The sequence below is a fragment of the Pseudoalteromonas sp. PS1M3 genome, from assembly GCF_016865405.1.
Taxonomy (GTDB): domain Bacteria; phylum Pseudomonadota; class Gammaproteobacteria; order Enterobacterales; family Alteromonadaceae; genus Pseudoalteromonas; species Pseudoalteromonas marina.
The window spans coordinates 1-115,343 of sequence record NZ_AP022625.1 but is presented as its reverse complement, the minus strand read 5'-3'; the positions used below and the strand labels follow the sequence as shown (position 1 = coordinate 115,343).

At 40.3% G+C, this 115,343-nt stretch carries 101 protein-coding genes, 1 pseudogene and 1 other annotated feature (1 of these 103 running past the window's edge); of the genes and pseudogenes, 46 read left to right on the top strand and 56 right to left on the bottom strand.

Annotated features, from left to right (window positions below; genetic code table 11):
* A protein-coding gene (locus PS1M3_RS17310) for a DUF3427 domain-containing protein (protein ID WP_203987781.1) crosses the window boundary here: on the top strand, positions 1-2,947 show its 3' portion. It extends 206 nt beyond the left edge of the window; 2,947 of the gene's 3,153 nt are visible here — the last part of the coding sequence; its start codon lies off the left edge, out of view; the stop codon is at positions 2,945-2,947.
* A gap of 57 nt (positions 2,948-3,004) precedes the next feature.
* Here the strand turns inward: PS1M3_RS17310 and PS1M3_RS17305 are convergent, their stop codons facing one another.
* From PS1M3_RS17305 to PS1M3_RS17270, 8 genes are all read right to left on the bottom strand, one after another.
* Positions 3,005-4,165 (bottom strand): RelA/SpoT domain-containing protein, encoded by a 1,161-nt coding sequence (locus PS1M3_RS17305; protein WP_203987778.1) that lies wholly within the window; start codon positions 4,163-4,165, stop codon positions 3,005-3,007.
* A 135-nt stretch (positions 4,166-4,300) separates the two neighbouring features.
* Entirely contained in the window at positions 4,301-5,050 is a 750-nt protein-coding gene (locus tag PS1M3_RS17300; RefSeq protein WP_239104512.1) for a hypothetical protein, read from the bottom strand.
* 215 nt (positions 5,051-5,265) lie between these two features.
* Positions 5,266-6,021 carry an IS21-like element helper ATPase IstB gene (gene istB, locus PS1M3_RS17295; protein ID WP_203984839.1) on the bottom strand — a complete coding sequence of 252 codons (756 nt, stop codon included), beginning with the start codon at positions 6,019-6,021 and terminating at the stop codon, positions 5,266-5,268.
* Between the two features lie 11 nt (positions 6,022-6,032).
* Entirely contained in the window at positions 6,033-7,583 is a 1,551-nt protein-coding gene (gene istA / locus PS1M3_RS17290; RefSeq protein WP_008466912.1) for an IS21 family transposase, read from the bottom strand.
* 195 nt (positions 7,584-7,778) lie between these two features.
* Positions 7,779-8,765 carry a hypothetical protein gene (locus tag PS1M3_RS17285; protein ID WP_239104511.1) on the bottom strand — a complete coding sequence of 329 codons (987 nt, stop codon included), beginning with the start codon at positions 8,763-8,765 and terminating at the stop codon, positions 7,779-7,781.
* 170 nt (positions 8,766-8,935) lie between these two features.
* Positions 8,936-9,253 (bottom strand): hypothetical protein, encoded by a 318-nt coding sequence (locus tag PS1M3_RS17280; RefSeq protein ID WP_203987775.1) that lies wholly within the window; start codon positions 9,251-9,253, stop codon positions 8,936-8,938.
* Between the two features lie 40 nt (positions 9,254-9,293).
* Entirely contained in the window at positions 9,294-12,443 is a 3,150-nt protein-coding gene (locus PS1M3_RS17275; protein WP_203987772.1) for a DEAD/DEAH box helicase, read from the bottom strand.
* Positions 12,444-12,457: 14 nt separating this feature from the next.
* The gene (locus PS1M3_RS17270; RefSeq protein ID WP_203987770.1) at positions 12,458-13,060 is read right to left on the bottom strand and encodes a bifunctional 2-polyprenyl-6-hydroxyphenol methylase/3-demethylubiquinol 3-O-methyltransferase UbiG; all 603 of its coding nucleotides are present in this window, start codon (positions 13,058-13,060) and stop codon (positions 12,458-12,460) included.
* Between the two features lie 332 nt (positions 13,061-13,392).
* On the opposite strand from PS1M3_RS17270, the gene PS1M3_RS17265 reads away from it, so the two are divergent.
* From PS1M3_RS17265 to PS1M3_RS17250, 4 genes are all read left to right on the top strand, one after another.
* Complete coding sequence (locus PS1M3_RS17265) at positions 13,393-14,136, top strand: transporter substrate-binding domain-containing protein (RefSeq protein WP_203987768.1); 744 nt, start codon at positions 13,393-13,395, stop codon at positions 14,134-14,136.
* Positions 14,137-14,175: 39 nt separating this feature from the next.
* Positions 14,176-14,913: an ABC transporter substrate-binding protein gene (locus PS1M3_RS17260; RefSeq protein WP_203987766.1), complete on the top strand. Its 738-nt coding sequence runs from the start codon at positions 14,176-14,178 to the stop codon at positions 14,911-14,913.
* Between the two features lie 219 nt (positions 14,914-15,132).
* Positions 15,133-16,731: an ABC-F family ATPase gene (locus PS1M3_RS17255; RefSeq protein ID WP_203987764.1), complete on the top strand. Its 1,599-nt coding sequence runs from the start codon at positions 15,133-15,135 to the stop codon at positions 16,729-16,731.
* Positions 16,732-17,029: 298 nt separating this feature from the next.
* Positions 17,030-17,476: a transposase gene (locus PS1M3_RS17250; RefSeq protein ID WP_203987761.1), complete on the top strand. Its 447-nt coding sequence runs from the start codon at positions 17,030-17,032 to the stop codon at positions 17,474-17,476.
* A gap of 750 nt (positions 17,477-18,226) precedes the next feature.
* Here PS1M3_RS17250 and katG read toward each other — a convergent pair.
* Positions 18,227-20,404: a catalase/peroxidase HPI gene (gene katG / locus PS1M3_RS17245; RefSeq protein ID WP_203987758.1), complete on the bottom strand. Its 2,178-nt coding sequence runs from the start codon at positions 20,402-20,404 to the stop codon at positions 18,227-18,229.
* 675 nt (positions 20,405-21,079) lie between these two features.
* Here katG and PS1M3_RS17240 point away from each other — a divergent pair.
* Both PS1M3_RS17240 and PS1M3_RS17235 read left to right on the top strand, forming a co-directional pair.
* Positions 21,080-21,964 (top strand): tetratricopeptide repeat protein, encoded by an 885-nt coding sequence (locus PS1M3_RS17240; protein WP_138741116.1) that lies wholly within the window; start codon positions 21,080-21,082, stop codon positions 21,962-21,964.
* A 186-nt stretch (positions 21,965-22,150) separates the two neighbouring features.
* Positions 22,151-23,697 (top strand): IS3 family transposase gene (locus tag PS1M3_RS17235; protein WP_086007399.1). Its coding sequence is split into 2 segments (ribosomal slippage): positions 22,151-22,631 and positions 22,631-23,697, totalling 1,548 coding nucleotides; the frame shifts between segments, so codons are not numbered across the junction.
* A gap of 332 nt (positions 23,698-24,029) precedes the next feature.
* Here PS1M3_RS17235 and deoD read toward each other — a convergent pair.
* Entirely contained in the window at positions 24,030-24,731 is a 702-nt protein-coding gene (gene deoD, locus PS1M3_RS17230; protein ID WP_006794609.1) for a purine-nucleoside phosphorylase, read from the bottom strand.
* Positions 24,732-24,745: 14 nt separating this feature from the next.
* Complete coding sequence (locus PS1M3_RS17225) at positions 24,746-25,963, bottom strand: phosphopentomutase (protein ID WP_203987755.1); 1,218 nt, start codon at positions 25,961-25,963, stop codon at positions 24,746-24,748.
* 192 nt (positions 25,964-26,155) lie between these two features.
* Here PS1M3_RS17225 and udk point away from each other — a divergent pair, with 192 nt between their 5' ends.
* The 4 genes from udk (at position 26,156) to PS1M3_RS17205 (ending at position 30,322) form a co-directional block, all read left to right on the top strand.
* Positions 26,156-26,788 (top strand): uridine kinase, encoded by a 633-nt coding sequence (gene udk / locus PS1M3_RS17220; protein WP_203987752.1) that lies wholly within the window; start codon positions 26,156-26,158, stop codon positions 26,786-26,788.
* A 17-nt stretch (positions 26,789-26,805) separates the two neighbouring features.
* Positions 26,806-28,032 carry a NupC/NupG family nucleoside CNT transporter gene (locus tag PS1M3_RS17215; protein ID WP_008132935.1) on the top strand — a complete coding sequence of 409 codons (1,227 nt, stop codon included), beginning with the start codon at positions 26,806-26,808 and terminating at the stop codon, positions 28,030-28,032.
* 349 nt (positions 28,033-28,381) lie between these two features.
* Positions 28,382-29,601, top strand: a protein-coding gene (locus PS1M3_RS17210; RefSeq protein WP_223230517.1) for an IS3 family transposase whose coding sequence is annotated in 2 segments (ribosomal slippage) — positions 28,382-28,670 and positions 28,670-29,601 — 1,221 coding nt in all. Because the reading frame shifts where the segments join, the coding sequence is not laid out codon by codon here.
* Positions 28,660-28,776 (top strand) — a sequence feature (AL1L pseudoknot). (Overlaps the previous gene by 117 nt.)
* A gap of 73 nt (positions 29,602-29,674) precedes the next feature.
* Positions 29,675-30,322: an ABC transporter substrate-binding protein gene (locus PS1M3_RS17205; protein WP_239104510.1), complete on the top strand. Its 648-nt coding sequence runs from the start codon at positions 29,675-29,677 to the stop codon at positions 30,320-30,322.
* A 306-nt stretch (positions 30,323-30,628) separates the two neighbouring features.
* Here the strand turns inward: PS1M3_RS17205 and PS1M3_RS17200 are convergent, their stop codons facing one another.
* The 12 genes from PS1M3_RS17200 to PS1M3_RS17145 all read right to left on the bottom strand — a co-directional run bounded on the left by PS1M3_RS17200 (position 30,629) and on the right by PS1M3_RS17145 (position 40,854).
* Entirely contained in the window at positions 30,629-30,838 is a 210-nt protein-coding gene (locus tag PS1M3_RS17200) for a cold-shock protein (RefSeq protein ID WP_002959120.1), read from the bottom strand.
* 239 nt (positions 30,839-31,077) lie between these two features.
* Positions 31,078-31,791, bottom strand: coding sequence for a hypothetical protein (locus PS1M3_RS17195; RefSeq protein WP_008132926.1), 714 nt, complete (start codon positions 31,789-31,791; stop codon positions 31,078-31,080).
* Positions 31,788-32,528 (bottom strand): iron transporter, encoded by a 741-nt coding sequence (locus PS1M3_RS17190; protein WP_203987749.1) that lies wholly within the window; start codon positions 32,526-32,528, stop codon positions 31,788-31,790. Before PS1M3_RS17190 ends, PS1M3_RS17195 begins: the two co-directional genes overlap by 4 nt.
* Complete coding sequence (locus PS1M3_RS17185; RefSeq protein ID WP_006793322.1) at positions 32,515-32,868, bottom strand: cupredoxin domain-containing protein; 354 nt, start codon at positions 32,866-32,868, stop codon at positions 32,515-32,517. The genes PS1M3_RS17190 and PS1M3_RS17185 overlap by 14 nt, the downstream gene beginning before the upstream one ends.
* Positions 32,861-34,162, bottom strand: a complete 1,302-nt coding sequence (locus PS1M3_RS17180) for an ATP-binding protein (RefSeq protein WP_203987746.1) — start codon at positions 34,160-34,162, stop codon at positions 32,861-32,863. Before PS1M3_RS17180 ends, PS1M3_RS17185 begins: the two co-directional genes overlap by 8 nt.
* Before the next feature lie 62 nt (positions 34,163-34,224).
* Positions 34,225-34,884, bottom strand: a complete 660-nt coding sequence (locus PS1M3_RS17175; protein ID WP_010556093.1) for a response regulator transcription factor — start codon at positions 34,882-34,884, stop codon at positions 34,225-34,227.
* Positions 34,885-34,895: 11 nt separating this feature from the next.
* A complete protein-coding gene (locus PS1M3_RS17170; protein WP_203987743.1) occupies positions 34,896-35,543 on the bottom strand; it encodes a hypothetical protein in 648 nt (215 codons plus the stop codon).
* A 13-nt stretch (positions 35,544-35,556) separates the two neighbouring features.
* Complete coding sequence (locus tag PS1M3_RS17165) at positions 35,557-36,327, bottom strand: SDR family oxidoreductase (protein ID WP_203987741.1); 771 nt, start codon at positions 36,325-36,327, stop codon at positions 35,557-35,559.
* The gene (locus PS1M3_RS17160) at positions 36,324-37,013 is read right to left on the bottom strand and encodes a TenA family transcriptional regulator (protein WP_203987739.1); all 690 of its coding nucleotides are present in this window, start codon (positions 37,011-37,013) and stop codon (positions 36,324-36,326) included. The genes PS1M3_RS17165 and PS1M3_RS17160 overlap by 4 nt, the downstream gene beginning before the upstream one ends.
* Entirely contained in the window at positions 37,006-38,484 is a 1,479-nt protein-coding gene (locus PS1M3_RS17155) for an AMP-binding protein (RefSeq protein ID WP_203987736.1), read from the bottom strand. The genes PS1M3_RS17160 and PS1M3_RS17155 overlap by 8 nt, the downstream gene beginning before the upstream one ends.
* The gene (locus PS1M3_RS17150) at positions 38,481-39,134 is read right to left on the bottom strand and encodes a thermostable hemolysin (protein WP_203987734.1); all 654 of its coding nucleotides are present in this window, start codon (positions 39,132-39,134) and stop codon (positions 38,481-38,483) included. The genes PS1M3_RS17155 and PS1M3_RS17150 overlap by 4 nt, the downstream gene beginning before the upstream one ends.
* Positions 39,135-39,285: 151 nt before the next feature.
* Entirely contained in the window at positions 39,286-40,854 is a 1,569-nt protein-coding gene (locus tag PS1M3_RS17145; RefSeq protein ID WP_239104509.1) for a sensor domain-containing diguanylate cyclase, read from the bottom strand.
* 304 nt (positions 40,855-41,158) lie between these two features.
* Here PS1M3_RS17145 and PS1M3_RS17140 point away from each other — a divergent pair, with 304 nt between their 5' ends.
* From PS1M3_RS17140 to PS1M3_RS17130, 3 genes are all read left to right on the top strand, one after another.
* Complete coding sequence (locus PS1M3_RS17140) at positions 41,159-42,970, top strand: glycoside hydrolase family 3 protein (RefSeq protein WP_203987728.1); 1,812 nt, start codon at positions 41,159-41,161, stop codon at positions 42,968-42,970.
* Between the two features lies 1 nt (position 42,971).
* On the top strand, positions 42,972-43,697 hold the full coding sequence (locus PS1M3_RS17135) for a 5-oxoprolinase subunit PxpA (protein ID WP_006793312.1): 726 nt from the start codon (positions 42,972-42,974) through the stop codon (positions 43,695-43,697).
* Between the two features lie 158 nt (positions 43,698-43,855).
* A complete protein-coding gene (locus PS1M3_RS17130; RefSeq protein ID WP_203987725.1) occupies positions 43,856-45,880 on the top strand; it encodes a S9 family peptidase in 2,025 nt (674 codons plus the stop codon).
* Between the two features lie 602 nt (positions 45,881-46,482).
* Here the strand turns inward: PS1M3_RS17130 and PS1M3_RS17125 are convergent.
* Positions 46,483-48,084 (bottom strand): isocitrate lyase, encoded by a 1,602-nt coding sequence (locus PS1M3_RS17125; protein ID WP_203987723.1) that lies wholly within the window; start codon positions 48,082-48,084, stop codon positions 46,483-46,485.
* 234 nt (positions 48,085-48,318) lie between these two features.
* Here PS1M3_RS17125 and PS1M3_RS17120 point away from each other — a divergent pair, with 234 nt between their 5' ends.
* Positions 48,319-50,499, top strand: coding sequence for a malate synthase G (locus PS1M3_RS17120; RefSeq protein WP_010556103.1), 2,181 nt, complete (start codon positions 48,319-48,321; stop codon positions 50,497-50,499).
* 274 nt (positions 50,500-50,773) lie between these two features.
* Here PS1M3_RS17120 and PS1M3_RS17115 read toward each other — a convergent pair whose 3' ends face one another.
* The 4 genes from PS1M3_RS17115 to PS1M3_RS17100 form a co-directional block, all read right to left on the bottom strand.
* Positions 50,774-51,499, bottom strand: coding sequence for a YebC/PmpR family DNA-binding transcriptional regulator (locus PS1M3_RS17115; protein ID WP_008132889.1), 726 nt, complete (start codon positions 51,497-51,499; stop codon positions 50,774-50,776).
* Positions 51,500-51,630: 131 nt separating this feature from the next.
* Positions 51,631-52,248 carry an HAD family hydrolase gene (locus tag PS1M3_RS17110; RefSeq protein WP_203987720.1) on the bottom strand — a complete coding sequence of 206 codons (618 nt, stop codon included), beginning with the start codon at positions 52,246-52,248 and terminating at the stop codon, positions 51,631-51,633.
* Positions 52,249-52,560: 312 nt separating this feature from the next.
* Complete coding sequence (locus PS1M3_RS17105) at positions 52,561-53,055, bottom strand: DUF6702 family protein (protein ID WP_006793306.1); 495 nt, start codon at positions 53,053-53,055, stop codon at positions 52,561-52,563.
* On the bottom strand, positions 53,055-55,502 hold the full coding sequence (locus PS1M3_RS17100) for a M1 family metallopeptidase (protein WP_039037298.1): 2,448 nt from the start codon (positions 55,500-55,502) through the stop codon (positions 53,055-53,057). Before PS1M3_RS17100 ends, PS1M3_RS17105 begins: the two co-directional genes overlap by 1 nt.
* A gap of 284 nt (positions 55,503-55,786) precedes the next feature.
* On the opposite strand from PS1M3_RS17100, the gene PS1M3_RS17095 reads away from it, so the two are divergent.
* The 7 genes from PS1M3_RS17095 to PS1M3_RS17065 all read left to right on the top strand — a co-directional run bounded on the left by PS1M3_RS17095 (position 55,787) and on the right by PS1M3_RS17065 (position 63,159).
* Positions 55,787-56,023 (top strand): hypothetical protein, encoded by a 237-nt coding sequence (locus PS1M3_RS17095; RefSeq protein ID WP_203987717.1) that lies wholly within the window; start codon positions 55,787-55,789, stop codon positions 56,021-56,023.
* A gap of 133 nt (positions 56,024-56,156) precedes the next feature.
* Positions 56,157-56,393 (top strand): hypothetical protein, encoded by a 237-nt coding sequence (locus PS1M3_RS17090; RefSeq protein WP_006793303.1) that lies wholly within the window; start codon positions 56,157-56,159, stop codon positions 56,391-56,393.
* A gap of 78 nt (positions 56,394-56,471) precedes the next feature.
* Positions 56,472-57,719, top strand: a complete 1,248-nt coding sequence (locus tag PS1M3_RS17085; RefSeq protein WP_203987714.1) for an exonuclease SbcCD subunit D C-terminal domain-containing protein — start codon at positions 56,472-56,474, stop codon at positions 57,717-57,719.
* Entirely contained in the window at positions 57,716-61,366 is a 3,651-nt protein-coding gene (locus PS1M3_RS17080; RefSeq protein ID WP_203987710.1) for an AAA family ATPase, read from the top strand. The genes PS1M3_RS17085 and PS1M3_RS17080 overlap by 4 nt, the downstream gene beginning before the upstream one ends.
* Before the next feature lie 20 nt (positions 61,367-61,386).
* The gene (locus PS1M3_RS17075; protein WP_203987707.1) at positions 61,387-62,046 is read left to right on the top strand and encodes a class I SAM-dependent methyltransferase; all 660 of its coding nucleotides are present in this window, start codon (positions 61,387-61,389) and stop codon (positions 62,044-62,046) included.
* A gap of 145 nt (positions 62,047-62,191) precedes the next feature.
* Positions 62,192-62,638, top strand: coding sequence for a hypothetical protein (locus tag PS1M3_RS17070; protein ID WP_138740692.1), 447 nt, complete (start codon positions 62,192-62,194; stop codon positions 62,636-62,638).
* Positions 62,639-62,766: 128 nt separating this feature from the next.
* Positions 62,767-63,159, top strand: coding sequence for a hypothetical protein (locus PS1M3_RS17065; RefSeq protein WP_203987704.1), 393 nt, complete (start codon positions 62,767-62,769; stop codon positions 63,157-63,159).
* Between the two features lie 71 nt (positions 63,160-63,230).
* Here PS1M3_RS17065 and PS1M3_RS17060 read toward each other — a convergent pair whose 3' ends face one another.
* From PS1M3_RS17060 to PS1M3_RS17050, 3 genes are read right to left on the bottom strand one after another with little or no spacing between them, the layout of a single operon-like run.
* Entirely contained in the window at positions 63,231-63,623 is a 393-nt protein-coding gene (locus PS1M3_RS17060) for an ACT domain-containing protein (RefSeq protein WP_203987702.1), read from the bottom strand.
* A gap of 17 nt (positions 63,624-63,640) precedes the next feature.
* Complete coding sequence (locus PS1M3_RS17055) at positions 63,641-64,183, bottom strand: hypothetical protein (RefSeq protein WP_203987699.1); 543 nt, start codon at positions 64,181-64,183, stop codon at positions 63,641-63,643.
* 1 nt (position 64,184) lies between these two features.
* Positions 64,185-64,640, bottom strand: coding sequence for a YaiI/YqxD family protein (locus PS1M3_RS17050; RefSeq protein ID WP_004588273.1), 456 nt, complete (start codon positions 64,638-64,640; stop codon positions 64,185-64,187).
* A gap of 120 nt (positions 64,641-64,760) precedes the next feature.
* Between PS1M3_RS17050 and PS1M3_RS17045 the strand changes: the two genes are divergently transcribed.
* Positions 64,761-65,282 (top strand): lipocalin family protein, encoded by a 522-nt coding sequence (locus PS1M3_RS17045; RefSeq protein WP_004588274.1) that lies wholly within the window; start codon positions 64,761-64,763, stop codon positions 65,280-65,282.
* 239 nt (positions 65,283-65,521) lie between these two features.
* Here the strand turns inward: PS1M3_RS17045 and PS1M3_RS17040 are convergent, their stop codons facing one another.
* From PS1M3_RS17040 to PS1M3_RS17030, 3 genes are read right to left on the bottom strand one after another with little or no spacing between them, the layout of a single operon-like run.
* Complete coding sequence (locus PS1M3_RS17040) at positions 65,522-65,863, bottom strand: DUF3325 domain-containing protein (protein WP_203987696.1); 342 nt, start codon at positions 65,861-65,863, stop codon at positions 65,522-65,524.
* Complete coding sequence (locus PS1M3_RS17035; protein ID WP_203987693.1) at positions 65,860-67,455, bottom strand: PepSY domain-containing protein; 1,596 nt, start codon at positions 67,453-67,455, stop codon at positions 65,860-65,862. The genes PS1M3_RS17040 and PS1M3_RS17035 overlap by 4 nt, the downstream gene beginning before the upstream one ends.
* Complete coding sequence (locus PS1M3_RS17030) at positions 67,452-67,790, bottom strand: hypothetical protein (RefSeq protein WP_203987690.1); 339 nt, start codon at positions 67,788-67,790, stop codon at positions 67,452-67,454. The genes PS1M3_RS17035 and PS1M3_RS17030 overlap by 4 nt, the downstream gene beginning before the upstream one ends.
* Before the next feature lie 222 nt (positions 67,791-68,012).
* Between PS1M3_RS17030 and PS1M3_RS17025 the strand changes: the two genes are divergently transcribed.
* From PS1M3_RS17025 to PS1M3_RS17010, 4 genes are all read left to right on the top strand, one after another.
* Positions 68,013-68,369 (top strand): VOC family protein, encoded by a 357-nt coding sequence (locus PS1M3_RS17025; RefSeq protein ID WP_203987687.1) that lies wholly within the window; start codon positions 68,013-68,015, stop codon positions 68,367-68,369.
* 150 nt (positions 68,370-68,519) lie between these two features.
* Positions 68,520-69,110, top strand: coding sequence for a uracil-DNA glycosylase family protein (locus PS1M3_RS17020; protein ID WP_203987684.1), 591 nt, complete (start codon positions 68,520-68,522; stop codon positions 69,108-69,110).
* A 284-nt stretch (positions 69,111-69,394) separates the two neighbouring features.
* The gene (locus PS1M3_RS17015) at positions 69,395-70,108 is read left to right on the top strand and encodes a phytanoyl-CoA dioxygenase family protein (RefSeq protein ID WP_203988047.1); all 714 of its coding nucleotides are present in this window, start codon (positions 69,395-69,397) and stop codon (positions 70,106-70,108) included.
* Between the two features lie 163 nt (positions 70,109-70,271).
* Entirely contained in the window at positions 70,272-72,656 is a 2,385-nt protein-coding gene (locus tag PS1M3_RS17010) for a TonB-dependent receptor (RefSeq protein WP_203987681.1), read from the top strand.
* Here PS1M3_RS17010 and PS1M3_RS17005 read toward each other — a convergent pair.
* Positions 72,640-73,569, bottom strand: a complete 930-nt coding sequence (locus PS1M3_RS17005; RefSeq protein ID WP_008132859.1) for a LysR family transcriptional regulator — start codon at positions 73,567-73,569, stop codon at positions 72,640-72,642. The two genes, PS1M3_RS17010 and PS1M3_RS17005, sit on opposite strands and share 17 nt — an antisense overlap.
* A gap of 90 nt (positions 73,570-73,659) precedes the next feature.
* Between PS1M3_RS17005 and PS1M3_RS17000 the strand changes: the two genes are divergently transcribed.
* The 3 genes from PS1M3_RS17000 (at position 73,660) to PS1M3_RS16990 (ending at position 77,458) form a co-directional block, all read left to right on the top strand.
* On the top strand, positions 73,660-74,466 hold the full coding sequence (locus PS1M3_RS17000; RefSeq protein WP_008132858.1) for a class II aldolase/adducin family protein: 807 nt from the start codon (positions 73,660-73,662) through the stop codon (positions 74,464-74,466).
* 126 nt (positions 74,467-74,592) lie between these two features.
* A complete protein-coding gene (locus PS1M3_RS16995) occupies positions 74,593-76,584 on the top strand; it encodes an AMP-binding protein (RefSeq protein ID WP_008132856.1) in 1,992 nt (663 codons plus the stop codon).
* A 1-nt stretch (position 76,585) separates the two neighbouring features.
* Positions 76,586-77,458 (top strand): bile acid:sodium symporter family protein, encoded by an 873-nt coding sequence (locus tag PS1M3_RS16990; RefSeq protein WP_033025890.1) that lies wholly within the window; start codon positions 76,586-76,588, stop codon positions 77,456-77,458.
* A gap of 57 nt (positions 77,459-77,515) precedes the next feature.
* On the opposite strand, the gene PS1M3_RS16985 is transcribed toward PS1M3_RS16990, so the two are convergent.
* Complete coding sequence (locus PS1M3_RS16985; protein WP_203987678.1) at positions 77,516-78,424, bottom strand: LysR family transcriptional regulator; 909 nt, start codon at positions 78,422-78,424, stop codon at positions 77,516-77,518.
* 115 nt (positions 78,425-78,539) lie between these two features.
* Between PS1M3_RS16985 and PS1M3_RS16980 the strand changes: the two genes are divergently transcribed.
* The 5 genes from PS1M3_RS16980 to PS1M3_RS16960 are packed head-to-tail and all read left to right on the top strand — an operon-like array spanning position 78,540 to position 83,132.
* Positions 78,540-79,760, top strand: coding sequence for an acyl-CoA dehydrogenase family protein (locus PS1M3_RS16980; protein WP_008132850.1), 1,221 nt, complete (start codon positions 78,540-78,542; stop codon positions 79,758-79,760).
* Between the two features lie 9 nt (positions 79,761-79,769).
* Entirely contained in the window at positions 79,770-80,591 is an 822-nt protein-coding gene (locus tag PS1M3_RS16975; protein ID WP_008132848.1) for an SDR family oxidoreductase, read from the top strand.
* A gap of 12 nt (positions 80,592-80,603) precedes the next feature.
* On the top strand, positions 80,604-81,671 hold the full coding sequence (locus PS1M3_RS16970; RefSeq protein ID WP_008132846.1) for a phosphotransferase family protein: 1,068 nt from the start codon (positions 80,604-80,606) through the stop codon (positions 81,669-81,671).
* On the top strand, positions 81,671-82,375 hold the full coding sequence (locus PS1M3_RS16965; protein ID WP_008132844.1) for a histidine phosphatase family protein: 705 nt from the start codon (positions 81,671-81,673) through the stop codon (positions 82,373-82,375). Before PS1M3_RS16970 ends, PS1M3_RS16965 begins: the two co-directional genes overlap by 1 nt.
* 10 nt (positions 82,376-82,385) lie before the next feature.
* A complete protein-coding gene (locus PS1M3_RS16960; protein WP_170865589.1) occupies positions 82,386-83,132 on the top strand; it encodes an SDR family oxidoreductase in 747 nt (248 codons plus the stop codon).
* Between the two features lie 62 nt (positions 83,133-83,194).
* On the opposite strand, the gene PS1M3_RS16955 is transcribed toward PS1M3_RS16960, so the two are convergent.
* The gene (locus tag PS1M3_RS16955; RefSeq protein ID WP_006793277.1) at positions 83,195-83,764 is read right to left on the bottom strand and encodes a hypothetical protein; all 570 of its coding nucleotides are present in this window, start codon (positions 83,762-83,764) and stop codon (positions 83,195-83,197) included.
* A gap of 211 nt (positions 83,765-83,975) precedes the next feature.
* On the opposite strand from PS1M3_RS16955, the gene arfB reads away from it, so the two are divergent.
* Positions 83,976-84,389, top strand: a complete 414-nt coding sequence (gene arfB / locus PS1M3_RS16950; RefSeq protein WP_006793276.1) for an alternative ribosome rescue aminoacyl-tRNA hydrolase ArfB — start codon at positions 83,976-83,978, stop codon at positions 84,387-84,389.
* A 53-nt stretch (positions 84,390-84,442) separates the two neighbouring features.
* Here arfB and PS1M3_RS16945 read toward each other — a convergent pair whose 3' ends face one another.
* From PS1M3_RS16945 to PS1M3_RS16935, 3 genes are all read right to left on the bottom strand, one after another.
* Positions 84,443-85,327 (bottom strand): spermidine synthase, encoded by an 885-nt coding sequence (locus PS1M3_RS16945; protein WP_006793275.1) that lies wholly within the window; start codon positions 85,325-85,327, stop codon positions 84,443-84,445.
* Complete coding sequence (locus tag PS1M3_RS16940; protein ID WP_008130517.1) at positions 85,320-85,943, bottom strand: fused MFS/spermidine synthase; 624 nt, start codon at positions 85,941-85,943, stop codon at positions 85,320-85,322. The genes PS1M3_RS16945 and PS1M3_RS16940 overlap by 8 nt, the downstream gene beginning before the upstream one ends.
* 461 nt (positions 85,944-86,404) lie before the next feature.
* On the bottom strand, positions 86,405-87,280 hold the full coding sequence (locus PS1M3_RS16935; protein ID WP_008130519.1) for a LysR family transcriptional regulator: 876 nt from the start codon (positions 87,278-87,280) through the stop codon (positions 86,405-86,407).
* Between the two features lie 107 nt (positions 87,281-87,387).
* On the opposite strand from PS1M3_RS16935, the gene PS1M3_RS16930 reads away from it, so the two are divergent.
* Complete coding sequence (locus PS1M3_RS16930; RefSeq protein ID WP_203987676.1) at positions 87,388-88,068, top strand: hypothetical protein; 681 nt, start codon at positions 87,388-87,390, stop codon at positions 88,066-88,068.
* 132 nt (positions 88,069-88,200) lie between these two features.
* Here the strand turns inward: PS1M3_RS16930 and PS1M3_RS16925 are convergent, their stop codons facing one another.
* Positions 88,201-89,361, bottom strand: coding sequence for an IS30 family transposase (locus PS1M3_RS16925; protein WP_203987674.1), 1,161 nt, complete (start codon positions 89,359-89,361; stop codon positions 88,201-88,203).
* Positions 89,362-89,680: 319 nt separating this feature from the next.
* On the opposite strand from PS1M3_RS16925, the gene PS1M3_RS16920 reads away from it, so the two are divergent.
* From PS1M3_RS16920 to PS1M3_RS16905, 4 genes are all read left to right on the top strand, one after another.
* The gene (locus PS1M3_RS16920) at positions 89,681-90,562 is read left to right on the top strand and encodes an NAD(P)-dependent oxidoreductase (protein WP_010555545.1); all 882 of its coding nucleotides are present in this window, start codon (positions 89,681-89,683) and stop codon (positions 90,560-90,562) included.
* Between the two features lie 306 nt (positions 90,563-90,868).
* Positions 90,869-92,311, top strand: coding sequence for an IS1182 family transposase (locus PS1M3_RS16915; protein ID WP_202819450.1), 1,443 nt, complete (start codon positions 90,869-90,871; stop codon positions 92,309-92,311).
* Positions 92,312-92,618: 307 nt separating this feature from the next.
* Complete coding sequence (locus PS1M3_RS16910) at positions 92,619-92,861, top strand: hypothetical protein (protein WP_203987672.1); 243 nt, start codon at positions 92,619-92,621, stop codon at positions 92,859-92,861.
* Positions 92,862-92,984: 123 nt separating this feature from the next.
* The gene (locus PS1M3_RS16905; RefSeq protein WP_203987669.1) at positions 92,985-93,332 is read left to right on the top strand and encodes a hypothetical protein; all 348 of its coding nucleotides are present in this window, start codon (positions 92,985-92,987) and stop codon (positions 93,330-93,332) included.
* A 325-nt stretch (positions 93,333-93,657) separates the two neighbouring features.
* On the opposite strand, the gene PS1M3_RS16900 is transcribed toward PS1M3_RS16905, so the two are convergent.
* The 3 genes from PS1M3_RS16900 to PS1M3_RS16890 form a co-directional block, all read right to left on the bottom strand.
* Positions 93,658-94,146 (bottom strand): GNAT family N-acetyltransferase, encoded by a 489-nt coding sequence (locus PS1M3_RS16900; RefSeq protein ID WP_203987667.1) that lies wholly within the window; start codon positions 94,144-94,146, stop codon positions 93,658-93,660.
* A gap of 57 nt (positions 94,147-94,203) precedes the next feature.
* The gene (locus PS1M3_RS16895; RefSeq protein WP_203987665.1) at positions 94,204-94,650 is read right to left on the bottom strand and encodes a GNAT family N-acetyltransferase; all 447 of its coding nucleotides are present in this window, start codon (positions 94,648-94,650) and stop codon (positions 94,204-94,206) included.
* A gap of 197 nt (positions 94,651-94,847) precedes the next feature.
* Positions 94,848-95,348, bottom strand: a complete 501-nt coding sequence (locus tag PS1M3_RS16890; protein WP_008130525.1) for a lactoylglutathione lyase family protein — start codon at positions 95,346-95,348, stop codon at positions 94,848-94,850.
* Between the two features lie 114 nt (positions 95,349-95,462).
* Here PS1M3_RS16890 and PS1M3_RS16885 point away from each other — a divergent pair, with 114 nt between their 5' ends.
* The gene (locus PS1M3_RS16885; RefSeq protein WP_203987662.1) at positions 95,463-96,329 is read left to right on the top strand and encodes a LysR family transcriptional regulator; all 867 of its coding nucleotides are present in this window, start codon (positions 95,463-95,465) and stop codon (positions 96,327-96,329) included.
* A gap of 75 nt (positions 96,330-96,404) precedes the next feature.
* Here PS1M3_RS16885 and PS1M3_RS16880 read toward each other — a convergent pair whose 3' ends face one another.
* Entirely contained in the window at positions 96,405-97,076 is a 672-nt protein-coding gene (locus tag PS1M3_RS16880) for a haloacid dehalogenase type II (RefSeq protein WP_203987659.1), read from the bottom strand.
* 471 nt (positions 97,077-97,547) lie between these two features.
* On the opposite strand from PS1M3_RS16880, the gene PS1M3_RS20135 reads away from it, so the two are divergent.
* A complete protein-coding gene (locus PS1M3_RS20135; RefSeq protein ID WP_256438051.1) occupies positions 97,548-97,670 on the top strand; it encodes a hypothetical protein in 123 nt (40 codons plus the stop codon).
* A gap of 68 nt (positions 97,671-97,738) precedes the next feature.
* Here the strand turns inward: PS1M3_RS20135 and ltrA are convergent, their stop codons facing one another.
* The 4 genes from ltrA to nhaR all read right to left on the bottom strand — a co-directional run bounded on the left by ltrA (position 97,739) and on the right by nhaR (position 103,387).
* Positions 97,739-99,094, bottom strand: a complete 1,356-nt coding sequence (gene ltrA, locus PS1M3_RS16875) for a group II intron reverse transcriptase/maturase (RefSeq protein WP_239104505.1) — start codon at positions 99,092-99,094, stop codon at positions 97,739-97,741.
* Between the two features lie 846 nt (positions 99,095-99,940).
* A complete protein-coding gene (locus PS1M3_RS16870; protein WP_203987656.1) occupies positions 99,941-100,981 on the bottom strand; it encodes a methionine synthase in 1,041 nt (346 codons plus the stop codon).
* Positions 100,982-101,012: 31 nt separating this feature from the next.
* The gene (locus PS1M3_RS16865) at positions 101,013-101,987 is read right to left on the bottom strand and encodes a DUF1852 domain-containing protein (RefSeq protein ID WP_203987655.1); all 975 of its coding nucleotides are present in this window, start codon (positions 101,985-101,987) and stop codon (positions 101,013-101,015) included.
* Positions 101,988-102,493: 506 nt separating this feature from the next.
* Complete coding sequence (gene nhaR, locus PS1M3_RS16860) at positions 102,494-103,387, bottom strand: transcriptional activator NhaR (protein ID WP_203987654.1); 894 nt, start codon at positions 103,385-103,387, stop codon at positions 102,494-102,496.
* A gap of 109 nt (positions 103,388-103,496) precedes the next feature.
* On the opposite strand from nhaR, the gene PS1M3_RS16855 reads away from it, so the two are divergent.
* Complete coding sequence (locus tag PS1M3_RS16855) at positions 103,497-103,808, top strand: hypothetical protein (RefSeq protein WP_006793253.1); 312 nt, start codon at positions 103,497-103,499, stop codon at positions 103,806-103,808.
* Positions 103,809-104,033: 225 nt separating this feature from the next.
* Here PS1M3_RS16855 and PS1M3_RS16850 read toward each other — a convergent pair whose 3' ends face one another.
* Entirely contained in the window at positions 104,034-106,370 is a 2,337-nt protein-coding gene (locus PS1M3_RS16850; protein ID WP_203987653.1) for a S9 family peptidase, read from the bottom strand.
* 134 nt (positions 106,371-106,504) lie between these two features.
* On the bottom strand, positions 106,505-107,392 hold the full coding sequence (locus tag PS1M3_RS16845) for a LysR family transcriptional regulator (RefSeq protein ID WP_203987652.1): 888 nt from the start codon (positions 107,390-107,392) through the stop codon (positions 106,505-106,507).
* A gap of 104 nt (positions 107,393-107,496) precedes the next feature.
* Between PS1M3_RS16845 and PS1M3_RS16840 the strand changes: the two genes are divergently transcribed.
* Positions 107,497-108,360, top strand: coding sequence for an MBL fold metallo-hydrolase (locus PS1M3_RS16840; protein ID WP_239104508.1), 864 nt, complete (start codon positions 107,497-107,499; stop codon positions 108,358-108,360).
* 72 nt (positions 108,361-108,432) lie between these two features.
* Here the strand turns inward: PS1M3_RS16840 and PS1M3_RS16835 are convergent, their stop codons facing one another.
* The 3 genes from PS1M3_RS16835 to PS1M3_RS16825 form a co-directional block, all read right to left on the bottom strand.
* Entirely contained in the window at positions 108,433-109,233 is an 801-nt protein-coding gene (locus PS1M3_RS16835) for a class III extradiol ring-cleavage dioxygenase (protein ID WP_203987650.1), read from the bottom strand.
* Positions 109,234-109,324: 91 nt separating this feature from the next.
* Entirely contained in the window at positions 109,325-109,969 is a 645-nt protein-coding gene (gene tmpT, locus PS1M3_RS16830; protein ID WP_203987649.1) for a thiopurine S-methyltransferase, read from the bottom strand.
* A 9-nt stretch (positions 109,970-109,978) separates the two neighbouring features.
* Entirely contained in the window at positions 109,979-110,467 is a 489-nt protein-coding gene (locus tag PS1M3_RS16825; RefSeq protein WP_138740720.1) for a DUF2938 domain-containing protein, read from the bottom strand.
* A gap of 98 nt (positions 110,468-110,565) precedes the next feature.
* On the opposite strand from PS1M3_RS16825, the gene PS1M3_RS16820 reads away from it, so the two are divergent.
* Positions 110,566-111,456, top strand: a complete 891-nt coding sequence (locus PS1M3_RS16820) for a LysR family transcriptional regulator (RefSeq protein ID WP_178957080.1) — start codon at positions 110,566-110,568, stop codon at positions 111,454-111,456.
* Here PS1M3_RS16820 and PS1M3_RS16815 read toward each other — a convergent pair.
* Both PS1M3_RS16815 and PS1M3_RS16810 read right to left on the bottom strand, forming a co-directional pair.
* Positions 111,453-112,030, bottom strand: a pseudogene (locus tag PS1M3_RS16815) (DJ-1/PfpI family protein). The gene PS1M3_RS16820 and the pseudogene PS1M3_RS16815 sit on opposite strands and share 4 nt — an antisense overlap.
* Positions 112,031-112,142: 112 nt before the next feature.
* Positions 112,143-115,343: a glycoside hydrolase family 2 TIM barrel-domain containing protein gene (locus PS1M3_RS16810; protein ID WP_203987646.1), complete on the bottom strand. Its 3,201-nt coding sequence runs from the start codon at positions 115,341-115,343 to the stop codon at positions 112,143-112,145.

Sequence of the window (115,343 nt, the reverse complement as noted above, 5' to 3'; positions counted from 1 at the left end):
TAATAGCCTTGTACTTTGGCTTAAAGATCATATTCGTGATGACGAGCTAATTAACGAAAACCTTATCGACAGCCAAGGCCGAATACTTACCGCGCTGTTTAATACCCAAAACCCGATTGCGGCCAACCTTAAAGATTACTCAAGCGATATATTTCCACTTACAGGGCTTACACAAAGTGAATTATTTAGCGGTGCTAATGCAGGTATATCGCTCGAAACCGAGCTAAAGCGCGAGATTAAATCGTCCGATACAATTTACTGGCTGGTCTCATTTATAAAATGGACGGGGCTGCGCATATTTAAAAATGAGCTTGAAGCCTTTACTAAAAGCGGCAATAAACTCAAAGTAATTACTACTTCATACATGGGCGCAACGGATGCTAAAGCGGTTGAGTTTTTGGCAAACCTACCAAATACCGAAGTAAAGCTAAGTTACAATAACCAGCAAGAGCGCCTACACGCAAAGTCATACTTATTTATGCGCAATACGGGTTTTCATACTGGTTATATTGGCTCGTCTAATTTATCGCATTCGGCTCTTACCAGCGGCCTAGAGTGGAACTTAAAAATTACCGCGCAAGAAATTCCACACATAATAGCTAAAACCAAAAGTACCTTTGAAACCTACTGGCAATCGCCAGATTTCGAGCTATTTACAGGCAAAGCTGAATGTAAAGAAAAGCTAATAAATTCTCTTAATGAGCAACGCGGTGTTGGGCAATCAAGCAGCCAGTTTTATTTTGATATAACACCAAAAACGCACCAGCTCGCTATTTTAGAAAAACTAAGCGTTGAACGTAGCGTGCATAATCGTTTTAAAAACCTAGTGGTAGCTGCAACAGGCACGGGTAAAACCATTATATCGGCGTTCGACTTTAAAACCGTTTACGATAAAAACCCAAACGCACATTTTTTGTTTGTAGCCCACCGAGAAGAAATACTAAAGCAAGCGCAAAGCGCTTACCGTGGCGTGCTTAAAAATAACGACTTTGGCGAGCTGTGGGTAGGTAACTACAAGCCACAACGCTACAACCAATTATTTGCGTCAATACAAACATTAAACAGCCAAATTGAATCGCTCAATTTAACCCACGATTACTATGACTACATAGTAATAGACGAAGTACATCACGTAAGCGCTGCCAGTTATCGCACTATTTTAAGTTACTTTACACCCACAATATTACTTGGCTTAACCGCTACACCAGAGCGACAAGATGGCGCAAATATACTCGATGACTTTTGTGGGGTAATAGCCGCTGAAATTCGCTTGCCAGAGGCAATAAACCAACGCCACTTATGCCCATTTCAATATTTTGGACTAGATGACGATACCGACCTAAGCCAAATAACATGGCGCGGTGGCCGTTACGATATAAGCGAGCTAAGTAACCTTTATACAGGGGAAAACAGCCGCGCTAACAAAATTATATCCAGCCTTGCTGATATAGTGACTAATCTTCACCGCATTAAAGCGTTGGCATTTTGCGTAAGCCAAAAACACGCAGAGTTTATGGCGTCTAAATTTAACTTAGCTGGGATAAACGCCGATGTACTGACCAGTAAAAACACCAATGAGCGCGCGGCCAAACAACAAGCTCTGCGCCAAGGCGAAATACAAATACTGTGCGTGGTTGATATTTTTAACGAAGGTGTGGATATTCCAGAGGTCGATACTCTGTTATTTTTACGCCCAACGGAAAGCCTAACCCTGTTTTTACAGCAATTAGGCCGTGGCCTGCGCCTGCCCGACAACAGCCAAAAGCAATGCTGTACGGTACTCGACTTTGTAGGCAATGCTCGCCCAGAATACGACTTTGCCAGTAAATTCCGCGCACTGATTGGTAAAAGCAACCAACCAATAAAAACCGAGATTGAAAACAACTTCCCGCATTTACCGCTGGGTTGCCGTATTGAGCTGCAAAAACGTACACAACAAACAATTCTAAAAAACATTCAGCAAGCTATAAATACAAAGCGCCGTTTACAGCAGCTGATAAATAGCTATTCGCAACATACCAATGACACGCTAACGCTAAGTAACTTTTTACGTATAAACCCGCAAGTCACGCTGGAAGATATATACAAACCAAAAGATAAAAAGCTCGGCGGCTGGCACTGGTTAAAAGGCGATGAAATATCCGCAGAGCAAGCCGACATTTACGCCGCCTATTACCGCGCAATCAACACCCAATTACTCGGCTGCGACTCTCTCAGCTACTTATGCTTTTTACGTGATTTATGTAACAACGACTTTAGCTTTACGCCAACGCCACAAAACCAACAGTACGCGCTAATGGCGCATTACAACTTTTGGGATACCACAGGCACAGGTTTAGGTTTTAAAACGCTTGAGCAAAGCTTACAAGCTCTTAAACACAAAGCGCTACAGCATGAACTTGCCCAAGTAATTACGCTATTAATAAACCGTATTCACCAACAAGAAAGCGATTTAACGTGTTTACCTAATCACGCAATAAAATTACACAGCCGCTACACACGCCAACAAATACTCGCAGCGTTTGGCGCTCACTCGTTTGATAAAAAATCGACTGCCCGCGAAGGTATACTAGAATTTAAAAACCAAAACCTAGAGCTATTATTTGTAACACTCAACAAGTGCGAAAAAACCTACTCGCCCACAACGCTGTACCACGATTACGCAATCAGCCCTACCCTGTTTCATTGGCAGACGCAAAACAGCGCACGCCCAGAACACGGCCGCGGCCTAAGTTATATTCAGCACCAGCAAACAGGCAAAACCATCCTGTTATTTGTTCGCGAACAAGGCAAAGATGAAAACGGCCGAACCATGGGATTTGTAAACTACGGTGAGGTTAAATACCAAAATCACAACGGTAGTCAACCAATGAATATTACGTGGGAATTAACCAACCCCATGCCAAGTGAAATGTGGCATGAGGCAGGGAAATTGGCGGTTGGGTGAGTTAACGGCTAGCACACACACAATATTTATTTTATTTCAGTTTACTTGATTTCAGCTCTACGAAATATAATTTTGAAAATTGGCAGGGACTAATATTTTCTCAAGGAATAATTTACTTTGTGCCCTACTTTTGAACAGCTCTTCGGCATCATGAATAATGTTTAGTAATTCAATAAATTGGCTGGAATCAGCAAAGAAATTGGGATATGCCTGTTTGATTTCATTAACATGGTCAGTATAAACCAAGGCAACCATTATACTTTTTTTCTTATCGGCTGATTCTTTTTCGGCTTGTGTGTATTTAAACTCAGCTTCCTTTGAATCGCTTTCTTCGTAAATTTCATAGTTTAATAGGTGCTCATCTAGATCTATTTTAATCAAAATATATCCACTGACCTTAATATCTTTTAGGGCTTGATCCACTATTTGTAAAGAGTTTGCAAAAGCATTCAACTTTTCAATAACTTTTAATTTCCTAGACATTTTTACCACATCTAAACAACCAGAAGCTAAGCCTTTATTTTCAACCAACCTACTTAAGTAAAGTTTTAATTTTTTAGTATTATCCAAATTAGAAAAAAGATGTATATCATCCATAGCTGCATACTGAGTACTTATTTCAACAAAAAAATCTGACCATGCTTTTTTCCCTTGGTTTGTTTTTAAGGATTGGTTTGTAAAAAGATCAATAATTTCTAATGCCGTCGCCCAGTAATGTTGAATCTTTGTTCTTATTTGCACTTCAATTCTGAAAGTCCTATTTGCATTATCTGGAAAATTACCAATTATATGGTAGCTCCTATAGCCATCTAGTTTGGGAGTTTTAATATAATCCTTATGTCGCACGCTAGTACCCATAGACTTAAATTCGGGTTTAGTTCTAAGTGAACGTACTACTTGCTCTACTTTTTTTGAATTCGCAACAATCACTCTGCAGCCGCCGACATCTTGCATGTTTTTAAGACTCATTTCAGGGAATCTTCTTAACTTTAGCTGAATTGAAGGGTATCTTTTTAACCGTTTGGCATATAGAGCATTTTTGTCAATGCCTTTAACGGTTTGTCGCAGCCTTTTTAATGCATTCTCCAATGGTTCTGTATGACATGAGCGCCAATAAGACAAAACATCTAATGTTTTAGAAAACAATTCAGGATCAGACATAATTTCATCACTCAAAAAATTTCTACCCGCTTTCGTTATCTGCTTGCCCGAATACATATTTGTCGTTCCTGTTTTTCTAAAAAAGGTTTTCTCTGTCCATAAATAATTTTGCACCTACAAACAAAGTCATACTTACCGTTATCATACTTCAATAGCACTATAAGAAATCACATCGAAAATTTAATTAACCCTTTAAAGATTCTTCGCTATCAACTCAGCTTTTAATAAACCACCCTTAGTCAATAACTTAGGCGCAAAGCTTGGGTTTCGCTTTGACTTATAAGCATCAAGTATTAATTTAAGCCCATGCGCTTCTAACAATGAAATATTAACTTCAGTATCCATCTCGGCTGATTCGATAAAATCATCTGAAAAGCTAGGGGCTATTATTAATACTTGTGCTACGCGTTTACCCTGATTTTCAGCGCGGGTTACATAGGCTTTTACTTGGCGAGAAGTTGTTGAGTATTTAGCAAAATCACCATTTTTACAGGTTTTTGCCTCACCAATAATTATGTCGTTATCACTGAGTGAAATTACAATATCGGCTTTATCTTTAGTGGTGTTTAAATCTTTACGGAGATCTTCATCAATATTAAGTTCTAGTAGTTCAAAAATAGCTTTTGTGACTTCTTCAAACTTAACGCCAATATCAGCTTCAATTACATCAGCGCCCGCCTCTCTTAGCGCATTAATATCACGACGAGCTAGTGCATCATAATTTTCAATCAACTTATCTGTCGCATTAGCAAAGCTCTCTAAAATAGCAAAGCGTGGGTTTCCACGCTTAGATAAGCCCATACTGTCGCGAACTTCTTTTACTTCGTCGTTTGAGAGTAAATATAAAATGTCATGAGGTGTGATACTCAAAGCTCGTAGCTTTTCAGTATCTATCACTTCGTTAGCTTCGAGTTCAAACGCTTCCTTTAACACAGCCTGCATTGTTGGGAAGTGTTCTTCTAATGTTTTTAGTAGCTGTTTAAATCCACTAGCGCTAAGTGAATCAAACTCTTTTTCTGTTGCACCTGATAGTGATGATAATATCAGACCAATGCGCTCATCTAAGGTTGTGCCTAGTGCGTATTCTCATGACTTTGATCACCGATTCTCATCAGCTTTGATCGCTTGATTTATCATTTTGTAGAGCCATTTTTAAATTAACTTAACTGATCATCATCAGTCAATTCATTTAACTGTTTTCGTATCGATTCTCCTTTTAAATTCAACTTAATTGCACCATGAATCAGCCTATCTAAAATAGCATCAGCGTGCGTTGATTCGCCGATCATTTGGTGCCAGTTTTCCTGTGGTAACTGACTAATGATGATGTGTGATTTATAACCATATCTAGCATCGATTAATTCAAGTAAGTCGCTTCGTTGCTGAGCACTGAGTGGCTCTAGCCCCCAATCGTCTAAAATAAGTAAGTCGTATTTAATGAGTTTACCCAATAATTTTCGATAACTGCCATCGGCCTGTGCTAGAAATAGACTTTCAAGTAATTCTTTTAATCGAATATAGAAGACACTTTTTCCTTGTAAACAGTGCTCGTGACCCAATGCACACGCGAGGTAGGTTTTGCCACAGCCTGTGGCGCCTGTAATTAATATATTCTGATGTAAACTCAGCCAGGTGCTTTGGCTGAGGCCGCGTATTTGTGCTTTATCTAGATTACGCTTCGGCGAGTAAATGAGTTGATTTAACTGACCCGGTACGCGGAATTTTGCTTGTCGCACCAGTCGCTCTATTTTTCTTTGGTTACGCGTATCAATTTCATGCGTTAGCAATAAACTGACGCGCTCTATAAAGCTTTGTTCTTGATATAGGTTTGGCTGTTCAAGCTGCTGCTTGAGTGCTTGCTTTATACCCGATAACTTGAGCAATTGAAGTTGCTGATTAATTGTTTCTATCATGTTTACATTCCTTAATGGTAGTAATCTGTGCCACGTATGTTGCTGTGTGTAATTGGCTTTTCTGGCTCTGTTTGGAGTGTGGGTAATGGTTGTTGGTCTAACCCTTTTTGCAGCATTTGCTTAATAGATCTGTGTGTGGTCGTATTCATGCAAATTGCTCGGTAACATGCTCGCTCGAGGCGTTCTTTTGAATACGTTTTAGCTAAACTTAATACCCCTAAACAGGTGCGATAAGCTTGCTCTGGATGACGTTTGCTATTAAGCAATAATTCAACGACTTGATGAGTATAATCACCGATACTCAATGCCCATGAGCGTAAATTTATCGGTGACTGCTCATGCTGTTTTTGATGCGCCTTTGGCATATGATGTGTCTGTGTCGTATGTCCGCCTAAACGGTTTGAGCGAGGATGCTGTGCTATTAAAGTGCCGTCATAATAAAGCTGCACGAGTTGATTGGATATGTGTGCGCGTAATTGTTTTTTAACCCACAGATAAGGCACGCTGTAGTAATGTTTTTCTATTTCAACATGGTAATCAATATGCACACGTACTGTTTTGATTTGTGTATATTGATAGGGCTTTTCAGGCAATGGCTTTAATGCGTTTTTATCCACCATATCAAATAGCTGTTTGCGTGATTGTTGATATTGCTTCATCACCTTATTGTTCATCATATCCAGTAGCTTTGCTATTTCATGATTGAGTTGCGCTAAGCTGTGGAAGGTTTGGTTACGTAAGCGTGCCATGATCCAACGCTCAACAATTTGTACGCCGACTTCAGCCTTCGATTTATCTTTGGGTTTATAAGGTCTAGCCGGAATGACAGCAACGTTAAAGTACTCGGCTAACTGGTGGTACGTCGGATTTAAATCAGGCTCGTAGCGACAGGTTTTACTGACAGCACTTCTGAGATTATCGGGAATAACAACGTCAGGAACGCCGCCTAAAAATTCAAAGCAACGCGCATGACTCATTACCCAATCTTCAAGTTGCTGACTATACGTTGCTTCAGCATAGGTATAATTTGATGCACCTAGTACAGCAACGAATATCTGAGCAGTGCGCTTTTCTTGTGTCGTCGGACAAGTAATGGTAATTGTGGGGCCACAATAATCCACAAACAGCTTTTCACCCCCTTTATGCTGCTGACGCATTGAGAGTCGCTGGGTACCTAACCATTGTTTATAAGCTCGGCAGAAGTGACTGTAGCTGTAATAAGGCTCACCCACTTTTTCAAGTAACTCATCAAATACGAGCTGTAATGTTAGGTGTTTATGTTGTTTTAAGTCTTTATTGATATTTAACCAGTCAGGCGTTGGGTGTCTTTTTTTACGCGTTGAGAAGCGCTTGAGTTTGGTGTTGAAAAATGTATTTTGCTGTTTATCCTCTGGTATTGGCCATTGATTTAAGCCTAACTCATTGGCCTTTTTAAGGTAATTAGCCACAGTACCAGGTGAAATATTTAAACTTCTGGCAATCTCTCGATGGGATAATTGTGCTGAGTACTTCAGCCGTAAAATGGAATGTAATTTACTCATAGATATAGGTCTTGTTGTCATTGTTGTTATCCTCATCAAACGATTCAGATAACGGTTTAACACACCTACAAAAATGATAAAACGTGAACTCGGTTACGAGTGGTATTAAGCTTTGATCGGCAAAATCATTAAGAGCATAAATGTGATCATTTACAAGTGATTTTAGTGATCAAAGCTTAATGAGAATAAGCGATCAAAGTTAATGCAATTGGGTGATCAAAGCTGGAGAGAATATGCACCTAGTTTGTCGGTATCAATTTCTAAATCTTGGATCAGTTGTTTTAATCGCTCTTTACGCTGATTTTGATTATCTTCAACGTTATGAAGATCGTCTGATAATAATTTAGCAGCGCTGATACCTGAATGAATAATTGTTTGAATTTTTTCAGTTCTGCTTACGCCTCTAATTTTACGACCGTGGGCTTTTAAAGTATTGGAAAGTTCGGCATCTGTTAGCGTTCTAAGTATTCTTAGCACGTATTTATCAGCTAAATCTTTCCCTTGGATCTCATTCAACAGCGTAACTATTTCATCAGGGATGAATACTTCTTGTCGCTTTTTGCTGATAAATAATAACCCCATATCTCTGAGGCTATTTAAGGCATCTAGCACTCCATTTTTAGGAATAACATCAACTAAATGCTCTACAGCAGCGCATTCATCAGTAGTTAAATTAAGTTCATTAGCCAGAACGTTGAGAACACTGCGCTCATCATCTGTAACTTTAGCTTCTCGATTATTTTTTTCATCATTAAAGTATGCTTCTTTCATACAAGCATGGTAAATTTTTAATGCTCGATTTCGCTCTAAAACACTTTCGGCTGCGCCTTGCTGGATACACTCTTTGAGCTCTTTTGATAGCTTAGATAACTCAACCCATTCTTTTTCATAAAGTGACTCTATCCAACTAATTCTTGCTACACCATTCCCGTCTCGACTTAAAATATTCACCAATAAGTTAAGCTGAGCGCTACTCATTAATATTTGTTCTTGGACAGAGATTTTGAAGAAGTCACGAACAGTATTGAACAGTTGAGTAATTTCACTACCTGAGGCATTTTTAATTTGACCGTCGATATTATCAATTGTTTTCGCAAGTTTTTTATTGTTTTTAGCGGCATCAGAACAAAGACGATCGAGGCATGAAATAAATTTTGATTTTTCTACTTGGTTAACAACTGATAAAACTTGGTTGAGTTTCATTTTATAGAGTCCTTTCTAATTATGTTTCAAATAAGGTAACAGTAAATTACTACTAGGGCAATAATCGTTCAGTTAGTGTTAATTATTGACACCCAATAAAAATAGAAAACCCACATTCATAAACGCCAACCTACCAACACACTCCAATTCCCCGTGATCACACCTGAAACTTAGTTAATGATGAGTAATTTACAGCATGGATGCTGTACAAAGCGTAGCTTGGCCATGGATGGCCTATCTACGCTGGTTACGTTTACATCATTAACGTAAGTTGAAGATAAAGTGTGATCCTCGGGTGCGCCGTGGGATTCCAAAGGGCGTTCGGCGGCAGCCGCCCTTTGGTTGCCGCCAGCAATCTGGCAAAAACCTCTAATAGAGGTTTTAAATCCATTAACCCACACATCATCAACCCATGCGCGATATAAAGTCGTAGCTACATTTTCAAAGCTACGCTTTGCACGCCAGCAAGCTGCGCGTCTACAAAACATGAGCAAGCTCTGCGCCTACAAGTTAAAGCGCGACTGCAAACTACTCTGCAACCACTTGTTTAAACCGTGCGAACGTTCGCATGCTTTCATCAGCAATCATTACCTCATAATCGGGGTTTTGAGCGATTAGCTCATATTGCCCGTTTGGTAATTTATTAACTTTGCGCAGTAAATACTGCCCATCTCCGCTTATATCGTCTCGCTCTATCGCGACAATTTGACCGCGAAGCGATCCGGCTCTATCGGAAGTTATAAGCTCAAGTAACAATAAGTCGCCATCAAGTATTGGGTGTTTACCGCCGTTCATTGAGTTGCCCGATGCACGTGCTAAAAAATGCACGTTTGGATCAAGCTTGCCTGCGCCAAGTGGCGCGTCCATCAATTCCATATCGCTGCTATCGCCAGTTTTAAAATGCCCACAGGCAATTTTAATATTAGGGAAGTACGGTAGCTTGATTACTTCATTTAGAGTTTTTAATTGGTTCGTAAATAGTTTCTCATCATTACTAATTTGTGTAGGAACGATATCCACGGGAGTGTTATCAACTGGTTCTTCAAATTGCAGTAATGCTTTAAAGTGGTGGTTTTGAAGCTTAAAACCTATTTTTTGGTAATAATCTTTACCGTCTTGAATATATTGCTGCTTGATTTCGGCAAGTGCGTTTTCATCTAGCTTTTCCCAGAGTACTGAGTCAAACGAAATAATATTGAGATCTTTTGAATGATAAATAAAACGTTTACGCTCGAACTTTTCAAACGGGTTTGCTAATAAACTACGAGTTAAATAAGCAGTATCGTTCAAGCGTTCTTTATCATTAAGTGGGTTTTTGTCTTTTTCTGCTTGGCCGAACTCTTGTTGTAACTGCTTGTAAAAATTTGCATATCGCAACACAAGTTTTGAAAGCTCGGCTTCGCCTTGTGCATTACATTCACTTATAAAGGCAAGTAAAAAAGCGATTTTATATGAGAATGAGTAATCCCTACTCTGTAAAAACTCAAAAAAATCATCTCGCCTTGAATCTTCTGTACGCTCTTTAATATTTTTATCTATTTTGATTTGCTTTAATTGTGATTCACTAAAATAGTTTAATGTGTGTTTACCAAATGGGTGTGTTTTTGCTGGGGTAATATCTCCTTTTTTAACCCAACTTTTTACCGTGCCAGTTGAAATAAACAACTCGCGAGCAAGTTGCTCTTCATTTAATAAACCGCCGAACTCATGTTCAAAAGTAAATATGTCTATCTTTTCAATACGGCGTTCACCTTCGTATAAACGATCTAATTCAATCGCTTCGTTTTCAGGTGTTGGTACTTCTGTTTTGATTATATTTTCAAATGGCTTGTAAGTAGAAAAGTTAAATAAGCCGTGTACCGACATTGGCTGTAATGCTGCGCCATAGCTGTCTACAACATCGATTACAATAAGCGCTTCTTTGTCTTTATAATTTCGCGTCCCACGCCCTAACTGCTGGGTATAAAGCACTTTAGACATTGTGGGTCTCGCCATAACTAAAATTTCAGTTTGTGGAGCATCCCATCCTTCGTTTAGTAGGTCGCAAGCACATAAAAAGCGTATGTTTCCTTTCTGATATTCTTCAAGCCCTTTGCGGTCTGAACCATGTACTGCTTGCGCACTAATTCCGTGTTTATTAAATAACTGCGCCATTCTTTGGGCATGTTTAATATCAGTACAAAACACAACACCTTGCTTTAACAATTGCCCCTCAATTAAAGGTTCTGCAAAATATTTGTTGATCAAATCTACAATTAATTGATCGCGCGAGGGTATAAGTACGGTTTTATTTAAATCAGCCTTTACATAATCTTTACCGTTAAAGCGCACTTGCGATAAGTCTATATTTGATTCAAGTCGGTATGCTCTTATTTGCGGAGCAAGTCCTTTTTTAATTGCTTGTTCTAAAGTTAAATCAACTTTATAGCGACCAAATATGTCTTGCAGCTTTTGGGCATCGGGCCTTTCGTCTGTAGCAGTGAGCCCTAATAACGTTTTAGGTTTAAAGTATTCAATTACTTTTCTTAACCCTGTTGCAACTGCATGGTGAGCTTCATCTATCAGAATATAATCAAAAGATTGTGATTGTATAGTGCTGTAATGGCGCATCATATAAGCGCTGGTTTGCACTACAACATCAAGCGTTGAGTCTGTTAATAACTCACCCGCTTTTAATAAGGGATGTCTTAAATTTAATCGCTCTTTTAATTGCTTTTTTAAAGCAGTGCTAGGTACTACTGCCAATGCTTTTTTGCATATACCCGCATCTATTTGATTTTTTAAATCTTCTATAAATACTTCTGTTTTACCTGTACCAGTGGGTAGGACAACTAAAAAGGTGCTTTTACCTTTTATTCGTTGATTTGAAATACTATTTACGGCTTGGTCTTGATGTTCTAAAAGCTGAAATGATAAATCACGCTGTGCTAAGTATTTAGGTGCGGCAATAAAGCTTTTAGGATCACCAAAATAATCACGCATTTGATCACTAAACTTGTAATGGTCGCTCATACCTCTGCTTGACCATCGAAAAACTAAATAGCCATCATAGACTAATGAGTTTTGCTTAAATAATTGCGAACGATATTTTTTTAAGCCAATTATAAGCGGGTGATGATAACGCTCTCCGTTAAGCTCTATAGCTATATTACTTTGGTTTTTAACATCGTTACCTCTTGTTAAAACGAAATCTATATAGCGAATGTGCCCTGCACTATCAATATATTTACTTTCAGCTTCAAGCGCATGTAAATATTGAGCGCCGAAGACGTCTTCAAATAAGCAGGTAAAGTTATACTCCGGTGGTGTTGGATCAGTGTGGCTTGCGCTTCGGTCAGAGCCAAATTTTTTTATTTTATTTGGTTGTTGTTCTTCTGAGCCTAAAAATATATCAAGGTCGGTTTGAAATTTAGTTTGTGATTCAATAGACAAAGAGGTGTTTAAATCATAAACGAAACGATACAAACCTTGGTATTTGTGCATCAGTTGGTTTTGGTAACTTGTGTAATCAACGTATTGGTAGTTAGATTTATCTAGTTCAAAAAGAGTTGTATCAATAAATACAGCAGGACTATCGTTTTTTGTATAAAGCCTTCCAACGGTATTTTTTTCTAGTAGCGTATAACCAAACTCTGAAAGAACTTGGTCACAATACTCAAACTGGTTTCTAAGTGTCATATTCACTGCAGCTATTAGCCTTTACCTATAGCGTATTTAATTAACGCATTTAGCCACACTTCGCTTTCGCGCCCTGGGCGCTGATCAACACTTTGCCAGTGCTTAACTATGCTTAATTGCGTGTGTTGATTTAGCAAACTACTCAATAACTGCTCGTTTAAATCGGTAAATTCACGGCCATTATGTACACGCTCTTGCGTGCCATATTTAAACGATACATACAAAACCCCGTTTACTTTTAGGGCATTTTGCAGCTTTAAAAACACTTGCGGTAACTCAGCTTTTGGCACATGTAACAAACTCGCGCAGCACCAAATGCCGTCGTATTTATTAACACACTCTAGCTCTTGAAATGTTTTAATCTCTACCGGTTGTTGTAAGTAATTACTGGCTAACTTTGCAAGTACTGGGCTTGCGTCAAACGCGCTGACAGTAAACCCTTGGTTTTTAAAGTAAGCGGCATCGCGAGCTGAGCCACAGCCAGCGTCAAGAACATGGCCGTGCTGTTTTACATGCGGTAAAAACTCAGCATATAACGCCGACATATCAACATTAAGCGTTGAGTCGCTAAAGGTTTGTGCGTTGTTATTGTAGTAAGTGAGTGTGGTACTTGGCACGATACACCCGCTCCTTGGCTAATCGTTTAACAGCTAAGCCGCTGTTAATATTAAATTCATTGGTGTTTAATCTACAGGAACAAATAAATAAAATATAGACTTAGTAGTAGAATATTTTAAATTAATACGCTCTTTTTATTAAACACATATACGCACTGCAAATTTAACGATTACAAAAATGAACATGTTAGCTTAGCCCTCCCAACGCATTGATTATAAATACATAACTTTTTACAGCCCGTAATGTTATTTACATGCTTATACAAAATTTGCTACCAAATTTTTAGGCTGGTTTATACTGTACATATTGCGTCGCTAGCATGAGGGATATAATGCATAGATTAAAAAAATACGGTGTGTATTTGTTAGTAGCCCTCTCTTTTGGGAGTACGGCTTGCGAAAAAAGGTTTTTTGTCGCGTCGCACGATACCTATTGGCCGCCTTACGTAGTTAATGTAGACGGCCACGCACAAGGTAAAGAGGTAACGGCGCTTTGGCTTATTTTTGCGGGGTCGCCTTACTGTGTTCAGGTTGAGTTTTTACCCAATACAGAGCGTGCATTTGTTGAACAAACTAAAGGCCGAATGGATTTAGGCTGGGCTGCCAGCTTTACTGAAAAACGTGCAGAGCATGTTTATTTTTCGGATAGTTACCGCAACGAGGTGATGTGGCTGTATCAGCATAAAAATAAACAATATAATGTTAAAAATCTGCAAGATGCGCTTGAACAGGGCTACACCGTGGCCGCCCATGTAGGGAGTTATTACGGCGAGCAATTTGAGCACTTAAAAAGTATTTATCCAAAACAAATTATTTTTACCGGTGCGGCAAAAACGCGTTTTGCTTTATTAGCTAAACAACGGGTCGATTTTATAATTGAAGACCAGTTAGTGGGTGAGTACTTTATTAGCCAGTCAAACACTATTAAGCGAGTTAATACCACAACCTATGTTAATAAGGGCTCTATTCATTTAATGCTGAGTAAAAATACGTCTACTATGCAAGATGTTATTGAGGTTAATAAATTAATACAAAGCCGTAAGGCACAATTAGCAGAACTGTTTGAAAAATTATAACTAAATACACACTAAAAACCGTTTACAAAAGGCTGTAGTTTGAAAATATTATTGTTTATAACCCTTTTTACTTTTAGTGCATTTAATGCCTGGGGATGCACTAAAACGTTAACAGCAGCTACTAACGAAAGTTACTGGCCACCTTATGTAATTTTAAAAAACAATACGCTGGGCGGGGTTGAAATAGACGTACTAAAGGCTATTTTTAAAAGCTCACCTTATTGCTTAAATTTTAGTGTGTTACCTAGCTCGTTACGTGCATTTGAAGAGCTGAAACAGGGCCGTGTTGATTTAATTTTTGCCGCCAGCAAAACGGCAGAGCGCGCTGAGTATGCCCACTTTACGTTACCCTACCGTGTTGAAAAAATGCTGCTATATAAGCACGCCAGTTCGCCTAATGTGAATAGCATTAACGCGTTATTTAAAAAATCGCTTACGGTGGGTGTAAACAGAGGAAGTGTTTTTGGCGATGCGTTTGAACAACTACGCACGCAGTATACAAACCAAGTGGTGCTTACGGAGGAGTCTAAAAAGCGTTTTACTTTGCTTAATAAGCAGCGCATTAATTTTTTAATTGATGATTCGTTAGTGGCGCAATATTTTACAAAACAGTATTCAAACATTATGCCTGCGCCATTGGTTGAGCCTATAAACGTTAATAATGTGCATTTTATGCTGAGTAAAAAAACGGTTACTGCCGACGATATTGCGGCTATTAATTCGTACATTACTAACAATAAAGCGGTTATTGAGCGTATTTACCAAACCCATCAATAGTTTTATTTATTTAACCTTTATTACTTGCTAGGCAAATTTTAAGGGCTTTTGCACCGTTTAAGTGCGTTTAAGGTTGGTTATAAATTAGCTGCCTTTTACCTTTCAATAGTTGTGGCTGATCTGTATAATTCGCCAGCTAATTTACCCTATTGCTTGATGTTGTTTGTGGCCTTTTGCTACAGCAAGCTCCTGTCAGTACTCATTCTAGGATTACCCTTTTTGATCTCCACCGCAAATATTACGATGCAGTTTGGCGCAGAGCCGTTGTTTGAAAACATTTCAGCTAAATTTGGTAACGGTAACCGTTACGGTTTAATTGGCGCTAACGGCTGCGGCAAGTCGACCTTCATGAAAATTTTAAGCGGTGCGCTTGTGCCTAGCGCGGGTAATGTGTCGATTACCCCGGGGCTAAAAGTAGGTAACCTTAGCCAAGACCAGTTTGCATTTGAGCAATACACGGTGGTAGATGCGGTAATTATGGGCGACGTTGAGCTTTGGAAAGTGAAGCAAGAGCGCGAACGTATTTATTCGTTACCAGAAATGAGCGAAGAAGACGGCATGAAAGTGGCCGACCTTGAAAGCGTTTTTGCCGAAATGGACGGTTACACCGCCGAAAGCCGCGCTGAAGAAATACTAATAGAAGCGGGTATAGATAAAGAGTTTCATTATGGGTTAATGGCAAACGTTGCCCCAGGTTGGAAACTACGTGTGCTTTTAGCGCAGGCCTTGTTTGCAAACCCAGATATACTGCTACTCGATGAGCCTACCAATAACTTGGATATTCATACCATTACGTGGCTTGCTGATGAGCTTAATAAACGTAAATGCACCATGATTATTATTTCGCATGACCGCCACTTTTTAAATTCGGTATGTACACACATGGCCGACATTGATTACGGCGAGCTGCGTATTTACCCAGGTAACTACGAGAAGTTTTTAGAAGCGTCAGGCTTGCAGCGCGAGCAGCTGTTAGCCGAAAACGCTAAAAAGAGCGCAGAGATTGACGAGCTACAAGACTTTGTTAACCGCTTTGGTGCTAACGCGTCTAAAGCTAAGCAAGCAAGTTCGCGCGCTAAAAAAATGGATAAAATTAAGCTTGATGAAGTTAAAACGTCAAGCCGTATGAGCCCATCGTTAAGTTTTGACGAAGGCAAAAAAATGTACCGCCAAGCGCTTGAAGTTAACAAGCTTGGCCATGGTTTTGATGGTGAAACATTATTTAGTGGCGGTGAGTTTTTACTAGAAGCCGGTGCAAAGCTTGCGGTAATTGGCGAAAACGGTGTGGGTAAAACTACCTTTTTGCGCTGTTTAGTTAACGAGCTTAAAAGTAACGAAGGCGAAATTAAGTGGTCTGAAAATGCGAGCTTTGGTTACTGCCCGCAAGACAGCACTAAAGATTTTGATAACGATTTAACGTTGTTTGATTGGATGTCGCAGTGGCGTACGGCCAAGCATAACGATTTAATGGTTCGTGGCATGTTAGGCCGTTTGTTGTTTACCGCAGACGATTCAAACAAAAAAGCGCGTAACTGTTCAGGTGGTGAAAAAAACCGTTTGTTATTTGGTAAGCTAATGATGCAAGACGTGAACGTGCTTGTAATGGACGAGCCAACAAACCACATGGATATGGAAGCCATTGAGGCGTTAAATAATGCGCTTAAAGACTTTGCAGGTACGCTTATTTTTGTAAGCCACGACCGTGAGTTTGTGTCGTCGTTAGCTACGCGTATTATTGATATTAAAGATAAGCAGGTTATTGATTTTCAGGGTACGTTTGACGAGTACCTTGCAAGCTGCGAAGAGAAAAAAGCATAAACCCTTTGCTGTTTAGTGAAAAAGGCGCTTAGTTAGCGCCTTTTTTGTACTTGGTTAAATGCATTAGTAAACAAGTAATTAAATCATCACCAAGAGGTGATTAACTATTGCTCGTGTTTTTTGTGTAGCGCTGAGAAGCTGTCGCTTCTAACGTGAGCAAGCTCTACATCTACAAAATAGTGTTTAAAGTAACTTGTAGACGCGCAGCTTGCTGGCGTGAAAAAGCAAGGCTTTTTAAAACTTGTTTTAGATTAATTCTTATCTATGTTTATACAAAGCCAAAATATATTCCTTTCCTATGCATGACTCCTCAAAATTATTAGCACATCGTTTTTCAAATAATAATCAGTTCTACTCTGTGACTATATGCTGCATAAATAGAGCACCTCTATTTAAAGAATTTGGCAATGCATGTATTGCAGCAAAGGCTATTGTGGATATGAAAAATAAAGTAAATACAATTTGTTATGTATTAATGCCTGATCATCTCCATTGGTTATTTCAGCTTAAAGACTGCTCACTAGCTAACGTAATAAAAATCTTTAAAAGTGTATCGACTGTAAAAATAAATAAGCTAAATGAAACAACAGGCAAGATTTGGCAGCAAAATTATTTTGAGCATCAGCTTCGTTCTGAAAAAGATTTAATTAATCAAGCTCGTTATATTGTTGCTAACCCACTAAGAACTGGCATAGTAATAAGTGTCGGGCAATATCCATTTTGGGATTGTATTTATTTAAATTAAATAGCATGTAAAACAAGAAGCTATCGCTTCTAACGTGAGCAAGCTCTACGTCTACAAAATAAGTTAACCCTACTTACTTTGGCTACTCATTTACTCCTCATTCACTTCTCTTTGTGCATTACGGTCTTAAAAGCCCATTATTCACAAAAAGGTTAAATTAACCTGCTGACGTGCTTTGCTTTCGTTTAATACCAACGTCTTACATTTAGTTGATTTATTCGTAAAAGTGATTGTTTTACCACCGAGAAGTTAAGGAGAAGAGCAGAAGCAGTGACTAACCAATATTTTTAACTCTGTGCAGCGCAAAGCGCCTCGGTGTGCTCTGTGGTGATAAAAGATCACTTAACCTGTCATTTTGGTTGCTCATTTACTACTCATTCACTTCTCTTTGTGCATTACGGTCTTAAAAGCCCATTATTCACAAAAAGGTTAAATTAACCTGCTGACGTGCTTTGCTTTCGTTTAATACCAACGTTTTACATTTAGTTGATTTATTCGTAAAAGTGATTGTTTTACCACCGAGAAGTTAAGGAGAAGAGCAGGAGCAGTGACTAACCAATATTTTTAACTCTGTGTAGCGCAAAGCGCCTCGGTGTGCTCTGTGGTGATAAAAAATCACTTAACACTATTCAATTTGGCTACTCATTTACTCCACATTTTGTTCTCTTTGTGCAATACAATTTTAAAAGCTCAGTTTTTAAAAACAAAAAAGGAGCATTGCTGCTCCTTTTTAACTGTTAATTAGGTTTATTAAATATCAAACCTGTCGGCGTTCATTACTTTTACCCATGCATTTACAAAGTCGTGAACAAAACGGGTTTTATTATCGTCTTGTGCATAAAACTCTGCCAATGCGCGTAAAATTGAGTTTGACCCAAATACTAAATCTACGCGTGTTGCGGTCCATTTAGTTGCACCGCTTGCGCGGTCAACAATGTTGTAAAGGCCATTACCTGTTGGCTCCCAACGGTTTGCCATGTCGGTTAGGTTTACAAAAAAGTCGTTACTTAACGTTCCTACATTATTTGTAAATACGCCATGTTGTGTGCCGCTATGGTTTGTGCCAAGCATACGCATACCACCCATTAGTACCGACATTTCTGGTGCTGTTAAACCCATTAGCTGGCTGCGCTCAAGTAGTAACTCTTCTGCAGACACAACGTAGTCTTTTTTCAGCCAGTTTCTAAAACCGTCGTGAATAGGTTCAAGTACGTCGAACGATTCGGCGTCGGTCATGTCGTCGGTTGCGTCTCCGCGCCCTGGCGCAAACGGTACGTTAACCTCTACCCCTGCGTTTTTAGCAGCTTGTTCAACCGCTGCTGTGCCGCCAAGTACAATTAAATCGGCCATGCTAATAGGTTTACTTAACCCTGCTTGTACTTTTTCAAGAGCCGTTAACACACTTGCTAAGCGTTCTGGTTCATTGCCTTGCCACTCTTTTTGCGGTGCTAAACGAATACGTGCACCGTTTGCACCGCCTCGGTGATCAGAGCCTCGGTACGTACGCGCACTGTCCCATGCGGTGTTAATTAAATCGCTGGCGCTTACGCCGCAATTAAGTAGTGTTACTTTTAAATCGGCGATTTCAGTATCTGTTAGAGTGTAATCAACACTTGGAATTGGGTCTTGCCAAATTAAGTCTTCGCTTGGTACATCGGCACCTAGGTAGCGCGCTTTTGGCCCTAAGTCGCGGTGCGTAAGTTTAAACCATGCGCGAGCAAACACGTCTGAAAAGTATTCAAAATCGTTATGAAAACGCTCAATTATTTTGCGGTACGCTGGGTCCATTTTCATGGCCATATCGGCATCGGTCATAATTGGGTTTAAGCGAATTGATGGGTCTTCTACATCGACCGGTTTGTCTTCTTCTTTAATATTTACAGGTTCCCATTGGTGAGCGCCTGCTGGGCTTTTTGTCAGTTCCCATTCGTAATTTAAAAGAAGGTCACAGTAGCCGTTATCCCATTTTGTTGGGTGTGTGGTCCACGCACCTTCAATGCCCGATGTCATTGTATCGCGGCCAATGCCCCGTGTTTTGTGGTTGTTCCACCCCATGCCTTGCTCTGAAATATCAGCCGCTTCTGGCTCTGGGCCAAGGTTTGACTCTTTTCCGTTACCGTGTGTTTTACCAACTGTGTGGCCACCTACGGTAAGCGCTGCCGTTTCTTCGTCGTTCATTGCCATGCGGGCAAACGTTTCGCGAACTTGTGCTGCGGTTTTAAGCGGATCGGGTTTACCGTTTACCCCTTCTGGGTTTACGTAAATTAGGCCCATTTGAACAGACGCTAACGGGTTTTCCATTGTGTCGGGTTTATCAACATTTTGGTAGCGTTCGTCGCTTGGTGCTAACCATTCTTTTTCGGCGCCCCAGTATACGTCTTTTTCTGGGTGCCAAATGTCTTCACGGCCACCGGCAAACCCAAAGGTTTTTAAGCCCATTGATTCGTATGCCATGTTACCCGCTAAAATAATGAGATCGGCCCACGAGAGTTTGTTACCGTATTTCTTTTTAATTGGCCAAAGTAAGCGGCGCGCTTTGTCGAGGTTGGCGTTATCGGGCCATGAGTTTAAAGGGGCAAAGCGTTGATTAGCCGTGCCACCGCCGCCACGTCCGTCAGATAAACGGTACGAACCTGCCGAGTGCCATGCCATGCGGATCATTAAACCGCCATAGTGGCCCCAATCGGCTGGCCACCAATCTTGGCTTTGTGTCATTAAGTTTTTTAAGTCGGTTTTTACGGCTTCTAGGTCTAGGGATTTGAATGCTTCAGCGTAGTTAAAGTCGCTACCGTATGGAGAGCTTTTTGTATCGTGTTGATGAAGGATGTCGAAATTAAGTGCATTTGGCCACCAATCTGTGTTTTGGCCTGCTGTTTGTGTATTGCTGCCATGCATTACCGGGCATTTGCCAGCGCTAGAGTTACTCATTATTTAATCCTCTTGGTCTAAAATAAAATACGTAAGCAATGGTCAATTTGTTTAGGTATTACTATTTTTAATTCATGCAAATGTTGCTTAATCAATTGTTTATATACTTGTACTTATTTTGAATTACCAATATAGGCTTATTTTTTGAGCTATACCAACAAATGCACCGTATTTAAAACGATTGGACCGATTTGTATTTTTGATTGGTATTTAAAAACGAGCCTTTAAAAATTTTTGATCTTTTTTTAAATAACGATGATCGAATTAAAAAGTAGCGGCGTAATGGTATTTGAAGGGTTTGAAAGTGGCTTTGGTTTACCACAGCGCACATAGGAATACCCCCCTTCACCATGAAATTGTAGTTATAACGTTAAAGGTGTATTACTAAGCCCAATACACCTTTACTTTATAACTCTAATTTATCTGTTTTTTGTTAGTTGATTATTATTAGCTAACGGTAATTAAGCTTTCCCTAACCTTTGATGTTTTAGCAGTTTCAGCCAGCTCACCCAGAGCTGGTTTTTTTTGCCTAAAATTTATTACTGCACACTGCTTTAGTGATAATAATTTATAATGTGCTGTAAACTCGCCTTCAAAACAAAACCCGCCCTAGTGAGTTTAGGTTGTGCGTGTTAATATTATTTTTGCAATTTATTATTTTATTTGGGCATGTTGATGCGTTATTACTTTTATTTACTATGTATTTGTTTTACTTTATTTTTAACGTCGGCTAATGCGGCTGAGCAACAAACAGAAGCCCCCTCAAAGCTACAAGAACAGCAAGCGCTTGAACAACTTAAAGAGCCTATGTATAAACCGCTTATGGAACGCTACATTTTAGATGAGCTAAAAGCGGTTCGCCAAGATCAGCAAAAGTTACGTGAAGACGTTACTAAACAAGTAACGCATGCGCAGTTAGACACGGCCGACAGAGCCCTTACTTACACTACCGATACGATAAATAATGTGTTTTTTATTATTACCGCGACGGCATCTATTTTGGTACTTGTTGGCTGGAACTCGCTGCGCGATGTTAAAAATAAAGTAGAAGATATTGTAAATACCCGTGTGAGTGTTATTACCGATGAGTACGAAGACCGATTAAAAATTCTAGAAGAAAAACTGCGTGTACGTTCTGAAGAAATACTCAGTAACCAAGAACGTATATCGATTACAAATGAGGTTCACTCGTTGTGGATGCGCGCAAATTTAGAAAGTGATTATGCTAACAAAATCGAGATTTTTGATGAAATTTTAAAACGTAAACCTGAAGACGTTGAGGCTATTGCTTACAAAGCTGATGCCCTGCTTGAAATTAATCAAACAGCCAAAGCGATTGATTTATGTAACCAGGCAATTGATATAGATAGCGATTATGGTTATGCGTATTGGCAACGTGCCTGTGCGTTTGCGCTAATACACGAGCACGCCGATGCGCTGGCCGATATAAAAATGGCACTTGAGTATTCACCTAACTTACGTAATGAGTTACTCCACGAAAGTGCATTTGCAAGCCTTCACGATAATAATAGCTTTAATACTATTGTGGCGGGCGAGTAAGTTTAGCTTGCTTATATAGTTTGTAAAAAAGAGCGAAAGCTCTTTTTTTATGGCTGTAATAAAGTCCTATGCTTTGTGTATTAAGGTTTTAAAAGATTATTATTCACAAAGAGGTTAAGAGACGCTGGGCTTTTCCCCCTGTGTCAGGATAGTTGTCGCCTCTAACATTTAGCAGAGGCAAATAAAATGAAACGTCAATTTACACAAGAGTTTAAAGTTCAAGCTGTTGAAAAAGCATTATCTCAATGTGATGATGTTCGCTTAGAAGATATTGCAGATGACTTAGGTGTCGGTTATTCAACGTTACAACGTTGGATAGCACTGGCAAAAAAGCATCAACTTGAAATACACCAGACGGGTAGCCAAATGACAGCAGAAAAACGACCACAAGACTGGAGTTTAGAAGAAAGACTCAACGCAGTAATTGAGTGTGGAAGTTTAGATGAAGCCGCCATAAATGAATACTGCCGTAATATAGGGCTTTATCCGCATCATATTCAGCAATGGAAGAAAGACTTAGTAACACCACCTTCAAATAAAACAGTAAAGTCAGACAGTAAACAGCTTAAGCAAGAAATAAAGCAACTGCAAAAAGAACTGAATCGCAAAGATAAGGCCTTAGCTGAAACTGCCGCTCTACTTGTACTCAAAAAAAAAGCGGATGCACTTTGGGGTTTCAACGAGGACGATTAACAACAGCGACTGAGCGACATGAATTAATAACGCTTATCACAAACGCACAGGCTTCAGGGGCAAGGAAAGAAAAGGCATGTGAGTTACTTGGACTGACACTAAGAACCGTTCAGCGGTGGATTGAAGCAGACGATATGACTGACAAACGGACGAGTACGAAAAAACAGCCGCCTAACCGTCTCACAGAGTTAGAGCGGCAGCGCATTATTAATACGGCTAATTCAGCCGAATATGGGCATTTACCGGCCAGTAAAATAGTCCCTAAGCTGCTTGATAAGGGCATATGGATAGCGTCTGAAAGTTCGTTTTATCGTGTCATGAAGGCACATAACTTATTAACGCATAGAGAAAAAGTAAAGCCAGCTAAGCCGATAAAAAAGCCAAGAGTATTGAAAGCAGTGCGTGCAAATGAAGTCTACACTTGGGATATCACCTATTTACCAACGAGCGTAAAAGGGCAATTTTTATACTTATATTTAGTGATGGACATTTTTAGTCGAAAGGTTGTTGGCTGGCAAGTTTACGACTCACAGTTAAGTGAATTAGCCGCAGATTTAATGAAGGATATTTGCAGTCGGGAGCAAATAAAGCGCGAGCAAGTTACGTTACACTCAGATAATGGCAGCCCAATGAAAGGCGCGACATTACTGGCAACATTACAGGAGTTAGGGATTGTGCCATCATTTAGTCGACCGTCAGTAAGTAATGACAATCCATACTCTGAGTCGTTATTTAAAACGTTAAAGTATCGCCCAGAATACCCAGAAAAGCCATTTGAAGATATAAGCGCAGCAAGAGAATGGGTAAGTGGGTTCGTTGATTGGTACAATAATGAGCACCTACACAGTGGTATAAAATTTGTGACGCCAAACCAACGTCATTCAGGTTTAGATAAAGAAATATTAGCTAAGCGTCAGCAGGTAAACGACGCAGCTAAATTGAATAACCCAAGCCGTTGGTCAGGGAAGTCACGAGACTGGTCAATGATAAATGAAGTAAATTTAAACCCTGAGAAAAAAGAAGAAATGCGGGCGGCATAAAATTTAACTTGAGGCGACAACTAACTTGAAAAACTCCGCTAACAAATGTTTTTAACTCTGTGTAGCGCGAAGCGCCTCGGTGCGCTCTGTGGTCATATCTATTTTTAAGTAATAAGAAGCTGTCGCTTCTCCTTGTGCAATACGGTTTTAGAGCCAATGATTCACAAAGAGGTTAAGAGTCGCTTCGCTTTTAGAGTCTGGTACTCATGATTTTATAATTATTAAGGCATAAAAAAAGCCGCATAAAATGCGGCTTTGGAGGTTAGTCTCACTTCACTTTGGGCGTGTCTCCAAAACTTAGTGAATACGTTACCAAGGAACTGTTTTATTGATTAGATAGACTCTAATGCAATTTTAACCATTTCGTTAAACGTGCTTTGACGTTCGTCAGCAGGTGTTGCTTCGCCAGTGATCACGTGGTCGCTTACGGTAAATAATGCCATTGCGTTTGCGCCGTACTCAGCTGCAACGCCATATAAACCGGCTGTTTCCATATCTACTGCAAGAACGCCTAACTTATCTAAATCTTTATAGAAAGTGTCGTCTGCTTGGTAGAAAGTGTCGGTTGTGAATACGTTACCTACTTTTGCTTTAATACCTAGCTCTTTTGCTGCATTAACGCCGTTTAAAAGTAGGTCGAAGTCTGCAATTGCAGAAAAATCGTAACCACGAACACGTGCACGGTTTACGTTTGAGTCTGTGCTTGCACCTTGTGCAAAAATCACGTCACGGATTTTAATGTCGGTACCAATACCGCCACATGTACCAATGCGTATAATGTTTTTTACGCCAAAGCTAACAATTAGCTCACGTGCATAAATAGACATTGATGGAATACCCATGCCTGAACCCATAATGCTTACTGGCTTACCTTTGTAAGTACCTGTAAAGCCAAACATGTTGCGTACACCAGTTACTTGTACCGCATCATCTAAAAAGTTTTCAGCAATATATTGCGCACGTAGCGGATCGCCTGGCATTAAAACTGTTTCGGCGAAATCACCAACATTTGCATTTATATGAGGAGTACTCATTCGTTGTTTCCTTTTTATTTTGGCGCGTTTAATTGAGTTAAAAAGCTGTCGCCATATTCAAGCTCAGACAAGTTAAACCACTGTGCTAGTGTTTGACCAATATCTGCAAAACTGTTTCGTTCACCTAGCGGTGTATTATCCATACCAGGCTTGTACGCTATCACAGGTACGTATTCACGCGTGTGCTCAGAACCTGGAAAGGTTGGGTCACACCCGTGGTCGGCAGTGATCATTAATACATCATCTGCATTTAACTGGTTTAGTATAGTTGGTAAATAGTCATCAAATTCTTTTAATGCTTTAGCGTAACCTACCGGGTTACGGCGATGACCAAATTTTTCATCAAAATCAACCAAGTTGGTAAAAATTAAGCTGCGATCAGGTGCTGTTGAAATAACCTCGCTGGTTTTTTCAAGCAAGTTCATAAGCCCAGGTGCTTTGTGCTTTTGAGTTATGCCTTGATGCGCGTATATGTCTGAAATTTTACCAATACTAATTACTTCGCCGCCGTCTTTTGCTAAAACATCTAACAATGTTGGTGCTGGCGGAAGTACTGAATAGTCACGACGGTTGCCTGTTCGTGCAAAGTCTTGACTATTTGAACCCAAAAATGGCCGCGCAATCACTCGCCCTATATTCATTTCATCAAGCAGCGCCCGTGCGATTTCGCAAACTTGATAAAGCTTCTCTAGGCCAAATGACTCTTCATGCGCGGCTATTTGAAACACGCTATCAGCTGAGGTGTAACAGATTGGTTTACCTGTTTTTACGTGCTCTTCACCTAGCTGTTCTAATATGGTTGTTCCTGATGCATGGCAATTGCCTAAAATGCCAGGAATACCTGTACGAGCTATAAACTCGTCTACAAATTCTTGTGGGAAACTGGGCTGTGTTTTTGGGAAATATCCCCAGTCAAATAACACAGGCACGCCAGCCATTTCCCAATGGCCTGATGGAGTGTCTTTTCCGCTAGAAAGTTCTTTAGCGTAACCCCATGCACCTTTTGGTGCTTGGCGGTCTGAAACTAAACACGTTTCTCCACCTGCGGCTTCACAGGCGTCTACTAAACCTAATTTAGATAAATTAGGAAGCGAAAGTGCGCTGCCTGTTTCGTCGTAATATGCTTTTAGTAAGTGAGCGAATGTATTGGCGCCAAGATCACCAAATTTATCTGCATCTGGTGCTGCACCGATTCCTAGGCTATCTGCCATTAAGATAATTGCTCTTGCCATTTTGACCTCACTTTGTTTCTAGGTGGTTACTTTATCTGCTGAACGATTTTTCCGTACAGGACAAAAGTCCTGTTTCATAAAACCTAAACATTATAAATTTGCGTTCTTAAGCGAAGCAAAAGAGATTAATCGTGTCTTTTTTGCTATTGTGATCTACCAACAATATATCCTTCTGTGTGGGTGAGAACTTTAGTGACACGAACAACTATTATAGCTATTGCTGGCGCGTCTGCGTCGGGCAAATCTCTGTTTAGCCAAACTATATACAACGAGTTGGTTAATGAGCTTGAACCGGGCGCAATTGCCATTATTGAAGAAGATGCTTATTACAAGGATCAGTCGCATTTGCCGATGGCTCATCGTACGCAAACGAACTACGACCACCCTGATGCATTTGAACATGAGTTAATGCTTGAACATTTAACTCAACTTCGTAGGGGAAATTCAGTAGAAGTACCAACATATGATTATGCACAGCATACCCGCAGCGATAAAACGCGACGTGTAGCCGCTGCAAAAATTTTAATTGTTGAAGGTATTTTATTACTGAGCGACAAAGCGCTAAATAAAGAATTTGATATCAAGGTATTTATAGATACTCCTTTAGATATCTGCTTAATGCGTCGTATGCAACGTGATATGGAGCAGCGAGGCAGAACGTTACAATCTGTTGTTGAACAGTATCAAGCAACTGTAAGACCGATGTTTTATCAATTTATTGAGCCTTCTAAGCATAATGCAGATTTAGTAGTGACTCGAGGCGGCATGAACCGCGTTGCGATTGATATTATAAAAAGTAAAATTAAATATTTACTACAAGAATAACAACGGGAAACATTTGTATGACAACATTTATGAGCTTGGTAGGCATGTGTGTGCTGCTGGGCATTGCCTTTGCCGCGTCAACTAATCGCAAGGCAATTAATTTAAGAACCGTTGCTATAGCATTTGCAATGCAAGTTGTTATTGGCGGCTTTGTTCTGTTTTTTGACGCAGGAAAAAACGTATTAGCAAGTATGTCAGCAGCCGTTTCATCGGTTATTGGCTACGCGAATGACGGGATAGGCTTTTTGTTTGGCCCGCTGGCATCGCAAGACACGCTAGGTTTTATTTTTGCAATTCAGGTTTTGCCCGTTATTGTGTTTTTCTCAGCGCTGGTCGCTGTTTTATATCACATAGGCATTATGGACTGGATAATTAAGATTTTAGGCGGTGGTTTACAAAAGCTTTTAAAAACCTCGCGAACAGAATCACTTTCAGCGACGGCAAATATATTTGTTGGCCAAACTGAAGCGCCGTTAATTGTTAAACCTTTTATAGCAACAATGACCAAGTCTGAGTTATTTGCTGTAATGGTAGGTGGCTTAGCCACTGTAGCTGGCTCTGTAATGGCTGGTTACGTAATTATTGGTGTAGAGCTTAAGTACTTAATTGCAGCCAGCTTTATGGCGGCACCAGGTGGTTTTTTAATGGCAAAAATGATTGTGCCAGAAACCGAAACACCTAAAGATAACTTAGCTGATTTAGATTTAAACGACGATGATAAACCGGTAAACGTAATTGATGCTGCTGCATCAGGTGCGGCAAATGGTATGCATTTAGCACTTAATGTTGGTGCAATGCTACTGGCATTCGTAGCGTTAATTGCGCTTCTAAATGGTTTATTAGGTGGTGTAGGCGGATGGTTTGATCATCCAACATTAACGCTACAAGAAATTTTAGGTTATGTATTTGCTCCTGTTGCATGGTTACTCGGTGTACCGTGGGATGAAGCAATTATAGCCGGCAGTTTTATTGGTCAAAAGATAGTAGTAAACGAGTTTGTTGCTTACTTAGACTTTATAAATTATCGCGATACGTTAAGTGCGCACACACAAGCAATTGTTACGTTTGCTTTGTGTGGATTCGCTAACTTATCATCGATAGCCATTTTACTAGGTGGGTTAGGCGGTATGGCGCCTAGCAGGCGGAAGGATATCGCACGCTTAGGGCTCAGAGCAGTGTTAGCAGGATCTATGGCTAACCTTATGAGCGCAGCAATTGCTGGGTTTTTCCTCTCGCTAGCTTAGAAACTTAAGAGATGAACCGGTGTTGCAAAACAAGAAGTTAGTACTTTAAGGGGTTAAAGTGCTAGCTGACTTGAACGATACTTCACCAAGGGCCGCAAGGCCCTTTTATCGTTTTAGGGCTTTAATAAAGTTACCTTCCTTCCTATATCCTCTCTTTATTTTCATTATGAGATTTTTACAACTCAAATAACCACTAATACTTTGTAAATTTAACAATTTTAAACCACACTTAATTAAGTGTTTCCAAGCCTAAATTGACTAGTTGTAGTGAAATATAATCTGACCTTTTTTATCCTTTTTGAATCGCCCCGTGTTTGCCAGAGACTCAATAACTTGAGAAACTGGAACTATGAAAAAATCAAATCGCTATACATCAGAATTTCGTGAACGTGCAATTAGGCTTGTTACCACACAACAGCATGAATACCCTTCTCTTTGGGCTGCGCTAGTATCGATTTCAGATAAACTGGGATGTACCCCAGAAACACTTAGAGCATGGGTCAAGAAATCTCAAGCTCAACCGTCTAAACCCTCTTCTAATACGCAATCAACTGAAGAACGCCTTGCCGTCTTAGAGCGCGAGAATAAAGAGCTCAAGCGAACGAATGATATCCTGAGGCAAGCTGCCGCTTTTTTCGCCCAAGCGGAGCTCGACCGCAAACAGAAGTAATAGTGGATTTTATTGATGCTTGCAGAGAGCATTACGGTGTCGAGTCAATTTGCAAGGAATTGCCGATTGCACCATCAACGTATTATTCTCATAAACAGATACAAAGAGAGCCTGAGCGACTGTCTAACCGCAAAAAGCGTGATGCTGAGCTGATAATACTCATTCGCGAAGTGTGGGAGGATAATATGTCAGTTTATGGTGCAAGAAAAATATGGAAGCAGCTACAGCTTGACGACCATCAAGTCGCCCGCTGTACAGTCGAACGATTGATGCGAGTTATGGGAATTCAAGGTGTTCGTCGGGGTAAAGCACATAAGACAACGATACCTGACGAGCAACAAGATAAGCCACTTGATTTAGTTAATCGTCAATTTACTGCTGAGCAGCCAAATCAACTTTGGGTAGCTGACATCACCTATGTTGCCACATGGAGTGGGTTTGTTTATGTCGCTTTCGTGATAGATGTTTTTTCACGATACATTGTAGGTTGGCGTGTATCAACGACAATGCACACAGAGCTTATTCTTGATGCGTTAGAGCAAGCTATTTGGCATCGTGGCAACCCCGAAGGGTTAATTCACCACAGCGACAGAGGCAGCCAATATTTGTCTATACGATACACTGAGCGACTTGCTGAAGCTGGAATTCAAGCGTCTGTAGGCAGTGTGGGTGACTCTTATGACAATGCATTGGCTGAAACAATAAATGGATTATTTAAAACAGAGATTATTCGCAGAAATGGCCCGTGGAAGAATGTTGATGCTGTTGAATACGCAACGTTAGAGTGGGTCAATTGGTTTAATAATCAACGCTTATTATCTTCAATTGGGTATATTTCACCAGCTCAATATGAAACAGACTACTATGATAATTTAAACGAGTCAGGTAAAGTGGCCTGACTTAAACAAACTGGTCTCCGATGAACTCGGGGCGATTCATTTTTTATCATTTAGCACTTTAGCTGAAGAGCCTTTGCTGGTTGTTACAGAATTAGCACCACCTAATCAAGTTTTAATAGACGGTGAAGTTCAAGGTAAAGGAACACAGTACATAAGAGATATATTTAAACAGGCTGGTTTAACACCAGACATACAAATGTACCCTTGGGCCCGCGCCTACAAAATGGCGAGCGAGGAAAAAAATACGTTTATTTACAGCATTGCTCGCACGCCAGAACGTGAAAATCAATTTCAGTGGGTAGGGGAAATTGGTCGCTTTGAAATGGGATTTGTTGGGCTATCAGACAGAACCGATATAGTAATCAATAATATTAACCAAGCAAAAAATTACAAAATAGCTATGCAACATAACGACTTCTCGACCCAAACTCTCACTAAAATGGGGTTTGAGGGCGTTATAACTTCAGATATACAGCATTCTTATAAGTTACTACTAGCCAAAAAAGTAGACCTAATATTGGATGATCCGCTTTATATGCTCCAATATAGTGATTACTTTAAACTTAAACCGGGCCACTTAAAATTTATTTTTAAAATAGATGCATTAACAACGGTTGCTTATTTAGCTGCAAATAAAGATACAGATAAAGTTCTTATAGAAAAAATGGAAGAAGCGCACAAACAAGTGAGTAAAACTCAAATAAGCCCTTACGGTAAATGAGTTAAATTACACGCGGCTTTTGAATTAAATGATGTGCAGGTGAGGTAAATAATTAACAATAAGTGGAATTAGCTCAGCGGTGCTTGAACTCTCTCTTTTACGCTTTTACTAATTAAAGCTATACAGACTTTTTATAGCGCCTAACCCTGTCACTAAATAGGTGTTTATATTAGACCTTGGGGTCAAGTAGAACCACTTTAATTGTGATCCTTGCCATTAGGTCGTGGTTGTTGAATAAGTTAGGTTTGTTTCAGACACAAAAAAAGCGCCCTAGGCGCTTTTTTTCATTTTACTTAAAAAGTAAAATTATACAGCTGTGATGTTATCAGCTTGAGGACCTTTTTGACCTTGTGAAAGAGTGAACTCTACACGTTGGCCTTCAGCTAAAGTTTTGAAACCTTCGCTTTTGATTGCTGAGAAATGTGCGAAAACGTCTGGGCCATTTTCTTGCTCGATGAAACCAAAACCTTTAGATTCGTTAAACCACTTAACTGTACCTGATACGATGTTAGACATTGTAATATCCTGATATAAAAATAAAAAATATGCTCATATGAGCGGGTGTAGCAAAAAATGAGATGGTACTTTAAAAACTTCAGGACGGTACTACAAGTATTACTTATACAACATCGAAATGGAGATTTATAGCTTACATGCTTTCTTTCTAGCTGCGGCCCACTATATAGATAACCAAATATAAGTCAAGCACTTCCTTATTTTATTGAGCAATAAATAATCAACCTATATTTATATGCTTAAAATTCAAATTCTAGGGCAAGTCTAAAACTATGGTTTTTTTCAGACTGGCTAATTTCACTTATAAAGCCAGCTTCCCATTTTAGCTGTTTTTGCCCTTCAAACCGGTATAGCCCAATAAACCCGGGTCCAATTCCGATAAAATCTTCCCCTGCATATAACTCAATAGAGGGTTGAAACGCAGACAAGTATCGGTAACGATATTGTGCCCTAAACTCTGTTTCCCATTCGTTCTCTATGTCTTGCCCCCATTCGTATACCAAAAAAGCATTCATGGTGAGACTTGCACGACCAAACTCTTTTTCAATTACAAAACCGGAGGTTGCTTCGTATGCGTCGGCGTCATGCTGTTTTTCAAATTCAAATAACGCGCCCCAATCAGCCCATAGCCTGCCCTGCTCTATTAACTGCCAACGAAGCTCTAACTCATACGCTTGCAAGCCAAAGTCGCCGTTATCATCTCGCTCACCCACTAAATAACCTTCGAGTGCCATAGTGTCGTTAATGGCGCCACCTAAACCAATACGTTGAGCTAAAATATTGCCACTGTCGGTTTGATGCGACACAAGGCGCCACTCAAGCTCTCGTTCAAACGGCAACACATACGGGTGATAAACTTTATCTACTACTATGCCATCAGCATAAGCGAGCTTAGGTATTAATAAACAAAAACCAATTAATACAGTAGCTGCAAATAGGTTTATTGCTTTCATGATTTTTCCTTAGTGATTGATTTAGGAATAAAATAACAAGCAGATAAAAATAACACGCTGCTCAGCACATAGCTTAAAAGACTGGTTAAATTTGGCGTAGCCTCATAACCGATCAGAGCTCGCAATACTCTCCCAAACTCTGAGTTTTCGGTTAAAATGTCACGTAAATCCCATACGGTTACTGTTGTTGGTATCAAATCAATTTGGCTCGCCAAATCAAGCGCCACAACTAGTTTTGCTGCACTATTTAAAGCTAACAATACCAATAAAGGGGTAAGCCCAAAGCGCTGTTTGATTGCACTCAATAAAAAATACAACAACACGCTAAAGCTGCTGCATATTCCCAACCCTAAAAAAGTGCCAATAAATAAACTTTGAGCCGCTTCGTTGCTTTGCCAAAAGCCAATCAGGTAAATAATGTAGTGACTTAAATAAAGTGTCATTACACTGATAATCGCAATCATAAAAGCAGCTGTTGCTTGTTTAATGGCGTAGAACAGTGCACTAATAGAAATTAAAATACACAAACCAATTTGGGCATATTCTAAACCCTTATAGTCAAACAAGGGGCTCATTAACGGCGCACTTTTTACAAACAAAAATGAAAGCCCGATCCCTAAAATAAGCCCTCCCAGCAATTTCATTAAACTTTGCTTGGCTACAACTTGGAGTAAAATAAGTAAAATGGCCACCGGCAGCAACTGGTTTAGACTCATCACTAGGCTAGTTATTAGCATTAGAACGCTCCTTTTCAGTCACTATGACAGCACCACGCGCCGTATTGGGCGAAAACTCGCCAAAAAATTCATAGCGCCCAGGGATTAATGGCCCGATATAAATAACGCTTTTGCGCTTTGGGTAAAGTACTTTCTCTCGATTGAGATCGAAACTGTCGAACTCTTCAGGCGTACTATCTTGATTTTCGATTAACAAGCGTACCTTTTTATTGGCCGGCACGACGATTTCTGCGGGGTAAAACAAATGATCTTTAAGTACAATACGATAGTCTTTACTGGCGGCGTTAAATGATAAAAATACACAACAATATAAGTAAGGCCTAATAAGTTGTTTAATCACATTTAGCTCCTGCAAAAACTACCTGTACTTTTAAGCCACCCAAATCACTATTCGTTAAGTGAATTTCAGCGCGATAAATAGCAATAATATGCTGCACTATTGCCATGCCTAAGCCCGCACCTTGTTCACCCGAAGGGTGTTGGTCACCGCCAACACGATAAAAGCGATTAAATATCCGTTGTTTTTGATCGTCCGTCATACCAGGGCCACTGTCTTCTATTTGCCAAATACGCAGCTTGTGCATCTGCTTTAGCGTTATTTTTATTTGTCCATTGGCTGGTGCGTACTTTATAGCATTGCTAAGTAGGTTTGAAATCAACGTCACTAAGGTAAATTCATCACCGTTAATGATAAAATCATCTCCCTCAAGACTGATAGTGTGATTTTTAGCCTCTATTTTTTCATACAACTGGCTAACACCTTCTTGCGTGATCGCTAATAATGACTGCTCCTTAAACTGTTTTTGCCACTGCTCTGGCTGAGTACGCCCTAGTATTAGCATTTGCTCGACTATATTGGACAGTCGATTAATACCTTGGGTCATGGCTTGTAGTTCTTGGTTATCTCCTTGTTGAGCTGCCAAATTGTGCACATTAATTTTTAAACTGCTCAGGGGAGTACGTAATTCATGTGCCGCATCAGAGGCAAAAAAACGCTCTCGTAAATAGGCGGTTTCTACGCGTTTAAATAAATCGTTTAAGCGGCTGATCACCGGTTTTATTTCTTCATCTGTCACCTGCCAATTGATCGCAGTGAAGTCATTTGCTTGGCGCAGAGCTAACTGTTTTGATAAACGGGTTAATGGTGCCAGTGCATATTTAACAAAAAAGCTAATAAATAGCGCAAGCAAAGGAACCGCCCAGAGCATAGGCAACATAGCTGATAAAATAACCGCCTCGGCAAGTTCAAACCGCTTAGCAATCGGCTCGGCAACAATAACGGTGCGTAAAGAAGTGACAAAAACGAATACTCGCATTCGCTGTCCTGCAATATTAAGCGTTTGAAAACCCGCTTGATACTGGCTTAAATTTAGATTCAATTCATTAGAGCCACTAAGGAGCTCACCGCCTTGCCAAATTTGATACAGTAACTGGGCGCTGTCTTGTATTTTTGGCGCCATGGCGTTTATAGATAAAGGCTGTTGCATCAACACTCCAGCGACCACTTTTAGTTCACTATCGAGTAATTGCTCACCATGGCTCATACTTTTTTGGTAGCCTTTGACTAAAGCTAAAAAGCAGGTTAACACCATCATTGACAGTAAAATAAGGGTTAAACGCTTACGAATTGACATAGAGTATGGTTACCTTTGTAAATTCAAGTTTGTGCAATCTAGGGGCGTTTTAATCACGTAAACTATCTCTTTCCCACGACATAGCCAATACCACGGAGAGTTTTAATAAAATCGCTGGGGAATTTTTTTCGTAGGTGATGAATATGTACTTCAATGGTGTTAGAGCCAACCTCTTCACCCCACTGGTACAGTTTATTTTCTAACTGCTGTTTAGATTGCACGCGACCTTGGTTTTCCAATAGTGCCTTCAGCAGCATGTATTCTTTTCGTGGCAGAGAAAGCAGCTCATCGCTGAGTGTGACACTATGCGCTGACGTGTCCATAGTCACTTCGCCACACTGTAATAAACTCGACTGAGCTTGATTTACTCGGCGGCTCGCTACGCGCAAACGAGCAAATAATTCGGCTGGTTCAAATGGCTTAGCTAAATAATCATCAGCGCCCATATCAAGCCCTTGCACTTTGTCATCAATGCTACTTCGTGCAGTTAGTATAACCACCGGAATCACTTTTTTTTGTGCTTTTATGTGCTTTAAAATTTGTGAACCATCACCATCGGGTAAACCTAGATCAAGTATAACCAACTCTATTTCACCACTGCCTAAGCATTGCAATGCATGCTTAACCGTTGCGCTATGCTCTACACTGTAGCCTTCTTGGCGCAATGAGCGGCAAAGCCCTTGCGCCACAAGATGATCATCTTCAACTAATAATAAATGCATTGTTTATTTTGTTATCTCTTTAGTTTTTTATCTACTTTAGCTAATAAAGAGCTAATTGCTTGTTGACGATATTTATCAGCTTTAGCACGAGTATCACGAATACCAGCTGCTTGCGCAACTAACAAATGGGCTTTAGCTTGCTGATATTCACGTTCGTCATATAAAAACTCACCATACAAGTAGTTAGTATCAATGCCTTTTTTGTTAAAAGCGAGCGCTTGCTTAAAAAACTTGTCGGCGGTGTCATCATCACCAAAACCAATAGGCCACCCCGGTACTTTACTGTATAAGGTTGCTAGGCTGGCATACGCTGAGCCACCTAAAGCACTGTCGTCTATTTTAAGGGCTTGCTCTAATGACGCTTTTGCATCTTTAGCATAACCCAGCGCCCCTAACCCGCCCTTTGCGCCAGCAAAACTGGCCAGTACAATGCCGTTCCACGTATAGCTATTTGCTGAATCAGGGTAGCTTTCAATAAATTGAGCACTTTGCTGACTTAGTTGAGTAAAGGCTTTGATTTGTGCATCATCTTTAAGCTCATAATTAGCAACCGCCCACTGCTGTTGAATAGCAAGTAAATCGCTTTGTTCGTCTGCAAATACCGGCGATGAAAACACACTAACAATGCTTAAATAAGCTACTAAAGTAAATTTTTTCATAATAAATCCTCTATTAACCTAAAAACTGTTTTATTTTAGGAAGCTGTTTGGCAATTGCGTTATCCACAATACGTGGAAAAACACCATTAATACGTGCAAAAAGTTTCTCAGGAAAACCAATAAATCGTCTGGTTTTATTTGAGTTTAATAACGCAACTAACTCATCAGCTACCAACTGCGGGGAGTCCATTTGATTACCAAGCGCCTTATTCATTGCTCGTGTTTGTGCATCATTAATATCTGTATCGGTTGCTCTTGGTGCTAAATAACTAACTTTAACGGGTGTGTCTGAAAGCTCTCGTGATAGCGCTTCGCTAAAACCACGTAAACCGAACTTACTAGCACAGTAAAGTGTTTGATACGGGTAACCTATGCTGCCAAATGACGACCCAACATTAACTATGGAGCCTTTATTCGCGTGCAACTGCGCTAAAAACAGCTGACATAATTTCATAGGGACGCCTAAATTAGTGCTCAGTAGATTATCAATTTGCTCACTACTCGATGCACTTAAGCTTTGCATTACATTAATGCCTGCATTGTTTATGAGTAACTTAGCGCCACCTAATTTTTTGGCTTTAATGGCGAGTGCCAACATGTTTTCGGCAACCGTCAAATCCCCCACAAAAACTATACTACCGGGACATTGGCTACTTAACGTATTGAGGGCATCACTATTTCGCCCCACCAAGAGCAGTTGCCAACCTTGGCCGTGTAGTGTTTTGGCAATGGCTTGACCAATTCCGCCTGTCGCACCAGTTAATACACATAAGCCGGTATTCATGCGTGTTGCTCTTGTGCTGATGCTTTAAAAAACGGCTCGTCGTCTAAAGCGCGAAAAATATCGCCGTACAAACGGTAAAAACATTTTGCGCCATGTAAAATAGCCTGCTGATCCGCCTCGTCAGTAATTTGGTTCATTAAGTTTTCAAAAAACTTTACGTGCTCTATATCAAGCGCGCCGTGAGAGGTTAAATAGCTAAATGCTTTTTTAGGAAGCCCTATTGCATTCGCTATGTTTGATGCGGCTCCATCAGCAAGCGCAATTGAGGTCCCCTCTAATACGTGAACCATGCCAAAAAAGCTAAGCGGATTTTTACGTGCAATACTATCGTAGGCATACGACACCATCATTTCAGTGGCGAATTGTGGCTGACTATGGCGCACACTTTCTTTATCAAACCCACAGGCTGCAATGTCGTTTAGCACCCACTCTTGATGACCAATTTCTTCTTCAATATATTCAGCTACCGCTTCACGTAACCATTCTTGCTCATCAGTTAAACGTGCGCCAAGTGACATCATTAAAGGAACGGTGTGTTTTACATGATGATAAGCCTGTGCTAAAAACGAGGCATACTCTTCAAGCGTTGCTTGTCCGTTAAATACACGCTGTATAATTGGCGCAGCTAATAAGTACTCACGCTCGTTTTGAGTTTGTGCTTTTAATGTATTAAAAAAATCACTCATGGATCACTTCTCCAAGTCGGTAAAACTGTTCAAAAATAGGGCTGTAGTGCTGGCTAATTGCCGCTCGTTTAGGGCGATTATTAGCGGTTAATAACCCTTGCTGCTCGCTTAAAGGTTGGGCTAAACGGTGCCACTTTTTAATCTGTGCGTAGTCAGGAAGTTGCTGGTTTACTGTTTTTAAATGTGCTTTTAATTGCTCATCACTAAATCCGGGAGCCGCATAAATAAGCGCGCTTAAAAATGGCTGGTTTTCACCAAACACCACTGCTTGCTGTATCGCACTTTGGCTTATAATTAATGATTCAGGCCATTCGGCGCTAACATTACGCCCCATACTGGTGATGATCAGATTTTTTACTCGCCCTTTTATGTACAACTTATTATTACGCTTAGATACTAAGTCGCCAGTGGCGTACCAGGTGTTTGGGTTATGCGGCGCTTGATTTAAATACCCTAAAAATAACGATCCTTTAATAAATAACTCACCATTTTCAACTTTGGTTTCAACGTGCCCTAATACTTCACCAGCACTATTTATGTCGTCATCATTGGGGATGTTTAAACTCACCACTGAGGTCGCCTCAGACAGACCATAACCTTGATAAACCGGTAGGTTATATTCTCGTGCAGTTAAAATTAGAGATTCACTAACCCGTGCTCCGCCAACAGCAATAAACTTAAGTGACTTTGGTGGCTGCCAGCCTTGTTTTGCAAAGGCAACTAAACACGTTAATAACTCAGGCACTAAAATAAGGGTGTTAGGTTTTACACTATCGATTGCACCAATGAGTTTGTTAGGGTTTTTTAACCCTGAGCCAACAAAACCTAATTCGTTTAGCAGCATTAAATGTACACAACCGCCACTTAACAAAGGCGCATACACACCCGCTATATTTTCCAATAGTACTGGCAGCGGAAGTAAGCATAAATGCACGGGGTTACTAATGTTTATTTGCTCACATAATGACTGAGCTACCTGCATCTGGCTTTGTGTTGATAGGCACACCCCTTTTGGCTCGCCAGTAGAACCTGAAGTAAATGTAATTTTTTGCGTACCAGTAAAATAGTCCACGGGTTCAATCGCATCGAGCTGATAAATATAAAGGGTATAATGCTCAAATAATGTTACCGACAATGAATGCTTACCAAGCGAATAACGAGGCATATCACTAATAAAAAACTGCGCACCACATTGCGCTAGCACATACTGTGTTTGCTGCGGACTAAAAAAATGGGCGATAGGCACCGCAACCTTGTTTGCTGCACTGGTTGCGGCATCAACAACCAGCCAAGCTGGAGTGTTATCAAGCTGGAAGGCAATTGCACCTGAGTCTAAAGCGTTAAAAATAGCTGTTAGCTTATTAGTTTCTTGTTGTAACTCCAAAGCGCTAATAGGCATCACTTTATTGGCTAAGTAACTAACAACCACTGGCTCATTCGCTACCTTATTAATATTATTTAATAGGCTCATAAGCTCTCCAACGCAGTCATCAAGGCATTAATTTGTTGTGTATTTTGCTGTTTAATATTTAACAGCATGGGTGTGTTAAGTACTTGCTGATGTGCCTGCGCTAAATTAACAATGCACACCGTAGGTTGGTTTGCATAATAACTCCCCCAACTTAATGGGTTTTCAACCACAAAGCTGTTTGCAACAGCAACCTCAGTGCAATTAACCCCCAGCATTCGAACCATCGCCCGTACTTTTTTTGTGGCGCAAAATACTAAATACTTAGCTCCAGTATTGTAAAGCGCCTCGTTAACAACAATAAAATGACCAAGCGTTGCCCTGCGATGTGTAGAGCATAAGTTACCTAGCTCAAATATTTTGCTACGCGGAGTTTGTTCTAATAAAAAGTGCTCAATGGGCTCTGCAGTGTACTGCTCAATAAATAAGGGAGAGGTAGCTTGCCTTAAACCTAACGTACATTGCCCCTCAATTGTTGTGTATTGACAAAGTAGTGGCATAAATGATTTAAGTGTTGCATTGTAAGCTACTAAAAAACCATCTTTTACCGCAGATTCTAGTGCATTACGATGCTCATCATTTTCTCGAGCAGTTATTAAATGTGCCGAATTTGATATGTTATCTAGTGATAGATTTAACTGTGCTAATTGCATAAACATCGCCCGTTTAAGGAGTATGTTTATAAGTTAAAGAGCGAAACTTAAAAAAAACTTAAGAAACAAAAAAGCCCTTAAATAAATTTAAGGGCTTTTAAAGTAAAGTTTATTTTTAGCTAAAGATTAATTCAAATTAAACATGTCTATACTAACTAGGCTCTGCCACTACGCAGCGATTACGGCCATGCTCTTTAGCATGGTAAAGCGCTTTGTCTGCACATTTATATACTTGGTCGATGTCATTGCTATGGATTGGCCAAGTTGCAATTCCGATTGAAACGGTAATAAAACCGATTGTTTTCATTTGCGTTGTTTCAACAGTGGTGCGTAATCGCTCTGCTATTTTTAGAGCGCTTTGGCTATCTTCATGAGGCAATACAAGTAAAAACTCTTCACCACCAATACGCGATACAATATCCCCTTTTCGAGAGATCTTTTCTATAATATCGGCTAATACTTTAAGTGCTTCATCGCCTTTATCGTGCCCAAAGGTATCGTTCACACGTTTAAAAAAATCGATGTCTATTTCTAAAATAGCAAAAGGTGTTTGCTTTAACATTAGCTGGCTAAGTAAACCATTTAAGCTTCTACGATTGTGGGTGTTTGTCAGCGGATCGGTTTGGGCATCGTGCTTAAGTTGCCCTATTTGTGTTTGTAAAATATTGACGCCATTAAGCATGGCCAGCTTCAATCTTTGGCTTTCAAAGTACCACGCTTTTATTCTTTTTAGCTTTTCTATGCTGTTTACTTCGTCGAGTCTGTTTGCGCTACTAGCGAGTTGCTTTAATGGGCGTGAAATAAAATACGAAAATACACCTATGAGTATGAAGGTGAGCAACGCCATGGGGAGCGTTCTTGCAAATACTTCCATGATTAATGTATCTAGAGACGCAAGTGTTGCTTTGATGGGACGTTGGGCCACTACGCCCCAGTTTGAATTAATAACGGGTGAAAATCCTGCGAGCATTTTTACCCCTTTGCTGTTTACAACAACGGCTTGCCCCGCCTCCCCTGTAATAACCGCATTGATTACTTTATTATTGGCAACGCTTGTACCTATTCGCTCGCTATCTGGGTGATACAGGATTTGCTTATTAGCATCGACGACATAAAGGTGCGATCCCCCTTCGTAAAAGTGTTGCTCTAGGAGATCGTTTAAAATATTTCTTTCTTTTAAATATAACGAGCCGCCCACGTAGCCTAAATAATTCCCTTCTTCGTTAAATAAGGGATGCGATATAAATATAATTAAATTATTGGCTGCTGACATGTACGGCATACTAATAAGTGGCTTTTTTTCTTTTAAAGCCTGTGTTGCGCCGGGAGAGGAAATTGATTTTCCCATGATTTCAGGTAAATAAGGGGATGTGGCATTTATAACCCCATTCTTACTTATAACTACTGAATTAAAGCTATTTGTTTGCAAATTTAAACGCGTTACTTCTTCTTGCAGTAATGCTGCATTATTTATGTTTTGCTCAATTTTATTTGCTGAATATGCAAGTTGTTGTTTTGCCGACTCTAAAAAGTTGTCGGTTGCTGAAGCTAATTTATTAGCGTAAGCGAAGTTACTTTTTAATGTATGGCTTATTAACTGCTCTTTTTGTACTTGGTACGTTGAATGAAAACTACTAATGAGCGTGGCTAAAGCCGCAGAAAAAGCCAATAGCACAATAAGAAGACGCAGATTAAGCACAGGAAATAATTTATTCAGCAAAAGTAAACAGCCCACAGTACACTGCTATTAAAGCAAGTACTTTGTTAAAAAGTATTTACAATTATACCCCGCCATTTATTAATTATCTAATATTTGAGCACATAGTGTATTTTTAATAACCAGCCAAATAACTTTTTATTACATTGTGACGTTACATTCCCCCTAATGACTAGGGTGCGCTTATTTTGCAGTTGTATAAAAAAATAGATAAGCTGCTTTCACTTGTTCATTTTATTTAGCTTTGGAGTGTATTTTGCTAAATAAGTATGTTTTATCGTCAATTATTTTTATATCTGGGTGCTTAATGCCATCAATTAAAGCGGTTGCAAAACCAGCTCTTTCTCTTGAGGAAAAACTAGGGCAAAAGTTAATGCTCGATTTTCGCTATTTTTGTGAACAAGGCACTGGTAAACATTGCAGAACGCCTATGACAAAGCTACCAGAGTCATTGGCGCGCGTAATCAGCGACTATAACATTGGTGGCGTCATATTATTTTCAGAAAACACACAGTCAATTGAACAAACCATTACGCTTAGCCACCAACTTCAAGTGGCTGCCAGTAAATCTTCAAGTAAACTGCCACTATTTATATCAATAGATCAAGAGGGCGGAAGAGTTGCGCGTTTGCCGCGTGATATTGCAACGTCATTCACGGGCAATATGTCTATTGGTGCAACCTATAAACAGCATGGCGTTGACTTTGCTACTAAATCAGCAACAGCTATTGCCAATGAGCTAACAGCTCTGGGGATCAATGTAAATTATGCACCTACCGTTGATGTGAATATGAACCCAGACAACCCCGTTATAAATGTACGCTCGTTTGGTGAGAACCCACAACGAGTGAGTGAACTTGGCGCAGCACAAGTTGCTGGGTTTGAGAGTAATGGCATAATTACATCGCTCAAACATTTTCCGGGACATGGCGATACTCACGTTGATAGCCACACAGGACTCCCTAACGTTGCCCACTCAAAAAGTACTACTTACAAACAAGATTTAGCCCCATTTAAACATATTATTGCTAAGCAAAACCCCGGTATGATCATGACAGCGCACATACAATACCCAGCGCTTGATAGCTCAACCTTTGTCTCAATAGAAGGCAAAACAATGATTAAACCCGCCACTATGTCGCGCACTATTATTACCGACATTTTAAGAGGTGAGCTTAACTATAAAGGCGTAGTGGTTACCGACGCACTTGATATGGCTGGTATTAGTCAGTTTTTTACACCCATTCAAGCTGTTATAAATACATTTTTAGCCGGCGTTGATATTGCGCTTATGCCTATAGAAATAAGAACGCCCGATGATATAAAAAAGCTTGATGAGCTTATTAAATCGTTAGTTCATGCTGTCGAGTCAAATCAGTTAGATGAGCAAGAAATAACACAATCGGCTGCGCGTATTATTTCGCTTAAAAATGCATTTGAGTTATCTACTGAGTTTGACCCTATTAATGCAGTAGTTAATGCAAAAAGTATAATAGGCAATAAACAACACAGAAAAATAGAAGCTGAGCTTGCTTTAGCAGCAATAACACAGGTAAAAAACACAGAAAACACATTGCCACTAAATTTAAATGATGGCCAACATATACATATTATTATGCCCGACACCCGTAAATGTATGGCTATGCAGCAAGCAATTGAATCTGCAAGTTCATCATCTATTACGTTCAGCTGCAGCAGCTTACAAGGGTTTGACCCAGCACAAGCAACCCAGAGCATTAAAACAGCTGATATTGTTATAGCGGGTAATGCCACGCCCAATCAAAGCGCGGTTGAAATTGGTGGCATGGATGATTTAAAAGATGACCCTAATTTTGCGCTTAATACGCGCGAACAGCCACAAGCGCTTGAGTCATTGCTTTCCATGGCTAACAAATTTAATAAGCGAACTGTATTTATAAGTTTGAGGGCTCCTTACGACATTGCTAAATTTGGCGACTATGCTCACAGTGTACTGGCCTCTTATGCTTACAATATTGATGTAGACACGCACGAGCGTGTTTCAGGCCCTGCCTTTACCGCGCTCGCTAAAGTATTAGTAGGCCAAGCCACTGCCAATGGCACCTTGCCTGTTACAATTAAACCGCAAAAAGGCAATTAACATGAAACTAAATTGTGATTTGGGCGAAAGCTTTGGTTCATGGAAAATGGGGCTAGATGATCAAGTTATGCCTCATATTAATATGGCGAACATTGCTTGTGGTTTTCACGGCGGTGACCCTGATGTAATAGCAACAACATTAACGTTAGCTAAAAAAAACAACGTAACGGTAGGCGCGCATCCCAGTTACCCTGATCTTCAAGGATTTGGACGACGCTCTATGGCGTTAACAACAAGCGAACTAACTAATTGTATTCAGTATCAGATAGCAGCGCTTGAAGGCATGGCAAAAATACAGGGGATTACGTTAAGCTATGTAAAACCACATGGTGCACTTTATAACGATATGATGGCTAACAACGACGTGTTAGCAACCATTTTATCTGCTGTCGCGAGCTACCCTAGTAAACTAAAGCTGATGATTTTAGCGACTAACCAAGCAGATAAGCACATCCAGTTAGCTAAACAGTTTAATGTAGAACTAGTACTCGAAGCATTTGCAGATAGGCAATACACAGATGAGGGCCATTTGGTCTCTCGTAAACTCGATGGCAGCGTGCATGACAAACCGGCCATACTTGCACAGGTCAAACAGCTCTTACAAACAGGTAGTGTAACCACACGCTCAGGTAAGCAACTTATGCTTAATGCACATAGTTTATGTGTCCATGGAGACAATAATGATGCAATTGAGCTCATTAAAGAAATAAAAGCACTGTGTGACTGACATTTAATAATATACGAAAGCTGTAAACCCCCTTTACAGCTTTTATCACAACTTGTTAAATACCCCCATAGAGTTAAATATGAGCTTCATCGCATTGCACTGTTAATTTAATAATCCCTCACTTATAACTGTACATAAGTTAACAACAGGGATTAATAATGAAACAACTTTTAGCACTTAGTTTTATATTAAGCGCAAGCCATTTGGCCAGCGCAAACGACAATACACACACATTGCAACTTCAAGATGTATTTGATTTAGAATATGCAAATCAAATAGATATTACTGACGACGGAAAAACCGTTTACTTTGTGCGAAACCGCATGGATATAAAAACAGACCGAAAAGTGGGAAACATTTGGTCTGTTGATTACAAAACCAAACAAATGCAGCCGCTCACTTCAGGCGTTCACATGGATTACTCGCCAGTACTTTCTCCAGATGGACAGCGCCTTGCTTTTATATCTACCCGCGATGGCAGCAGCCAAATTTATATGAAGTGGCTTAAAACCGGTGCCATTGCCAAAATAAGTAATTTAACCAGTAGCCCTCGCGCTATTAGTTGGAGCCCCGATTCAAGCCAGCTTGTATTCAGCATGTTTGTACCAAGTAAAAACACGCCACCGGTTAATTTGCCAGGAAAACCGAAAGGCGCAACGTGGGCAGAGCCAGCTAAATTTATTGATGAAGTATACTATCGAGCCGATGGTGGTGGATACTCGCAAAAAGGCTTTAATCAATTATTTACACTTGATGCTAACGGCGGAAATGCTAAGCAGCTTACTAGCGATGAATTTGATAACGCAGGTGATGTTAGCTTCAGCAAAGATGGCAGCTTACTTTACTACTCAGCGAATAGGAATAAAAATGGTGAACTCAAGCCTACAAACAGCGAGGTGTATAAGCTAAACCTCAATACATTAGCCATTGAAGCTGTAACAAATAGAAATGGCCCAGATCAACAACCCAAAGTCTCTCCTGATGGTCGTTACCTTGCGTATACAGGATATGACGATAAACGCACTAACTACGAAAATACTCAACTTTACATTCGTGATTTAAAAACGGGTAACACCAAAAGCTTAACACCCAACTTTGATAGAAGCGTTGGGCAAATAAAATGGGCTGCAAACTCTAAAGGGGTTTACTTTAGCTTTGCCAATGAAGGTCAAACTACCCTTGCTTATCAACCTCGAAATGGCAAGCGTAAAGTGATCACCGAACAAATTGGCAGTGTAGCATTTGGACGACCATACTCAGGCGGAGATTTTGATGTAAGCAGCAACGGCGATATCGCGTTTACACTTGCTGACACTCAACGCCCTGCGGATGTAGCGAGCATTAAACGCGGTAAAACACAGCGCTTAACCACGCTTAATAGCGATTCGCTAGGTGATAAACAACTGGCAAAAGTGGAAGAGATTTGGCTTAAATCAAGCCACGACCAATTACCTATTCAAGGATGGATTGCTTACCCGCCAGGGTTTGATAAATCTAAAAAGTATCCTCTAGTGCTCGAAATTCACGGTGGGCCGGTGGCTAATTATGGCCCTCACTTTAGTGCCGAAGTTCAGCTTTTTGCAGCAAAAGGTAATGTGGTGTTATACATGAACCCGCGCGGAAGTGATTCGTATGGGAAAGAGTTTGCACAAACCATTCATCATAATTACCCAAGTAATGACTTTGATGACTTAATGTCTGGGGTTGATGCTCTTATTAAAAAAGGGTTTATTGATGAATCTAAACTATTTGTTACCGGTGGTTCTGGCGGAGGTGTACTAACAGCATGGATTGTTGGACATACAGATCGATTTGCTGCAGCTGTTGTTGCTAAACCTGTTATAAATTGGATCAGCTTTGTACTAACTGCCGACTTTTATCCATTTTTTGCTGATTACTGGTTCCCAGGCAAACCATGGGATCACATAGCGCATTACATGAAACGTTCGCCAATTAGTTATGTAGGTAATGTTACTACACCCACCATGCTGCTTACAGGTGAAGCAGACTATCGCACACCCATTTCTGAAACAGAGCAATACTACCAAGCACTAAAATTACAAGGTGTTGACACCGCGATGGTTCGCATACCAGATGCATCGCATGGTATTACAGCTCGCCCTTCTAATTTAATGACTAAAGTTGCTTACATTCAATGGTGGTTTGATAAGCACAGTAAATAGCATTACATTAATTAAATTACTAAAAGCCACTTTTTAAAAGTGGCTTTTACGTATATGCAAAGTGTAAACCCCCTTTACACTTATAGGGCATATTAAATATCGGACTTAGTCTATTTCTCAGTTAGTAAAATTTAGGTTTATAGCTTTTTTATAGTTTGAGTTAGTAAAAAATCGGTTTGAGTCACTGTTTATAGCCTTTCAGTTGGTAAAATTTTGTTTTGTGAAAGTTATACGTTAGTAAAAAATCGGTTTATAAATCGAATTTAAACACCAAAAAAAACAAAAAATAACGTTTTTGATTACTTTAATAGCTCTTTAAGGCCCCTTTACAGCAAAAAAGCACTTACAAAACGCTTTTATTAAAGGGTTAGTTAAACTCTGATCTACAAATTCGGTTAGCTAGTTAAAACGTGATCCGCATATCTATAGTTGGTTAAAACCTGATCTCAACTAACTAAGTAACCTAATGTAAGTTTTTATTTCTCATACACAATACGCTTTTAGCACTAATAAAGGCTCTGCTATTAGTGAGTGCAGTAAAAATATTTATGACACATAAAAAAAGGGCCTTACGGCCCTTGAGTAACACTATCTAGAAATTTTTAGAACTGGTTCATGGTGTTATCTTCACCACCGGCTTTTAACGCGTTATCACCAGAGAAGTACTCTTTGTGTGTATCACCAATGTTAGAACCTGCTAGGTCTTGGTGTTTAACAGATGCTTGTTCACGGCGAATTTCTTGGCGTTGTACATCACGTACATAAGCAAGCATACCTAAGTCACCAAAGTAGCCTTCTGATAAAATATCTGTGCTAAGTGCTGCAGTATGGTAAGTAGGCAGCGTAATTAAGTGATGGAAAATACCCGCTTCACGTGCACCATCACGTTGGAAATTTTGTACCAATACATCAGCTGCGGCTGCAAGCTCTGTTGCATCCATTTCTGGTGCCATTAGGCCTTTGTTATCACCAAGGCTTGGGTAAGCGCTCAAATCGCGACCCGCTTCTTGCCACTCTTGGTACACTTGCTCACGGAACTTAAGCGTCCAGTTAAACGAAGGTGAGTTGTTGTACACTAGTTTAGCATTTGGTACTTGCTCTTTAACACGGTTTACAAGCTCAGCAATTTGTTTTACGTGTGGCTTTTCTGTTTCAATCCACAATAAATCAGCGCCAGATTGTAGGCTAGTTACACAGTCAAGTACTACGCGGTCTTTCTCTGTCCCTTCACGGAACTGGTATAGGCCATTTTCAAGGCGAGTAGGTTTACACAGCTCACCGTTGATTTTCATTGCCGTATCACCTTCGTTTAAGTCCTCTACGCCATTAATAGGTGTAGTCTCTAAAAAGGCATTGTACTGACTTGCTAAATCACCTGGAGTTTGTGATACCGGCACTTTTTGAGTCAAGCTTGCACCTAACGAATCAGTGCGCGCAACAATAATACCGTTGTCGATACCTAGCTCTAAAAATGCATAGCGAACCGCATTAATTTTTGCTAAAAAGTCTTCGTGAGGCACGGTTACTTTACCCGCCTGGTGACCACATTGTTTAGCATCAGATACTTGGTTTTCGATTTGAATAGCACATGCACCTGCTTCAATCATTTTTTTAGCAAGTAGGTAAGTTGCCTCTTCGTTACCAAAACCTGCATCAATATCAGCAATAATTGGCACAACATGTGTTTCAAAGTTGTCAATTTTATCAAGTACAGCTTGAACGTCGCCGCCATTCGCTTTGGCTTCATCTAGGTCATTAAATAAGTGGTCAAGCTCACGGGCATCGGCTTGCTTTAGGAATGTGTAAATTTCTTCAATAAGCGCTGGAACAGATGTTTTTTCGTGCATACTTTGGTCAGGTAACGGACCAAACGCAGAGCGAAGTGCAGCAACCATCCAACCACTTAAGTAAACATAACTACGTTTAGTTGTTTTTTGGTGGCGTTTTATAGCCATCATCATTTGCTGGGCAGTAAATCCATGCCAACATCCTAAAGACTGTGTGTATTGGCTTGAATCTTTATCGTAAGCGGCCATATCTTCACGCATTACGTCAGCTGTGTATTGTGCAATTTCTATCCCAGTACGAAAGCGATTTTGTAAACGCATGCGAGTTGCATACTCTGGGTTAATTGCCTGCCATGCATTACCTTGAGATTGGCATAAAGTAGAAAGTGTGTCGGTTTCGCGTTGATATGTTGTCATAATAAATTCCTTCGAACGGGTATATAAATAATTTAATGTTGTGAGAGTGGCAACGTTGCTAGTGCTCCGTAGCGCTTAATTCAACATTAGGCTTATTTTTTAGATTTAGTAAATTTATAGTTTTTATTACGACTATATTTTTTGTGAATATCAAAAACACACTCAACATGACTTTTTTACGTTATTGTTGCTCAAACGCACAAATACTATGGCGACCGTTTAAGGAAGGCAATTATGACCCACACTCTCACACATTCAGGACTCAGCGTAGATTTAGAGCTTGCTGACTTTGTTAAAACTAAACTATTACCTGGTACACACTTATCAGAACAACAATTTTGGCAAAGCTTTGCAAAGATTGTTCAAACGCTCACGCCAATAAATAAAGCGCTGTTGGCTAAACGCGAACAACTGCAACAACAAATTGATCAGTACCACATTGCAAATAAAACGTGGGATAGCAAGCAATACCAACGTTTTTTAAGTGACATTGGCTACCTAGTGCCAGAGCCTGCAAATTTTAAAATTGAAACACAACAGGTTGAACCCGAAATAGCGGTTACAGCAGGCCCACAGTTAGTTGTTCCAGTAAGTAACGCACGTTTTGCACTTAATGCAGCTAACGCACGTTGGGGCTCGTTATACGACGCCTTATATGGCACAGATGTGTTAAGTGAAGATGACGGGGCAGAAAAAGGCACTACCTATAATCCGGTTCGTGGCTTTAAAGTAATGGCATACGCACGCCAGTTTTTAGACAAAGCACTGCCACTTGAAAACGGCTCACATATTGAAAGCACCAATTATTCTGTTGTAAACGGCGCATTAGTTATTACGCTGCGTGACAGCTCTCAAACCACTTTAGCTGACCCCTCTCAGTTAATTGGCTACCAAGGCGAAGCCCAAAACCCAAGCGTTGTATTGCTTAAAAACAATGGCTTACATATAGAATTACAGATAGATCACCACCATATTATTGGCCAAGCTGATAAAGCGGGTTTAAAAGATGTGGTACTTGAAGCAGCCCTAACTACTATTATGGATTGTGAAGATTCTGTAGCCGCCGTAGATGCACAAGATAAAGTGCAAGTTTACAAAAACTGGCTTGGTTTAATGCAAGGTAACTTAGTCGAATCGTTTAAAAAAGGCGACAAAGTTGTAGAACGTACGTTGCAAAGCGACAAAACGTATACTTCTATTGATGGCGGTACCATAACGCTTAAAGGCCGAAGCATGATGTTTGTAAGAAACGTGGGCCACTTAATGACAAATCCAGCCATTACAGACGTTTACGGCGAGCCTGTTTTTGAAGGTATAATGGATGCAATGTTTACTGCCACAGCCGCCCTGCACGACTTAAATAAAAATTCTGGCGTAAAAAACAGCAGCGCGCAGAGCATTAATATTGTAAAACCTAAAATGCATGGCCCAGAAGAAGTTGCTTTTACAAGCACACTATTTACCCATGTAGAAGAAGCCTTAAACTTACCTAAAAACACCTTAAAAATGGGTATTATGGATGAAGAACGCCGTACATCTGTAAACTTAAAAGCATGTATAAATGAAGCAAAACAACGTGTTGTATTTATTAACACCGGCTTTTTGGACCGTACAGGCGATGAAATTCACACCTCAATGCAAGCAGGTGTTGCGCTCCCTAAAGCTGAAATAAAACAACAGCCTTGGATAAGTGCTTACGAAGATCGCAACGTAGATATTGGCCTTGCCTGTGGATTAAGCCAAAAAGCTCAAATAGGCAAAGGCATGTGGCCTATGCCTGACAAAATGGCGCTGATGATGGAGCAAAAGTTAGCACACCCTAAATCGGGCGCTAATACAGCTTGGGTGCCCTCTCCTACAGCCGCAACGCTGCATGCTATGCACTACCATGATGTTAATGTTTTTACTGAGCAACACGCAATCGCTGAGCGTACAATAGCAAGCCTTGACGACTTACTTACTCCGCCACTAATGCAAGATACGTCAACACTCTCTAAAGAAGACATACAAAGCGAACTTGAAAACAATGCACAGGGTATTTTGGGTTATGTAGTGCGTTGGATAGACCAAGGTGTAGGCTGCTCTAAAGTACCCGATATTAACCATGTAGGGCTAATGGAAGACAGAGCAACACTTAGAATATCTAGTCAACATATGGCTAACTGGTTATTGCATGGCATATGTACACAAGAGCAAATTACATCCACAATGGCAAAAATGGCCAAGGTAGTAGACGGCCAAAACGAACACGATAAAGCCTATACCCCAATGGCAAGCAGCCCTGAAACACTAAAAAATAGTATTGCGTTTCAAGCAGCCCTCGCCTTAGTACTTGAAGGAACAACACAACCTAGTGGCTATACTGAACCGTTATTACATAGCTACCGTATACAGTATAAGTTACAGCAAAGTTAATACACTCCAAATGTTTAACGCTGTATCTTAATTGTTTATTTCGTGTCAAAACCAACCTTAGGGCTGGTTTTTTATTTTCTAAATCAACAAATAAGCACACCAATATTTTTAAAAATGTGTTTAAACACACTTAAAACAACTCATTTTAAAATAGAAACACATAAATCAATAACCTCTATGAATACCTAACATTTCTGTAAATACAAAAAAGCGTGTTTTGTATACACAAAACACGCTTTTTAATTTGTATTTGCTATAAAAAACGACGTTAAGATTATTTTTTTATAATTGCATTGTGATACACATTTTGTACGTCATCACAGTCTTCAAGCATATTTATAAATTTATCGAAGTTAGCAATAACCTCTTCATCATCAATTTCAATATTAACTTGAGGGATAAAAGTAATTTCGTCTACCTCAAAGTTAATACCTTCAAATGCGTCTTCAAGAGCTGTTTTAGCCTTAAAGTATTCTGTAGGCGGTGCAAAAACAGAAATTTTTCCATCTTCAGCTTCTACGTCAGCAACGTCAACGTCGGCCATCATTAGCGCTTCTAAAACAACTTCATCGTCATCGCCTGCAAAGCCTAATACTGCATAATGATCAAACATATGGGCTACACAACCAGGCGTCCCTATTTTTGAATCAGTTTTAGTAAACGGTAAGCGCACATCTTTAATGGTTCTGTTGGGGTTATCAGTTAAGCAGTCAACAATCACCATACAATTACCCGGCCCATAGCCTTCGTAGCGAGCAACCGAGTAATCCTCCCCTGCTCCACCGGCGGCTTTCTCTATTGCTTTTTCGATAACGTGCGCAGGAACTTGGTCTTTTTTAGCTTTTTCGATTAGACGACGCAAAGTTTGATTTACTTCAGGATCGGGTTCACCATTTTTAGCAGCAACGTAAATCTCTTTACCGTACTTTGAGTTTACTTTTGTTTTTGCATTAGCTGTTTTGATCATAGAACTTTGACGAACTACAAATGCTCTACCCATTTTGTGCCTCTAATAAATACATTACATTTTTTATTATTTTACCAATTCAAAACGTATTGGGCTAGTAAACCTTAGTGAATGAGCGCCCATATTGTGAGAGGTAAATTTACTAAAGCTAATATAGCGTCAATTTAACATAACTCGACTTTTTTGGAGTAGCTTTCAACTAAAGCAACCAAATCGTAAAAATCATGCAACACATAATCAGCTTGATCAGCATAAGGAGGCGTTTCATTGGGAGCATATAAGCAGGCACGCATATTAGCATTGTGTGCAGCTTGAATATCGTATATGTAATCGCCTACGTACAATAGGTTATCTGCGCTAATATTCCAAAGCGTAGCAATAGCATTTAATGCACTTGGATCGGGTTTTGCTGGTGCGTCACTTCGTGTAAGTACTGTGCTGATAGGAAGCGGGTTATTTTTTAATTTAAGTGCAGCGGCTTTGTCAAAATTACGCGTCACTATTGCCATAGGAATACTTCGGTCATTTAATAGTGAAATGGCTTCACTTACACCTGGCAACAACGTGGCATGTTGTGCATCTAATAATTCGTGCTGGTGAACAATGTTCATTGCCTCTTCGCGCATATAAGGAGAAGGAAGTTGCGCAATAAAGTCGAGTAAATCTTCGTTATCGGGACAGCCAATTTGGGCTTTAATAAGTGAGAAGTCGAGTTCTGACGATACCAAAGTACCATCTAAATCAAAAATAACACCATGGATAGCCTCTACCTGAGTCGTCATACCAATCCTTGTTTGTGAAAATAATTAGTTGAGCTTTTTTCAAACATAAAAATACTCTGAGCTTACACCCTTAAATGGGAACAATTAATACTAATTATATTTAAATTAATAGTGCGAGGTGGTCAGTAACTTCACTGCAACTACCAATAAACAAAAGCTTAGCAGCTAGTTGTATGTTGCGCAAAACAAGGTAAATATAAACAACCCGATTTTTTACGTAACTTGGTATTTTACCGATCAATTATGAACGTACGTTAAATATTGTAATAAAATACGCACTTAAATAAGCGCGTATTTTACATTAATAGTGAGTTAGTTAGCCTCAAAGCGAGCTTCAAGCCAGGTATCATCCTGAGCAAAGTTTAGGGTTTTAACTTTACCTTTGCCTTCAACGTTCACCATATTTACTTGTGATGGCCATAAATCACGCAGCGCACCATTACTCATTTTTATCCCTTGAATTCCCTCTGGAATAGGCGCTTCTTGATAAACCCAAAAAAACTTACCATCAACCTGAGCGCCAACAAAGTTAAGCGGCACAACGTCACCATTTAATGTTTGCAAAGCAACATGTGACTCAACATATTTGGCAAAGCGTTGTTGATCAGTTTTATTGCTAATTATATCAATTTTACCTTTAAATAAGCTGCTAACAGCATGCTCAGTATCGTGTAAGTAAAACCGATGCATAAGCTCAACATTATGCGTTCTTTTGTTAAAAAGCACAGTCGTTACTGATGATTTTAATTGATGCGCCATACTTGGCGCAGCAATTAAAAAGCAAACAACAATAAGCAAAAAACGCATTATTGCTGTTCCTCTACTTCATCCTTTGCGTCTTTTTTCTCATCGCTTTTAAGTTCTGTTTTAATATCTTGCATGATATCGCGACTCACTTTAGCTTTACTCTTACTCTTTTTAAATACTTCAATACGTGAAGGAATAATGCGACGTGGGTAGTTATTGTTTTCTACATCAACGTCTGCAGTTTCCCAGCGTGGATCAACACTTACTGATACAAGCGGCTTATTTTTATCAGTAACTATAAGCTTTTGTACATTTTTATGATTACGACGCCAAATTTCAGCAGGAATGTAACGCTCTTCTTTAGTGCCATCTTCATACGTGAGCTCAAGTAAAATTGGCATCACCAAACCGCCTAAGTTTGAAAATTCCATCACGTAATAGTTTTGATCGTCACTTAAAGCACGGTCTAGCGTTTTACGCTCCCACGGCTCAAGCCCTTTTAAAAACTTGTTGTACGCGTTGCGCTCTTTATTCGTTACCGTGAAACGATCATTTTCGTCATAAAAATCAGTAATATCAGGGTTTTTCTCAACCCATGTTTTTTTACCTTCTGCACGGTTACGCTCAACAAATAACGATGTTGGTTTGTCAGCTTCAATATCACGTAGGCGGCTGTAATCTATATCTGGATTTTTAGTATCTAAACGCAGTTGATACACTTTATCTAACGAGATATCTACATGGTCGGTAGTGTAAAACCAGCCGCGCCAAAACCAATCTAAATCAACACCTGACGCCTCTTCCATAGTACGGAAGAAATCAGCGGGGGTAGGGCGCTTGTATTTCCAGCGCTGTGCGTACTCTTTAAATGCAAAGTCGAATAAATCGCGGCCTAAAATCACTTCACGTAAAATATTAAGCGCGGCAGCAGGTTTAGTGTAAGCATTAGGGCCTAAGCGAAGTACGCTATCTGATTGCGTCATAATAGGCACCTGAACTTCAGATTTCATATACGATACAATATCACGAGGCTCAACACCCCACGGAATAGTAGGATCCCATTCACGTCCAGCAACACCATCTAAAAAGCTATTTAAGCCTTCATCCATCCACGTCCACTGACGTTCATCAGAGTTAACGATCATTGGAAAGTAAATATGGCCAACTTCATGAATCACAACGCCAATCAAAAATCGTTTTTCAGACTGAGAATAGGTGCGTGTACCGTCATCTTGTAACTTAGTACGCGGACCATTAAAGGTAATCATTGGGTATTCCATACCACCTACCGGACCATTTACCGATTGTGCAGTTGGGTAAGGGTAATCAAACGAATACTTTGAATACACTTCCATTGTGTGCACAACAGATTCAGTAGAATACTTTTTCCATAAGTCACCGCCCTCTTTAGGGAAGAAAGACATGGCCATAACAAGTGGTTGAACATCACCGCCTTGTTGGTAACCTTTTGCATCCCACATAAATTTACGTGAAGACGCCCATGCAAAATCACGCACATTGTCGGCTTTAAATCGCCATGTTTTCGTTTTGTCTGTGCCTTCTTTTTCGTTTTCGAGTGCTTCTTCTTCGGTCACGATAAACACAGGACGCTTAGCAGTTTCAGATTGCTTTAAACGTTTACGCTGCGTGCTTGTAAGTACCTTGCTTGGATTATCTAACTTACCCGTCGCCGATACAATGTGATCAGCGGGTACTGTAATTTCTACGTCGTAATCGCCAAATTCAAGCGTAAATTCACCTGAGCCTAAAAAGGCTTTATTCGTCCATGCTTCGTAATCTGTGTACGCCGCTAAACGCGGGAACCACTGGGCAAGTAAAAATATATCGTTGCCATCTTTTTCAAAATGCTCATATCCTGAGCGTGCGCCAACAGCATCTTCTTCAACAATATTGAACGCAAAGTCCATGCTGAACTCAACTTCTTTACCTGGCTTTAACGGCTCATTCAAGTCAATACGCATTAATGTATCTACGATTGTTACACGTAGTGCTTTACCGTCTTCGTCTTTAACATTGCTTATTGCAAAGCCAAGTTCGTTGTCACTCATAAATTGCTGGCGACGTAACTGCCCTAGGCTCAGTTTTGCGGGCTTTTGCGCAGGCAGGCTTTGTAACGTGCTTTTAAAGGTTTTAGTGGTTTCAGCAATTGAATCACTTTTAAAAATATTTTGGTCTAACTGTAACCATAAATATTTTAATGTATGCGGTGAGTTATTTTTATACTCAATGCTCTGGCTTGCACTAAGACGACGCTTTTTTTCATCTAACTTCACGTCAATATCGTAGTTAACTTTTTGCTGCCAGTAATTTTCACCTGGTTCACCCGCAGCACTGCGGTAAACATTTGGTGTCGGCAATGCTTCATCTAACTGACGAAACTTATCAACAAACGAGCCTTTTGTTTGTTCAACTGAAGACGCAATAGCACTACCCGACATTACCATTGGCAATAAAAGAGCACTAAGCGTAAGACTTATTTTTTTCATTGTTAGTCCTAAAATAATTTTGTGATCATACTGTGTCAAATGTAGCCGTTTTCTTCAATTAAATAGCGACCAAACACCCAATTTTTAGGGTGATATTCACTAAAGTTTTGTACGCACAAATAACAATAATTTGTTAGCTATTTTAATTCATTTAAAAATGTAAAGGGGGTTTACAAATTTTAAACCGACTAGAGCATTAAAACACTCACGTATTAGCCAACTTCAGGTCAAGTTCATCAAATGAGATTACAGTGGAGTTAAGTGAGATTTTAAAGGTCCACGCTATGAAATTCTATATTATAAAAAAGGCAAACAAACTAGACGCAATTCCTGCTGAAAAAGAACTACTTGAGCGCTATAAAGCTGACCATTATTCTTATGTAGATATTGTGTCGGCCTGCAACAAAGAAGATGCGCTAAAGCGGCTAACCACTGAACAAAAACACAGTAAAAAACAGCTCATAATTGGCGTAAATATTGCGGTGTTTTCACTAATTTTAATTATTTGTACGATAAATTGAAATTACCGTAGTTTTTGGTTGATCTTTGTAGTCATTTGTATTTAAAATCGCCCACCTTTTTATTTGAGGCAAATAAATAACAACTATTTATCCTCAAGTATTATCGATTACAAGTAAGAAATGCGGTGGGCTCATGGATTTTTATATCCTAAAAAAACAACAAGAACTAATTGCAATCCCAGCCAACGAAAATAGCTGTAAGCAGTACCTAGATTCAGGTTATTTTTACATTGATAAAGTAGCTGCTTGTAACGAAACTAACGCACTTAAAAGACTACAATCCAAACAAACTAAAACGTTAAAAAAACCTCTACTCATCGCATTGATTGCTTTGCCAGTAATTTTTGGCATTTGGTACAGCTTAAGCTAACTGTTTAGTTATACTGAGGCTTGCATCTTTAGCAGCCTTGGGTATATTGGCGCTCTTACTGGTTTTTAAGAGCGCGACATGAAAGTCCTTCATACCTCCGATTGGCACCTTGGCCAACAATTTTACGAACACGACCGCCGTGTTGAGCATCAAGCATTTTTTACCTGGTTACTTGCCACACTTGTTGAGCAGCAAATAGATTTGTTATTAGTCGCAGGCGATATTTATCATACGGCAACACCCAGTGCCAGCGCCGAAAACCAACTTTACCAGTTTATAAAAGACGCTAAAAAACATTGCCCACACATGCACGTGGTAATTATTGCTGGCAATCATGACTCTGCAAATCGTATTTTAGCGGCTCAACCCTTACTTGCTCAATTTGATACCCACGTAGTAGGGCGTTTTGATGTATCAGCGCCTGGCGATATTATTATAGAAATAAATACTAATAATAAACGCGCTGTAATCGTCGCTATGCCTTTTTTACGTACCAGCGATATAAGCTCACTTAGTCATACTAAAAACGGCCCTAGTTACGCACAAGGCGTTGAAAAAGCCTATAAGCTTGCCCTTGATCACGCCTATAGCATTAACGCGCAAAATTCGCCGTTAATTGTAATGGGGCACTTACATGCCAAAGGCGGTGATATTTCAAGTGACTCAGAACGTAATTTAGTGATTGGTGGGGAGGAGTCTATTTCGGCCAGTGTATTTGGTAACAAGGCAGACTACGTAGCACTGGGGCATTTACACAAAGCGCAACAAGTTGCTAAAAACGAGACTATTCGCTACAGCGGCACGCCTATTCCCATGTCGTTTTCAGAACGTAACTACACACACCAAGTTAATGTTATCGAATTTAAAAGCGATAAAAAACAGAGCATTAGCACAACTGTAAACCCCCTTTACATTCCGCGCTCAGCCGACGTTATTATTTTACCAAAAGGAGAGTGTGTGCCACTGAATGACTTATGTGAACAAATTAAAGCACTTGATACATCACAACATGCTATTGCCCCTTATTTACGCGTAAAGCTTAAATCAAGTGATACCGACACCACCTTCAGAGAACAAATAGAACAAGCACTAGAAGGTAAGCACGTAAAATTTTGCGGTATCGAACGTGTTCGTGAACAAACAGCCCAAACCGACAACGACACAGTATTTGAAGATTTAAGTGAAGTTGAAATGCTCAATCCGCTCAATTTATTAGAACAAGCCTTTGCAAATGATAAAGACATGGCAGGGCAGAACGTACCCGATGAACTAAAAGTGCTTTTAAACGATGTAATAAGTGAGCTGACGGAGCAAGAGCAACTATGAAAATAACCGCAGTACGCATTCATAACTTAGCATCAATAGTAGACGCCGAAATCGACTTTACTCAAGCCCCACTAAAAGATGCGGGCTTATTTGCAATAACCGGCGACACCGGCGCGGGTAAAAGTACCTTTTTAGATGCTATTTGTTTGGCGCTTTACACAAAAACGGCACGCCTAAAAGGCGATAAAGGTAATCTGATTGATTTTAATGGCGACAGCATCAAATTAAACGATGCGCGTAACTTATTACGCCGTGGAAAGTGGGAAGGCTTTGCTGAGGTTGACTTTGTAGGGCAAGACAAACACCTTTACCGCGCCCGTTATTCTATACAGCGCACCCATAAAAAAGTAACCGGTAAATTAAAAGTCGCCGAGCACACGTTAGTTACCCTACCAGATGAAACATTAATAGCCGACAAAAGCCAAACCTTAAAACAAATAGAAAGTAAAATAGGTTTAAGCTTTGAGCAATTCTCGCGTGCGGTATTATTAGCGCAGCACGAATTTGCTGCTTTTTTAAAAGCAACTGGCGATGAACGCGCGCAATTATTGGAGTGCCTAACAGGCACCGACAAATTTAGCCTAATTGGTAAGCGTATTTTTGAACGTAACAAAGAGTTAAAAGATAAGTTTGATTTACTACAAGCAAGCCTTTCAAGTTATACCTTATTGAGTGAAGACGAATTAGCAATAAAACACACCACGCTTAATGAGCTAAAACAGCAAATAGAACACACTAAAAAAACAATAATAAGCACAGAGCAAAACTTAAATTGGTACAAGCAAGCAAATGCACTTGAGCTAGCACTTGAAGAGGCAACAAAAAGTCAGCAGCATGCTACCAACGAGCTTGCAAAAATTGCTCAACAGAGTGAGCAAGCAAAACAAGCACAAAGCGCACTTGAGATAAAAGATAACCGAAAACGACATGAGTATTTAACAGCGCAAAATAACACCCTAAATAAACAAATAAGTGACTTAAAAAATATTGATCATGCAACGCTTATTGCAAAGCAAGCCGAGGCACTTAAAACCAAACAAAGCGAATTAAAAACAGCGCAAGAGCAAAAGCACTCTGCTGAGCCAATTATTGCAAAAGCCCGCGAGCTCGACAGCCAGCTTGCTATACACGCACAAAGCATTACTAGCCTTACTCAGCAAAGTGATAAAGAGCAGCAACAACTTAGCGAATTACAAATTCAGTTTAAACACAGCCAAACCGTGCTTGATGAGGCAACTAAGCTAAATACGCAGCATCAGCAATGGCTTACTGAACATACACAGCTTAAACCGCTCGCGAATGATTGGAATTATTACCAACACAGCTTTAATACGTATTTAAGTGCTAATGAGCAACTTAATGCAACAGCAACCCAAAATAAGCAACTGCTAACAGAGCAAACCAAACAGGCTGAGCTTTTAACAGCGCAAAATAAAAAGGTAGAGCAGCAAGAGCAGCAACTAAGCCATGATCAAAAAAACCTAAACGAGCTGAACGAGCACCAACGCCAATTCAATATTGAGCAATGCGACAGCGAACTTAAAAATATTGATTACTTAAAAGAGCAGCGAATACGCTACGCTCAATTTACCCAAGAGCTTAAGCAAAGCACACAAGCGCAAAATAATATTGCAGCTAAACTTAGCCAAAGTGAGCAACAGCAGCAGTCGCTTTTACAAAACCTAGCAACGTGCGCGCAAGCACTTAAACATAACGAATATGCGCTAAACCAAGCTCGCCTGCGTGCCAGCGAAAACGTAGAGCATTTGCGCGCACAGCTTAACCCTAACGAACCCTGCGCAGTGTGCGGTGCAACCGAGCACCCCTATGCTACTAATCAAAACCCGCAATTAAACAACTTAATAGCCGATTTTGAAGCCAACTATACTAATGCTAAAAAGCAGCACGATAGTGCACAAACGCAGTTACACACACATCAAACACAACATGCCGTACTCGTTAACGAGCATGCTCAGCACGGTCAAACCATTCAAACGCTCAATACTAAACGAAATGAAATAAAAACCACCATGGAGACTGCGCGTACTCACCTAAATGCCCTCACAGCAGAGCAGCTAGATGAAACCTATAAACAGCTTAACGAGCAAAAAGCGCAGTATTTTGAATCGCAAAAACAGCAAACTACCCTACAAGCAAAAGTAAATCAGCAACAAAGCTCACTAAAAGCTGAGCAGCAAATACAGCAACAATTGCATAATTTAAATAGTGAATTAACCAATAAACTAAGCCAAGTAAATACAAAGCACGCTGAGCTAACGTCGCAAATTAATGAGCTCACTACAACGCTTAATGCACAATTTGAACAAAGCAACTTTTGGCAGCAGCTGCAAACTAGCTCGCTTAACTTAAATGATTTAAGCCAACAGGTTGAGCTGTATCAGCATACATATGCGCAACTTGAGCAAAGTCAAAAACAAATAGACACAGCCAATCAGCAATTACAGCAGCTTACGCCACAAATAACTAAAAGCGAAAGTGCACTTAAAACGCTAAAAGGTGATTTAGACAATGCTCAACAGCTACAAAATACAACACAAAGTGAACGCCTTGCGTTGTTTAATAACGAGCAAATAAGCGTAAACGACTACCAAACAAAAATTAATGCCCAGCTTGAGCAATGCCAAGCTCAGTTAACTAACAGCCAGCAAACATACGATAACGCTGTAAAAAAACGAGACGAGCATGCAATTGAGCTTAAAAACGCAGAGCTGCGTTTAGCCGAGCAAAGCACGGAGCTTAAAACACTTGAAGAGCGCTACAACGAATGGTTTAGCGACTTTAAAGCCCAGTACAGTGAGGCTACACATGAGCAGATCACAATTTTACTAACTTTAAGTAGTGAGCAAATTAAAGCCCATTTAACCCAGTTTGAGCAGCTTTCAGCTGCACTTTTAGATGCAAATGCTGCGCTTAAACAGCAACAAAGTGCGCATACAGATCACCAAAATACTAACAAGCCATCACAAAACCACGCTGAACTTAGCGAGCAATTAACGGCATTAAATACAAAGCAAACTGAGCAGCAAAATAGTTTACTTACCATTAATACCGCCATAGAACAGCACAACCAAAATGCCAAAGCACTTGAGGGTAAGCAAACTGAGCTAGCCACCCTTAAAAAGCGAGTTGAACAATGGCACTTACTTAATAAAGTACTAGGCGATGCAACCGGTAAAACCATGCGTAACTTAGCGCAAACACAAACGCTAAAAATTTTACTGCATTACGCTAATAGCCACTTAAAAACCCTTAATAAACGCTACGAGCTTACAGCCATTGCGCAATCGCTCGATATTGCCATTATTGACCGCGACATGGCCGACGAACAACGCTCGGTTAATACACTCTCTGGCGGTGAATCGTTTTTAGTATCACTAGCACTGGCATTAGGGCTTGCATCCCTTTCGTCAAACAAAGTACAAATCAACTCTTTGTTTATTGACGAAGGGTTTGGTACGTTAGATAGCGAAACACTCAGCGTTGCTATGGACGCGCTCGATTCGTTGCAAGCACAGGGCCGCAAAGTAGGGGTTATATCGCATGTGAGCGAAATGAGCGAACGTGTAGCCACGCAAGTTCATGTAAGTAAGCAAAGTGGTGGATACTCCACTATTGAAGTTTTATAAGCTGATTAAAGGAGTTAAAAATGCCGACATTTACAGGCGAGCAAGCAACACATTACGATAGTCGCATTACCCGCTTAGTACCTGGTTATGAGCTATTACACCAACTTACCAATGCACAACTACTCGCTACGTTAGCAGACAACGCGCATATTTTAGTAGTAGGAGCCGGTACAGGTAAAGAAATACTCGCCCTTGCCGCGCTTAACCCTACTTGGCAATTTACCGCGCAAGATACCTCAAGTGATATGCTCGCAATTGCTAAACAAGCGTTTGAAGAGCACGGCATAGCAAAGCGCGTTAACGTTATTGAAGGCGAGCTTGATAAGCTATCTACTAAGGCCGATTCGGCGCTATGTCTACTCGTAATGCACTTTTTAAAAGACGACGGCAGCAAAAAGCAGCTACTCAAAAACATTAAAGCTAATTCAAATAAAGGCGCAAACTTATTTATTAGCGATTTAATGAAACCCGAAACCGACTTTGAGCGCGAAGCACAAATTACTGTGTGTGCCGATTTAGGCTTAAGTGACGCAGGGCAGGCCTACACAGCTCAAAACTTAGAAAGTGAGTTTTACCCACTTGATAGAATGCGCTTAAGTGAATTACTTAACGAGTGCAAATACGGTATTCCTAAGCTTTATTTTAAAGCGCTGGGGTTTAGCGGATACGTTGTTAAATAGTCTTAACCTTAGCACCGTTCTGGCTTCAGTCGGTGTTTTATTTGAACACATTCTTACATCTTCTAACAGGTACAAACAAAGCTCTCACAGTTTTATTACTAATTAGTGAATATGATTATACTCATTACCAACACAGAGAATAATCATGAAAAAAAGTTTAATTGCCCTTTTATTACTGTCTGGCTGTGCCTCTCAGGGCGTTGATCGCGATGACCAAGGTCATATCATTAAGCATTACTATGCTACGGTCGAATCAATTGAAAAGGTAAAGCTGTCATCAGAAATCGGAACCGGAATCATGGTTGGTGCAGGCATTGGTTTAGCCGAGGATTTAGATGGTAACACCGAAGACATGATCAGCGGTGCAATTGCCGGAGCATTGATTGGCGGACTTTTTACGGCATTATTTGAAGGCGGTAACACAGCATATCAATACACACTTAACGATGTAGATAACGGCGAATTTAATGTAATTCAAAAGAAAAAACTGCCAAAAAGTACTCGCTGTGTAAGAGTAAAAACAGGAAATAAAGTAAAGCTAGAAGCGGCTAATGACAGCTTTTGCCTAAATATAAATAACACCAAAAGCTAACCTAGCTTCAAGGCTCGTATTATTAATTACTTACAAAATGTTGCAATTAAACAAACCTATTAAAATTACTTTTTGGTGTGCTTTGGTATAAGCTCTTTAGCAGTATTTTTATCCATCAAGGAAGCACTATGAAGTTTGAACAGTTATTAAATAATTTTGATATGGGCGTGTGTGTTGAGCAACTTCAAAAAGAGTCGTTATTAGACCTCGCTTTACTTTTTGTCACTGTTGATGGTTCTATTGCTGACGAAGAGCTAAATGTAGTGAGTGCTTGGGCACAAAAAATTGAATGGAAATCAGCAATAGAAATAGACAATTACATAATAGAAATGACTAAAAAATGTGTTTCAGCGGTGCAAACAAACGAAATAGAGTCATTTATTCAACACCGTATGTCGCACATTATTGACCAACCAATGAGAGTGTTTGTTTTAGAGCTTCTTAAGCAAGTAATTGAAGCTGATGGCATAACCCACGAAAACGAACTTAAAGCATTGAAAATTGTTGAATCTATAGTGTAATTAAAAATATTAAAAGCTCGGTTTCTGAACGTTAAACAACCCCGAACCGGGGACTTTTAATCAAATTAAGTTTAACCAATCTCTTTAAGCGCAGATAGCGCCGCCTGTGCTTTATCTATTTGTACAAAAATATGGTCGTGATAAAACGCAGCCACTACATTGGCGCTAATATTATGCCCGGTTAATTTGGCCGATACCGCAGCGGTTAAGCCAACAGCCTCCAGACTTGAATGCACATTAAGGGTGATTAAATTATATTTACCTTCGTAAGTAATACCGGCTTTATCAGCGGTATCTGCATTTAAAATAAGGGTTAGGCCTTCTTCTTCAACGTAACTAGCAAGCGGGTTTAAATGAACGTAGTCAGCAAGGTCGCCTGCTAAACAGCAAAATATATATTCACCCTGTTTAAGCTCGGGGTTCATTGATTTTAATAACGTATTTAGCTCTAAAATTCCCGCCATGTTGATTCCTTAAATTTTTAATTAGCTGTTTTAAGCTTAGCTACAAGCCCGCTTAATCGGGCTATTTTAATATTACTTAACTGCCTATAATCAAAGTACGGGCACACAATAATGTTATTCGTTGTATCAATTGCAAACTCATCGTCTAGCCAATTAAATTGCGCATTAAGCTTACCTTGCTGTAATAAGTTTTTAGCATGGGTTCGCCCAGCAATAATATGCAGCTGGTTTTTATTAGTGCCGTTAATAATGGGGACACTAAATAGCAGCGCTGTTTTCCTGTTTTTTTGCAGTAAAAATGTATCGCGATACGCTTGCCAGCTATCGGCTTGTTTAGCAAAGCTGTAATGCTCACTCGGTAGCGCAAACAATACTTTAGCGTATACGTTAAACACTTTACGCCAGCCATTACCACAGTGCTGGTTTATGGTATTTATTTGCTCGTTTATTACAGGCTCAACACTTTGCAGGGTTTCAAAGTAGGGCATAGGCGGTGCTTTTGCGACATACACGGCTATATTAAAATCATGCTCACCTAGGCCAATAGCTTGCTCACTCACACTAGCTCGCCTTTTTTTGCGCTAAAATACGGTCGAGGTTATTGGCAAAGTTTTGGCGGTCAGTTTGGCTAAGCGGTGGTGGCCCGCCACTCATTTCTACGCCGCTTGAGCGCATGGTGTCCATAAAGTCGCGCACGTTTAATAACGAGCGAATATTCTCTGGTGTGTAAAGCTCACCGCGCGGGTTAAGTGCTTGGCCACCGTTATCTATAACTTCACTGGCAAGGGGGATGTCGCCAGTAATAACTAAATCGCCTTTTTCTACACGCTTTACTATTTCGTCATCGGCCACATCAAACCCGCTCGAAACCTGTACGCGGCTTATAAATTTTGAAGGCGGAATGCGCATTGCATGGTTAGCCACTAAAATGGTCGGTGTTTGCGTGCGCTCAGCGGCTCTAAAAAGTATTTCTTTTATTACCACAGGGCATGCGTCGGCATCTACCCATATTTTCATGCATAAATCTTTTAATTGCTCTAGTATTTAGCTGATCCTATAGCAATTTATTTTAATCGGCTAGCAAACTTTATTTGGTTAAAGCCGTACAAACTGCATCACATTTAAAAAGGAGCTTTCATGAAGGCCATTACGACTATTTTACTTATTACAGGGTTATTTTTACTCACTGCCTGCACAAGCGCACCTGAGGGCATTACTCCGGTTAAAAACTTTGACTTAGAGCAGTACAAAGGTAAGTGGTACGAAATTGCCCGCCTTGATCACTCATTTGAAGAGGGCATGGAGCAAGTAACCGCAACTTACACAGTAAACGACGATGGAACAGTAAAAGTGCTCAACAAAGGTTTCATAACTAAAGAGCAAAAGTGGGATGAAGCACAGGGCTTAGCAAAATTTGTAGAAGGGACTGACACAGGCCATTTTAAAGTCTCGTTTTTTGGCCCATTTTATGGTGCTTACGTAATTTTTGAATTAGACCAAGACGACTACCAATATGCGTTTATAACCAGTTACAACCGAGACTTTTTATGGTTTTTATCACGTACGCCTACCGTTAGTGATAAGCTTAAACAACATTTTATAGCTAAAGCAAACAAACTAGGCTTTGCCACAGAACAAATTATTTGGGTTAAACAGTAGGCTATTTAGCTATGTAAAGGGGCTTTACAATTGTAGTGCTAATGATTGTTACAGCTGTAATAAAACGATCATCTTACTGTAAGGTAAGTTAAATATGTTCGGGCTATATTAGCTGCACTTGCAACGAGACATGCAAGTGTTGGACATACTGAATATCCCCCCTATTGTTGGCAAGCTTTATAGCTTGCCATTTTTTTTGCCTAAAATTAATGGCTTTTTTGGGATCAGATTTTTACTAACTACAGTGAGGTTACTACTAATAATAGCCCTGATAAGCCAATCAGTAACATATTTAAAAAGCTAAATGGCTTAATCAACTTTTCTATAAAATTATAAAAAATCGTTATAATTAATACACTTAACCCCATAAAACCACAAAACAGTAAAGCTCCGTATCCTTGCTGCGTAACAACACAGAACAATAAACTTAGTAAAATACTGATCCAAGCAACTATTAGCAGCAAATTACTTTGCAGCTTAGAGGGACGCGTTGTAAACACCGTTTTAAAATGCACTGGTTTTGCCAAAGCAAAACCATTAAAAGCAAACAAACAGAGGCTAAAGCTAAGTAAATCAATCATGCTTTTTGCCTCTTTTTATTATTGGTCAGGTTATTAGCTGTTTTTTTAGATGCGCTAGAAGCAGTACGTAATTTTTCGGTTTGTACTAAAAACAATATGCTAAACAGTAAAAATACCGCATCGAAAATAAACAAGGCCCATTGTTTATTAAGTAGGTAGCTCACTATATTACCCTGTGTGGTAAGCGCATTTATTGCCGGTACACTCAAACACGCGAGGGCATTTATGGCTGCCATTACACGCCATTGCAACCTATCGCGCTTTAAAAGTGCCATAACGGCAACCACTAACCATGCTAAAAAGAACACTGTAACTTCTTTTTCACCACGCCCTGCTACGGTTGGACTAAGTAATCTATTGGCAATAAAAAAGGCGCAAGTAGCCAGTGGTAAACCCATAATGGTGGCAAGGTTTAAACCTTCGACTAATTGTAAGCCAAATGAGGCTTTACCCTTATTACGCTCGCGTATGCGTTTAGCCCACATTATGCAGCCAGAGCCAATCATTACGCAGCCTGCAATACCGCCAAGTACGTATAACCAGCGCAGTAAAGGCGTAGCAAAGCGCCCTGTATGCATAGAGTTAAGTGATTCATAAAGTGCTTTACTACTGCTAAGTTCGTCATCAGTCTGTGCAACTAATTCGCCAGTAGCGCCACTAAACAAAAGCCGCGGAGATTGATCGCGAAGCGCCTTTGCAGGGCTCACCAATACCGTTACTGTTGAAGCGGCCATATTCGGTTTACTAACCTGAACACGCGTAATATCTGCACTAGGCCACTTAGTATAAACTTGATCCAAAATAGTGTTTATAGGGAGCAAATCTGCACTGCCTTGGGCGTTATTAGTCACGTTATTGCTAGGTGTTACATCGTTAAAAAAGCCACGCATACCCTTGTCGTAGGTAGTTAACGCAGGGTAGGGGAACAACATAAATATAAGCGTAATAATGCCTGTGTAGGTAATCATTAAATGAAACGGCAAGGCAAGTACCGAGCTTAAATTATGCGCATCTAACCAGCTACGAGTCCCTTTATTGCGCCTAAAAGTAAACATATCTTTAAATATGCGCTTATGAATAACCACGCCCGAAATTATTGCCAGCAGCATAAAAAAGCTGGCAAAACACACCACCCAACGCCCTGTTATGGCATCTAAATAATAAAGCTGATAGTGCAACCTATAAAAAAAGTTACCGCCTTTGGTTTCAACAAAAGCGGGCAGCGCTTGCATGGTGTTTGGGTTTAATTGGGTATTTACAAACTGGCTGCGGCGCTGTCCTGGCTCTTTAGGTTTTGCATAGCCATATACTAAATACGGTATTCGCTCTTCGGGCAAGGTAATACGCCAACTAGGGGAGTTTGCAGCGTGCTGATTTAAATAATCAAAGCCCTTTATAATTTGCTGCCTTTGCGCGGCCACTCTGTCGGTTTGAGCTTGCACATTGTGAATAGCAGGTTGATTCCAGAGGTTTATTTCGTCTCTAAAAAAACTCGCTGTGCCTGCAAAAAATATTACATAAATAATCCAACAGGTAAGTAAGCCCACCCAGGTATGCAGCCAGGTCATCGACCTAAAAAAGCTGTCTTTCATAGCCAACCCTTCAGTAAAGCCAATACAGCAACAAAAAAACCGGTACTTAGTAAAATACTGATCCATGTAGTTTTTAACGACTTAACCGAAAACGCATAAATAAACACAGCGGCGAAAATTAAAATACTGATAGACACACACAGTAATACGGCATCTTGCTTAGGAATGGGCAGCAGCACACTTAATAATGAAATACACGCTGAGGTAAACGCATAGCCACCTACTATGGCAATAATAAAACGCAAAAATACTAACACTCTATAGCTTTGGGCCACCTTTAAAAGCGCAGCTAGGTTAGTTTTTGTAAAAGGTGCTATGTGCAGAGGTGCCTGCATAGTTAACAAATCCCTTATTCAAATACGAGGATAAAAATAAGGGGTTATTATAAAGCTTACAAATACAAAAGATAGTGATTCTCATTTGTATATTATAGATAATTTTACATTAGTGCCTAGCATGTTGGTAAAATACTGATCTCTGCTCTTTTAGGGTTATTGCTTAGCTAATAACGAAGGTTTACAGTGGTCAATACTGGCAAGCCAAAGAGTAAATTTAAAATGAGCAACCACGAAAAACTAAATTATGTAGAGTTACCCGCGTGCGATTTAACAGCCACAAAAAGCTTTTTTACTAACGTGTTTAACTGGCAATTTACCGACTACGGCCCAGAGTATACGGCGTTTAGCGGCCAAGGACTTGATGGTGGCTTTTTTAAAGCACCGCTTAAATCACTTACTCAACATGGAGCCGCACTGCTGGTGTTTTACAGTAACGACATTCACGCAACCTATAAAAAAGTAGCGCAATATGGCGGCAAAATTGTAAAACCTATTTTTGAGTTCCCCGGTGGTTGCCGCTTTCATTTTACCGAGCCTAGTGGTAACGAATTTGCCGCATGGTCAGAAAAACAATAAATATATCAAGTGATTAGTTGTTATTTTTAGATGAGATCACGATTTTACCAACTAATAACTAGTTTGAGTAAAATAAACCGATTTTTTACCAACTCATTAGGTCTAAATGGCCATTTAGAACAAAATTCAAGCATTTAAGGCCAAATTTATATGGTTCCCATCAATTTAATTGAGCAAGTTAGTAAATGCGTGATCTGTGAACCTCATTTACCGTTAGGTGCTCGCCCCGTTATACAATTTAATGCCAATGCGCGTATTTTAATTGCCGGCCAAGCACCGGGCATAAAAGTACACGAAACTGGCAAGCCCTTTAACGATGCTAGCGGAAACCGCCTACGCGGATGGCTTGGGCTAAGTGTTGATGAGTTTTATGACCCGCAAAAAGTAGCTATTTTACCTATGGGCTTTTGCTACCCAGGTAAAGGTAAGTCGGGCGATTTACCTCCGCGTAAAGAATGTGCACCCGCATGGAGAGCGCAATTATTGGCCGCTCTGCCAAATTTAGAAATGACAATCGTGCTTGGTAAATACGCGCAGGCATATCATTTACCTCACACAAAAAAGAGGCCGTTAACCGAGTTAGTAAAATCGTGGCGTGAGTATTGGCCACAATATTTTGTATTACCGCACCCAAGCCCTCGCAATAATATTTGGCTTAAAAAGAACCCATGGTTTGCAGAAGATGTACTGCCAGAACTTGCTGAAAGTGTTGCTGCAATATTAAATAAAGAACCACAATGAATAGCTATAAATCAAACGGTTATATGCTTGTAAAGGGGCTTTACAGTAACAGGGAGCTAAATAAAATTAAGCTAATAATTAGGGCGTGTTGATCTTTGCGGATTGAAATTTGTTCAATCTAGGGGCGATTAAATCGCGGCGCGAAGTTTGTAACCTAGTGGGCTAAGTAAAAACCGAGCAACAAAGAGTTTATCGCCCCTAGGCAGAACCCAAAGGGCAGCGCATGTTTGGCATTTATGCTGCGTTATCGCCTATTTATGTGGAATAACCACACTTCATAGGCTCTGCCTTGCCTAAAAACCAAACATACTGCTGCAAATTCAACCATCAAAGTTCAACACGCCCTAAGCTTCCATACAAAGTGGAAAACTAATAACCATGAGTTTTATAAATCCCGTGCCATTAATAGCTCAGGCATAACAAATAGTGAGTATTTAACGGCGCAGCAAAACGAGGGGTTATTTAGTTTAATTGCTGATAACAAATTAATTAAGCATGTAGAACTGGCGATTAGTGAGCCACTGTTTTTAAATACTCAGTTATTTTTTAATCCCGTTAATGTTACACAAAAAAACTATTGGCATCGCGATATGCAATACCATTTAAATGTGCAAGAGCAACAAGCTGCGTTAAACGGGCCCGACGTAGTGCACTGCCGGTTAGCCCTTGAAGACGAGCCAGGTATAGAGCTTGTGCCCCATTCGCATAAAAATTGGGATACACCAGAGGAGCTAAATGTAGGTCTTGCAAAAAATAATAAACTGCCAAGCGATGACTTAACTACAGGCAAAGTTATTAAACTTAATGCGGGTGACTTACTGCTATTTTCAGCCAATATGATTCACCGAGGCTTATACGGCAAAAACCGTTTAGCACTGGATATTATTTTTTGCGAAAGTGCACCACAGCTTACCGCCTTTATCAATGCAGCAAACACTCCAAACTCGGCAATCGCTAATAAAACCGCTAATCCACAAGTATTTTTTAACCCACTTTAAACCCGCTATAACCCCATTTAACACAACACTTTTTCGCTTAACTATAAATATTACTAATAGTGTTGAATAAATAAACATCACTGTTATTTATTTTAAGACTCGTCAGTATGAAATAGACGCAAAATTATCCAATAAAAATAACCTCTATAATGGAGTTGCAGCTATGACAACTGAACACACACAATCACACACACGTTTAAAGCCTGCTTTATTAAAGCAAAAAGCACTGACTTTATTTACGCTCAGCGCATTAAGTGTGGGTATGGCACAAGCCGCCGAGAATAAAGTGAATAAAAGTGAGCTTGAAACCATTACCGTCACTTCGCAAAAGCGGGTGCAATCACTGCAAGATATTCCTACCTCTATTCAAGCGCTTTCTGGCGATTACCTCGAGCAAAACAGTGTTGACGATTTACTCGCCCTAAGCGAAAACCTACCTAACGTGCATATAACCGAAACCTCAAGCAGTAAACGTATTTTTGTACGCGGTATAGGCTCGGGTACTAACTCAGGCTTTGAGCAATCGGTTGCTATGTATAAAGATGGCGTGTATTTAGGGCGCGGGCATCAGGCTAAATTTCCATTTTTAGATATGCAGCGCCTTGAACTTATAAAAGGCCCGCAGTCGGTTATGTTTGGTAAAAACGCCACAGCAGGTGCCTTTAGTATGATCTCAAATTCGCCAACCGATGAACTTGAAGGCAACGTATCGGCAGAGTTTGGATCAGACAACGAAAAGCGCTTTACAGGCGTTATAAATATTCCTATTAACGATGATTTAGCCATACGTATTGCCGCGTTTGACCACTCTGTTGATGGCTTTTTATATAACCAAGCGCGCCAAAGCGATGAGCAATCTAACGACTCATCAGGTGCGCGTTTATCAATAGATTGGCAAATAAACGATGATATAAATGCATTATTTAAATGGGAACACGGTGAGTTTGAATCGCATGGCTCGCGCTACCAATACATTATCGATACTCCCGACCGCGACTTACAAATAGCAAATGACCCTACTAACCCGGGTAACGTGGGCTATCGCTCACTTTTACTAAGCGACAACTCAGGCCTTGATTACACAAGTTCGGTATCGGGCGATGGCCACCCAGGCGGGCTTAATGAGCAAAGTAAAACAACGCTTGATAACGCATCACTTAAATTAACCTATAACCATGGCGAATACGAATTTGCCTCTGTAACCACGTATAGCGAGTATGATTGGGACTCAACCTTTGATGCCGACTTTTCTGAAGTTCCGCTTATAAAACAAGACTACTTAGAAACCTATAACCAGTTTACGCAAGAGTTTAGAGTAAGCTCGCCAACAGGGCGCACGCTTGAATACGTAGCGGGCATTTTTTACATGAGCAGCGAGCTTAAACACCCAAACGATATTTTATTTGGCGCATCGTTACTTATTCCTGATTTAGTGGGTACATCATTGGGCGTAAATGCGCTGTTTGATCAAGACCAACAAAGCTACTCCGCATTTACCGCCCTTACTTGGAATGTAAACACGCAATGGCGCGCTAATTTTGGCCTGCGTTATCAAAAAGAAGAAAAAGAAGTAAGTAGCGTACAAAATGTGTATAGCGTATTTGAGCCCAACACACCGCAAGCCGTACAACAATTTGCCAATGCGGCTGCGCCCACTATTGCAGGGCAGCTTTCGGGCGCGGGGGTACATGACCTTAACGCTAAGCGTGATGAATCGCACTTATCACCCAATATTAGTGTGCAGTATTTAGGGTTTAACAACACCATATTATTTGCAAGCGCTGGCATAGGCTACAAAGCCGGTGGTTTTGATGGTTCTGGCTTAAATGGCTCACAAGGTAACACGGTTGATGAAAACTCAGGCTTTGAGTTTGACGACGAAAAAGCCACAAACTTTGAATTTGGCATAAAAGCCGAGCCAATTAAAAATACTCTGCAAGTAAACGCTACACTGTTTTACACCCTGTACGATGACCTACAAGTATCTGAATTTAATGGTAATGCATTTGTAGTTAAAAATGCCGCCGAAACCAAAGTAAAAGGGATTGAGCTCGATTCGCGCTGGGCAATAAATCAAAGTTGGCAGCTATCGGCAAACCTTGCTGTGCTTGATTTTGAATACGAGCAATACGCCAGTGCCTCGCCAACGGTTATGCAAAGCGAGCTACTTGGCCAAGCGTTTCAAGATTTAACCGGGCAAACTGGCGCGTTTGCTCCCGATTACTCAGGCAATATAGCGATTGATTACAATACCGAGGTGTTTTCAAACCTTACTTTAAGTAGCAATTTAGCGCTTAACTTTAGTGACGATTACTTTTTAGAGCAAGATCTTGACCCAATAGCAAGGCAAAGCGCTTTTGAAAAGCTAAATTTACGCATAGAGCTAGGTAGCAGTGAAGGAGATTGGTCGGTGGCGTTATTGGCTAAAAATTTAACCGATAAACACACTTTTTCGCAGGCCAACGATGTGCCAGTAATTAGCTACGCACACCGTTTTTTATCAGAGCGTGGGCGCAGTTATCACGCACAATTTAATTACCGCTTTTAAGTTTGTCAGCAGGGATAAGTTGCTGGGCTAAACCTAGCAGCTTTTCTCGCATCCAACTATTTACTAAATCGTCATCGGCTTGTTCGTGCCAATACATGTGCACGGGCATTAACGGCACATCAAACGGCAAGCTAGTTACATGCACAGGCATTTGCTCTTTTAATACCTGCGCGTACGCGTTTGGCATTGTCATTATCATGTCGCTTTGGCTAATCACTTTAGTCGCCGCAAAATAATGTTCACATTTAAGCACTACATTACGGGCAAGTGCATGCTTTGCCAGCGCCATATCAATAATATCTACCTGCGCACCTTTTAACGACACCAACGCGTGCGATGCCTTTGCGTAATTTTGTACGGTTAAGTCATTTAATATTGGGTGATCGTGCCTACAAATTAGCGAAAAATGCTCATTACAAATAAAGGTATTTTTTATATGGTTGCTCGTTGGGGTAAGCACATCAATGACTATATCTAGCTCTTGGTTTTCGAGTGATTTTTCCATATCAACATGCGACACCTGTCGGCTGTTAATCGTGATATTAGGGGTGTTTGTGAGTAGGTCGCTCATTAGCGGCGGAAAAAATATCGATTCTAAAATATCTCTAAAGCCAAATTTAATTTCGCGCTTAAAGGCGGCTATATCAAAAAGCCGCTCGTTGTTCATGGTTGCCTCTAATGCCTGCACCGACTCAATCACTTGGGCTATTATTTTTTGGCAAAAAGGCGAGGGCACCATACGCCGACCGTGGCGAATAAATAAGGGGTCGTCAAACTTATCTCTTAGGCGCGAAAGCGCATGGCTAACTGCTGGTTGCGTTAAATGCAGCTTATCTGCAGCACTGGTAATGCTCCCCTCTTGGTATACCGTTTTGAGTATTACAAACAGGTTTAAATCTATCTTTCCATGCATAGCATTTATGTTTAACCATTAATTAACATCACTTCTATTTATCTTAAGCGAGACTAAACTAAAGTCAATAGACTTTAATTTAGGATTATTATGAGCAATACACTAGAGCAGCAAGCCGCAAAAATGACCATAGGCAGCGATAAATTTAAACTTATTATGCCGCCTAAATTTAACACCCTAAACGAGCAACGCACCTACGAAAAACAACGCCTAGCCGCGGGCTTTAGAGTATTTGCTATGTACGGTTTTGATGAAGGACTTGCTGGGCACATAACACTTCGCGATTGCATAGAGCCCGATACATTTTGGGTAAACCCCGTAGGTATGCACTTTGCGCATATTAAAGCGTCAGATCTTATTCGGGTTAATCATAAAGGTAATATTATTGAAGGCAGCACACCGATTAATAATGCGGCGTTTGCTATACATTCACGCATACATATGGCGCGCCCCGACGTAAACGCAGTAGCCCATGCGCATACACGTTATGGCCGTGCGTTTTCAGCATTAGGTGAGTTACTTAAACCAATTTCGCAAGATGCCTGCGTATTTTACGAAAACCACAGCGTTTTTGATGTATTTAGCGGCGTAGTAGCCGACAGCGAAGAGGGCGACATGATAGCTAAATCGCTGGCTGATCACTGCGCTGTTATTTTGCAAAACCATGGTTTACTTACCGCTGGTTCGTCGGTTGATGCTGCAGTTGCCAACTTTGTATTGCTAGATAGCTGCTGCCAAAGCCAGTTATTAGCACAAGCCGCAGGCGAACCTAAGCTTATCTCGCACGAGGTAGCACTACATACAAAACATGCTAATGGCTCAGAGCTGGTTACATGGGGGAACTTTCAGCCCATGTATCAGGTAGTTGCTGCACAAGACAACAGTTTTTTAGATTAAAAAATGGCAATAACTTAGTTTTTGATAGACTAAATTTTATGCGGTAATGGCCCACACAACCAAAGCCGTGTTAAACACCATGCACTCACACGCAAACACACATTATAAAAATACGTTGAGAGTTTTATGACTATAACAACAATTAAAAACCACGCCGATGTTGGCAATTTAAACCTTGCTGAAATATCACCAGCGCAACTTCCTCGCTCTACTTATCATGCCATTTTACAATCGGCCCAAAACTTTGGTGATGCAACCGCTATTGAATACATTTTAGATGGCGACTGTATTAGCGAAGCGCAAATTCCGTTTGCAAAAAAGCTTATTCACCGTATTTTAATGACCTTTAAAGGCAAAAGCTTTGCTAATCCGCACCGTAAAATGAGTTACAAAGCGCTCGCAAAAAACGTAACAGGGCTTGGCAATGCATTGCACTCGTTGGGTATTACTAAAACCGAGGTAACCTCGCTGGTGTTACCTAACTTCCCTGAAACCTATGTCTCGCTTTGGGCAGCAGAGGCCGCAGGCATTGCAAACCCCATAAATCCCTTGCTTGATGAGTCCATAATGAAAGAAATTATGATCTCAGCCAATACCAAAGTAATTATTGCCCTAGGTCCAGTGCCTGGTAGCGATATTTGGCAGAAAGTAATGGCAATTAAAGAGCATATTCCCGGCCTAAAAGCGGTTATTAGCTTATTTGGTGACGACATAGCGTGCTCGCAAAATAATAAAGTACCCGTGTATGGGTTTAAAAAGTTACTGGCTGCGCAAAATACGCAAGCAGCTAATTTTACTTTGCCTGAGCAAAGCGATGTGTGCGCGTATTTTCATACGGGTGGTACCACCGGCCTACCAAAACTTGCAAAGCACTTGCACTTAAACCAGCTCACCAATGCAGGGCAGGTTAATTTACTTTCGCCAGTAAACGCAGGCGACACCATGCTAGTAGGCTTACCTATATTTCATGTAAATGCGGCGGTAGCCACGGGCATAGCCTCGGTTATGAAAGGCTGTAAAATTTTACTCGCAAGCCCTTCTGGCTTTAGGGGTAAAAACATCATTCAAAACTTGCTCACCCTAATTAATAATTACGATGTAGCCGTTATGACCGCCGTACCCACGGTTTACGCTGCTATGGTTGAACAAATTACCTCGCAAAAAATTACTGTACCACCGCTTAAAATGAAGTTTGCCATTTGTGGGGCTGCGCCGCTTTCATCAGATTTACAAGCCCTGTTTACTAAACTCACCAATACCCCACTGGTAGAGGGTTATGGCTCAACTGAGGGCAGCTCGGTAAGTACGTTAATGCCTGTAAATCCAATTAATAAAGAGGCTTCTGTAGGGCTACCAATACCGGGGATTACGCTTAAAATTGCCGATATAAACGAGCAAGGCACGCTTATTAAAATGTGCGATACACTCGATGTTGGCGAAATAATAATAACCGGTAATAACGTATTCCCGGGGTATGTAGAAGATGCGCATAACCAAGGCGCATGGGTAGTTGATGAAAACGGCCAACAATATTTTAGAACCGGGGATTTAGGAAAAATAGATGAGAGCGGGTATGTATCGTTATGCGGTAGGCAAAAAGAGCTAATAATACGCGGCGGGCACAATATAGACCCCAAAATGATAGAAGATGCCGCAACCAGCCACCCCGATGTAACACTTGCAGCCGCCGTGCCACGCCCAGACAGCTACGCAGGCGAAGTGCCGATACTTTACGTCATGCTAAGCCCACATAGCACGCTTAAACTTGATGATCTTAACATGTACGTTAGCGCCAACATACCTGAACGAGCAGCAATACCAAAAGCCATTTATATAATTGACGAAATACCACTGACCGCAGTAGGTAAAATTTATAAGCCTGAACTGGTTTGCCTAGAAATAAAACAAACCATTACAGAGGCAATTAACGCGCATTTAAAAAACAAAGCCGTGCAAATAAATGTGTTTGCTGATAAAAAGTTAGGCATAAAAGCAAATATTTTTGTAAATGAAAACGAAATAAACGAGTTACAGCCTCAAATAAAGGCGCTGTTAACCCCGTTTTCATTTAACTATGAAGTACTCGCTATAAAAACAATAACTAACGAGGTCGCCTAATTTGAATGCATCTTTTTTAACAGAAATAATATTACCCCTAGCCTTAGCGCTCATTATGTTTGGTATGGGTTTAGGCCTTACAACTACTGACTTTACAATACTTTTTAAAAAGCCCATTGCAATTGCTATGGGCTTGGTAGGCCAAATTATCGCCATGCCGCTACTGGCTTTAGGTTTATGCTATTTACTTAATTTACCCACACCAATTGCAATAGGGTTAATGATTTTAGCCGCATGCCCTGGCGGTACTATGTCAAACGTAGTGAGCCAGCTAGCAAAAGCTAATTTAGCGCTTTCGGTAAGCTTAACCGCCGCCTCAACTGCTATTAGCATTATTACCACCCCGTTTATTATTGGCTTTGCCATGCACCAATTTGCGCCGCAAGACGATGCCAGCTTTTCAATATTAACTACATCACTTGGGCTATTCGTAATCACCTTAGTGCCTGTAGCCATAGGTATAAGTCTGCGCCATTTTAAAAGCGAATTTGCGATTAAAAGCGAGCCGTTTTTTAGGCGTTTTTCGTTATTTTTTATGCTTGCCATGATAGCCGCGCTAGTAATAAAAGAACGCGCCTTACTGGCAAGCTCGTTTAACGATGTATTTTGGGCGTGTATAGCACTTAATATTGGTTCAATGATCATTGGTTTGCTAATAGCAAGGCTTTCAAAACTATCTTTAACTGATTCGCTAACACTTGGCATTGAAGTAGGGATTCAAAACGCATCGCTGGCTATTTTAATTGCTATAAGCTTTTTAAATAAGCCTGAGTATGCCGTAACTGGTGGTGTATATGGCCTTGCCATGTTTATTGGGCCGCTGTTATTAATTGCTGGGCTTAAGTTTAAAAACAAACGCCTTGTAAACGCTTAAAAAATAATGCGAAGCGCCAAATTTAGTTCACTAAATTTGGCGCTTTTTTTATAGCTATTAACGTTTAAAAATATGCTGCACTTGCCCGCGTAACCATACTAACGCGTCGTCTTTATCAGTACTTTGATGCCAATATAAATGCTGATAAATAGCAGGCATAGTGGTGGGCACAGGCCTTGCTATTAGTGTGTCATCCAACAATTGACTGGCAACCATTGAAGGTAAGGTAAGTAAAAATGGCGCGTCTTTTATTACCTCTTTCACGGCAAAATAATTTTGACAACGTATAGCCACCTGCCTATTAAAGCTCAATTGCAATAACGCAATATCTTCAATAACAGTACCGGTTGCCCGGTTAGATACCGCCACATGCTTAGCCGCTAAATAATTGTCTATATTGAGTTGGTTTTTAAGCGGGTGGTTTTTTTTCATGAGTACACAAAAGTGATCGCTTGAGAGAACAGCGTGGCTAATGGGCGCTTTTATTGGCCGTGCTACATCAATTGCCATATCTATTTGATGATTAGCTAATTGCTTATGCATATCTTCACGGCTTAATTTTACGCTCGCTAAGCTTGCATTGGGAGCATGTTTTGCCAGTGCAAGTTGCAATTTAGGCAAAACAATAGGCTCTATTGCATCGTGCAGGGCTATTTTAAAGGTTTGCGCTGTGGTCTCTAAATTAAAGTCACCGCAGGCTTGTAGCACTTGGCGTAATTTTTCGAGTAAATCTATTAGCTCGGGTGCCATACGTTGGCACGCAGGGGTGGGCAGCATTAATTGCCCTTGGCGCTCAAATAACGGATCGTTTAATACAGTGCGCAAACGTTTTATAGCATGGCTAACTGCTGAGGGCGTTATGTACAGCACCTTTGCGGTTTCGCTCATGTTTTTTTCACGGTATAGGCATTCAAATATTTTAAGTAAATTTAAATCCAACTGCTGAATATTTTTAGCTTCTATCATTATTACCCGCTCATACTATGAATGTAATTCACACTTAACTGGTAATATATTTCATTTAATTCATTGAGGCGAATGTTTTATGCTGGGTTAACTAAAAAATAAACAGGCAACCCTAATGAACTTTGAGCCAAGCCAAAAAAGCCAAGACTACCTAAAGCGTGTAACTGCCTTTATGGATGAACACATCTTGCCTATTGAGCAAGCGGTAGTTGCGCATAACCATGCTAAAAATAATTCAAACGATTGGACCACTTGGCAACTAAGTGAGCACATTGAGCCATTAAAAGCGAAAGCAAAAGCCGCTGGCCTGTGGAACTTATTTTTACCCGATGCCAATTTAGCAAAAGGTTTAACCTGCTTAGAATACGCCCCTATTGCAGAGCAAATGGGTAAATGCTTATTTGCCTCAGAAATATTTAATTGTAACGCCCCCGATACCGGCAATATGGAAGTGCTTTATCATTTTGCAAACGATGAACAAAAACAGCAGTGGTTAACCCCATTATTAAATGGCGATATTCGCTCAGTATTTGCCATGACCGAGCCCGATGTCGCTTCATCAGATGCGACAAACATGCAAGCTACCATAGATGTTGATGGCGAAGATCTCATTTTAAATGGCAAAAAATGGTGGACCACCGGCCTTGGTCATCCCAATGCACAGGTGGCTATTTTTATGGGGCTTTCCAACCCCGAAAACGATAAACACAGCCAGCATTCAATGGTACTTGTACCGCTAAACACACCCGGTGTAAACATTAAGCGTATGCTAAGTGCCTGTGGCGATTTTGATGCCCCCTACGGCCACGGTGAAATGGAATTTAATAACGTACGCGTACCAAAGCAAAACCTTATTTTAGGGTTAGGTAAAGGCTTTGCCATTGCACAGGGGCGCTTAGGGCCTGGGCGAATTCATCATTGTATGCGCGCAATTGGCGCAGCAGAGCGCTGTTTAGAGCTCATGATTAAACGAGGCCTGTCGCGCAGCGCTTTTGGTAAACCCTTACTTAAATTAGGCGGTAATTTAGAACGTGTAGCGCAAGCGCGTATGGCAATAGATCAAGCCCGTTTATTAACCCTGCACGCGGCATGGAAAATAGACACTCAAGGCGTTAAACACGCCATGACCGAAATATCGAGCATAAAAGTAGTCGTGCCTAATATGCTGCAAATGGTCTCAGATATGGCAATACAAGTGTTTGGTGGCGCTGGGGTGTCGAGCGACTTTCCTATTGCCTCGTTTAATGCAATGGGGCGTATTTTACGCCTTGCAGATGGCCCAGACGAAGTACATATGGGCATGGTTTCGCGCCTCGAACTTAACAAATACCGCTAAGGCAACACCATGAAAACACGACTAATAATAACAGGTGGAGCCACAGGGCTGGGTAAAGCGTTAGCCCTGAGTTACGCAAGTAATTTGGGCGCTAACTTACAAATTTGTATTGCCGATATAAACGCCGAGCGTGCAGCCACAACCATTAGTGAGCTGCAAGCACTAAAAGCCGATGCTTTTTTTTACGCCTGCGATGTAACCAAGCAAGCAGATGTAAAGGGGCTTTACGATATTATCCAAACCAAGTGGCAGGGCGTAGATATTGTTATAAATAATGCAGGTGTTGCCACGGGCGGCTCGCTTGAGGGCGAATCGCTTGAGCAATGGCAGTGGATTATGGATATTAATTTGCTCTCTATGGTGCGGATGTGCCAAACGTTTTATCCCGCCTTTAAGCAACAAGGCAGTGGCTACTTTATTAATATAGCCTCACAAGCAGGGCTTACCCCTATTCCGTTTATGAGCAGTTATAACGCCGTAAAAGCGGCAGTTATTGGCTTTAGCGAAACCTTAAAACTTGAACTCGCCCACGATAATATAGATGTAAGCGCAGTGTGCCCAAGCTTTTTTAAAACCAATCTTGGTGAATCAATGCGCACTAGCGAGCCGGCCATGAAAACCATGCTTAACCGTGCCTTTGAGCGCTCCCCCATAAACGCAGAGCAAGTTGCCGATATTATTTATAAGCAGTCACTTAAACGCCCATTTTTAATTTTGACCCATAAATTAGGTAAACAGGCCTTTTTAATGAAAAAACTACTCCCCGTTGAGTGGTACATTAAAAGCATGCTGAAAAAAACACGCTCTATGCAACGTTTAAAATCAAAATAATAAAGGCTAGCAATGAACACACAATTATTAGATCAAGCCAAAAACGTACGCCAAGGCGAAGAGCTCGACACACAAAAAGTAGATGCCTGGCTTAAGCAACACATTACACAATTAACTGGCGAGCCAAGTGTTACTCAATACGCAGGGGGGGCATCAAACTGGACCTACTGCTTAGAATACCCAGAGCAGTCGCTTATATTACGCCGTGCGCCCAAAGGCACCAAAGCCAAAGGCGCACACGATATGGGCCGCGAGTTTAAACTTCAGCAGGCGCTAAAGCCAGTTTACGGCTATGTGCCAAATATGGAGGCGTTTTGCGACGATGAAAACATACTCGGAACCGATTTTTACGTTATGGAAAAGCTTACGGGGATAATTCCGCGTAAAAATTTACCACGCGGATTAACGCCCGAGCGCACCAAAAAGCTGTGCGAAAACGTACTCGACTGCCTAGTAGAGTTACACAAAGTAGATTACAAACAGGCCAACTTAAGCCATTTAGGCAAAGGCAAAGGCTATACACAGCGCCAAATTAGCGGCTGGAGCGAGCGCTTTACTAAAGCCAAAACTTGGAATGTACCCAGCGGCAAAAAAGTAATTAAATGGCTTGAAAACAACATGCCAAGTAACGAGCGCATTTGCATAACACATAACGATTTTAGGTTTGATAACGTTGTGCTTGATGCAAACGACTACACCAACGTACTGGGTATTTTAGATTGGGAACTTGCCACCCTTGGCGACCCACTTATGGATTTGGGCAATACACTGGCTTACTGGGTAGAGCCAGGAGATGACTTTTTAGCCCAAGCCACCCGCCGTCAACCCACTCACTTAGAGGGTATGCTAACGCGCAAAGAAGTGGTGGCCTACTACTGTAAAAAAATGAATATAACCGTAGATGACTTTACCTTTTACGAAGTGTACGGACTATTTAGACTTGCCGGCATTGTGCAGCAAATTTATTACCGCTATCACCATGGGCAAACTAAAAACCCTGCCTTTAAACACTTTTGGGTGTTTGTACATTACCTTTTATGGCGCTGTAAAAAAGCCATTAACAACCAAGGTAAAGTCTAATGTGTATTTTATATTTTGTACGCCACGGGCAGGCCAGTTTTTCGGCTGATAATTACGATACGCTCTCAACAAAAGGGCAACAGCAAGCCACACTACTGGGTGAATATTTAGCTAAAAAGCAGCTAACACCCGATGCTGTATTTGCAGGCACTATGCTGCGCCATAATCAAACCGCAGAGCTTAGTTTAGCAAGTGTTAATAATACGCCTGTGGTAATAAACGATGCGCGTTTAAACGAGTACGATCACGAACACATTTTAGCGGTTTATAACCCACAGCTTGCCACCCCAAGCCAAGTGCGTGCTGCACTTAGCGAGCAAGCCGAGCCTATGGAATACTTTAAAACGGTATTTATCAGCGCCATACAGCAATGGGTACTCAACCCCGACAGCACTCAGTATAACGAAAGCTTTAATGCATTTACTGCGCGAGTACTGGGCGCACTTGAACAAATAGCCAATGAAAACCACGGTAAAAAAGTACTTATTTACACCTCTGGCGGGCCTATTAGCATTATAACCAGCCATTTAATGGGGCTAAAGCTCGAGCGCTTTATTGATATTAATTGGAGCTTAGTAAACGCAGGCGTAACCAAAGTAGTGGCGCGCGGCAAAGGAAAAAATCAAAAATTAACGATAAGTAGTTTAAACGAGCATCACTTTTTAGAGTGCCACCCACAACAAAAATTAATTACATACACCTAAGGATCTAATTATGCGCAAAAACATACTAATAACAGGTGCAAGTTCAGGCTTAGGCAAAGGCATGGCAAAAGAGTTTGCAAAACAAGGTTGTAATCTTGCTTTATGTGCTCGGCGCTTTGAGCTGTTAGAGCAGCTAAAAAGTGAGCTTGAACAAATAAACCCAAATATAACCATTAGCATAAAAGTGCTTGATGTTAACGATCACGAACAAGTATTTAGCGTATTTAATGCCTTTAAAGAAGAGCTAAACGGCCTTGATAGAGTAATTATAAATGCAGGGATGGGCAAGGGTGCTTCTATTGGTACGGGTTACTTTAATGCCAATAAACAAACCGCACAAACTAACTTTGTGGCCGCACTTGCGCAAGCTGAAGCCGCAATGGAAATTTTTAGAGCGCAAAACCATGGTCATTTAGTGACTATTTCATCTATTAGTGCTGTACGTGGTTTTAGGCGCGCCATGACCGTTTACGCCGCCACTAAAGCGGCTATTACCTCATTAAGTGAGGGCATACGCATAGATGTAATGCACACGCCTATAAAAGTAAGCTGTGTACATCCAGGTTTTATAAGAAGCGAAATAAACGAAAAAGTAAAAACAGTGCCGTTTATTGTTGATACCGAAACTGGCTGCAAAGCACTGGTAAAAGCAATAAATAAAGAAAAAGCCAACAGCTTTGTGCCAAGCTGGCCGTGGGCATTCCTGCATTGGATTTTACGCATAGCACCGCTGAGTACAATTCGTAAAATGTCGTGAGTGTTATAAATTTTAGGTATTAAAAAAGGTGGCAAATGCCACCTTTTTTAATTGTTTAATACTTATAAAAGTGCAAACAACTTTTTAAGCTGTGGCATGTATTCACTTACTAATGCTAAATTACTTTCGCTAACAAGTGACTCGGTTGTATCAGCAGCGCTTGACGCATTACCTAACGAACCCATTAACGATGTAGCGCCTTTATCTTTAGCGCTTTTCATGCTTTGAAAACCACCCATTAATTTGTTTGCTGTTTCTTTATTTTCATCAGACAAACCCGATTTAAGGTTTTCTATGTATGCCATAGACACTTCAGAACCCACGGTAATTAACTGCTCAGGCGTAAAGCCATAGCGAGTTGTTACGCTCGCAAAGCTTTTATACAGTGATTGCTCTTTAATCATATTGAGGGCTGTATTTGCAAGCGCGCCTTGCTCTGCTGTAGTTTGATCTGCGGTTGCACCTAGCATGCTGCCTAAGTCTACGTTTTTTAACGCGTCTTGAGAGCTCGCCCAGCTTGTTACAGCAGGTAAGGCTTTCATGTAGCTTTGTAAATCACCTTCGGTGATATCTTTAGCAAAACCAGAAAAGCTCATTGCTAACAAGCTAAGTGATACAAGTAATTTTTTCATGCAGGTACTTCCTATTATCGAAAATCGATTATTATATTAGGCCCGTATAAGGGCTGCGCAATTAAAAACTAAATAATTGCCTATGCCAATCTAAATTTATTTATTGGCGTAAATGTTTACTCAACTTTGCATAAACCGCCTATTTAGCTTATTCACCCTAAGTCAATGTACAAATGGTACAATGCATTTTTAACAACGGAAACTGAACGCAATGTTAACAATTTCAAATACAGTCACTATTGATGAGTGGGAATTAGAGCTCACCGCTATTCGTTCTCAAGGTGCCGGTGGCCAAAACGTTAACAAAGTCGCCAGCGCTATTCATTTACGTTTTGATATTAATCGCTCTAAATTACCAGACTTTTATAAAGAACGTTTACTTGCTTTAAACGATTCGAGGATCACTAAAGAGGGCGTTCTCATCATTAAAGCACAAAGCCACCGTACCCAAGAGCTTAACCGCGAAGACGCGTTAAAACGCTTAAAAGATCTCATATTAAGCGCTACCAAGGTCAATAAAGCCCGCCGTGCAACTAAACCAAGCCGTAATTCGCAGCGTAAACGCATGGATAAAAAAACTAAACACGGCCAAACAAAAGCATTGCGCGGTAATATTAAGTTTTAGCAATAAACCTAAATGGATGCGCCTAATTATATTAGTGCAAGGCGCATTACATATTAAAAGTTAAGTAGGTTAGCAGGAGAGTATTGGTCGGTTAAAATTTTGGTATTTTTAGGCCAATCTTGCTCATCTTTTGTGTACTGCATGTAATTGCTTATGGCGTTTATATCTACATCATATTTTTTAAGCTTGGGCCCAAGCGCTTTAACACGTTCGTTAAGTTGAGCCTTAGTTGGCATAGCTTTAAAACCCGCTAAAATAATACGGTTGCTCCGATTAGCACGGCTTACGTTAATAAAATCGCCAAACACGCTATGGTAAGTTGCCGACTCGTGCTCGTATAGTTTACTACTCGAAAATGTATTCGCAGCAACTACGCCGCCATCAGCCAACACACCTTTAACCTCTTCAAAAAACTCTTTGGTTAACAGGTGCTCAGGAATGTAGTCACCGTTAAACGCATCAAGAATGATCCAATCGTACTTTTTCTTTTTAATAGCCGCGCGTTTAATAAAAATACGGCCATCTTGAACACTAGATGTCACTTTATCGTTTTCAATAAAGCTAAAGTAGTCGCGAGCCACACTCAATACAGCGGGGTCTATTTCTACATTGTGTATTTTAGCCGCAGGGTATAACTCATGAATAACATTCGACAATGTGCCTCCCCCAAGCCCAATAATTAATACATTTTTAGGGTTTTCGGTTACTAATAAACTCGCAAAAGTAAGCTTTGTGTAGTTGAAAACGAGCTTGTCGGGGTCGTTTTTGTACATGCAACTTTGACTTGTTTGGCTACTTTTAGTGTTAAATTTTAAGCAGCGTAAATCGCGAGTTTCATCAACAATAATATTGCGATATAAAGAGCGCTCTTCGTGAATAACATTAGCTAAAGCAGCGCCTGAAAACACACTAAGTGCTAAAAATACATATTTAAGCATGCGCAAGCTCCTTATTATTAGCAACACTGTTTACAGCAATTGCAACAACACCTAGCACACCCAACGTAGTAGCAAAGGCACTAATAATGGTGTTTACATCAAACGCGAGTACAAAGTAAAAAGAGGTAATAATAGTGCCCAAGGCACTGCCAAGCGTGCTTACAAAATACAAAATACCTGCAACTTGGCCGCTTCTTTCGCTGTCGGTAACCAGCAACCTTACTGAGTACGGCGAAATCATACCTAATATAATGGTTGGAATAAAAAACAACGCAGTAGAAGCGAGTAACGAGCCATATCGGCTATCTTCAATATGGGTAAAAATAAATGCCATTATGGGCTCAGCAAACAACGTAATAGGCACAACCATAATGCTCGCAACTAAAAATATTAATCCGTATTTAGTCAGCGACGCATTTTTTGTACTTAGCTTACCGCCAAGCAAGTAACCAAACGACAAGCTAAGCATAAACACAGTAATAATACTGCCCCAAATATGTACACTACTGCCAAAGTAAGGCGCTAAAATGCGCCCTCCTAAAAGCTCAATCCCCATAATGCAAAAGCCACTGCAAAAGGCTAAAAAGTAAATCAAAGCGTTTGTTTTTAAAGTCATGTTTTTATCGTTATGTAACTATAAGTAGAGCACCATATTAACGTGATGCCACCAGAGTCGCTAGTGTAATAATTAGCCGTTTGTAGGAATAAAAAAAGTATTGCTTATTAATTTATTGTGCTATCGTTTTTGTTATAATATAACATAATTTACTTTGTTGTATTGTCGGTTAATTGTACTTGTACCATTTCGCTTGATTAAGTGATCTACTTAAGTGTGGAAAAACGCGTTGATAGCCAGCCAAAATATTTGTTATTTAGTTGCTCTCGGCAATTTCTCCTGCTTTGCTCTACCTTCTGCATCTGTGCAGTCGTAAATAAGAGTTTTTTTACGCAGGTATTTCCACCTTTAGCCCCGCAAAGTAATTAAGTATTGTTGCGGATTAGTATTTTTAACCACCTTGCTATTTTGTAATGTAGTTTTCATCCTAAAGCGCTTTAGTGTAGTGGCTAAAGCGCTTTTTATAACGAATACATGAGTTTATTAAGCCATCCATCGGCCTTCGATGGTTTATAAATTAACACAATGTCTTCACTGTAATGACTGTTAACCCCCTTTACAGTTAATTTTGTAAACCCTAAAACATCAATCACAAAATTTGGTAAATACGCCAACGCCAAGCCACTTTGTACTACCTCTATTAGTGCACTGTAATCGCTACATCTAAATACAATATTGCGCGGTGCAATATCGTCTTGCCAGCCGTCGGAGCCGACTCCTTGTTCAAGGCCGCACAATGGCGAAAACAGCGGGCATGCAAAAGCTGCGTGCAGTAATTGATTTTTATTAAGCGTTAAAGAACCAGTTTGTACTAGCTGATGATCAGCGGCTCCAGCCAAACTAAACCCTGTATTAAATACATCAACCGCCACTAAATTAGCGTGTGAGCTGTTATTTAATGCCTCACGAGTTACTAGCGCAATATGTGCAGCGCCCGACGCCACTTGGCTTATAGCTTCACCTTCAAATACATTATTAATACGTACCGAACAAGGCAGGTTGCCAAGAGGGGTAAGTAACTTTTTTAAGCCACTTTTAAGTAAAATGGCAGGGCCTGCAATAACTGCATTAAATTTATGATTATCGCTTTTAAAGCGGCTAGTAAGCTGCTGGTAATTATGAACTAAATCGCTACTGTGCTTAACAAACTCTTTGCCTTTATCATTAAGTACTAAGGTTTTCCCAACACGATTAAACAGCTCCGTGGCTAAGTTTGCCTCAACCTTTTTTAGCGTTTTAGACAGCGCCCCAGGGGTAATATTAAAATGTTTAGCGGTTGTGTGCAGGTTTTGCGAACTCGCCATATGAATTACTTTTTCAATGTCATCTAAATGCATAGCACCAAACCGTATTGATTAAAAGGAAACAACTAGCAACTTATTATCGATTATTTATACATATAAATCAGCTTATAGTGGCGCTATATTTATTTTTGAGCATTAACATGAAACACATACTGCTAATTTTTATTTTATTCTCGAGCGCAGCACTAGCAAGCGACCCTCAGTACAAGGCACACAACACACATAAAGCCCACAGCTATGTGGGGTTTCATGGCATGGCGCTTATATTCGCCGGCGATAAAGTACTTGCCAGCCACATGCCTTTATACGCCCCCCCACACAACTACCAAATAGTGTACGAAGTAACTACCAATGACACCCATCTTAAAATAATCAAAAAAGCACTGAACGAGTCACTAAAAAAACAAAGTCAGATCACCATTTTACCAACCAAATTTGATTTGAATTTATTAATAAATAAGCTGACACCCACATTAAATACCACTGTGTTTAATGGCCATTTTGAGCGCGGAGGTACTGCTCTGTTTTCGACAAAGCTGACTTTTAAAAACCCGTTATATGTAAAAAAGCTCGCTATAACAAAACCCACAAAAGCAGAGTTTGATTTAATAAAGTTATCTGCAGGGCAAGGGTTGGTAATTCATAAAATACAAAGTAAACCAAGCTATGACTCACTCAGTTTAGTAGCACTAACTAACGGAAAATATAATGGTAAGTTAATGTGTGATGCACCAATGACAACAGCTCTTGCCAGTAAGCTAAAGGCCTGTTTTAAAATCGCCCCAAGCTATTTAGAAACTCGCGATTTTGCAGTTAATTAATCTATAAATAACCCTATATAAAATGACAGCCACTTCTCAATATTGAAGCGTGACGTGTAGTGGCTGATACCTGAAGTTAGTGTTTAGATGGAAAGATTATAAATGCATGACTGGCTGTTATGAGCTGTGAGTTCAACCACTCGATGCAACACACTGATTAAATCGCTCCGCAGGTGTTTCGTATTCTAGTGTTTTCCGCGGTCTCTCATTAAGTTGTCTGGCAACTTGGTTTAATCTTATCTGAGAATGCTCATTTAAGTTAGTTCCTTTTGGAAAATATTGTCTTAATAACCTATTTGTATTTTCATTGGAGCCGCGTTGCCAAGGTGATTGTGGATCGCAGAAATATACTTGAATATCTGTAGCTAGAGTAAAGTCTTTATGATTAGTAAGCTCACATCCTCTGTCCCAAGTTAATGATTTATAAAGCTCTGCTGGCAACTTATTAGCTTGTTTAATCAACGCTTCGATTACTTGCTTTGTTTTATTACTAGGTACTTTCACTAACATTACATACCTAGAGTGCCGCTCAACTAGAGTCGCGATAAAACTGTTTCCTGAGCCTTGGATCAAGTCTCCCTCCCAGTGGCCTGGAACAACTCTGTCTTCAACATTTGATGGCCTTTCACTAATTGGTACAGCGTCAACTATCTTTCCTAACCCTTTACCTTTAAGAGTGGCGTGTTTTGATTTCCTGACTACCCGCTGCGTCCTTAAGTGTTTTTGTAGCTCTTTTTTTAAGGCGCCGCGGGTTTGTATATATAGGGTTTTATATATTGTTTCGTGCGACACATTCAAATCCTCATTATTGGGGTATCTCCGCCTAAGCCAACCAGAGATTTGCTGAGGTGACCATGCAGATTCTATCTTTTGAGCAATGATTAAACATAATTCTTTGTTGCCATACAGCTTACAAGGCTTAGGGCGTTTGGCATTTTCCCAGGCAACTTTGTCAGCTTTACTCGCTCGATATTTTTTAATCCCGCCGTGGCGGTTTACTTCACGGCAAATAGTGGAAGGTGAGCGATTAAGGTATCTCGCTATTTCTCGAAGTGACTTACTTGCTGCTAACCCTCGTGAAATGTCTTCTCGCTCTGCAAGAGTTAGTGTTGTTGGTGAGCGTTTGGGCTCAAGCGGCCGAACACCACCTGTTTTATGGATAATACCTAATATAGATGAATGGTATCGATCAAATAACCTTGCTATATCATGCGCACTATCACCGCGCTGATATCGATCCCAAATTAACCTTCTTTGTTCTGCATTATAATAAATACGCTTTCTCTGTTTCATGTAAACGCTCCTTTAAATAATAATAAGGATAGCGTTGCATTCACCAGTTGAACTCACAGCGAAAACCAGTCATTGCGATTGACTAAATATAATAGCTAACAGATTGGTCAATGTTGTTTGCTCATTAATTGGAGGAAATGAGCGGCGCGCGTATATTGTTTCATTTAACTTTACATAAAAACTTTAGAAAACTTAGTAATATCTTAGGTAATTTGTTAAAACTATGTAGAGATGAGCTAGCAATAGCAAATAAATACGCTATTTGCACACTATTAAATTGTTAGCTGCTTTGAGGTAAATCATTAAGAAGGTGCTGTAAATGAGAATATTGGTAACAGGCTCTGCGGGTAGAGTAGGGCGTGCGATCTATATTAAATTAATGCGAACACATAACGTAGTCGGTATTGATAAAACACCTTGTTCAACAGCCGATTACATTGGTGATATTCGTGATAGTGCTCTGATTGATGGGGTTCTTGAAAATATTGATGTCATCATTCATACAGCGGCTCTTCATGCTCCTCATGTTGGTTTAGTGCCTGATTCTGAGTTTAAATCTATCAACGTAGACGCGACTGAGAAACTGGCTTTGTCTGGCTTAAAAGCAGGTATTAAGCACTTTGTTTTTACCAGTACAACTGCGTTGTACGGTTATGCTTCGACTCCGAAAGGTATTTCAGGTTGGATTAATGAGGAGGTTACTCCGCAACCTAAGTCGATTTACCATAAAAGTAAAATTGATGCTGAAACTAAGCTAAAAGAAATTTCAAACCTGTTTCAGCTTCCAGTGACTGTGCTGCAAATGTCGAGATGTTTTCCTGAGGCTGCGGATTTAATGGCGGTATTTCGTCTGACTCGTGGTATTGATGCTCGAGATGTAGCAAGTGCTCATTTATGTGCTGTGGAAAAACGTTTAAACGGTTTTAATCGTTTTATAATTTCAGGTACAACACCTTTTCATCTTTCTGATTGCGAAGCTTTATATACTGAAGCTGGATCTGTCATCAAGCGTAAGTGCCCAGAAATCGCGCTAGCATTTAAACAAAGAAATTGGGAATTACCTCAATGCTTAGATCGCGTATATGATTCATCGTCCGCACGTGAGAAATTAGGTTGGTCACCTATACATGATTTTGAAAGCGTTTTGGAAATGTTAGATTCTGAAACAGCAGAAGTATTGCCAATTTTAAAACGAAGCTAAACGCGGTAAGTCGGGCTGTTTCTAGTAAACTCATCATTTTTGTCGGATGGCGTGGCTTCGCCACTTATCCGACCTACCCCGTACAGTAACGTCAAAAGGTAGGTTGGTTAAGCCGAAGGCGTCACCCAACAGAGTTACAGATTCACACCTTGAAGGTCCGCAACTGGCACAGACTGTGTGAAAACTCTGATCACCTTTTGGTCTAAGTATCTGCTGCTTATGATCGATTAATCTATACATTTAGTTCACTTAATATACTGATATTTATATAATAAGACTATTGATTCAGTCGAGGGTTGAGGCAATATGTCAAAGTTTATAAGCGGTGAAGATCGTAACCAATCAACGTTATTTCCAGAATCGTTGGAAGACTACGTCAGTGAAGATAATACGGTCAGAGTAATTGATGTTTTCATTGAGGAACTAAATCTAGCTGAATTGGGGTTTAAAGGATTAACCTTAAAGTCCACAGGCCGCCCTAAGTATCATCCAGCCACACTATTAAAGCTTTATCTTTATGGTTACCTCAACCGTATTCAATCATCCCGCCGATTAGAAACCGAATGCCAACGCAATATTGAACTGATGTGGCTACTTGGTAAGTTGGCACCCGACTTTAAAACGATTGCTGATTTTAGAAAAGACAACGGAGGCGGTATAAAAAATGTATGCAAAACGTTTGTTGAAGTCTGTCGTCGCCTGAATATGTTTGAGAAACCCGTTGTTGCCATCGATGGTAGTAAGTTTAAAGCTAGCAACAACAAAGGCAATAATTTTACGCCAAGCAAAGTTAAATTTCACATCGACCGAGTCGAAAAGAACATTGAACGTTATCTTGAATTACTTGATGAAGCCGATAAAGAGCAAGCTAACGTCACAAAAATTAAAGCCACAAAAGAGAGACTAGCTGACTTTCGTAGCCAGTTAAAAAAACTATACGAGATTAAAGAACAAGTTGAAGCTCATCCTGATAAGCAAATATCCACTACTGATCCTGATTCACGTTTAATGAAAACTCAAGGTTTTACAAGAGTTGTGAGTTATAACGTACAAAGTGCGGTTGATACCAAGCATCACCTCATAGTGGCGCATGACGTGACCAACGTGCCAGATAGAGGCCAGCTTGCGTCAATGACGAAACTCGCACAAGAAGCATTGCGCAAGAAAGATATACGGGTATTAGCAGATAAAGGTTACTTCAGTCAGCCTGATATAAAAGACACTATCGATTTGGGTGCAGAGCCAATCATGCCCAAGACGGATACATCGTCCTCTGAAAAGAAAGGGATATTTAACCGCTCACTTTTCAAATACGATGCAAATAAAGATATTTACTTATGCCCCGCTGGTAATGAACTTCAAAATCGAATGCAGGTATTTGAGCAAGGTAAATACCTTGATGTTTACTTCAATCACATTGCTTGTCGAGATTGTAAAATAAGAAGTCAGTGCACTAACTCTAAAAAAGACCCTAGGCGAATAAGGCGGTGGGTGCATGAGATTCTGACAGAAGAAATGCTTCAAAAGCTAAAGAATCAACCTGAATTGATGCTTCATCGAAAGCAAACTGTTGAGCACCCCTTTGGCACAATTAAACTCTGGATGGGAGCTACCCACTTACTAACACGAGGTTTAAAAAGCGTGGGGACAGAAATAAGTCTTCATGTCCTAGCTTACAACTTCAGAAGAATGATAACAATTATGGGAGTTAACGGCCTAAGTAAAGCAATTAGAGTAGCGTTGCCATAGCAGTTTCGCTCGCGCGGAGAAAATTGCGATACTGAGAAAAAATCGATCGCAACCATCTTAAATGGTTTCAAACTAAGAACATACCCAAGACAATTTATTAAAAATTAGTTTTTACACAGTCTGGGCACTATCCAGCCACTCGACAATATAAAATACTGATAATAATTGGCAAGGTATTTTACTGTGTCGGATGGCGCTTCGCTTATCCGACCCACCTTGCTGCTACATTCAATGAAGGCGACTTTATTGGCGTGATAGTATGTAGGTGAATTTATTTGAAATTTTGACAGGATTGTAAGGACGTAAAATGGTTAGCTTAATATCGGTTTTATTGGTCATTTTGTTTTGCCTTAATCTCATTAGTGCACTTAGAGTTGGTGAGATTTTTCTTCCTGGCTATCGTTTAAAAACAAATAAGAACATGAGTGTTTTTGAATTAAAGCAAGAATGTAATAAACAATTTTCACTTGGTACGTGGTGTAAGGAAGGGGAGTCTGGTTTTTTAACTGGTGGTCACTGCTATTTTTGTGCTTATGTATATCTTAATTAAAAGCATTTGAAATGGGTGTCATTTTAATTCGTAAAAACTATAGAATGTAAAAATAAGTTTGCTTTCGGCAGAAGCATACGTGATTTGCACTCCATTAAATTAAGAATATTCAAGGAGGGTTTAATGTACACAGAAAGCGATAAGGTTCTTTTAAAATATTTGGCAGAACACTTTATTAACAAAGGGGGAGACATGATGACCTCTGATTTAGAAGCACTTGATTGTTATTCCGAAGAGTCTGTAAATAAGTTACGTACTCTAAACCTTGTTAAATATGATACAGACATCACTTTAAAAATTTATCCGAGTATTGTTTCTGAGAATAATAAACTTGAAGCTCTCCCAGACCATTACCAAGATCTAAAAAAGTGGTGGTTTAGTAAAAAGTGGGCTGTTATTTTTACAGTCTTATTCTTAGTTTTACCTGCGATAAAAACATACATTGATTTAGTTGGGCTTCTATTTAAATGAATACTAGCAAGTTATTAAGCTTATGACCGTCCGCTCATGGCAATCTTTAGCCATTCAATAACATAAATACTGATAATAATTGGCAAGATATTTTGCTTTAATGATTAGCTTTTTGGCACTACCTTGGGCGCTAATCATTACTTATGGGAGGAAAAGAATATCAGCAGGCACCTTTGAGTTTAATGATAACTCTTAGTTGACCCATTTCTTTGATTGCCATTTGCATTAACAGTTATTATTGGGCTCACTTGTTTAGAAGTAACAGCCACTAAATTACCCACTAATACAGTTTGTTTAATACTCATCAAAGATAGGAGTTGCAGGATTATAGACCTACTAAGGCGCTGCGTCTTTCCATTAAAATGACATTGCGCCACACACCATTCAATTTACCTAGTTTCTCTCGATTTCCAACTTGCCTAAAACCATTACGAGTATGAAGTGTAATGCTGCTTATGTTTTCAGGGAATATACTGGCTTGTAGCATCCATATACCGTTGCTTTCTGATTCATTAATGAGTGCACAAAGCAATGCGTGCCCCAAGCCTTTACCTTGGGCTTGGTTTGCAACATATACACTTACCTCGGCAACGCCCGAGTATACCTCACGGCTTGAAACCGCAGATAATCCAGCCCAGCCAAGCACCTTTTCATCCTCAACTGCTACAAGACGACAACAGTTGAGCATAGAGCTATTCCACTGCTGCCAACTTTTCGCTTTAGTTTGAAAAGTCGCGTTGCCGGTATCAATACCTTGCTGATAAATATTTTGAACGGCTAAAAAATCGTTCTCTGAAAATGATCTTATGATCACAGTATTTCCTTTCAACTATTATTATTCCTTAAAATTAGCGGTCTACTTATCAATGAGTTAACGGCTAATTTTAATAACCGCTAACATATCGTCGTCATCCTCATCGAGGCCAACTTCTTCGAACCCAAAACTTGTATAAAAGTTTTTAGCAACAGGATTTTGCGGGTTATAACAAATCTCGATTTGTTTAAGCTTAGGAGTTGCTTTAATCTCTTCAATTGCCATAGCCAGTGCTTTGCGCCCAATGCCTTTATTTTGATGAGTTTGATCTACCATAAAGCGCCAAATAGAAACCTTTGTAGGGGTTTCTTGTACCCACATAAAAAAGCCTACTGGTACACCATTTAAGTAAATAGCTTTACAGGTATACCCGCTATTGTAGTGCGCCTCTACTAATGACCACATATTGCATGCCACGTATTCTTCTTGTGTTTTTTTAGCAACCTCTAAATCGCATATGGCTTCGTAGTTATCGGCGGTGATGTCTTCCAATGACGGATTCATGTTTTTCCTTTAGACCCACTTTGTGTAATTAGTAAGCTACCAATGAATGTACCTATAATCAATCAAATGAAGAGATTGATTTTTATACCCCCCTAAATTAGCCAAACTAATAATCTACAAGCCGATTTAACACAAAAAGGCCGCAATAAATACTGCGGCCTTTGTTTTTAGCTAAACTTTTTTTAGATTAGCTATGTTTAGTAAGCGCCTGCGCTGTAAATAAGCTCGTAGCTGTGGCTGTAAATCTCAAGGATGTTACCAAACGGGTCTTCCATGTAGATCATGCGGTATGGCTTTTCGCCAGGGTAGTAGTAACGTGGCTCTGGCATACGTTTTTTACCACCTGCAGCAACAATACGGTCCGCTAAGCCTTCAACATCTGGGTCTTGTACACAAAAATGGAATATACCGGTTTTCCAGTATTCAAAGTTGTCTTTAGGGTTTTCTTGGTCTTTAAATTCAAAAATTTCTACACCAATTCGGTCGCCTGTTGAAAGGTGCGCTATTTTAAATTTTTCCCAATTTGGACCAAATACATCGGTACACATTTCGCCAATAGGGCTGTTGTCTTCAGTGATCACGGTAGGCTCCATTATGGTGTACCAGCCCATCACCTTAGTGTAAAACTCTACGGCTTTTTCAACATCTGGTACTGAAATACCAATGTGCGAAAAACTACGTGGATATGTATGACTCATAATCTGTCCTCTTTAACGTGTGGCTTGTTTTGTATCGAGTTGATGGAGTTAGTTTACGAACCATGAGTTATTAAGTAAAATTATCATTAATCATCATTTTGAGTATGTTTTGTAATGATAAACCCGACATGGTTAAACACGTTTTGCACGTTGGTTGAGGTAAATCATTTTACCCAAACCGCCGAGCGCCTTTTTATGACCCAATCTGGCGTAAGTCAGCATATTAAAAAACTAGAGCAGCAAGTAAACTGCGCGCTATTAGAGCGCCACGGCAAACAGTTTACGCTTACCGTACATGGGCAAAACTTGTATCAACAAGGCAGCTTATTATTAAATGAATGGCAGTTTTTAGAGCAGCAATTAAAAGATGATTCACCTTACAGCGGTTTAGTAAAAATACAATCGCCTGGTAGTTGTGGGCTAAAGTTTTACAATCAACTATTAGCACTGCAAGTAGAGCACAAGGAGCTAGTTATAGATTACCGCTTTGCTCCAAATACCAGTGTTGAACAAGCAGTGGCAAACCACAGTGCCGATATTGGGTTTTTAACTCAAGCGCCAACCCTTAGCGAAGTTACTAGCCACAAAATTGGTCAAGAAGCTTTATTATTAGTAACCCCTGCACATATTAAAAACCCAACGTGGGAGGTTTTATATGAGCATGGCTTTATTGGCCACCCCGATGCAAAACACCACGCGCAGCTATTACTTAGCGAAAACTACAGTGAGTTTGAGCATGTTGATCAAATTAAGCAAACGGGGTTTTCTAACCAAATAAGTTTAATACTTGAGCCGGTAAGTCTAGGGTTGGGTTTTACGGTTTTACCTGCGCATGCTGTTAGCGCATTTAATAAACCCGGACTGATAAAAACGCACCACTTAGGTAATCCGATTAGCGAAAATATTTATGTGTGCCATCACCGTAATAGGCCAATGGCAAAGCGCATGAATACAGTAATTGAAGCAATAAAAGCAGGCTAGGCCGCGTGTAACTGCGCCCGTAAAGCCCCTTTACAGCGTTGGTTTTTGATAAGCCTCAAAAAAAGGGGCTCGTTTTTAACTTACTAATTTGGCTTTTAAATCAACTAAATCGGTTGCTGTGGTGGTTGGCTGAATTTCCCATGGATCAAAAATAGAATCCTCAGAACGCTTTATCCACGCACCGCGCATGCCATGCGAAATAGCGCCGGTTATATCAAACGGATTACTCGAAATTAACCACGTGTTTGCACCCGTTGAACTTGCCTCGCGCAAAAAGTGGCTGTAAACACCTGGGTTTGGTTTAAATGTTTTCATATCGTCGGCGCTTACAACACCTTCAAAATAATCACTTATGCCTGCCGTTTCGAGCAAAGTATTTACCGCATCAGCAGCGCCATTAGAAAATGCAAACAACCGGTAATTTTGTGCTTTAAATTGCTCAAGCCCTTTTTTAACATCGTCAAAGGCGGGTAAAATTTTATATTGCTCAAGCAATTGCTGTTTTTGTTCATCAGAGAGTGGAGTTTTATGCGCTAGGCAAGCGTAGTCTAACGCCTGTTTAGTACACACTGAAAACGGGACATAGTTTTGCATTAAGCCGCGCCTAAACGAATACTCCAACTGTTTTTCACGCCATGTATTTGAAAAGTTTTGCGCTTTATCGCCAATCATATTTTCAAGTAAAGATAGAACGCCGTGGGTGTTTATTAGCGTGCCGTATACGTCAAATGCGAGTGTGGTTGCCATGTTTGCTCCCAAAATTTAAGTTACTTGTAGCCTAATTGTTTCGAGCTTAACTTACTTTGAACAACTGCTCAACGTTGTTGATTTGTTATATAATAAGGTACAGCAACAACACCCACGCTATAAACGCTAACAGAAACCCCGCAACATTTTAATTAAAGAAACAGCGCTTTCAAACCCGAAATACTCGCTCGTTTTAGAATGGCTGGAACGGCTGTTGAGCTTATAAGTGCTAGTTATAAATCAAATTAAATAATAGCTAAAAGTAGAGGGTTACTGATTTATCTGATTGCTTTAGACTTTATCTAATAGGCAAAATAAGGATAACGGGTCAGTCAATAAATTTGATGTCTGAAGTCAAGGTTTGACCCCTTTTGTCTTTGACCCCTTTTGTCTTTTCTAAAATCGGATATTGATTACAGATGGCCATCCGCAAGTTTTAAGGAGAGTGTCTATAAGGCATTTACGCTAGGCGTGTTCGGTCAATCAACACTTGATAAATGGGATGAGTTTGGTGATGCACAATACTGGCCGTTTTCTAGCAAAGAACAGTTTGAGTCAGCAGATAAAGGGTACTTAGGTTCAACAAACACATAATCGGGTAGCCGGAGGTCTCTAACCTCCAGCCCCCACACCACCCATCATGCGGGTCCGCAATGGGCGGTTCATCTCCCGTAATGAATATTGATCCAAATATCTTTCAATGACACTAAACCTTGTGATGCTAAATAGTCATTACCTAGCGCAATGTTAATTCCTTTTGTTTTTGAGCTTCTACAAGGGCCTTTACTGGTGATACCACAGGCTATGGCGAGTCGCTCGCTAACACCCAATCTCATTAAACTGCGTACTTTAGTGCGTGGTTTACGCCATTGTCGCCAGTAGCACATTCTTATCCTGCGACGGATCCAGTGATCTAAATCCACCGTTAATTGATAAGCATTGGCTATTAGGTAATAGTATCCCCATCCGCGTAAGTATTGCGTCAGTTTATGAATTTGTAGGGTCATTGAGATCCCCCAGTTGCGGTTAGTGAGTTCTCTTACATTTGCTTTAAATTTCTTTAGCGCTTGTTCGTGGATCTGCACTTGAGCGTAACGGAAGGTAAACCCGAGAAATTTCGAGCCTGATACGGGACCGACTCGACTTTTCGATTCATTCACTTTGAGTTTTAATCGCTGAGTGATAAACGCAGTAATTTCCCGTTGGATTATGAGTCCTTCGCTTTTCGTTTTTACTAAAATGATTATGTCATCAGCGTAACGTGCAAACTTAAGGTGTTTGTAGGTTAGCTTCTTATCTAATTCATCGAGTAAAATATTGGAAAGTAAAGGGGATAATGGCCCACCTTGAGGGACTCCTTTGGTTGACTCAAACCACAGACCCGTTTCGCGCTCTGCGATCCCCGCTCGGAGGTATTTACCAAGTAGGCGCATGAGTGCTTTGTCTTTGACTTTACGACCAACACGATTCATCAGCATGTCATGGTTTACTTCATCAAAGAACTTAGACAAGTCAATATCAACTGCTGTTTTATAACCTTGTTTAACACAAGATTGAACATGATTTACTGCTTGGCTGGCTCTTTTATGAGGGCGATAACCATAACTATGTGGTGAAAATAGAGGCTCAAAGTAAGGGCTAATCACTTGAGCAATAGCTTGTTGGATCACTCTGTCGATAACAGAAGGGATCCCAAGCATTCGCTCACCGCCATCGGGTTTGGGTATCATCACGCGTTTGACTGGCAAGGGTTGATAAGTGCCGCTAAGTAATTGTTGTTTAATACCCAGCCAATGTAACTTAGCGAAGTCATTAAATTCCTCAATACTCATATTATCAATACCCGCAGCCCCTTTATTGCGCTTAACATGTTGCCATGCTGCACCAATATTGTGGTTGCTCAGTACCCTTGCCATCAGGTCACGATCTGTTTTGTTGTATTCATTCGAGGTATTATTCACAGTCGAACGCCGTTCATCACTATCACAACACGGTGATCTATGTGAATTCAAGTTCATTTGTAGTATCTCCTCTGGTTAAGATGTTCAGGCCTTCACCGTGTCCCCTCCATTACGATGGGCGTTTGGCTACTATGCCGTCTGCTGACTTCTGATAAATCACTCTAGCGATTACTCGATAAAGCGCGTCGAAACTAACGCTTGTTTACTGCTATTTCGCTCGCTGTAGGTCGCAGCAACCAAAGCGCCAAGGGTTGAACAACCAGTCCCTAACTGGTAATCTCCAAGCGTTAGCGCGGATGCGTGTTTATCAGATCTCCCCGAATAAGGTGCATCGACTTTCTCTGCACAACTGCATCATCTACGGTGGCCGTTAGATCACATGACTTCGCTATCTTGTGCTAGCTCGTCTCCAGCCTACGCCTCATATGATGTTTTTGTTCATCAGCTCACAGATTTGCTAGCGGCTTCCTCTAGACTATATCTCGCGATTTAGCCCTTGCCATTCGCTAGTAGTTATCGTTTAATAACAGTGTGTTATTTAAACGGTGATCTTCCTACAGAGGACTTTCACCTCATAAGTCAATGCCCATGTCGGGCGTACACAAGCAAGTCTTGCGGAACGTCTTACGCTTCGCTTCAGCCGTCCGCAAATTTGGACGTTGCCGTTCTCTGTAAATGGGGTACTTTCCACTCAATAATTAATACCTAGCGGCTCGGTTAAGTTTATTTAATTACGCTAGATTTTGTTGCACTCAACCCGATCAATATTCAACAAACTTAAAACCTTTGACCTTTTGCCTTGAACCTTGCATTTCAACTGTAAACCCCCGTTACATTTTGATTAAAAAAGCCACACCTAAATATTTGTTAATGGGTGGCTTTTTAATATAGGCGCAAATAAAATTAAGCTACACTCGCTGCTAATAGCTCGTTACGTACTAGCTCTGCGCCTTTGCTTAGGGCGTTGAGTTTGCCGTTTGCGATATCACGCGGCAGAGGGGCCATGCCGCAGTTGGTGCAGGGGTAGAGTTTATCGGCATCTACATATTTAAGTGCTTCGCGTAGGGTTTTTGCCACCTCTTCAGGGGTTTCTATAGTATTGGTGGCTACATCGATTGCGCCCACCATTATTTTTTTACCACGCACCAACTCGAGTAGCTCTATGGGTACATGTGAGTTTTGGCATTCTAGCGAAATAATATCTATATTCGATTTTTGCAGCTTAGGGAATACTTCTTCGTATTGTCGCCACTCGGTGCCGAGGGTTTTCTTCCAATCGGTGTTGGCCTTAATCCCGTAGCCATAACAAATATGCACGGCGGTTTCGCATTTTAACCCTTTTATAGCTCGCTCTAGGCAAGCTATGCCCCAGTCGTTTACTTCATCAAAAAACACGTTAAAAGCGGGTTCATCAAATTGGATTATATCAACCCCTGCGGCTTCTAGCTCTTTGGCTTCTTGGTTGAGTATTTTAGCAAATTCCCACGCTAGTTTTTCACGGCTTTTATAGTGATCGTCATACAGGGTGTCGATCATGGTCATTGGCCCTGGCAATGCCCATTTAATTGGTTGGCTTGTTTGCTGGCGTAAAAACTTGGCGTCTTCAACAAATACCGATTTAGTGCGAGACACAGGGCCAACCACTGTGGGTACGCTGGCATCGTAACGGTCGCGAATTTTAACCGTTTTACGGTTTTCAAAATCAACGCCATTTAAGTGCTCAATAAAGGTGGTTACAAAGTGCTGACGAGTTTGTTCGCCATCGCTGACTATATCTACGCCTGCGGTTTGCTGTTCGTGCAGAGCAATTCGCAGGGCGTCGTGTTTGCCATCAACCAGCTCATTGCCTTGTAATTTCCACGGTGACCATAAGGTTTCGGGCTCAGCAAGCCATGACGGTTTTGGCAAGCTGCCTGCTGATGATGTGGGTAATAGTTTTTTCATAATAAATGCTGCCTTTAATTTTGTTGTGTGATTAAGCGATACTTGCTGAGAACTGCTGCAGCACTGACTGATAAGGCTTAATAAAGTGCTGCTCGGTAAATTTGCCTTGCTCAACCGCTAATTGACCTCGCTCTGCGCGGTCATACACAATTTGCGTTAATGAATGGTCGTCATTTTTTAAATTCGGTTTATAACGGCTACCAGCGGCGGCATTGGCGTTATAAATTTCTGGACGATAAATTTTTTGAAACGTTTCCATAGTGCTAATAGTGCTAATTAGTTCAAGGTTGCTGTAGTCGTTAAGTAAGTCACCAAAAAAGTAAAACGCTAACGGTGCAACGCTGCTTGGTGGCATAAAGTAGCGCACTTGTAAGCCCATTTTTTTAAAGTATTGCTCTGTTAACGACGACTCATTAGGCTGATACTCTACACCTAAAATAGGGTGTAAATTTTCGGTCTGCTGATAGGTTTTGTTATCAGACACGCTTAAACAAATAACCGGTGGCTTTTTAAAGTGCTGCTTATAGGTAGTTGAGTTTACAAAGCATTTAAACAACTTGCCGTGTAAGTCACCAAAGTTATCGGGAATACTAAATTGCGGTTTACTTTTGTTATGCTCAAGCAATAACACGCTAAAGTCGTAGTCGCGCACATACGATGAAAAGTTATTTCCAACCATGCCTTCAATTCGCTCGTTGGTTTGGCGGTCAATAATATTGGTTTTTAATACCTCAATTGACGGAAATGCCTGGCCACTGCCTGCAATGTCTAAATCAACCGAAATGATTTTGAGCTCAACCTCGTAACGATCCCTTTGTGGGTTATCCCAACTGGCCAGTGTATTAAAACGATTGTTGATCATTTTTAGGGTATTACGCAGGTTTTGTTGGCGGCTTTCGCCCCTTGCTAAATTAGCAAAGTTGGTTGTAACACGTGTGTTGTTTGAAGGGTGGTAGTTTTCATCCAAGTTAGTGCTTTTAATAGTAAATGTAAGATCAGTGCTCATAGCCGTATCCTTTCAATTTGAGTGGTTACTGCTTTTATTAACTGGTTGTTAAACCGACATAACGGTTAAGCAGTAGTGATGCTTTGCAGAGTTAATGAATTTATACGCGGTATGCAGCATGAAGAAAAACGGGTTTATTTCAGGTAAAACATGAGACAGATTCACGCTTGAGTGAATTCATTAAGTTAGTAATATTGATTAGTTGCAGATGAGGGGTAAAACTCAACTTAGACGTCTAGATTTCTATTTGATAAAGTAAGCTATGCAGTTTATTCATATAAAACCTGAATAATATTCAATGCTTTTAGAACGTGCTTATCGTTTGTACTAGTAGGTCTGCTATTTAATAAAGTCTAATCAATTTAATAACTTAAAAGTCACACCCCACGTTAAAAATTTAATATAAAGCTAAATGAGGAAATGTTTATTTTTTAAATACAATTTAGTATTTAAAAATAAGGCCTTAATTAAATACATTGATAACCACGTGACGAGTAGCGCTAAGCTTACGTTGTTTGAGCATGCTTTATAAATTCATCGTAAATACTGTCTTTAATAAGCCTGTCGGGCGTAAAAGCATAATAATGCTGATAAACATTATCAATTGTACCAATATAATTAACGTCGTAGTGACGCTCTACTTCGGCTCTTACCAAAATAGGCGCAGGGAATATGCCAAACCCTTGTTCACCTAACGACTTCATTAATGCGCTGTCGTCAACATGGCCAGCTATTGTCATTTCAATCTTGTGTTCTTGCAGCCAATAATACATAGCACGCGCAACGGGGCTTTCTTTTGCAGGCAGCACTAAAGGTTTGTTATTTAAAGATTGCGGAAACTGTTTATGTAACTGCGAATGCCATGTTTTGTTTCCAAAAAGAGCGATTTGGCTTTTGCCTATTTCATGGCAAAACGCCTTAAACGATAAAGTGGTATCGAGCGGTTTATCGGCTAACACTAAATCAAGCTTATGAATCGCCATTTGTGCAAGCAACTCATCTTGTTGGCCATCAATACAGTGTAAGTTTGTAATACGCTCGTTATTAATTAAAGGCGCTAGCCACTTTGACACCAGTGATTTGGGCAACACATCTGAAATACCGACCTTTAACGTTCGTGAATAGTGCGTGGTATCACCTTGCGTGGTTTCTAGCCATTCATGGGCAATAGCAAACATATCATTGGTATACTGCTGGGTTACATGGCCAAATTCCGTTAACTGTAGGCCTCGCCCTTGGCGAACAAACAATGGTTTTCCTAGTCGTTGCTCTAAGTTAGTAATTTGTGAGCTGACCGTTTGCGGCGTTAAATTAAGTATTTTACTGGCCGCTGCAATACTGCCGTGCTTACTTACTTGCCAAAAATAATATAAGTGATTGTAGTTGATGTTGGTAATCATTCGAAAATACCTGTTTTAAAGTAAGAAATAATCAGCTTTTTCCTTTGCCTCTAAGTTAGTAGATTACAGTCATGCCTGCAACATAGGTACTATTAAAAGGTGGAATTGCATGAAGCTAAAACTTACAGTTAAAAACAAGATAATTAACGCAAGTGAAAAGATGTCGCTTTTAAAGTTGATCAAAACACAATTGGCAAAACATGCTTTAAATATTCGCAAAGTTGAGATTCAAATAAATGATCTTTCGAGTGATCGCCACGGCACTTTACAGCAGTGCAAAATTAATATTCTTTTACCTGGGCTACCCAGTATTAATGTAAATACAAAAGGACGAAGTATGCTGCAAGCGATAAAGCGGGCACTTAAAAGTTTGCAGCACATTCTCGTTAATAAGTATCAACCTTCGCAACCAAGCTCTTAATATCGCACTTGTAGTAGCAAGGATGCTACTTTTTTAATGCCTCTCTAATTCTAAGCTATGTTTAGTATTAAACGATTCAATTATTACCTATTGAGCAGTATTTCCTTGTTAGGTTTTGTTGCAATCAACCCAACGAACGCTTTGTAAACCCTCGTTACACTTTAATTAAAAAAGCCGCACACTAATAATGAGTGTGCGGCTTTAGTATTTTACTTTTTAAAGCAGTTACTTGGTTAGTAAGTGCTTTTCAAAAAAGTCAGCCATCATAGTATGGTAATGCAAGGTAGTGCCTTTGCCTTCACGTAAGCTGTGTGAGCGGTTAGGGTATGAGAAAAACTCAAACTGTTTGTTGTGTTTAACGAGCTCGTCAATTAATCGCTCTGAACCTTGGTAATGCACGTTATCATCGCCTGTGCCATGAATAAGCAGTAGCTTACCAGTTAGGTTTTTAGCAAAGGTAATCGGCGAGGTGTTATCGTAACTCTCAGGATCGGTGTTTGGGTTGCCCGCATAACGCTCTTGGTAAATGGTGTCGTACAAACGAATGTCTGGCACGGGTGCTGAGGCAATGCCCACTTTAAATTTATCACCGTGGCGGAATAACAAGTTAAGGGTTGAACTACCGCCCCCAGAATGTCCCCATACGCCAACACGGTCGGTGTCTATTACACCCCAGCGTTTAGCCATAGCATCTAGGGCGTCTACTTGATCTTGCACGGTAATTGAGCCTATTTTTTTATAAATCGATTTGCGCCAATCGCGGCCTTTTGGTGCACGTGTGCCACGGTTATCAACCGATGCCACAATAAAGCCTTTTTGCGTTAACAGTGATTTATACAAGTAACTGTTACCTTCCCAGCGGTCTTGCACGGTTGAGCCCCATGGTTCGCCGTATACGTAAAAAACAATTGGGTATTTTTTACTTTTATCCATGTTTTCTGGGAACATAATATAGCCGTCAAGCTCGGTACCATCTTGCGCGTTTACTTTAAAGAACTCATGTTTTGGTAAGCTTTGCTCAGCAAGCTTTTGTTTGAGCTTTGTATTTTCAACTAAGGTTTTTACATTACTATGATCGCTCACTTTAATGATCTCTTTAGTCGGTGGCGTACCAAATTTTGAGTAAGTATGCATTGCCCATGAGGCATCTTTTGACATGTAGTAGCTGTTTGATCCCTCAAACTCAGCAGGTGTTACTCGTACCGGTTTGCTGCTGCCATCAAGCGGTGTGCTGTATAAATAACGCTGACCAGGATCGTTTGGCGAGGCAATAAAATACATCACGTTTTTATCTTCATTGATGGTAAGCATATCAATAATGTCGTAATCGCCTGGGGTTAGGTCGATAATAGTTTTGCCATCGCGCGATACACGGTAAAGATGACGCCAGCCGTCGCGTTCGCTATGCCAAATAAAAAACTCGCCGTCTTTTGACCAGTTTGCTTTATAAAACCATTCTATAAACGCATCGTCTTTGTCTTCTAAAATTTTAGTTAGTTGCTGCTTTTGCCAATCAAACAACCACACTTTGTTATGGCTTTGTGGGCGGTTTAAGTCTTGAATCATTAATTCATTACCAGTGCCTGCCCAGCTAATACGCGGAATATAACGGTCGCGGTTATCGCCTTCAAGCTCAGCCCAACGGGTTTGTTTGTCGCTAAGGCTTACCACACCAACACGTACGGCAGAGTTGGTTTCACCCGCTTTAGGATAAGGGAATTCTTTAAGGGTAGGGTACAGTTCGTCAGTGTTGTTGATCATAGTGAAAAATTTAACGTCACTGGTATCAAGCTGCCAATAGGCGATTGATTTGTTGTCGGGGCTCCAACGAAAACCATCGGCAATAGTAAATTCTTCTTCGTATACCCAATCAAAATTACCGTTAACAATGGTGGCACTGCCATCGGTTGTGAGCGCGGTTACATCGTGATTGCCAACCGCTTGCATATAAATATTGTTATCGCGTACATAAGCCACTTTTGAGCTATCTGGCGAGAACTTAGCAAACATTAACTTAGTTGGCTCAACGTCTTTACCACCTAATTGCTGTAATTGGTTTGTCTCAAGGTTAAGTAACCAAAAGTCGCCTCTGCTGCGCGAACGCCAAACTTGCTCGCTGTTGGTAAATACCATCAACCATTTACCGCCTTTTGACCACTGATAGCTTTCGATTGCAAATGGCTCGTCTGCGCCCTCTGGCAACAGCTTTTCAAACTCAACCAGTACTTTACGGCCTGTACCGTCAGCATTGTAAAATACAATGTCGTTACCTTTAACGCCGTGCTCTTTTTCGTCATCGGCGTTGTTATCATCTGCTTTTTCTTTTTCGCTTTCGCGCTCTTCAAGTACGGTGTAGCCAGTGCCATCGTCTAGCCATTTAAAGTAAGTGCTACGCTGGGTTTTAAATTCTTTATCTTTATAAATTTGCGCTAGGCTTAATGGATTATTCACGGTACTCATCGCTGCATTATTGTTGGTTGTTATGCTGGTACTTGAACATGCTTGCAAGCCTAAGCCCGCAACAATGGCCAGTGCCAAGCCCGATGTTTTGATCAGATTCATTGTTATTGTTCCTTGGGTCTGCTGACATTTATAGATTAAGGCGCTTATTACATTTACTGTAACAAAATAACCTACACAATATCAGCATGCTTAACGCACAAAGCTATGGTTTAAACCCAAACTTTTATAATTAATTACCATGCTGGATTTTTAAATTCATCACTGAGCGTGTCGATTAGTGCTCTTACTGTTGCCGATAAATGCTGACGAGAAGGGTAAAGCACATATATTTTCATTTGGTTTAATGTCCATGGCGCTAATACACGCTGCAAGCGACCATCAAGTATATATTGATTTGCCAAATACGTAGGCTGTACTGAAATACCACCACCGGCTATGGCTGCATGAAGTAATGTGGTGGCCTCGTTTGCACTTAAATTGCATTTAACATCAACAGATTGAAACTCATCCCCGTTGTGTAAATGCCAAATATATCGGTCGAAGTTTTTATAGCCTAAACACTGATGATCGCTTAACTGTTGTGGTGTCGTTATTGGCGGATAATCAGCAAGGTAGTCGGCTGAGGCCACTAATATAGATTCACACTCGGCAATAGGTTTACCTATTAACGAAGGATCAGGATTGGCTGCAATACGTATTGCCAAATCAACACGTTGCTCTATTAGATCTGTGGTTGAGTCTTCAAGATCTATGTCTATTTGCACGTTAGGGTGACGTTTCATAAAACGTGTAAATATAGGGGCTAATTGTGCAAAACCTAACGACATACTGGTCGCTACTCGTATTTTACCTGACAACTGTTGCTGGCTTTTAGTTTGTTCAACTAAACGGTTAGCCTGTGCTAACCATTGCTCTATTTCGGGTAAACAGGCCTCGCCGGCGGTGGTAAGCGTTACTTTACGGGTAGTGCGATGCAATAAGCGCGTATTTAACCAGGCCTCTGCCGACTCAATATGACGAGTAACCATAGGGCGTGACATTTCAAGCCGATCGGCAGTGGCAGTAAAACTGCCTGAGTAGGCAACATCCACAAAAACCTGCGCTGCGGTGAGTTTATCCATAGTATTTGCACGATTTATGAAACAATGATGCTAATTATTGGTTGTTTTTCTGAACATATCAAACCTTTATTATGCTCGCATTAGCAACCAATGATGAGAATACTATGAACCTACGCACTCTTTTACTAAGCACACTATTAGCCAGCAATATCGCTATTGCAGACGAAACCCCACTAACTCTTGATGTGTATAACGCTGACAGCAATAGCTTTCATGTTAATGCCACGCTGGTTTATGGCCGTACCGATGCAATTTTAATTGATACCGGATTTACCAAAGCAGATGCACTGCGCATTGCCGCCAAAGTAATTGACTCTGGTAAACAACTAAAAACTATTTTTATTAGCCAAGCCGATCCTGATTACTACTTTGGCGCTGAAGTGTTACAGCAGTTTTTTCCTGACGTAGAGATTATAACCACACCGGCAGTGCACCAAAAAATAGCAGCAAAGCTTAAAGGCAAACTTGCTTTTTGGACGCCAAAAATGGGTGAAAACGCACCTAAAAACCCCGTCGTACCTAAGATATTTAATGGTAATAGCTTAAAAATAGAAGGCCATACCATTGAAATTCGTGGTACAGAGGGTGAGCATAATCATCGTCCTTATTTATGGATACCTGATAATAAAGCTATTTTAGGAAATGTGGCTGTATACGCTAATGTTCATTTATGGATGGCCGATGCACAAACTCAAGCAGAGCAAAATGCATGGGCAAAGCAACTTAATGAAATGAAAGCACTCAACCCTGAAGTGGTGATCCCTGGCCATATGAAAGCAGGCACCCAATTAGATGCTGCAAATATCGATTTTTCAATCCAGTATTTAAAGGATTTTGCACACGCTAAGCAAAGTAGTGGTAGCAGTAAGCTGCTGATAGATAAAATGACCAACTCATACCCTGAGGCTGTATTACCTATGGCTCTTAGCATTGGTGCTAAAGTTCATAAAGGCGAAATGAAATGGTAATTGCCGCTTAACCGCTGCAATAAATGCAGAAGAACCAAAAAACACGCCTAGTAAAGTCTGGCGTGTTTTTTATTATTGCCACAGATACATACTGGCTCGCTTATTGGCAATATTTAATTCAAATACCTCAGTGCTTGAACACATAGCAGCGCCATAGCATACATGTAGTGGTAACAAGTGCTCTTCTCTGGGGTGATTAAAGCGTGCAGCTGGAGCTTGCTGCCATGCTAATAATTGCTGTTCACGCTGCTGCTCGGTTAATGTTTGATCTGCGATTGTGCTTACCAGCCAATTTTCAAATGCCTGATTTTGCTGATTAACATCGCTTGATTGGGTAACACCAAAAGCGCGCATATTATGGAAGGTAAAGCCTGAGCCTATAATTAATAAGTTATCGTAATCAATATGTTGCAACGCTTTACCAATTTCAACATGCAACAGCGGATCAAGACTTGGATGCAAGGATATTTGCACACAGGGAATATCGGCCTCTGGGTACATAATTTTTAACGGCACAAACATCCCGTGATCAAAACCACGCTGAGAATCGAGTTTTGAGTCAATATTACGTGTTGCGAGCGCTTGCTGTACTAAATTAGCAAGTTGCGGCTGGCCAGCACAAGGGTAAGTTAATTGATACGCCTGCTCAGGAAAACCGTAGTAATCGTAAATTAATTTAGGTGTTGCTGAGGCTGTGATTGCAATAGGGGTTGCTTCCCAATGTGCGCTGATCATTAAAATAGCGCTAGGCTTTTTGATTTTAGCAGCAACGGTTTGTAAACATTCCACCATATCTTTATGGCTTGGCTCTCCTAGCAGCGGTAATGGACCGCCGCCATGAGATAAAAAGAAAACATTTGCTGGTTGCGGCATACTTAACCCTTAATTGTTCGATGTGGTTATTATAATGCATGCTCAAATCACAATTAACTAGCCACAAAAATGCACAGCTAAAGTGCAAATTCTAAGAAGCTCTAGCAGTCATCAACCAAACCACAATACTGGCAGGGGTAACACCTTTAATACCTTGGTTTAATTTTTCGCAGCTGAGCATTTTTAAGCTGTACTGCTTTGCATAAATACTCTGTACCTCTGCCGCAGGCACACTGTATGGCGTGCCACTACGTTGAGATTGGTCGTAAATACAGGTGATCAATAATTGCGGTGCAGCATCACTTAGGCTAATCAAGTGTTGGGCATATTGACTGCGAATAGTGTAGGGTAGCGCGACTAAGGCACCGCGATCATATATTGCACCAACATGACCTAAATGCTCAACCGTTAAAGCAAACACATCACCGACCCAAATACAGATCCCCAGAGCCTGATACGCAGTAAGTAGACCATGTGTCGTTATTTTTGGCGTAAGTGCTAATTCATCAAACAGTTGTTGAACAGCAAGCTCACTAAGTTCTACACCCACAACTTGCATGCCCTTATTGAGCAAGTAGTGTATATCAACTGTTTTGCCACACAAAGGTACAAACACACGACTATCTAGCGGTAAATTTAAATTAGTAAAATAACGATCTAAACTCGGGTTTACATTATCGCTATGAAAGCCAACATCATTATTTTGCCAGCGCTTTAACCAATATTCTGCTTGCATAATAACCTCTCAAAAGAGTGACAGCGCTAATGCGCTTAGGTATAAACCCACACCAAACACTGCGTGCGATAAAATGCTTTTAATTCTAGCTGTGATTGGCTTTGATGTTTTAGCCGCAGCAATACCTAGCCCGAGAGCTGGTTGCATCAAAAAAAAAGGTATAACAACCGTTAGCACGCCAAAAAATAGAGCAGGCATTAAGCTTGGCGCTGTTAACCAATGATTTGGCAACAATAGTATAAATACCAATGCAAAAATAACCCCTATGAAGTAATGACTAAACCAACCAATTGCGCATTCATTAGGTTGTGCAGCGGTTTTACTAATAGCAAGGTGTTTCCACTTGCCGTAGCGCATTAAACATAGCCAGCGACCCACTATACAAAAATTTAAAGAGTTAATACCAAACTTACTAAGTAGTAGCGCCCATACATCAAGTAATGCCGTAGCACCTATACCAATAATTATGACCGCCAACCAATCAATTGTTGAAAACATAATGTCACCCTTTGCTGAAAACTTAAGCACTATGATATACACTTGCAAAAACGTTAAATACAAAGATTTAATCAAACTTAAATTGCAAAAGTGGAATCATGTTAGACGATATAGTGTTGTTTGTGCACATAGTTCAACAAGGGGGCCTGTCTCAAGCAGGCGAGTATTTATCGCTCCCTGCGGCAACCGTTACAAGGCGATTACAACGCCTAGAGTCTCGACTGGGCCAAAAGCTGCTGCACCGCTCTGCGCGCCAATTTACACTAACCCAACAGGGAGAGGTTTATTACCAAAGCTACGCAAGTTTAGTTGAGCAGTTTGAACAAACCAGTCATCACCTCAATCAACAAAAAGAGCAATTAAGCGGCAAACTTAAAGTGCTTGCGCCGCTTAATATTTGCCATGGCTTTTTAAAGTCAATGTGGTTGTCGTTTACTAAAGAGTATCCTGATATCCAATTGGAACTTGTTTTAAGCAATCAACTTGAAGACATAATTAAAAGCCAAGCCGACTTAGCATTAAGAATCGGCCCACAAGCGGATTCACTTTTGCAACAAAAAAAACTCGGACAAGCAGATTCGATTTTGGTGGCTACCCCAATTTATTTAACCAATGCACCAGTGCTCACAGAACCAAGCGACCTTAAACAACACCGCTTAATTGGCACGACACTAAGAAATAAATGGCCACTCACTCACATTACTTCACGCGCAAGCTATACACACATGTGTCGATTTAGCAGTATTTATAACGATACTGGCTTTGTTAAATACCAAGTGGCTGATCATCAAGGAGTAGGCTTATTACCTAGATTTGAAATTATAAACGAGTTGGCAACAGGAGAGTTTGTAAGGGCATTACCAAACTGGCAAAGCCATAATCGCGAAATCTTTGCTATTTGGCCAAGCGGTCGTTTACTTAGTAAAAAAGCGGTTTGTTTACGTGATTACATACATAATTTTATTCAGCAACAGTTACCAGGGAGTTAACCATTTTTATGCCATCGGTATTCCATTTGCTTTGCTGTATGCTCAGCGTGTGATGGGCTTATTAACTGCGCAACTAATGCCAAACTCATATCAACTCCCGCAGAAATACCACCAGAGGTAGTAAATTTACCTTGTGACACCCAACGCTTATTTGCAACTACGTTTAGGCTTGGGAACATAGCAGCAAGATCGGCTTGATCTTCCCGATGCGTAGTCACCGTTAAGCCATCGAGCTAACCCGCTTTGGCTAATAAAAAAGCCCCTGTACACACCGAAGCAACGTGATTTGCAGAATCAGCCGCTTTTTTTACCCAGCTAATTACTTGCGACTTACTTAGCTCACCAGTATGAACACCACCAACCACAATAAGCAAATCAATAACCGGATGATCGGCAAAACTGTAATGGGGGTTTACACTAAAACCCCTCGCGCATTGACAGGCTGATTATGTTGCGCGACTAAAAATATATTCCACTCGTTTTTAGCTAAACGTTTAGCAGTACTAAATACTTCAAATGGGCCTGAAAAGTCGAGCACTTCAGCATCATCATATATATAAATACCTATGTTCATTTAACGTTCCTTCTATTTCAAACGTTTAAATTAGCATGTTTTACATAAAAAAAGCCCACTATTTAAGGGGAAAAAGCGGGCTTAGGGTAGTCATTTAAAGCTTTATGTATAGCTATTTTTTAGCGTTTAACTTAACAGCTTCAATTTTATAGCTGTATTTGTAGTCTAACCATGGGAGCTCATATTCGTACAAGGGTTTACTACCCCACGAATCCGTTCCACCCACACCACGCTGCTTGTAATCTATATTTACAAAAATGTACGGGGCTTTGGTTAAATCTGATGGGTGCATATTGCGCCTATTAACTTGTTCAGTACTCTTATCGTAGTCGTGCATATCGTAGAAAGATGCATTAAAGCCAATTAAGGGATCGCCAGAGAACTTAACACCAATTCCTTTATCATCATAAAACGTAACGTACCGTACATCCGTTTTGTGACCGTTTTCTTGCGGGCGAACATACGGTACACGTAAAGAGTCAACGTCAGATTGATATAAGCCAACAAAAGCCGATGACTTACGATCGTCGTAGTTTTCGTGAGGCCCTCGGCCATACCACTGTACGTTTTTAAAGTTCTCGTTCACAACAAACTGCATACCTAATCTGGGTAAGGCTGAGTACGAATTATGAGGTGCAGCATAAAAGTAAACATCTACATCAACTACGCCATTGCCATTTATTGTGTATGTTGTGAAGTACCGACTTTCAACGTTATTTAATGTGTGCTCTGTTTCGACTTTGTATTGTGTTGAGGATACTTTTTTACTACTAAAACTAGTCAGTGTTGTATTTGATCCCGCGTGTTGCCACACAGCAAACGAGTCACCATATCCCTTTTGCGGTAAATCATTATCGGTAGGCGCACGCCAAAAGTTAGGCTGCACAGGTTGGTCTACACTATTGGCTAGTAATGGCTTTCTAAAGACATTAATTTCATTTAATAAGCCTGTTTTTTTGTTAAACGTAAATTGAGCGTTTTTAGTAGAAAAAGCTAAAGAATTTTCAGAATCCTTTACTTTTAACGAGGCTGATTTTGTATTATTAGTCAGTGCAAAGCCTGTTAATGCAAGTTGCTCTGACGCAACCACATGACCCGTTGGCAATGTATTTTTAGCGTTTTTGAGAACGGCTTGTACATTTAAAAAATATTCAATTCCTGCTTTTAGTTTTGTTTTAATTGGCAAACTAACACGCTGAGATGTTTGTGGTTTGGCATTAATACCAAGGTTAGCACCTTGCTCTACTTCAACACCGTTGGCCATTAGCTGCCATGACAAAGTAAAGTCAGACAGGTCGGCAAAAAACTGTTTGTTAATTACATTTATTTCGTAAGGTGCTTTGCTCGTTAACTCAAAGTCGATGTTTTGCTGTACTTGTTTAACCTCCCACAAATAAGGGTAGGGCGTTCTGTCGGCGTAAACTAACCCATTTGCAGCAAAACTTTTTGCGCTTACTGCAAATGGAGGCTCTAAGTCGCCACCATATGCCCAAAAAAGCTCACCTTTACTGTTTTTCATGGCAAAAGTTTGATCGACCCAATCCCAAATAAAACCACCTTGTAACTGTGAGTATTTTTCAAAGGCCTGCCAATATTCTTCAAGGTTACCTAACGAATTACCCATTGCGTGCTCGTATTCAATTAAAATCATGGGTCTTGATACATCATGCATTGTTTTAGCATAGCGAATAGCCGATTGGATTGGCGCATACATTTGACCGTATACGTCGGTGTGGCGCCTTAACTGTGCTTGTTCAGATACAACTGGAAACCCTGGGGCTTGACGCTTTAGCCAATCGTACGACGCCTCTAAATTAATACCATCGCCCGATTCATTACCCAGTGAGCGCATTACAACCGATGGATTATTTTTAGAACGGTGATACATGTTTGAAATGCGATCTATGTATGCATTTTGCCAACTAAGCTTATTTACCAAGTGTGCCGAGGGGTCGTACTTACCTTGGTTTGCGGCTCCCATTCCATGTGACTCAATATTAGCTTCGTCCATAACGTATAAGCCATATTTGTCTGCAAGGTGATAAATGTACGGATCTTGCGGGTAATGAGCCATTCGTATTGCATTAATATTAAAGGCCTTCATTAATGCAACATCTTTTTCCATAGACTCTTTAGAAACGACGTGCCCTGTTTCTGGGTCGTGCTCGTGTCTATTTACACCTTTAAATAAAACTGGTTTGCCGTTAACTAAAATATTACCATTTTTTAATTCACTGCTTCTAAAACCTATTGATTTCCCAATCCACTCAACAACCTTATCATTACTATTACGTAAGCCTATTTTTAATTTATAAAGGTTAGGAATTTCAGCACTCCAAGGCAGTACATCATTTACTTTAAACACTGTTTTTACTTGCGTACTTTGTTGTTTTTTTATTTTAGGAACTGACAATGTTTTAGTACTCATTACCTTATCGTTTGCGTCTAAAAGTGAAACGAGTAAGTCAAAGTTAGTTTGGGTTTGCTTAGTGTGGTTTTGTACTGTTGTGGTTAGCGTTAGTTCACCGTTTGTGTAATTGTCAATCAAAGTGGTATTAGCTTCAAAATCACTTATACGCACTTTTGGCGCTGCATATAAATATACATCGCGCTCAATACCACTCATACGCCACATGTCTTGGCATTCAAAGTAAGACCCTGTTGAGTAGCGGTAAACTTGTAATGCTAAAGTATTTTCACCTTTAGAAACGTATGGCGTAATATCAAATTCGGCGGCAGTTTTAGAATCTTCTGAATAACCAACTTGCTGACCATTTACATAAATATAGAACGCAGACTTTACCGCCCCAAAATGAATAAGGATTTGTTTCTTATTCCAGCTTTCGTCGATGTTAATTATTTTTCGGTATGAGCCAACAGGATTATAGTAACGCGGCAGCTCAATTTGCTCAGTATTAGGTATTAAACAGTAGTGAGAGTGATAAAAAGGAGAACCGTAACCATTTAGCTCCCAATTGGCAGGGACGGCTATTTCATCCCAGCTTGCGTCATTGAAGGTTACTTTTTCAAATCCATTTGGTTTTCTACTAGGCGAGTCAACCCAGTTAAACTTCCACTGCCCATTTAGTAATTTATAACTATCTAACTGCCAAGGCTCTAGTGTAAATGCGTTTTGCTCATTTGCTGTAGGATAATAGAACGCGCGGGGTGGGAGTTTATTTACTCTAAATATACTTGGATCCTGCCAAGCCTGAGCAACTTGCTGTTCTATTGCAATGCTTGGCAAGCTAGTTATTAATAAATAAAGTCCCCCAAAGCATAGAAGCTTTTTTAGATAACCTTTAAGCCGCAT

Bases quoted from the DNA above. Each gene is read 5' to 3' on its own strand.
- PS1M3_RS17305 (WP_203987778.1), bottom strand. From the start codon at position 4,165: ATGTATTCGGGCAAGCAGATAACGAAAGCGGGTAGAAATTTTTTGAGT.
- PS1M3_RS17300 (WP_239104512.1), bottom strand. From the start codon at position 5,050: ATGCAGGCTGTGTTAAAGGAAGCGTTTGAACTCGAAGCTAACGAAGTG.
- istB (WP_203984839.1), bottom strand. From the start codon at position 6,021: ATGATAGAAACAATTAATCAGCAACTTCAATTGCTCAAGTTATCGGGT.
- istA (WP_008466912.1), bottom strand. From the start codon at position 7,583: ATGACAACAAGACCTATATCTATGAGTAAATTACATTCCATTTTACGG.
- PS1M3_RS17285 (WP_239104511.1), bottom strand. From the start codon at position 8,765: ATGAAACTCAACCAAGTTTTATCAGTTGTTAACCAAGTAGAAAAATCA.
- PS1M3_RS17280 (WP_203987775.1), bottom strand. From the start codon at position 9,253: ATGTTTTGTAGACGCGCAGCTTGCTGGCGTGCAAAGCGTAGCTTTGAA.
- PS1M3_RS17275 (WP_203987772.1), bottom strand. From the start codon at position 12,443: ATGACACTTAGAAACCAGTTTGAGTATTGTGACCAAGTTCTTTCAGAG.
- PS1M3_RS17265 (WP_203987768.1), top strand. From the start codon at position 13,393: ATGCATAGATTAAAAAAATACGGTGTGTATTTGTTAGTAGCCCTCTCT.
- PS1M3_RS17250 (WP_203987761.1), top strand. From the start codon at position 17,030: ATGCATGACTCCTCAAAATTATTAGCACATCGTTTTTCAAATAATAAT.
- katG (WP_203987758.1), bottom strand. From the start codon at position 20,404: ATGAGTAACTCTAGCGCTGGCAAATGCCCGGTAATGCATGGCAGCAAT.
- PS1M3_RS17240 (WP_138741116.1), top strand. From the start codon at position 21,080: ATGCGTTATTACTTTTATTTACTATGTATTTGTTTTACTTTATTTTTA.
- deoD (WP_006794609.1), bottom strand. From the start codon at position 24,731: ATGAGTACTCCTCATATAAATGCAAATGTTGGTGATTTCGCCGAAACA.
- PS1M3_RS17225 (WP_203987755.1), bottom strand. From the start codon at position 25,963: ATGGCAAGAGCAATTATCTTAATGGCAGATAGCCTAGGAATCGGTGCA.
- PS1M3_RS17215 (WP_008132935.1), top strand. From the start codon at position 26,806: ATGACAACATTTATGAGCTTGGTAGGCATGTGTGTGCTGCTGGGCATT.
- PS1M3_RS17200 (WP_002959120.1), bottom strand. From the start codon at position 30,838: ATGTCTAACATCGTATCAGGTACAGTTAAGTGGTTTAACGAATCTAAA.
- PS1M3_RS17195 (WP_008132926.1), bottom strand. From the start codon at position 31,791: ATGAAAGCAATAAACCTATTTGCAGCTACTGTATTAATTGGTTTTTGT.
- PS1M3_RS17190 (WP_203987749.1), bottom strand. From the start codon at position 32,528: ATGCTAATAACTAGCCTAGTGATGAGTCTAAACCAGTTGCTGCCGGTG.
- PS1M3_RS17180 (WP_203987746.1), bottom strand. From the start codon at position 34,162: ATGTCAATTCGTAAGCGTTTAACCCTTATTTTACTGTCAATGATGGTG.
- PS1M3_RS17175 (WP_010556093.1), bottom strand. From the start codon at position 34,884: ATGCATTTATTATTAGTTGAAGATGATCATCTTGTGGCGCAAGGGCTT.
- PS1M3_RS17170 (WP_203987743.1), bottom strand. From the start codon at position 35,543: ATGAAAAAATTTACTTTAGTAGCTTATTTAAGCATTGTTAGTGTGTTT.
- PS1M3_RS17165 (WP_203987741.1), bottom strand. From the start codon at position 36,327: ATGAATACCGGCTTATGTGTATTAACTGGTGCGACAGGCGGAATTGGT.
- PS1M3_RS17160 (WP_203987739.1), bottom strand. From the start codon at position 37,013: ATGAGTGATTTTTTTAATACATTAAAAGCACAAACTCAAAACGAGCGT.
- PS1M3_RS17155 (WP_203987736.1), bottom strand. From the start codon at position 38,484: ATGAGCCTATTAAATAATATTAATAAGGTAGCGAATGAGCCAGTGGTT.
- PS1M3_RS17150 (WP_203987734.1), bottom strand. From the start codon at position 39,134: ATGCAATTAGCACAGTTAAATCTATCACTAGATAACATATCAAATTCG.
- PS1M3_RS17140 (WP_203987728.1), top strand. From the start codon at position 41,159: ATGCCATCAATTAAAGCGGTTGCAAAACCAGCTCTTTCTCTTGAGGAA.
- PS1M3_RS17135 (WP_006793312.1), top strand. From the start codon at position 42,972: ATGAAACTAAATTGTGATTTGGGCGAAAGCTTTGGTTCATGGAAAATG.
- PS1M3_RS17130 (WP_203987725.1), top strand. From the start codon at position 43,856: ATGAAACAACTTTTAGCACTTAGTTTTATATTAAGCGCAAGCCATTTG.
- PS1M3_RS17125 (WP_203987723.1), bottom strand. From the start codon at position 48,084: ATGACAACATATCAACGCGAAACCGACACACTTTCTACTTTATGCCAA.
- PS1M3_RS17120 (WP_010556103.1), top strand. From the start codon at position 48,319: ATGACCCACACTCTCACACATTCAGGACTCAGCGTAGATTTAGAGCTT.
- PS1M3_RS17115 (WP_008132889.1), bottom strand. From the start codon at position 51,499: ATGGGTAGAGCATTTGTAGTTCGTCAAAGTTCTATGATCAAAACAGCT.
- PS1M3_RS17110 (WP_203987720.1), bottom strand. From the start codon at position 52,248: ATGACGACTCAGGTAGAGGCTATCCATGGTGTTATTTTTGATTTAGAT.
- PS1M3_RS17105 (WP_006793306.1), bottom strand. From the start codon at position 53,055: ATGCGTTTTTTGCTTATTGTTGTTTGCTTTTTAATTGCTGCGCCAAGT.
- PS1M3_RS17100 (WP_039037298.1), bottom strand. From the start codon at position 55,502: ATGAAAAAAATAAGTCTTACGCTTAGTGCTCTTTTATTGCCAATGGTA.
- PS1M3_RS17095 (WP_203987717.1), top strand. From the start codon at position 55,787: ATGAAATTCTATATTATAAAAAAGGCAAACAAACTAGACGCAATTCCT.
- PS1M3_RS17090 (WP_006793303.1), top strand. From the start codon at position 56,157: ATGGATTTTTATATCCTAAAAAAACAACAAGAACTAATTGCAATCCCA.
- PS1M3_RS17085 (WP_203987714.1), top strand. From the start codon at position 56,472: ATGAAAGTCCTTCATACCTCCGATTGGCACCTTGGCCAACAATTTTAC.
- PS1M3_RS17080 (WP_203987710.1), top strand. From the start codon at position 57,716: ATGAAAATAACCGCAGTACGCATTCATAACTTAGCATCAATAGTAGAC.
- PS1M3_RS17075 (WP_203987707.1), top strand. From the start codon at position 61,387: ATGCCGACATTTACAGGCGAGCAAGCAACACATTACGATAGTCGCATT.
- PS1M3_RS17070 (WP_138740692.1), top strand. From the start codon at position 62,192: ATGAAAAAAAGTTTAATTGCCCTTTTATTACTGTCTGGCTGTGCCTCT.
- PS1M3_RS17065 (WP_203987704.1), top strand. From the start codon at position 62,767: ATGAAGTTTGAACAGTTATTAAATAATTTTGATATGGGCGTGTGTGTT.
- PS1M3_RS17060 (WP_203987702.1), bottom strand. From the start codon at position 63,623: ATGGCGGGAATTTTAGAGCTAAATACGTTATTAAAATCAATGAACCCC.
- PS1M3_RS17050 (WP_004588273.1), bottom strand. From the start codon at position 64,640: ATGAAAATATGGGTAGATGCCGACGCATGCCCTGTGGTAATAAAAGAA.
- PS1M3_RS17045 (WP_004588274.1), top strand. From the start codon at position 64,761: ATGAAGGCCATTACGACTATTTTACTTATTACAGGGTTATTTTTACTC.
- PS1M3_RS17040 (WP_203987696.1), bottom strand. From the start codon at position 65,863: ATGATTGATTTACTTAGCTTTAGCCTCTGTTTGTTTGCTTTTAATGGT.
- PS1M3_RS17035 (WP_203987693.1), bottom strand. From the start codon at position 67,455: ATGAAAGACAGCTTTTTTAGGTCGATGACCTGGCTGCATACCTGGGTG.
- PS1M3_RS17030 (WP_203987690.1), bottom strand. From the start codon at position 67,790: ATGCAGGCACCTCTGCACATAGCACCTTTTACAAAAACTAACCTAGCT.
- PS1M3_RS17025 (WP_203987687.1), top strand. From the start codon at position 68,013: ATGAGCAACCACGAAAAACTAAATTATGTAGAGTTACCCGCGTGCGAT.
- PS1M3_RS17020 (WP_203987684.1), top strand. From the start codon at position 68,520: ATGGTTCCCATCAATTTAATTGAGCAAGTTAGTAAATGCGTGATCTGT.
- PS1M3_RS17010 (WP_203987681.1), top strand. From the start codon at position 70,272: ATGACAACTGAACACACACAATCACACACACGTTTAAAGCCTGCTTTA.
- PS1M3_RS17005 (WP_008132859.1), bottom strand. From the start codon at position 73,569: ATGCATGGAAAGATAGATTTAAACCTGTTTGTAATACTCAAAACGGTA.
- PS1M3_RS17000 (WP_008132858.1), top strand. From the start codon at position 73,660: ATGAGCAATACACTAGAGCAGCAAGCCGCAAAAATGACCATAGGCAGC.
- PS1M3_RS16995 (WP_008132856.1), top strand. From the start codon at position 74,593: ATGACTATAACAACAATTAAAAACCACGCCGATGTTGGCAATTTAAAC.
- PS1M3_RS16985 (WP_203987678.1), bottom strand. From the start codon at position 78,424: ATGATAGAAGCTAAAAATATTCAGCAGTTGGATTTAAATTTACTTAAA.
- PS1M3_RS16980 (WP_008132850.1), top strand. From the start codon at position 78,540: ATGAACTTTGAGCCAAGCCAAAAAAGCCAAGACTACCTAAAGCGTGTA.
- PS1M3_RS16975 (WP_008132848.1), top strand. From the start codon at position 79,770: ATGAAAACACGACTAATAATAACAGGTGGAGCCACAGGGCTGGGTAAA.
- PS1M3_RS16970 (WP_008132846.1), top strand. From the start codon at position 80,604: ATGAACACACAATTATTAGATCAAGCCAAAAACGTACGCCAAGGCGAA.
- PS1M3_RS16965 (WP_008132844.1), top strand. From the start codon at position 81,671: ATGTGTATTTTATATTTTGTACGCCACGGGCAGGCCAGTTTTTCGGCT.
- PS1M3_RS16960 (WP_170865589.1), top strand. From the start codon at position 82,386: ATGCGCAAAAACATACTAATAACAGGTGCAAGTTCAGGCTTAGGCAAA.
- PS1M3_RS16955 (WP_006793277.1), bottom strand. From the start codon at position 83,764: ATGAAAAAATTACTTGTATCACTTAGCTTGTTAGCAATGAGCTTTTCT.
- arfB (WP_006793276.1), top strand. From the start codon at position 83,976: ATGTTAACAATTTCAAATACAGTCACTATTGATGAGTGGGAATTAGAG.
- PS1M3_RS16945 (WP_006793275.1), bottom strand. From the start codon at position 85,327: ATGCTTAAATATGTATTTTTAGCACTTAGTGTGTTTTCAGGCGCTGCT.
- PS1M3_RS16940 (WP_008130517.1), bottom strand. From the start codon at position 85,943: ATGACTTTAAAAACAAACGCTTTGATTTACTTTTTAGCCTTTTGCAGT.
- PS1M3_RS16935 (WP_008130519.1), bottom strand. From the start codon at position 87,280: ATGCATTTAGATGACATTGAAAAAGTAATTCATATGGCGAGTTCGCAA.
- PS1M3_RS16930 (WP_203987676.1), top strand. From the start codon at position 87,388: ATGAAACACATACTGCTAATTTTTATTTTATTCTCGAGCGCAGCACTA.
- PS1M3_RS16925 (WP_203987674.1), bottom strand. From the start codon at position 89,361: ATGAAACAGAGAAAGCGTATTTATTATAATGCAGAACAAAGAAGGTTA.
- PS1M3_RS16920 (WP_010555545.1), top strand. From the start codon at position 89,681: ATGAGAATATTGGTAACAGGCTCTGCGGGTAGAGTAGGGCGTGCGATC.
- PS1M3_RS16915 (WP_202819450.1), top strand. From the start codon at position 90,869: ATGTCAAAGTTTATAAGCGGTGAAGATCGTAACCAATCAACGTTATTT.
- PS1M3_RS16910 (WP_203987672.1), top strand. From the start codon at position 92,619: ATGGTTAGCTTAATATCGGTTTTATTGGTCATTTTGTTTTGCCTTAAT.
- PS1M3_RS16905 (WP_203987669.1), top strand. From the start codon at position 92,985: ATGTACACAGAAAGCGATAAGGTTCTTTTAAAATATTTGGCAGAACAC.
- PS1M3_RS16895 (WP_203987665.1), bottom strand. From the start codon at position 94,650: ATGAATCCGTCATTGGAAGACATCACCGCCGATAACTACGAAGCCATA.
- PS1M3_RS16890 (WP_008130525.1), bottom strand. From the start codon at position 95,348: ATGAGTCATACATATCCACGTAGTTTTTCGCACATTGGTATTTCAGTA.
- PS1M3_RS16885 (WP_203987662.1), top strand. From the start codon at position 95,463: ATGATAAACCCGACATGGTTAAACACGTTTTGCACGTTGGTTGAGGTA.
- PS1M3_RS16880 (WP_203987659.1), bottom strand. From the start codon at position 97,076: ATGGCAACCACACTCGCATTTGACGTATACGGCACGCTAATAAACACC.
- ltrA (WP_239104505.1), bottom strand. From the start codon at position 99,094: ATGAACTTGAATTCACATAGATCACCGTGTTGTGATAGTGATGAACGG.
- PS1M3_RS16870 (WP_203987656.1), bottom strand. From the start codon at position 100,981: ATGAAAAAACTATTACCCACATCATCAGCAGGCAGCTTGCCAAAACCG.
- PS1M3_RS16865 (WP_203987655.1), bottom strand. From the start codon at position 101,987: ATGAGCACTGATCTTACATTTACTATTAAAAGCACTAACTTGGATGAA.
- nhaR (WP_203987654.1), bottom strand. From the start codon at position 103,387: ATGATTACCAACATCAACTACAATCACTTATATTATTTTTGGCAAGTA.
- PS1M3_RS16855 (WP_006793253.1), top strand. From the start codon at position 103,497: ATGAAGCTAAAACTTACAGTTAAAAACAAGATAATTAACGCAAGTGAA.
- PS1M3_RS16850 (WP_203987653.1), bottom strand. From the start codon at position 106,370: ATGAATCTGATCAAAACATCGGGCTTGGCACTGGCCATTGTTGCGGGC.
- PS1M3_RS16845 (WP_203987652.1), bottom strand. From the start codon at position 107,392: ATGGATAAACTCACCGCAGCGCAGGTTTTTGTGGATGTTGCCTACTCA.
- PS1M3_RS16840 (WP_239104508.1), top strand. From the start codon at position 107,497: ATGAACCTACGCACTCTTTTACTAAGCACACTATTAGCCAGCAATATC.
- PS1M3_RS16835 (WP_203987650.1), bottom strand. From the start codon at position 109,233: ATGCCGCAACCAGCAAATGTTTTCTTTTTATCTCATGGCGGCGGTCCA.
- tmpT (WP_203987649.1), bottom strand. From the start codon at position 109,969: ATGCAAGCAGAATATTGGTTAAAGCGCTGGCAAAATAATGATGTTGGC.
- PS1M3_RS16825 (WP_138740720.1), bottom strand. From the start codon at position 110,467: ATGTTTTCAACAATTGATTGGTTGGCGGTCATAATTATTGGTATAGGT.
- PS1M3_RS16820 (WP_178957080.1), top strand. From the start codon at position 110,566: ATGTTAGACGATATAGTGTTGTTTGTGCACATAGTTCAACAAGGGGGC.
- PS1M3_RS16810 (WP_203987646.1), bottom strand. From the start codon at position 115,343: ATGCGGCTTAAAGGTTATCTAAAAAAGCTTCTATGCTTTGGGGGACTT.